A 115,343-nucleotide genomic window follows, 5' to 3' on the forward strand; every position below is an offset into this window, starting at 1 on the left:
AAAGATAAAATGCCGATGGAGCTAGTATTTAGCTAGTTCCATCGGCATTAACAGCAACACTTTTTGTCCTATAGCCCCATATTAGAGAATTCATTTCGTACAAACAAAAGAGGCGGCTCTAGCATCATTCAATGTTAGAGCCGCCTCTTTGTATTATACTTTCACTGTATTACCAACTAGTATTACACTGGTTCTTATTTAATTCTACCGAAATGTTCCTTTGCAAATTGCATGTCTTGTACGAGTTCTAATGTACCAATATAGTTATTGTTTTGATCGCGTACAGCCATGTAGTTTACATAGAATGGACGACCTTGTTTTTCAAGCCATACAGCTACATTATCGCGGTCACCTTTACGGAAGGAATCGATAATGCCGCGTACAATTGGTTCAACCTTTGGTGGATGGCAGGAGTACACATCACGACCGATAGCTGTAGTAGGACGTTTGAATACCTTTTCACCATCATTGAAGTAACGGTTGATATCTTCATGGTCAACGAAGGTTACTTCCATTGGCATTGTATTGAGCATAGCATCGAGTTGATCTACAGTTAGCGTACCACCAATTAAACCAATAGCATTGTCATCACCACTTGATTTTGAAGTTTGTGTAGCTAATGCTGCATCAGCCTCTGGCCATGCAATGCGTTTTACGCCAAAGATTTCTTCATACTGTGCTGTATCTTTGTAGATTTGGTACCATTCTTCTTTACTGAAGTTTTCTGCACAGATTGGGAACAAGATATTTTGTTCTTTGTAGATCATTTCTTGAGCACGTGTAAGAAGCTCATCAAAACGTCTATACCAATCATCTACACTTTGACTAGATTTTGCTAAGTCCCCTAGTTGGTCGCGGATATCGCCATCAACAGTCCACATAACCATGGATGGACCACCGATTGCATAATCCACCTTCAATTTTGGATATAATAAGTCGCCTTTTTTAGCATAATGAACAGATACTTGGCGCACTGTATTTACATCATCAATAGTGGCTGTTTTATCTGCCACTTTAGGGCGAATAGATTCAATCAATGCATCGAGAGCTTTATTTTCCTCTGTTAATTGGTTGAGTGGATGACCTACAGTCTCTACCAAAGTCACTACACTCTTGCTCTTTTCTTGAGCTTCTAGGACAGCCTCTACCTTAGCATGTTCAGCATCCATTTGTTCATGAATGGTAGAACCATGGAACAATGCAGAGTGAAGGTCACATAATTGTTGTACCTCTTCTAAAGGTGTACCTTCGCGCATAAGACCTTGTTCAGCTTTCATGATTTCACTAGCCTCAACATGCTTGAATTGGCTTGCAAAATCTTCACGAACAGAACCTAGCTCTTCGCCTGTGCCCAAACGTTTCAAGAAACCTTTTAACTGTTCTACCCGTTCGCTATCTGTAACAGTATCCTCTGCATTAGCTTCTACATTTTTAGTAGCATTAGCTTCTGCATTGTCATTAGCATTAGATGCCTCTATGTGAGTAGCAGCTGCCTCTGTAGGTGCACCCTTAGCAGATGCATCATCACCATGTAGGTTTGGCATTTCACCTTCCAAGGTAAAGCCTGCTTTCATGAATGCGCTCACGATATCTATCATGGATACGCCTTTCATTTTAGCCCCTTTAGGAATGGTCATGATTTTGCCTACAGAGTTCAACATCACCTTATTAGTGATTTCGCTGAACCCTAAGCTTTTCATAATCTCTGTTACTTCAGGATATTCTTTTACCAAATCATATACAGATTTGGACAAATCTAATTTCTTTTCCATTTTGATCCCCTCGTGTCAAAAATATTGTTTATTACATATGTGAGTAACCCTCTATACGTCTTCGTATACAAGGCAATTTACATTCTGAAAGGTTTATCTAAAATAACCTATGACACTATGATAAACGATATCGATTGGAAAATCTGTATCCATGGCTATACTTTTGAAAGATATTCCAAAAATATCGAAATTTCATATAAAAATAACGGATAGCTGAGAATTCAAAGTCACCTAAGCAATCAAAGCGCTTTGAACCAACTATCCGTTATCTATTAAAATATATATCTATTTTTTAGAAAGATGAAAGTTCTGAGAGATTTATTAGTTTTGTTTCAATGCTTTTTCGTAGTTTTCAGAAACCTTATCCCAGTTAATAACGCGGAAGAATTCCTTGATATAGTCTGGGCGACGGTTTTGGTAATGCAAGTAATATGCATGTTCCCAAACATCTAAGCAAAGGATTGCTGTTTTACCTTCTAGTAGAGGGTTATCTTGGTTTGCAGTAGATGTCACTTCTAGTTTGCCATCTTTGTTTACCACAAGCCATGCCCAACCAGAGCCAAAGCGTGTTGCTGCTGCAGCGGAGAAGCTTTCAACAAAAGCATCATAACCGCCAAGATCAGCGTCGATAGCCTCTTTCAAAGGGCCTTCCAATTTAGATGTGTCTGGTTTTGTCATGATGTCCCAGAACATAGTGTGGTTCTTGTGACCGCCACCGTTATTGATAACTGCTTGACGGATATCTTCTGGCACATTAGCGATATCACCGAGAATACAATCTACACAGCCATAAGCAAGATCAGGATATTTTGCGATAGCAGCGTTCAAATTATTAACATACGCTTGATGGTGCTTGTCATGGTGCAATTTCATTGTTTCTGCGTCGATAACAGGCTCAAGATAATCATAAGCATATGGTAATGGTGCGAGTTCGAAAGGTTTCATAATAGTCCTCCTTAAATATAGGGCACGAACGATGTTGAAATGTATCTATCATTCTTGTGAAAGCGTTTCGATGCACCTGCATCTATATTTTATTTAATTGATATAAATTATCATTCTTTATTTATTGTACATTGTATATAGAAAATCGTCAATGTATTTTCCCATAGAAAAAGGCTATAGGATTTCCTATAGCCTTTGAGTTCGTTTACCAATATAAAGCACTCTAATATAGCTAGAACACGATAACTACTCAACAATACATTGGCACATTTTCATTGTTGTTAATGCTGCTTGGTGGGATTCTTCTGTTACACCCGCACAGCAGCTAGAGTCTACATAAACAGGGATTTCTGGTAAGCCCACTTTCAGTATAATCGCATTAGACACAACGCAAATATCAGTGCATAAACCAACGAGCGTAATGGACTCAATAGGATTTACCGAATTCATTCCTTCCAATCGAGATAATAGTTCAAAGGATCCGAAGTTTGGCTTGTCGATAAAGGATACAGGGCTCATGATAGGACGACCTTCTGCTGCTTCGATTAAGCCAGGCACAATATGCCAACCCTCTGTATTCTTCACACAATGTGTGACAGGCAAGAACTTTCCCTCTTGGCTTTCAAGATAGTTAGTATCATGCGTATCGCGTGTAAATATGATAGGCCCGTCAAAGTTCTCAATTTTGTTGCGCACATTATCTACGATTAACTGTGCTTGCGCTGAACCAAGGGCGCCATCTACGAAATCTTTTTGCATATCGATAACAACTAGAACCTTTTGCATAGTTCCTCCTGTATATAGTCTACATAGAATACATTAATTATTCATTTCACTACTAGTTATACTCTTAATTTTTAATAACATCAACGACAAAAATTTATGCTTTTTCCTCAGCTAACGCATGACGCACGCGGTGTGGCTCATTATGAGCTAGTTTTCCTGCTGCCGCAGCTGCCACGGCCCCCACTAAATCATCGAGGAATGTATTACAATGACCACCAGCCTTGCTATCTAACTTTTTAATGATGCCAGGCTTAACCTTATCTAGATAGCCATAGTTCGTAAAGCCTATGGAACCGTATAAATTAACGATGGAAAAGGCTAAGATTTCGTCGATACCATAGAGGCTTTCATCATTAGCCACAATACCTTGCAAGGGCTGAGATAATTTATTTTGTTCCGTCAACTTGTCTAGCTCAATGCCCGTAATAATTGCATTATGTACCTCTCGTTTTGAAAGGACCGACGCCACATGTTCACGGCATTCTTCAATTGTTAGATTAGGCATATATGGTTTTTGAACATATAAAACGAGCTCTGCAATATCCTCTAACGTAACGCCACGCTCCGCCAGAAGATCGTAAGTATATTTCTCTAAATCCTTTGTAGATTCCATAACCGCTCCTTTATTTTTTATGAGGGTGATCACCTGATACGATTACAATACTAACTGGAATTGTCACAACTAATGCTTCATCAGTATCCACATGCTTTGTATGCCAAGCGGCCTCTTTTGCAGCCTCTTCAAAGATAGGATATGCATCGCGGTCTAATTTCCAATTATTAGGCCCCGCTTCAACGGCTACAATATTCCCTTTATCATCTGTTTTAATTTCTAGAGGAACAATCAATGTGCCATCGGCACTCGTCTTGAAAGCCTCGCTAGGAATTACCACATTATAAGAAATTTGTTGCTGTAATTCATATGTACGCTTATCTGTGGGCTTTAAATCTGCCGCTAAAGAGCTAATATTCCCCATCATAGACGCCAATACAGCTAATAATACAACCCTTTTAAACATAGTTTTTCTCCCCCAAGTACTTTCCACTACACGCAGTATACGTTGATTATACCACGAAAAAATCCCTACCGAACGTATCGATAGGGATTTCTTAAATTAGATTTTCTTAACCATTTCAGATTTCAATGCCATCGCACCGAAACCATCGATTTTACAATCGATATCATGGCCATCGCTTGCATCAGTGATGAGGCGAATATTTTTAACACGCGTACCTTGTTTCAATACGCCAGCGCCTTTTACTTTGAGGTCTTTTACAACAACAACTGTATCGCCATCAGCTAGCTCGTTGCCGTTAGCATCGCGAATGATACCTGCTTCAGCTGCAGCTTGTGCATCAGCCGCTGTCCATTCATGTCCGCACATAGGACAGATAAACATATGACCATCTTCATATGTGTACTCGTCGCCACACTTAGGGCAGTTAGGTAAATTTGCCATTTAGATCTCCTTTTCTCACTACATAATGAAAGTATTATACCATATAATACCTCTACTAACCTGTATTTATGTAAAAGTTGTACGAAATTAATTCGTATTTTTCAATATTCAAAATCCGCTATATACTAATAACGAAAGAGCCGTTAACGTGAGTTAGGTAAAAAATAAACCTAACGTTTAAGACTAAGTACTGCAATACTTAGACACGTTAGGTTTATCAAATTTCTCACATTTTGATGAGCCTAACGCCTAGAACACGTTAACTGGCTCTTTTGTACTTATAGTATAGTCTGAATTCTAGTGACTGTCAATTTACTACCCCAGGCGTTTGCGTAAGATAGCGTAGAGAATCATGCTAACAATAACGCTCATAACTGCTTGAATAGTATTAGTCAAAATACTAGCAATGGCTACGCCTGGATTGAATACGAAATATTCAACGATGAAGTAGCCTGCTACGATAATAATACCACCTACGATGGTTGCCGCTAAGGCAGAGGTAGTTGTCTTATTGTTATAGACAGTACCGACAAGATAGCCTTCAATGCCTTTCACCACGAAGGTGATTGGTACAAAGACTGCGTAGCCGAGGAACAAATCAGCTAGCGCTGGGCCGATAGCACCAATATAGGCGCCGTATTTTCGACCTAATAATAGAGCTGATGTCATAATAACGACATCTCCAACATTGAAATAGCCGCGAATGCCAGGTACTGGAATTTTCGTGTACATGGTAAACAGTGTTGCGAGGGCAATCAATACGGCTGTGAGTACTAACGCGGACGTAGTACTGCGGGTTTGAACGTGTTGCATAGCGTCCTCCTTATAAAGAAAATAGGCATGTGAATAATTACATCACATGCCTTTACTATATACCTTTACGATAACACCTGCAAATAGAAGGAATTAACAATACTCCTTTACCAAGCTTTATCATCATTTACTTTCAGAATAACGGCGCTTCACTAGAATTTAACTTAACATAGATACCATTTTATTATACATATTCTCTCAAGCAACGATGATTAATCAGAAAGGAACTAGCCATGAACATTTTAATCATTTACACCTATCCTAATCATCAAAGTTTTAATAGCGCTATTCTAAAAGTAGTACAACAGAATCTTTCAAAAGACCACAATATAAAAATCTTAGATCTATATGAGGAGCAATTCGATCCTGTATTGCGATTTGATGACACGCACAAACGTCGAGATTTAAGCACTGTTCCGGACATAGAAAAGTATCACAATTTGATTACTTGGGCAGACCATATCATTTTTATCTACCCTATTTGGTGGGGCGGCATGCCAGCTATACTCAAAGGATTTATCGATCGCGTATTTACAGTGGGCTTTGCCTATTCATATGGTAAAAGAGGCCTTATAGGTCATTTACAGGGAAAATCCGCCTGGATTATCACCACCCACAATACGCCATCCTTTGTAACGCTATTTATCCAAGACTACGGCAAGGTTATGAAAGATCAAGTTCTGAAAGCCTGCGGCTTCAAACCGGTAAAACACACTCAATTGGCTGGCACAGAAACCAGCTCGGACGAAAAACGTCGGCGTTTCTTAGACAAAATCGCTAATATCGCCGGCAGTATTTAACATTTCTAGTATACTATGATTTTTTACCAAAGATTACTTGGTTACCAAAATCACAAATAAATTTACATTAGACTGCTTACAGTTTGCTCTAAGTCAAAACAAGCTGTATACGAAAACCTTCCAAATTACATAGATATCACTCTTCAAATCTCTCTTCTACATTATAAAGAACCTCGCAGTCACAGCCGCCACCTTCGTTAACGATCCAATCTAGTACACTTTCCACATCTACCTTTTGTTTTTCCAAGAATTCTCTGGTGAAAGTTAAACTATGGTCGCAACCGTCATTTGCCTCTAACTTCTCGTCTACATAGTCAAAGAGATTCCAAAACAACTCTTCGTCCATAGGCAAACTATCTTTAAACGATTGCTTTTGCTTATCTGCATAAGCTTTTAATAATTCCTTTTTACGCGCTTTATCCATTATGATTATTCCCTTTATGTCTTATAAGTTATAGCTCATGACTTATATCTCAAGCCCTATTTCTCATATAATTCTGGTCGTTCTAAAACTGTGCCGTATTTTAGTTTTGGCAACTTAACTAACTGAGGATACAGCTGTTTAACCTCTTTACAAGATCTTAATGTAAGATGTTCTAGATTATGGAGTTCTAAAATTGGAGAATAGTCTGTATCCATCACTTTAGCGGTCAAGAAGCTAAAAAATCGCAGCTGTTTCATATGACGTAGGAATCCCAAGGATTGAACCTTAAGAATTTTAGGAGCTCCAAAATCACCTTCTAGAGCAAGACTTTCAAGGTGCTTCAGATGCGCTAATGGCGTATAATCATCAATTTTTTGAAAGTTCTCAATCGACAGAGCCACTAAATTTTCTAATTTTGATATAGGCTCTAAACTCGATACGCTTCTACCGGACCCAATGTGTAAATATTCTAGTTCTTGTAAGTTCTCTAATTTTGAAATATCTGGATAGACGCCCCATTTTATATGTAATTTTTTAAGTCTACGTTGAGCACACACCGCATCAAATAAGTCCTGTGACATTCTTGTACAAAACATAAGCTCTGTAAAAGTATCTGGATTATTTACTAGGAAATCACACCACTCCATCCAAATTCGCTTCTTATCTTTAGCAGAATAGTTTTCATCTAGCTGTGTGCAGTTGATTATTAACTTATCTTCACCATTATATTCAGAGACCTCTACCACAGATTTAGGCCGTGCGTCATCCTTATGATAGTAGTCAAATCCATATTTAACTTGCTTTTCTGTTAACACTGCCATGTTACAATTCCTCATCTTCGCCAGTCGCATAATTGGTTTGTCTACAACTGGATCCATAGCCAACAAATTTTAACGACCTTAGCAAATCGATACAAGCACATGTCCATTAGCTTCGAGCACTTGTTTATAGAAGCGTTTCATTTGCTCGAAATCATGAAGAAGTTCGTCTTTGATTTCTTCCTCTTCCTCATCGTAATCCCAGATATTTGGATATAGCTCTGCCTCTTTGCAGGCTGCCATATCAAAAGATTCGAGGGCTTCTTCCATATCAAACTGCTCTAGAGCCGCCACGATATCTGCTAATTTATCGTGTTCGGTATACGCTAAGTAATCCGATATTTCTTCAACAGCTGTTATGCCAAGTACAGCTTGGCTAAGAGGGTTATTATCATCCTTATGGTCTGTTCCTACGCCAGTTAGCACAAAGTGAAGTACATCCCACATCTTATCGATATCGAGCAATAATTCATCATCGTCATTCCACTCTTCAACGCTTTCAAGAATTTCCTCTTCTTCTGAGCCCATAGCTTTAAGCTCTTTTAAATTCGCATCACTTAAACAGCTATAATTTGCAATTAGTCCCATAATTTAATCCTTTCATAAATTCTTCTAACCATTAGAAAAATAAATTTTCCGATTCTGTAACGCTTCCATCATCTTCATGGAAATAGCAGGTATATACAGGTTCACGATGCGCCGCGTCATAGAATTTCTGTAAAATAGGTGAAAGTTTCATTTCTATTGGTATATGTAAAGCTTTCATAATGGGTTCCCAAAGTTCCATTGGCGAATAAGAGATAATATGAGACTGCTTATTCTGACCATATTCTTCAAGTGTTGCCGCATCAGAATACTTACTTGAGTCACAGTAATCATGCCAACAAATACTAAAAACGATTAAATGAAATAAATCGTCCATACTTTCAGCTAAACGACCGGCGGCACCCTCGCTACTCCAATACCCTATGGAGCCGTCCTCCAATAGATGATATTCACCGCCAGCGCCATCTACAGCAAATGCCATACCGGGCACAGAGAACGTGCAGCGACCTTCAGCCGTATCTCGTTCCTCCAGCGTATCTAGCAAGCGAAAATCGAATAGCGTATCAAAATCTTCAGCTAACTTGGCATCATTTCGCAATATATCTAAATAATCCATCTTACACGCTCCTATTAGCAGAAATTATTCCGAGCAATTTAGCCTCTCCTTCATTAGATGTATCTAATAGCGGAATAGCTAACAAAAGCACTTGCAAGGAGTAATAATAAAAGCTAAAGAATAAATCATCAGGGAATACGTCCTCTTCCTCATATCTAAGAACATCTTCGTCTTCATCATATTCTTCCGACCAAAGGTATTCTTCGTTGAGCATATCTTCAAAGTTCGGCAATGGATCTGCATGCTCTAGCATAAGACCATCTCGAATGCACTCAGCAATCACAGTAAACAACTCAACCAACTGTTCTGCTAAATACTGAGCCACCTCATTATGAGCTCTCTCTTCCTGAGCTTTCCTAAAAATACGAAGCAAGAAAATCATGGCGAATGGTGTAGCATGCCACAATGTCGATTGGTGCTCAATATTCTGTGCTAATGCCTCACCAGCCTCATCAACAACTTCTATGCTTTCCATATTCCACAACACATCAAGTTCTGTGGGAAAGTCTGTAGCACGGCCGTAGGTTGTGGTTAACCGGTGCCACGGTATATCACTGACTTTTACAGTTTCTATATATTGTTTCGTCACAGTATCCATTATAGTTATACCTTTATATATACGCCCATGTAGTAACGCCTTCGGCCAATGATTATTTCTCAATAACCTCTTTCACCAGTTCATAGGTATCTATGAGACGTAGTTTTCCAATCCGCGGATTATCTGTAATCTCCTCATAGATATCCTCAAGCGTTCCCGCTGGTGCTAGTTTCCATAATTTACACGGATATAGTTCAACTGTCCCGATAATTTCCAAATTATCCAGTAACAAGCCTAAGTCCTTATGATTAAACCAACAATCTGTATCGATACCGAAATTTGTATTATCTTTCCGGCATGCGATTTGGCTGTTTAGAAACTCTTCCATTGTTGGTTTTTCTTCTTGTAAAAGCCGCGTACAGGCTAAATGATATTCGATTTTCCGCGGCGATTGATCTACGTCAGACACAAAGATAGCACCATAGTTTTTTTCAAACTTAACAGCTAACACGTCGCCCATCTTAAAATGAGGTTCTCTCTTCGTTTTAGATTTACGAACCTTAACAGGCTTTAGATTTTCGCTCTGTAGCTGCAGGGCTAACTTATCTAATACCTTTTGACGCTGTTTAAGGGCCTTACTATCGATTTCTAGCCAAAACTCATGAGGACCCTGAGCGATGATGTCTAAGGCTTTCTCTTTGACGTCATCTGGTAGATGTCCTATCTTCCATAACGAATAGGCCACAGCAGTCCAATAAATCTCTGTGTAAAACTCATCAGTACAAAAATTTTGTTCCTCGCCTAAAATTTCAGAAATGATGGTATCAACACTGACGCCATCCTTATATCGCTCAACAATGGCATTATAAATATCATGACCATCATCACTATCTATGATTTTCACACCGTCAATCGCCATAAACGTCTCCTTTAGGACAACAGCTCTTATTCCATCTCGCCGTGAGTCGCTATAAATTCATCCTTAATCTGTTGCAGTTCTTGCTTAGCAACCATGTATTGTTTTAAATCAATTTGTCCCTTTTCTTTTTGTTCAGTTAAGGCTTTTTCTTTGTTTTTGATTGTAATCCAATCTAACTGTACACTAAAGTCAGTATTCACTCCGTCACTATTTTCTCGTAATGCCAGTAATGCAAATACTTCGTCCATATCAAGATTAAATATGTTACTTTCAAGATTGATAGGTTCAAAATAGTAACGAACTGTATCTGCACCAAATTCATCGTTTAATTTGGCCCATTCTGCCCCTGAAAGCACGGTAAACCCAAGCGTATCGTTTCCAAGGCTTTCAGTAAACCAACGCACCTCATAATCAGGCTGAACGAAGTCGTTGAAGTATTTGATAGTTACATCCCGATCTTTCTCATCACCGTAAGGAATTAAGAGTTCATTATCGCCCTTTTGTAGCACAATATCGTCACCATAAGGCTTGCCATTACTAACGGTTTGAATATCGATTGGCTCATCCATCATATCATTGAAATAACGAACCACATCTTCGTCATCCTCGCGCCAGTCAATCCAAATAATAGCCTCAGAATCAAATAAATCATCTAAATCCATATCATGACTAAAGAAATCTTTAACTAATGTATACATATCTTCCATAATCTCTCCTGCATATCACTTATTTTTTAGATAGTCTACAACACCCGTGTCACCAATTTAGTACAACTCTATAAGGTTTCGTAAATCACATCTTGTTGAGCCGTAAAGTCTTCATCAAAACTAACTAATATATACAAATGCCCTGCCGGGGATTCTCCCACATCATAGCCTAGTGCAAATGCATCGTAACAACCTGACTTATCTAGCATAATATCGGTTAAGATTAGTACAATAGACTCTTCTTGCGGTATTTCCTGTTGTATGAGTTCCTGTGCTAGTTTATCTAATTTATCTAATTGAACATATAATTGCTCCCACATTGGTAGTGAAAGCACCTCAGCCTCAGTATAATTGGTACAACTAATATTAAGTTTTTGAAAGGCTTGTCCTTCATTCTCTAAACGATTAATGCCCAATCTGCGAGATACAAAGTAAACGCCATACGGTTCTTCAGACCAGCTTTCAACATTCCATAATGTCATTAATTCCAATTTTCTCATCAGGACGCTCCATTAGTTAATCATCCTGCAATATCCGCATCAACAGGGTTCCCATCCGCATCAATATGAGCTATGATACAGTGCCCCCAGAAGATATCATCGTCGTCATAATAGACCTCTATGGTGCCATCGTTGCGGAATGCCAATTCGCCCATCGTAATACGCTTAGCAAATACATCTGACGTAATCGGACCTTGGTCGTCATTGTCGAGCCAATCATTAGCAAGGTCTAGCAATTTTTCACTAATATAGGTACTAATTCGTTGTTCAAATGCTTTGAAATTATCGATTGTATTGAAAGCAGCCAATGCTACTGTGCAGCTTTCATCAGACCCCTCATCCACATCAAGGGTGAATGCATAATCATCAATTCTCGCTGTGTAATATTGATACTCTCGATTTAACAGGAAATCACCCCTGTCAGTATGAAGGTATTTAGGTGTTTTCAAATAAGCCGACAACGCCTCTAGCTCACTATGTTTAGCATGCTCCTCTAACACCTCAAGTACATAATAGCGATTATTCCAAGAAGGACGCATATAGCCCAAATCCTCTAAAGGCTTTGCTTTCTTAACTAATAATTTATAGACCCCATGGGGCTCAAAAGAATAACCCCATCTATCGTCAAGTCCCTCAATAATCCACGTCAAAATGCCTTCGCTACGGTCAAGCACGCCAGTTCGAGTATCTAGGATAGCATCGGTAGACACTAGTGGTCTATGGTACTTATCTAAATAAGGACTAGCCCCATTCGCATCACTGCGAGGCAATGCATAAATCTCAAACTCTTCCGCCTCAAACTCTGCTTCATATTCTGGTACACGTACAATACTCATATGACTCTCTCCTGTTCATCACATTTTACGGTGCAAACTATTTACAGTTTAGAACTCCATCCTTTTATAGATGATGCCATAGTATAATTGCTTCTATAACATTAAAATGTTCTATTGCATCACAAGCGCTCAGCTACATCGATTCTATGTAATAGCTCTTTAGCTAGTTCTTGGGCTATTTTGAATTCCTCATTTGAAAGCACCAGAAGTACAAAGCTATCGGTTCCGATGTCCATGCCTGCTAACGTATAGTTTTCCCATTTAGAGTTAAGATCTGCACACCAGTCCATAATAACTTGATCTTCATCTAATACTGCTGTATCAATCGTTAGATTTTCGCTAGTATCTAAAGACTTGTTACGTATTAACTTCTGTACATAATAAATAAAATCCTCTAGTTCACATTTACAGTCTAACTCTACGGCATATCCTTTAGAGACTAGTTTCTCATAGAGGTTCCACCAACTATCTTCTAATTCTTCCAAGGAGCGCAACTTAACCTTGGTCATAAACGACTTAGCTTGTTTAGCATCGCCTAACAACAACGTTGCTAACTCTGTAAATGTCGATCGCATCTGATCGATATCTAGATACGCTGCTTCTACACACAAACTACAATCAGGTACTCTGCGTTTTTTCATAAAAGCCCGCATCATCTTCACTGCGTCAGGATAACTTACATCAGCCATACGATAGGTCTTGCCATCTATATCTAAGAATAAATCTACTGCATCTGATGTTTTTCCTACACGCGCTTTCATGGCTGTACATCCATCGATGGCATGAGGTGGGTAAAGCTCCATATACATATAAAATCCATCATGCATAGCCTTTAAGGTATTATCTATTCCGACTATATTAAAACCGTTTCCATTAGAACCAGGGCTCTTCAAGCACCATTCTTCGTATTCATCAAATAGTTTTTCTTGGATCCAATTGTAAAAACTCATATACACTCTCCCCCATATACTGTTGCTTACATATAATATTTAACTGACTATGTAACTAATATGTAACCGAATATGTAACCAAATATGTAACTGAATATATATCTTAATTATATCATTATTAAGGAATACTTATAATAAAAGCACGGCACGTTTATATTTAAATGAAATGCTTATCATAAAGGCACTGTACTTTAACATTTAGTAGGATAAAAAAAATACTCCCACAAGATACATCTTGTAGGAGTATTAATCACACTAGTTAGATTCTTATTTAGATTCTAATTTAGCTGCTAATTCATTATATTTTCGTTCTAACTCATTATATTTTTCAGATAGGTCTTTCATATCTTTTTTGAGTTGTGTAGCATCTTCAGTAGTTACCTCTTCAGAGCTTTTACCAAATTTAAAATTGGCACCTAAGCTAATAGAATTACGGCCGTTACCAACGGTAGTGGCAGCATTAAACATTGTGTTTTTATTAGGGCGATAGAATGCACCTAAAGCCGCTGCATTAGCATTTTTATAGTTACCAAAGCCAACGGAGTAGGACCATTTGTCATGTTTATCGAAATCTAATGGATGCAAGCCAGCGAGTGCTGCAGAAGCGGCTGCTACGCTAGATACTTGTTGATCAGTGTAAGATTTAGCTTCATTTAAGCTATTAGCGCCACCATTAATAATACGATTATTTAATGTATTAATATCGCCTTCTATGGTAGTGATACGGTTTTCATGATTATCTACCACGTCTTTAATGGCATGTAATTGGGAGCCATTGACTGCATCAGTAGATGTAGCAGATACACGACCTGCCGCTACATTTGTAATCGTACGTTCTGCACCACTATCACCAATGCTCAATGTACCAACCGCATTTCCACCAGCAAAGTTATAAGTTCTGCCACCGATAACACCAGAGTTAGTAGATACAGCGGTAGCAGTAACAGACTTAGCACCTAATGCGATACTATTATCTGTAGCAGCCATCGCATTTGTACCGATAGCAATGCCGTTTTCCTTTGTTGTAGTTGCGCTATGACCGATTGCTAATGAGTCCTTTTCTGCTGCATTCGCTAATGTACCAGCAGCAAAGGCACTTTTACCAGCACTAGTAGAATAGTTACCTAATGCTACAGAGTCCTCATTAGAAGCCACTGTTTTAAAGCCTAACGCTGTAGAGTACGCACCACTAGCATTTGCATAGGAACCAACTGCAGTCGTATTCATAGCCGTTGCTTCTGCATTAAAACCAAATGCAGAAGATTGATTACCTGTACCACTTGCACTATAACCTACTGCTGTAGCATAATCATTTTTTGCTTTTGCATTATAGCCAATTGCTGTACCCATAATGTTATTGGCCTTTGCATTGTTACCGATAGCAACAGTATTTTGAGCAGTCGCTTCCGCTTTACGGCCAATGGCATACGCATCATCGTACGTTGCTTTCGCACTGTCACCAAAGGCAATAGCATTGTTACCTTGAACCTTGGCACCAGTACCACCTACTAAACCATTATTACCTTGAATGGTATTATTCTTACCCAAAGCCACAGAGTCATGTCCGTCAATACTATTATGTGTACCAACTAATAAAGAATTAATCGCATTGTCATTATTAGTATGGTTAAAGCCGCCTACGATATTATTAGTACCACCAACAGTATTGCTAGTACCTACTACCAAGCTGTGAGTAGCAGAGTTTTGATTATACCAGCCTGCTACGATGCTACCTGGACCAGATGCAGTATTATTAATACCAGAAGTGATACTATTAGAAGCAGAAGGTCGAACTGTATTCTTGTCACCACCGAGCAATATATTATTTACAGGGGAGAACATACCATTCTCAACTTGGTTATTTCCACCATAAGCAATAGAATTCTTCATGCTTAATGGAGCAGCAGTTGTAGCACTAATATCTAAGTTGGATGCTGCAAGTGCTGTTGTAGTAATACTTGCGGTAATCATAGCCGTTAACAATAATTCTTTTTTCATTTGGTTTCCCCTTTTAAGACAACACAAACAATAAATCTAAAAAAAGATTCAAAGCTATCTAATGAAACCTGAATCTTATTGTATCCCTCTATACACTATTCATTGTCAAAATATGAATAAAATATGAATATTACTCTAATATTATAATTCTAGCTCATAAGAAATGCAAGAAAATGCAAAAAAGAAGGCATACGGCTTTTATAAGCCGTATACCTTCTTTTCTATACTGGTGCGCCTAACCGGAATCGAACCAGTGACACGCAGTTTAGGAAACTGCTGCTCTATCCTACTGAGCTATAGACGCATGTATACTTTATTATATCGTTTTTAATAAAGTATACGCAAGGCGTCCTTATTGTTGTAGGTATTGGTTATTCACTTGTTTTTGTTCTTCTGGGCTAAGGTTTTGGTAGCCTTTTGCTAATGCACTGACCCAGGAGCCGTAGGCAGGATTTGGAAATACAACAAAGGTAGTACCAAAGTCTTCTTTATGTTCATCGATGATAGCGTTTCGTTCAGCTAAGGTCTTACCTTTTGTGCCAATTGGGAAGTCCCCTGCATTATCACCCATATACAAAATTACGGCGTACTTCTTAGTAATGGCATCAAAACGAGGTTGTTTGTCTGAGTCTTTTTCAAATAGTAGTACATGTTCTTTATCGACGGATGGGAAGCCTAGTTCCTTAAAGTTTTGTACTGTTGCATCATAGTTAACAGGTGCATATCGGTTTGAAACGTAGAATATTTCAACACCTTGTTTATGTACTTCATTTAGGAACTCAACAGCACCAGGCATGGCTTGCGATTTACCTTGATGCACAGCTTGACGCCACCAAGGAGCATCGAAGCGACCATTGCCATTAGCAACGCTTTCACCCATCAGTTTAGTATTATCCACTACTGTTTCATCAGCATCAAGAACGATAGCAAGAGGTTTTCTTTGATGAGATGGATCAGTAACAGCCATCTTAACAAGATTTAGCGCCACATTGTACCCTTGATACGCCAGAGCTCTGTACTCCGCAGAGGTGCGCATCCATAAAAGTCCCATTGTTTCTGTTTCGGCTTGGTACTGCTGTTTTTGCTTCAGTGCTACCTGTTCGGCCTGTACCGCCGCATCATTCACCGTCGTCGGAGAATCTGCCTGCACTACAGAACCTACGCAAAGGCTACCAGCAATGCAAGCTGTTGCTACATACCATGCTAAACTACTACGTTTCATAATTGCCTCCTATCCACATGTGCTCTCTGTATACATCCAATACACAATGTAATTCTACATAGGTATACGAAAGTCCTCTATAGATTTATAACCTATCTATGTGTTTTAAATCTATCTACACAAGAACTATGCTATAATACAGCTGTTGATAGTATTAGAGAGTTCTTATTAAAAAGAGGTATATGTAATGAAAGTATGTAAACGATCAATTATTACCAGTTCACTATTAGCTATATTGGCCATATCATCTGCGTACGGCGCTACACCAGTACAGCCAACTGAAAGTACAGACGCTGCAGTGGTTGATATGGATTATTCTAATATTCCAGAGCTAAAAAGTTCTATTGAAAGCGCAACTCCAGCCATAGTGCAATCTACGCTTGATGCGTCTAAGGGAAAACCGACCAAAGATAAGCCCATCTATTCAACAGTGACTATGTCTGGTAACCGTGTTGTATCCGTAAAAACTTACAAAACTAAAGAAGAACAAGAAAAGGCCATGTTAAAAGAGCGCAAACGCTTAGACAAGGTCACTGCAGAACGTCAGGCTAAAAGAAAAGGCGAAACACGCACAGATATGCTAAAAGGTTTAACACCAATACCGTCCTATCCACCTGTCAGTGAAACACGCGTATTACAAAGTGAAATGTTCTCTAGACCATTCGGTAGACAACTCGATTTGCGTTTAGTAGAGGCTTATATACAAGATTATGACAAGGCTAAACCTGGCGATATTTATGTCTATGCAGATTATGTGGACTACACATCTAAGCAGCTGTTAGGTGAAAAAGATGGTACCACTGCTATTTCAGCTATGATTCTACGTGTAATCATGAGAAAAGACGAAAATAAAGCTTTCAGCATCGACGTAAATGCGTACTTCATAAATCCAACAACACATACCATTTCCATAAGTCGGTCCGAAGATGTAAAGGGTATCGATATCAAGAAAGAGGAACGAGCTGAAGCTGTATTTAAACTACCATCCCACCAATTACAAGCTGTTGATCCACAGTATGAAATCGCTAAGCTTATGTATCAGGACCTAACTAATAAAAAATTTGATTAACAATATTTAAATACACTCACCACGACAAAAGCCCCACCTTACTATGAACTACATAGCAAGGAGGGGCTTCGTTTTAGTTTAAGGAAGTTCTTTTAGTCGTTTATGTTGTTTAGATAGAATATCATTTACATAAATAGTTATATAATGTGTGCAAGTTTATAGGATTGTTTTGTATTCTTTTAAGGGGTTATTTATGTAAATATAAGAGAGTTTTGTAAGGGATTTATTAGTTAGAGAGATTTATTAGTTATTTTACATCGCTGAAATCGATGTTCATGCCCAAAGCTTTAGCTACGCCTTCACCATAAGCTGGATCACATTGGTAGCAATGTTTTGCATGGCGTTCTTTAATGAAATCAGGTACGCCATCCATAGCGGCTGCTGTATTTTCAAACAAGATTTGTTGTTTTTCAGGGCTCATGAGACGGAACAATTTACCTGGTTGTGTGTAGAAGTCAGAATCGTCTTCGTAGAAGTCGTATTGGTATGCTGCACCAGATACGTCTAGACCAGGGTTTTTGAATTGTGGTTGTTCAGCCCATTCGCCAAAACTATTTGGTGCATAGCCAATTGTAGAGCCATGGTTACCATCTACACGGCCTTGTCCATCACGATGGTAGATATTTACAGGGCATTTAGCGGCATTAACAGGGATTTGATAATAATTTGCCCCTAGACGATAGCGTTGCGCATCGGCATAAGAGAACAAACGACCTTGAAGCATTCTATCAGGAGAGAAAGATATGCCGGGAATGATAGTTGTTGGAGCAAATGCAGCTTGTTCTACATCTTGGAAATAATTTTCTGGGTTGCGGTTAAGTTCCATCACACCAACTTCAATCAATGGGAATTCGTCATGATACCATACCTTTGTTAAGTCGAATGGGTTGTATGGCATGTTATTAGCTTGTTCTTCGGTCATCACTTGGATGCATAATTTCCATTTAGGAAAATCGCCTCTTTCAATAGCCTCAAAGAGGTCACGTTGGTGGCTTTCACGGTCACTAGCTATCACATTAGCCGCCTCAGCGTCGGAAAGATTTTCAATCGGCTGTTGACAAACCCAATGGAATTTAACCCATACACGTTCATCGTTTTCATTAATTAGACTATATGTATGGCTACCAAAACCATGCATTGTGCGGTAGGATTTAGGAATACCACGGTCACTCATAACGATTGTTACTTGGTGAATTGCTTCTGGCAAGCTAGACCAGAAGTCCCAGTTTGCTGTCGCATCGCGAAGGTTTGTTTGTGGATTACGTTTTACAGCGCGGTTCAAATCAGGGAATTGCAATGGATCGCGGATAAAGAATACAGGTGTATTGTTACCTACGAGGTCCCAGTTTCCTTCTTCTGTATAGAATTTTACGGCAAAGCCACGAATGTCGCGTTCTGCATCGGCCGCACCACGCTCACCGGCAACGGTAGAGAAACGTACGAATAACGGCGTTTGCTTGCCTACTTCAGAGAAAATTTTTGCTTTCGTATATTTTGTAATATCGTTAGTGACTGTGAAAGTACCAAATGCACCGGATCCTTTAGCATGCATGCGGCGTTCAGGAATCACTTCGCGCTCAAAATGAGCTAATTTCTCCATGAGCCAAACATCTTGCATCAATACAGGACCACGTTTACCTGCTGTAGCAGAGTTGCGATTATCTGGTACAGGAGCGCCAAAGGCTGTTGTTAATTTCTTTTCATCACTCATGTTACAAACTCCTACTTAGAATAAAAATAAGTAATAATATGCGACCTTAAAAATTGTATGAAACATATTATTACATAAAAAACAATAAATGTTATCAATTAATAATCATTATTTATTATTACGATTAAATCGTAACATATAAATGGCGATTATGCAATACAAAATCTTGTATACATGCTCTCATATAGAAACAGTACATGAGAAAAGCCTATAGGAAATCAATCCTATAGGCTGTCTTCATCGTTATTAGGCGCAAACACTTACATACGCCATCTATACATATAACTAAAATATATCATCTATGAATTTTATCTGCCCCCGCATTATGCAAAACATTTTCTTTTACTTCATTTACAGGATCTATTTTAGTAAACAATTCAGGTTTCCAATCTACAGGTGTTAACGTATCATTAAATGTATCAATGATTTGTCCGTTAAACATATTATTAACTGTAGTAAGTTGTTTTCCTCCAAAGACTTTCACAAATGATGTATAGTCTTTACCTGCTATATCCGCCACATTGTTTTCAGCATAGATTTGGGAGTTTTTCCCAACACCTAGTGCGTAAGCATAAGTATATTCACCATTTGTAGTATCTGACGCAAAGTAATTATTATACACATGAACCTGGCCAAATCGTACTCTTGGTAAGCGTTGTACTACATCATGGAAATAATTATGATGCAAAGTTACATGTAATTTTCCTTCATCTGAAATTTTTGAATCACTACTACCAATTAACATAGTTTTATTGTGGTTTTCAAACGTCGAATAAGAAATCGTTATATAGTCAGCTTCATTGGTAATATCAACCAATCCATCTCTATGCTCATATTTACGACCAAAGTATTTTTCTACTGTTTCGGGGCCATCTTGGAAGGAAGAATGATCAATCCAAATATGTGTACCACCTTTTATAGAAATACTGTCATACTGAGAATTCCAATTACCCTCTGGTCCATCATTAGGATCCCAAGAAGGGAAATAGTCATAAGGAGATTCAAACTGTATATTTCGTATGATTACATTATCCGAATCAAGAACCAAATTTACACCCTTTAATTTCGCATTGTCCATGCCAATGATGCTTGTATTAGACGGTACATGAACAGTAATAGACTTACTTTGATTCTTTTGTGATGCCTTACGCTTTGCTTCTTGCTCATCTTTTAAACTCTTAGGCGCTGTGCTTTGCGGCTTATGAGTTTCTAAATATTGTTGAAAGTCATAGCCATCGACCATGTAGTCTTTCATAGTCAATGGTTTACCATTATCATCGGTATCAAAATCTATAGTTCCATAGACTAGTACAATCTTAGGTGTAGTGTTTTTTCTATTCTTAAGAGCTGATACAAATTCTTTTTTGTTTGTTACTTTAAACACATTCTGCTCTGTAGCATTAGCACCACCAGTAGACCCATTGCCTACAGAAGCAAATCCATCTTGTTTCGGTAATGCTTCACGCATAAAGGTAGGACTTTCAGCTGAACCTCGCGAAAAGGTCATCATTAATCCAGCGATTAACACTATGAGCAATCCAAGGGATATCATTATCTTTTTCATACATCGAGTTCCTTAGTTTCTGATACATTACAGTATGCTATGCCGCCATCATCTCATAACAATAGCATTATCTCATAGCAACAATAAGAGAACCCCTTCATAGTACCAATAGGCCTATGAAGGGGTATCATTTTATTTACGCTGGACGGCTCCAGTCGACTTGTACATCGATGGCTTCCCACATGCGTGTTAAAGCTAATTTGAAATTGTCTAAAGACTCTAATGGTTTTACAGTTAACCGTTCATATGTATCAAGACCTGTAGCATGCTCGATAGCATGTTCATCGTTCAAGTAAGCGATAACCTTATCTACCCACTCTTGTTCAGGTAACTCTACGGATACTGTTTTTGCTTCTGTATCATAGGACAAGAAGCCGTTGCTGTTGATGCCATAATGGATGGCTACACGAAATAAACTCATATCTATACCTCTCTTGCGGTAATTTCTAAACACTATATCCATATTGTAACATGAACATTTATATTAGCGAAAGTATTCAATATAAACTTTATGAGTCTACCGTATGGAATTATACATCCTCGTTAGTAGATTGTGCATCTACTGCAGCCTTAAGTTCTGATCTCTTTCTACGCGCCCCATTTTCTCCATGAAAGCGTTGCCAAAGAGCCCCACTCATAACAGCAGTCTCACCGAACTTAGATTCTAAGGAATCCAGTACACCAGCCAGCTTATTTTCGTTTTCATTCCGGGGCGACTCAAAGAGGCTATCCTGCATCGGTACCTCTTCATCGAGACCACTTACGGTAAGACCTAACAAGCGTATAGGGCCTGGTGGATCTATAAAGATAGTCCCTTTAGGTTGTTCGGTCATCTTATCTTGCATGAGCTTATTCCATAAAAGCAGCGCTGTTTCAAAAAACACATGCTCATGGTCTGACGGTGAATCTAATCGTTTCTGCCGCGATACGGTAGTGAAGTCATCATAGCGTACCTTAATCGATACGGTAAGTCCCAAAAGGTTGCGTTTCCGTAACCGTTTTGACAAGCGATTAGCAAAGTATCTGAACTCGAGTTCAATAGCACTGCCATCAACAAGGTCCTCTTCGTAGGTTTCTTCGGCTCCAATGGATTGTATTTTACGATCAGTTTCCACAGGCCGTTCATCAATACCATTTGCCAGTTCCCATATGCGTCGCGCCTGGTTTCCCACAATAGGAATAAGACTACGTTCATCAGGCAATGCTTGAATATGACGCATCAAGTGAAAGCCTCCTGCTTTCAACCGTTTTTCCGTATGAGGACCAACACCCCAAATCCGTTTAATAGGTAATGGAGCCAAAATATCCTTTTCACGACCATAAGGAATCACTACAAGACCATCTGGTTTGTCTAAATCGGAGGCTAGTTTAGCGAGAAATTTATTAGGTGCTAAGCCCGCCGAGATGATAAGCCCAGTCTTCTCATACACACGATCCTTAATGGCACGACCTAACGCTTTAGGCCCACTATACATGGTAGACATACCGCTCACCTCAAGAAAGGCTTCGTCGATAGATAATGGCTCAATGTAGGGAGTGAATTCTTTCATAATAGAAAAAATCTGATGGGATACCTCTTTGTAGCGGTCCATGCGTGGATACACATAGATACCATCAGGGCATAATTTCTTAGCCCTCGAAATGGGCATGGCGGAGTGAACACCGAATTTACGAGCCTCATAAGAGCAGGTAGCAACGACACCACGTGAAGAAAGACCACCCACGATAACGGGGTGGCCTTTATATTCTGGATGATCCAGTTGTTCGATGGACGCGAAGAATGCATCCATATCAACATGCATAATCCAACGTCTCATTGTTACGCTTCTTTTTCGTGCTCAGAAATACGGCAGTATTTAATTTGCGCACAAATGCACTCATCCTTAGATTTATATAATTGAGGGATGATTTCTAGAATGTCGCCAAATGTAGCTTCGTTAATGGAGTAACGTGTCCATAAGCCATTACGTTGAGAGTTAACTACACCTGCATCAATTAAGATTTTCATATGGTAGCTCAACGTAGATTGGGATAAATTGAAGCTAGCTAAAATATCAGCTGCACATAATTCATTGCAAGACAACATGTCGATGATGTGTAATCTTGTTTCATCGCTTAATGCCTTAAAAATCGTCGCTAAACGTTCATAAGAAACTTCAACCATATCTTTAACTCCTCAAATCCGTATCAAAAAATGTCAATCTACTTATGGATACTATTATATACTATTTCTTAATGTAAATCTATTTTTTTCTTTATATTTGTATCTTAATAATTTATTATGAATACCAAATAATTATATATGAGTAAATTTCACCACATTATAAACTAATTTCAGCACGCTATAGGCTATTCGCTATGAATATTTTAAATAAATTTTCATCTCATAGATTTATTTAGTTATACATAAAAATGTATATATAATGGTTTTGTGCAATTATTTTCTATAGAATTTTCGATATAGCGATTTTCTAATAACCATATAGCATACTTCGATATACCGCACTATATTAGCAATCTAAAGGATTAGATATAAACTATACCGATTTTGTGTTCTAATAACTTTCAATACAAAAGACCCCTCATAGAGGGGCCTTATCTGTATAATTCTATAAGTCGATTGTATAGTAGGAAAAACATAGAATTTATAATGATAAATTCTAGTCTCCCCTAGAGCAAACCAATTATACCAAATTAGTATAGCTTAGAATACGTTTACTAAATCGATTGTTTGGTTACGATTAGGACCTACGGATACAATGCCCAAAGGTACACCTGTTACTTCTGCAATGCGTTCTACATATTTGCGAGCATTTTCAGGAAGATCTTCGTATTTGCGGATACCAGAGATATCTGTTTCCCAACCTGGCAATGTTTCGTAAACAGCTTCGCATGCTTCAAGATCTTTCAAGTTAGCTGGGAAACCTTCTACATCTTTACCATTCAATTTATAACCTACGCAGATTTTCAATTCTTTGAAGGAATCAAGGATATCCAAACGTGTAATAGCGAGGTAATCTAAGCTGTTAAGACCTGCAGCGTATTTAACAACCATAAGGTCTAACCAACCACAACGACGAGGACGACCAGTTACAGTACCGAACTCATGACCAAGTTTGCGAAGGTTGTCGCCAGTTTCATCAAGAAGTTCTGTAGGGAATGGACCTGCACCAACGCGTGTTGCGTACGCTTTTACAACGCCGAAGATATTTTTCAAGTAGTTTGGACCAATACCAGCGCCTGTGGAAGCACCACCAGCGATTGGATGAGAGGATGTTACGAATGGATATGTACCATGGTCAAGGTCAAGCATAGTAGCTTGAGCGCCTTCGAATAATACCTTTTTGTCCTCTTGAACCGCTTTAAGAACAGCGATGTTAGTATCTGTTACATATGGTTTCAACGCTTCAGCGTATTTGATGTAATCCGCTAAGATTTCATCATAGTTAACAGGTTCAGCATCATACACCTTAGTAAGCATTTTGTTTTTGAATTCTACATTATATGCTAATTTTTGTTTGAATGTTTCAAGGTCATATAAGTCGCAGATACGGATGCCAATACGGTTAATTTTATCAGCGTAGCAAGGACCGATACCATTTTTAGTAGTACCGATTTTAGCATCACCTTTGGATGCTTCCTCTGCATTATCTAAAGCGATATGATATGGCATGATAACATGCGCACGGTCAGAAATATGAAGGGATTTTGCAGATTTACCTTGTTTTTCAAGGCCTTCGATTTCTTGTAACAATACTTTAGGGTCGATTACAACACCAGTACCAACGATATTTTGTTTGTTATCGTACAAAATGCCGCTTGGTAAAAGGCGAAGAGCAAATGCTTTGTCATCTACCACAACAGTATGACCTGCATTATTACCACCTTGACTGCGCACTACAACGTCTGCACGTTCCGCGATCCAGTCAACGATTTTACCTTTACCCTCGTCACCCCATTGAGTGCCGATAACCATACTTGTTGCCATATCTATATCCTCCATGTGAAAGTCTAAATAATTCACTAACATTATACAACAATGTTCGGACTCTGTGAAAGTATTTATACAAATTCAATCTTTAGTTTCTTTCCAAAAGCATGAGCTATTTTCTGTAATGTTTTTAACGATGGATTACCATTGCCATTTTCAATCTTACTAATATCAGACTGAGTAATACCTGTTAATTCGGATAACTCCATTTGCGTCATATGAGCTGCCAATCGTGCTTCAACTATATTCTGAATAATTTGATACTCATCATCTAATGCATCCCACTCTTTTTTAAACTTCGGATTTTTCAATTGTTTCTCTAAATATTGATCTAACGTTTCCATATTATGTATACCTTTCAATATAATCATTCTTATATTTAACAGCTAATTCTATAGCACTCTTCGGTGTTTTCATAGATTTCTTTACAAAACCATTTGTTAAAACAATTCGCTTTCCCACAAAAAAGAAATACAATATTCTAGAAATATTTGAACCTTGCTTTATTCGTAACTCATAAACCCCATCTTCTAAATATTTAGACTGAGGCTCTCTCAAACGATTGCCATATAATTCAAGTATCTTTAGATCTCGAATTGTTTTAGCTCGCTGCTTATCTGAAAGTTCATTTAAGAATACTTTTGCTGGCTTTTCTCCACTTACAGTTTCATAAAAAACAACAGAAAACGTATCCATCATATTCCTCCTAGTACTAGAAGAAATCTTTACATAAATTATATGTTAAAACATATATTCAGTAAAGATACAGAGATATAGAAATTTAAAGTCTTACTATATCCAATATAAATATCTAGACCCTTAAAGTAAACAAATGGGAGGTGACCAATGGTCACCTCCCATGTATTGACATTTTAACTAGTCAAAGTATTCTATTTTAGTAATTTAATACAACTATATTATCAATGTCTGCCTGTCAATCAAGTGCTATTTAGGCTCTTTTAACCAGAAGCTCATTAAGAGCCCCATTAAACCGACAGGTATCAGTGTCATCAATGCGGTTTGTACGTCATAGATGTCGGCTATATGGCCTACATATGGTGCTACAAGGCCACCTAAGGTAATGCCAAGACCTAGTGTAATACCTGAGGCAAAGCCTGCATTTTTAGCAAGGTATTTTTGACCTAATACCGTAATTGGACCGTATTGTGAGAATACACCAAAGGCCATTGGGATCATGGCGCCGAAAAAGCCCCATATATTAGGCACAAAGATAAAGACTAAAACAGATGGCAAGAAGATAAGATTGCCTAAGCGAACTGTTTTAAGGAAGCCTAATTTATCTGACAACGCCCCGCCCATATAGGTAAGAACAGCGCCCATTGCAAAGTACATCGTTAAAGCTAAACTCGATGCACTGGCTTCTCCGTTAATAACAGTAATGTATAAAATAGGTATAAAGATGGATAGTACAGAGAATAAAATAGATCGAGAAGCAATGACAAAGAATAATTTGCCAAAGCTAACCCAATCGTTAGTGCCACTATTAGTAGATTTAGCAGAGCTTTTACTTTCACCAATAGCATCGGTATCTGTAGAGCTAGTAAAGGCATACACATACAGCAACACGCCAATCAATGCAATTGCCGTGAACAACCAAAGGAATTGACCGCCAAAGACGTACACACCACCAGCAAGGAGTGGGCCCAGTGCAAAACCAGCGCTGCCCCCAACCGCAAATCGTCCCATGGCATTACCAAGTTCATTGGATTGCGTGCGGTTCACGAGAAGAGCCGCCTCAGGATGGAATAGTGCCGCCCCAATCCCTGCAATGAGCGATAGAGCTAATATCATTTCATAGCTCGTTGCCAGTGCAATGGCGCTGATAGAGACTAATGTTACGGTAAAGCCTACAGGAATGAACCACGGCACGCGCCACCGATCCGCCACATAGCCCAAGATAGGCTGCGCCACGGAAGCCACTACGGTGTTACAGAAAATAATGGATGCCGATTGATAGTAATTAAGGCCAAAATTAGCGATAAAGAACGGTATGAGCGCCGCTAGTGAACCTTGTCCAAAGTCATTAATACAGTGAAAAATAGGCGGTCCGTACTTTCGTATGATACGTTTCATATAACCTCCTAATACAATAGCTAATTTTCCCTAAGATACAGAGATGCTTACTAGGAAACTAGCTCGTAATTATCCGTAAAATAGCGGAAATAACAGGTTGCTTTCAAAATAAAAAGGTAGATATAGCCAACAGCCTAATGTATGTGCTATAGGCTTGTTGGTCTATACCTACCCTAGTCTTTCATATGTTATATGGGAAGTACCCTACAATTATAGGCCAAAGCGAGCCATGATTGTATCAACATGTTTTAACAATTTATGAGGATCGAAGCATGCATCGATTTCTTCAGCAGTCATATATTTCTTGATGTTTTCATCAGATTTAAGACCTGTTGCGAAATCTTTGCCTTCAAGCCAGCGTTCCATAGCGTATTTTTGAACCCAACGGTATGCTTCGTCACGTACTGCACCTTTGTCTACAAGGTGAGTCAAAATTGTTTGGCTGAATACAAGGCCGCCTGTAAGGTTGAGGTTTTTAAGCATTGTTTCAGGATATACCAACAATTTATCGATAGTGCGAATTGTAAGGTGAAGCATGTAGTTCAATGCAATTGTTGCATCTGGCAAGATAACACGTTCTACAGAACTGTGGGAAATATCGCGTTCATGCCACAAAGCTTGGTCTTCGTAAGCAGATTGAGCGTAGCCACGAAGCAAGCGAGCCATACCGCAAATTCTTTCACATGTAATAGGATTACGTTTATGAGGCATTGCGGAGGAACCCTTTTGTTTAGGGCTGAAGTATTCTTCTGCTTCGCGCACCTCTGTACGTTGCAAGTGACGGATTTCCAAAGCGATTTTATCTAATGTGCCACCTACAACAGCAATAGTGGACAACAATTCAGCGTGACGGTCACGTTGTACTACTTGCGTAGCGATTTTAACAGGTTCAAGACCTAATTTTTCGCATACGTATTGTTCTACGAATGGATCGATGTTGGAATATGTACCAACGGCGCCGGATAATTTACCAACAGCAACGCTTTTACGAGCATGTTCCATGCGTTCGATGTCGCGTTCTACCTCAGCCATCCACAATGCTAATTTCAAGCCAAATGTAGTTGGTTCGCCGTGAATACCATGTGTACGGCCAATCATAGGTGTGTATTTGAACTCAGCTGCGCGACGACGCAATACTTCGTGCAAGCGTTTCAAATCTTCAATCAAGATGTCGCAAGCTTGTTTCATCATGTAACCAAGCGCTGTATCTTTAACGTCAGTAGATGTAAGGCCAAGGTGGATATATTTAGCCGCTTCAGGACCTACGTATTCGCCTACTGCTGTTACGAAGGAAATGATATCGTGGTTTGTTTCCTTTTCGATTTCATGAATGCGTTCAACGTCGAAATTGCCCTTTTCGCGAATGGCTTTAGCCGCTTCTTTAGGGATAACGCCCAACTCAGCTTGTGCCTCGGATGCCAATGTTTCTACCAATAACATTGTGTCGAACTCGTTGCGTTCGCTCCAAATATGGCCCATTTCTTCTCGTGTATAACGTGGTATCATGATGTCTCCTTTGCATGATAAAAGCTAGATTTCTTATACAATAATTGTACCATATGTGAAAGCTCCATTCAATGAATGGACCTAAATTTTCCGAATGATAATTATATTAAATTTACTAATCGTTCGTATTTATGGATGAAAGCCTCTATATTAAGACCTCTATTTTAATTTTATATAATATAAGACCTCATAGTATATCCCGCTATTTTGCCTCTATGTAATATATACCTAGTTTCTTAACAGTCGATTCCACATAAGACTTTTTTTCAATTCGTATACTTCTATACCTTCATCGATACGCTGAATTCGTTTAATCATTCTTGGATGAGTAATAAATAAACGGCTAAAAAATCCCGTACTTTCACAATCATATAATTCACCATTCTCAAGCATGCCAATTTGGTCAGTCGCTAAACCCAATGAAACGAGGCCATCCCGCAATTCTCGGCCTAAACCAATTGATACAGCGTACGCATCAGCAGCATACTCACGACGACGGCTATCAAAATAATAGGTTATCCACTTTGGTAACTGTAATATATATTCCACCGCTGTAATCATAATAACTATAGCTAATTGAATAATGCGAACTACAATATTAACAATAGGTATAATCGCCAGTATATTCAATGCGAAGTTAAGCAATATTACAAGATTCAAAATCAATTGCCCGAGTCGATCCATGGCATAGGTTATAGTTAAGTAAATGGTGTCGCGATGACGCAAATGACCTAGCTCATGCGCCAAAACGCCTACCAATTGATCCTCACTTAATGCTCGTAAGGCACCTGTATGTATCGTAATATGATTGATTCCCGAAGCAAAGGCATTGATATCCTCATCATTACGCATACGCACAGTTAGTGAATCACGTTTTACCTCACTATAGGCACATAATTTTTCAAATATTGGTTCAAGATAGGCCGATTCTTCTGCACTTGGTTTTCTTTCACCTTGCATCGCATGAGCAATCCAACTAAAAGGCGGCAAAAATAATCCTATAGCCACTATAATAGGCAATGCAACGGCTATAACGATATACACCTCTAACTTATCCGCTAATTGTAGTGGTTTCATAAGCCACGCCCAAGAAAAAGGATATACGTATTGAACTGCGGACTCTAAAATCGGGAAGAAGATAAATACAATAATAACGTTAACAATATAGGTAAGAATAACTTGAATCATACTCTCTCTCTTTATGCACTCATATTCTATGATAACTATACGTTACATCTCATATAGCTACACATTTATTTTCTAAATTATTACATTAGTAAACCTCATATAACTATGGAGTTATACCTTATATAGTAATATAACAATAAATAAATTTACTAATACTGTATCATAGCTGTACATTGTGATATATAATAAACATACAGACTAAATCTACTATGAAAAATAGGGAGGCTTTCATGGCAAATTTAAATCGCAAAGAGCGTCGTGCGCAGCGCAATGAATCGAATACTATAGGCATGCTATTGCGCCTATTCTTTGGACTCAGCTTTATCGGCTTGGCTGTAGTTCTATTTGGAGAGTTTGATCTCAATTATGTGTTCTCTATCTTTACAGCAGATATTATCGTATCCTTAATTTATGTAATACTCAACAAATCTCGCATTACTACATCCTTAGCGGTTAACACCAATGTACGCGTTATCATCGCATTCCTCATCATGCTAGTAACAATGTTCTTCTACGCCTTTGCGTTATGGCGTGTCGATCAATTTAGTGCACCTATGCAAGTTACATTATTTATCGGTGGCACTATCGTATACCTTGCGGTATTCAACTCTACCAAAACGATGCTTACAAACCAGGATTAATAGGATACAGTTTTTCCGTATTAATTATATTCCCATAATAATCTGGTAACCATAAATAACAGGATACAAATAACTAATACTACAAAAATAAAAGAGGCATATCTTACATACATAGTATGTGATATGCCTCTTTATTGTCCCATAACGACAGGGATTGTTAAGGTTTGTATACGTCCAGAGTTGTTGACGATGCTGCCACTGGTTTTAACAATGCGCAACGCCTCTTCCATTACATCAGGCGGCACACCGTCCACCACGATGCGCGGTGTATTCGGAGCAACGATGACACGGCCATCTTCTCCAAAGTTCACCTTCACCGTAACAGTACCTGTCACGGAAGTTCTCGCGCCTTGTTCTTGGACACGACGAAGATAGGCGCTTGGATTAATAGCAGGTTGTCGTAATAATTCTTGCTGGCCTGGTGTTAACAAGCTCCATGCAAGATCTGATAGGAATGATAAGTCAGCTGATTCCGTACGACCATCACCATTGGCATTAGGGTCAGATGTAACATCCTTCCCCATAGGTGCCTCTTTCGGTTTTGATTGTTTATCATGCATTACAACCGCTTGCTCTACGCCAGCCGCTTCAGATTCGATGGCCTTAGGTATAGCCCATTCTCGTCGCTGCTCTTGTGTACTAGCATTTGTATCTAATGTTTTAGTTCGTTCACTTTCATCAGGCGTCACGGACTCCACCATAGGTTGTGACTGAGATTTAGGCTTTGGTTCTGTACGTTCTGGCACAGCCTCTGCAGGTGCTACCTTCTCCTCCGGTTGTGGAGTCGGTTCTGCTACCTCTGCGCTACTTTCACTATCATCAGGCAAATCAAAGCTAATTTCAGCCGCATCATGAGCTGCCCCAGTGCCCGCCATACCTCGCAAGGAAAGACCCATCCCCGATACGAGTATCGTCGTAATACCTAAGGACACGATGAACGGTTTCAAATAATGTGATTCAAACATAGAATCACTTCCGTTCCGTTGCGACGCTAATATATTTAGCGCCATTAACCTTGAGCATATCTAACAGAGCGATAACCTCGCTATAGTATACATCCTTAGATGCACGGATAACAAAGGCTTGTCGCGGTGCTTGTTTAACGATAGACCGCACCTCTTCTGCCAAGCGTTCCGAAGAAATTTCCTGATTATCGATATATAACGTATGCGTTGTAGTTAAGGTAATCGTAATAGGCTCGATAGATTTTGCCGTAGAAGTGGATGCAGATGGCAAATTTAGAGGAATTTGCTGCTCTGTATTCATGTACAGCGTACCCACCATGAAAAATACCAATAAAAAGAATACAATATCGATCATAGGGATAATCATGATTGTCGGTTCTTTTTTAACCCCTAATGTGCGTCGTCTCATATATCATGTTCCTCGTTGTACGCATCGAGGATATTACCACACTCATGCTCTAATGTAGTAATAGAATCGTTGACCTTTGCCGCACAGTAACTGTGAAAGCCAAGTGCAATGATGGCTACGGTCAAGCCTGTCGCCGTTGCTACCAAGGCTTCAGATACCCCGCCCGTAATGATGGTAGGAGCCCCAATATCGCCACCTACGACAGCAAAGGCGCGAATCATGCCAAGCACGGTCCCCAACAAGCCCAATAGTGGAGCCATTGTTACGATCATGCTAAGCCAGCTTAAACCGCGTTTCAAGCGCTCATCTGCATAGGATACGATATCTTGCAAACGATTTTCCAAGCTATTGTAGTTCTTCGCACTGCGAATGGCACGGGCAAACAAAGAGCCGAGCTCCAATGTGTCACGTTCCAACACGCTCGGCAACATAACCCAGCTTTGGTTCTTTTCTAATACCTTATTAAAACGACGCAAGTCCTTTGTAAACTTGCGATATAAAACGATACGCTCAATGCCAATCATCAACGCAAAGAGCAAAAAAATTACTAGCGGATACATTACAAATCCACCAGCCACAAATAAATGCGCTATGCTACTCATACTAACCTCCAAAAGCCGTTACCCTCTAGGCCCCATTAAATTTAATTATATCACGTTTTAAAGCATCTAAAAATATGTATGGGACAAAAAAAGGCTATACTAATAGTGATATATCTATTAGTATAGCCTTTAATGTAAGCTTGATTTAACTATAATCCCGATTTAATTTGACCTAGGAGGTTTGTAATCTCTTACATCCTATTAATCTTTTTTAAGGAATTTCACAAGTATGCCACCAATTGTTAAGGATACGCCAAAACCAGTAAAGAACATACCAAGGGAATACATCCACGCATAGGTTTGATTATTAGAAGAAATCGCTTTAGCTGCCTCTCGTGCATTAGTAGCGTTTCTTGCAATTTCCAAATTCGTTGTAGATGGATCTGGATTTAATAATAGGATAACAATACCTATAATCAAAACAACTATACCAACGGGTAATAACATTTTCTTGCTCATTTAAATATTCCTCTCCTAACATTTCATAACATGGTATATACGATTAGATATTATTTATCGAGTTTGTTCATATCCAAGCGATTTACACTGCCAATGAAGCTATTGTAGGATTCAATCATATCATTGTAATGATCAGCTGTTTGGTCACCTAAGAATGTACGAATTCTACCAATAGTTGTATTTAAATGATTTTTAGCAGAGTTATAGTCCGGACTAGTAATGCTGCTGGACACATCCATGATTCCTTGCAACTCTTGGTTTGCCGCATTTACATCGATTTGCTTGCCTTCTTCAAAGCTATCCAATAATGCAGTTAAACGTAAATGAACTTCTTGAGCAGCAGCTGCATTTTTCTTACCAGAATCCTTAAGTTCTTTCAACTGTTCTTGTTGATTTTCCGTATTATGTTTGTGAATTACAGCGTCTAACTGATTATATGCTGCATAGAATTGATCATATAATTGAACGTATTTAGGTCCTAATTGTTGTTCCTTAGCATAATTATCTGCTTGATATGAATTAGTTTGGTAGTACGTATCCAATTCATTTGCTACTGGTACAATGTCCTTTAATACGGCTAATACGTTATCAAGAGGTTCCTTCATATCATCATATGGTATACCCGCATCTTTAGCGGCTTGTAATTTTTGTTGTAAGCTATCAAACTTTGGTGCCATAAAGCTTGATAAATGTTGACCCTCTCTTAGTTTTTGAATGGAAGGATTAATAGCATATCCAAAGCTTACGGTACCACTGTTAAAATTACCAACTGCTTCAATATACTGATTAAAGACTTGAATGTCTTTTTGCGATGCCTTTTGAGCGCCTTGCTGCACCCCATTGGCAATCTTAGAAAAACTACAACCACTCAAAAATAATGGAGCTGTTAGAGTAGATGCACACAATACGGCTGTTAACATTTTCTTTACTAGTGGTTTCATAATGACCCTCTCATTTAAATCACACACACAAGTAACAGTTTATGATTAAATTATATATCATATATGTTATTTATGAAAGTATCAACCGTATTTTTTATGAAATTTGTTTCATGAATATGCTTTCACAAGCACATAAAAAGGCATAGTATACATCTCCATTGGGGTAAACCCAATAGTAATGTTTATACTATGCCTTTTATGGATACATTTTATAGATCTAGATAAGCATGATAGCTAATCGGAGTGTCTTAATAGATAAGTTATGCCAGCTTATCAAATAGGTATGTAGCTATCTACTTATTTAATGGACTTGTCGAAAACGCCAATTAATTCTTCAACGGCTTGAGATTCGCTCATTTCACCGTCTAAGACGGCAGCTTCCACTTCGCCCATGCGACCTTGAATGACGACATTATTAAAGAATAGGTTGTGCAAGTGTTCGTCAATCATATCGCGTACCCAACGGAGGGATTGTTCTTGACGGCGTTTTAAGAAGACCCCATTTTCTTTACCTTGTTCAGTAAATTCTTGGATCACATCCCACAATTCATCGAGGCCATCCTTTGTAACGGCTGAGCAAGTGTAGGCTTGGGTTTTCCATTTTTCCGTAGCAGGACGAATGTAATGCAACATCCGATCGTAATCGCTACGAGCGATGAGAGCGCGCTTGAGGTTATCCCCATCAGCCTTGTTGACCACAATAGCATCGGCCAGCTCCATAACGCCTTTTTTGATGCCTTGTAATTCATCGCCTGCACCTGTTAATACGATGAGCATAAAGAAGTCTACCATGGAACGCACGGTAACTTCACTTTGCCCAACCCCAACGGTTTCAACGAGAATGATATCGTACCCAGCAGCCTCGCAAAGTAGCATGGTCTCTCTACTTTTACGAGCTACACCGCCTAGTGTACCGCCTGCTGGCGACGGACGAATATACGCGTCAGGATGTTTCGTCAATGTTTCCATCCGCGTTTTATCGCCCAAAATACTGCCCTTTGTAACTTGGCTTGTAGGGTCTACAGCAAGTACGGCTACCTTGTAACCTGCTTCAATGAGCATATTGCCAAAGGCTTCAATAAATGTACTTTTACCGGCCCCAGGCACACCAGTAATACCGATGCGCAACGCCTTGCCCGTGCGAGGCAATATAGCTTGCAATACTTGTTGAGCTAATTTAAAGTGTTCCTTATTATTACTTTCTACTAACGTAATAGCCCGTGAAAGTATAACGCGGTCCCCCTGCTCGATACCGCGTACATAATCAGCGACAGTTAACTTCTTTCGCCGCTGTACGGGACGTACCGACGGAGCCAGATGCGCGGAGCTAGATAAGAGGCCATCGTGCATTTCTTTGACGCCTTTCATTACATGACACGCGAAGGTATCATCCTTTTTCGCATCTTCCGGCACCCAATCGGGACGATAGGTACTACCCTCGGCATTTGCATTTTTTACACCTAATTCAGGGGCCTTACCTTCACCAGTGGTGAAGGTAGCATCCTGAGTCGTATGCAATGCGTCCGGGGTAGGCCGTTTGTTATCAGTCATTAGACTCGTCTTGAACGTGACTAGTCAATGTTTCTAGCAATTTCTTAGCCGCTACAGGCAAGACTGTACCAGGGCCAAAGATAGCCACTGCGCCATGTTCGCGTAGGAATTCATAGTCCTGAGCAGGGATTACGCCACCAATGGCAACCAAAATATCTCCACGACCTCGTTTGTTGAGCTCTTCCACAAGTTGAGGTAACAATGTTTTGTGACCTGCCGCAAGAGAACTGAAGCCGACAATGTGAACGTCATTATCCACCGCATCTTGTGCTGTTTCTTCTGGAGTTTGGAACAAAGGTCCGATATCTACGTCAAAGCCCATATCCGCGAAGGATGTAGCGATAACTTTGGCACCGCGGTCATGACCGTCTTGGCCCATCTTCGCAATCATGATACGAGGGCGACGACCTTCGAGTTCTTCAAAGTCATCCGCCATTTGACGTACTTCTTTGATAACATCGTCATCTTCATATTCACTGGAGTATACACCGGAAATAGAGCGGATAACCGCTTTATGACGGCCGCAAACTTTTTCAACAGCAAAGGAAATTTCACCTAAGGATGCACGAGCACGAGCAGCTTCAAGGGCAAGAGCAAGCAAGTTGCCTTCCCCAGATTCTGTAGCATTGGTAATCGCTTCGAGACAGGATTGAACCTTATCTTCATCACGGTTAGCACGCAATTGTTCGAGACGACGGATTTGCGCTTCTCGTACAGCCGTGTTATCTACGTCGAGGATATCCAATGGATCTTCTTTATCTAGACGATATTTATTGATACCAATAATTGCTTCACGGCCAGAGTCGATACGAGCTTGGCGACGAGCTGCCGCTTCTTCGATACGCATCTTAGGAAGACCAGTATCAATCGCTTTCGCCATACCCCCAAGGGATTCGATTTCTTGGATATGACCCCAAGCACGGCGAATCAATTCATCAGTCAAGGCTTCTACGTAGTAGGAACCGCCCCATGGGTCGATAACTTTACATACCTTAGTTTCATCTTGAATGTAAAGCTGAGTATTACGGGCAATACGAGCAGAGAAGTCCGTAGGCAACGCAATCGCTTCATCAAGCGCATTGGTATGTAGAGATTGCGTATGGCCCAATGCGGCGCCCATCGCTTCCATACATGTACGAGCTACGTTGTTAAATGGATCTTGTTCTGTTAAGGACCAACCAGATGTTTGGCTATGTGTACGAAGAGCCATGGATTTAGGATTTTCAGAACCGAAGCTCTTAATAATCTTAGCCCACAACATACGTGCAGCACGCATTTTCGCTACTTCCATGAAGTAGTTTTTACCGATTGCCCAGAAGAAGGACAACCGTGGAGCGAATTTATCTACGTGAAGGCCTGCATTTACACCGGTACGGATGTATTCAAGACCATCGGCCAAGGTGTAACCTAATTCGATATCTGCCGTAGCGCCTGCTTCTTGCATATGGTAGCCAGAAATGGAGATACTGTTGAACTTAGGCATGTACTGAGATGTGTACGCAAAGATATCACCGATGATGCGCATGGACGTAGCTGGAGGGTAAATATAGGTATTACGTACCATGAATTCTTTCAAGATATCATTTTGGATCGTACCAGCCATAACCTTTTTATCAACACCTTGTTCTTCACCAGCTAGGATGTAGAACGCCATGACAGGCAATACGGCGCCGTTCATTGTCATGGATACGGACATTTGGTCGAGAGGAATACCGGAGAATAGAATTTCCATATCGAGGATGGAGTCTACCGCAACGCCGGCTTTACCAACGTCACCCACTACGCGAGGATGGTCGGAGTCATAACCACGGTGTGTGGCAAGGTCAAAGGCGATAGACAAACCTTTTTGGCCTGCTGCTAAGTTACGACGGTAGAATGCATTGGATTCTTCGGCTGTGGAGAAACCAGCGTACTGACGTACTGTCCAAGGACGAGTTACGTACATTGTGGAATAAGGTCCACGCAAGAATGGAGGTACACCAGCCATGTAGTCAAGGTGTGTCATTCCTTCATAATCCATCTCTGTGTAGAGAGGTTTTAGTTGGATTTGCTCCATTGTCGTATTATATAAATCTTCAAAGCTTTTTCCTGTTTCTTTTTGAAGTTCAGCAAGCCATGCATCGCGAGATGTCGGCGACTGAGATCCCAAGCCAAGAGAGGAGAAGTCTGGATTTTTAAACATGAGCTCACATCCCTTTCTTATCTTGTAACGTATGTAAGATTTCGTAGCAATTTGCACGAACGGAAATGAAGTCGTCTACGCCAGCTTCACGGTATACAGGCTCAAGGTCCTTAGGAGGTGCCCCTGCCAAAATAACTGTTACATTCGGCATAGTTTCTTTCAACTCTTTAGCGAGTGGTGGTACTAATTCTGGATATGTATCATCTGTGGAACAGATAACCACAACATCAGCACCACTTTCACGAGCAGCCTTCGCCGCATCAGCCGTTGTTTCATGGCCATCATTTTTAATAACTTCAAAAGCACCTACTTCGAAGAAGCCTGTGGAGAAGTCCGCACGAGGTTTATGTTGAGGAATTGGGCCCATATTAGCCAAGAATACCTTCACATTGTCTTTCGTACGTTGTTTATACGCTTCCGTGCGCATGCGAAGTGCTTCGAATTGTTCAGTCCAGCGATGTGCTGTAATTGGTTCGATTGTTTCAGAAGCAATATCGCCGGCATCTAAAGCCTTACGGATTTGACGGATTGTCAATTTTTGTAATGCCCCAAGTTCGATGAGGCCAATCAACGCACCTGGTTCTGTTGTACTTGCTTCTAGAGTAGCCTGTGCTTTCACAACCGCATCAGCCTCTGCACCTGCCAAGTACTCATCGATTTGAGCAGCTCGTTTTTGACGCAATGTTTCTTGATTTTCTGGTTTTGGATCAAGCAATTCTTCCGTCATATTCGCATACATGTTGTTACCAACTGCAACGTCCTTACGGAATGCAAGGTTCTTGAAGCGTTCATCGAGGATGGCTTTCACTTGAGCTTGAGGATAGCCTTCTTTCAAGGCTGCAATAATGCCGCCTTTAGACTCAATGGTTTGGAACTCAGCCCAGATTTTTTCACATAGTTCAGCAGCCAATGTTTCCACATACCAGGAACCGCCTACAGGGTCCACAGGTTGGCGCAACTCAAATTCAGTTTGCAACATAACTTGGATGTTACGGGCAATACGGCGAGAGAAATCGTCCGCTTTGCGAATTGGTTGGTCAAATGGAGATACTTCAAGGCTGTTCAAACCGCCTACGACGCCAGAGAATGCTTGTGTTGTATTGCGCAACAAGTTTACATATGGGTCGTATACAGTTTTTGTGAAAGCAGATGTTCTGCCGTGTACATGAACGGCGCGGTCCGCTTCTTCGGCACCGAAAGCTTCCATAATGCGAGCCCAAAGTACGCGCAAGGCACGTAATTTAGCAATTTCCATAAAGAAGTTAGCACCTAGAGAGAATGTGAACATCATGCTCTTAGCGATAGTGTGAATATCGATGTTGCGTTGTGCTAATTGACGCACGTAGCATACAGCCGTTGCCAATGCATAAGCAACCTCTTGCACATCGTTAGCGCCGCCATTAGCGTATACATCGCCGGATACAAGCACTGTTTTAAGCTCTGGTGCCTGTTCTTTAGCCCATACAACAGTATGTGCCATTTCATCAAAGGCTGTATCTAAGGAAATGTGCAAAGCACCGTCTTTCGCCATAACGCCGATAGGGTCAGCACCAACGAGACCTTTCAAGTCAGACGTTTGTTTTTTAGCGCCTTTCACTGTAGCCGCTAACATACCAAGCAAGATGGCTGCAGAAGCACCAGTTTCAATGTACAAAGGGTTTTCCTTCAAATTGAAGCGGTCGATTAATTGTTTGCAGTCATCCATGGTGGATACAGATGTACCACCAACGCCAACAGATGCGCCTACTTGCACGTCTTGATCATGACGTGTTGCTTCATCGAGGCGGATATTGTGAATAGTGCCACCTTTTACAATCTCGTATAAACTTGCATGATTAGCATCTTTAGGCAAAGAGTCATCTACATATTGGGATACACCCCAAGAGTCTTTAATATAACCACTTGCCTTAGTGCCACGTAAGAACTCACCTGCCCCAGGGTATACGCCCTTTGGAATTGCTTCTGCATGCAATGCAGGTGTGTAAATCGGCTGCAACGTAATACCTTCATAGGTTTTCGTGAACATCTTCTTGTGGAAGTCGCCACCCTTTAACGCCTTTTCAACCTCTGCCTGCCATTGTTCATACGTAGGTTTCTCAAATTCATCAAAGGATACAGGAGCTAATAGATCGCGTTCAGCATCCTTTGAAGTCTTTTTGTCAGACATATATGTGCCTCCTTTTCAACTCGAAACCATACCGAGAAACAGCGCACCGTACCTACAATTGTTATGCTTATACACCACCAAAGCTTTCCTATCTATAGATCACATCAACCTCAAATCTGTGTCCATCAGTTTACTAACAATAAAGCCTGATGTATATGCTCAACAGTCACTTTCAAGGGCAACAAAAAACGTGCCACCCAAAAGTGACACGTAAGGTTCCTTGTTGAAAAGTATGCCAAAAAAACACTGAAACCAGCATACCTCAATCCCCTTCCTATCGCTCGTAGGTACATAACGGTGATTATCAAATAGGCAGTTCTCCTGGCTCGGGCTCATCGCCTTGCTTTCGCCTTCCCAGATTGCTCCAGTGACATTTTTGAAAGCAGGCTCGTCCTTACAGTGGCGGGACCGCATCGGCTTGTACCGATTTCTCTATTAAGTCTTGCGACACCTATTCTCTATATTCGTTGTTCTAAGTCCAATATAGTGTAAGATTATGCACAAAGTCAATGAACATAACAGTTAATCATAAGTATCAAATTTCAGGTTATAACTAATGCATATTTAAAATGACAAAAACTCATCACTTTCAAATATACGTATTCATTGTCTGCAAATCGAGTTATAAATCGAGTACAAATCATCATAAAATCTAAGCCCACGCACAAACACACCCACAATGCGTGATATAATGAATACAATCACAAGGAGGCATTATGGAGCACACAAGTAAAAAAGGTCTAATGACAGCCCTTAGTTGCTATATCATCTGGGGCTTACTCCCTCTCTATTGGGCATTATTAAACCATGTTACACCATATAATATACTGGCGCAGCGCATTATCTGGTCAGGCATCTGCATGGCCATCGTCGTATTTGGTCTACATTTTAAACAGTTCAAAAAGGACTTTCAATTACTAAAAGAACAGCGTTCACAACTATTGCTACTGTTGGTAGCATCAGTTATCATCAGCGTAAATTGGTTTACCTATATTTGGGCCATCGCCAACAATCAAGTTATGGACACGAGCCTTGGCTATTATATCAACCCACTCTTTAATGTAGTGTTAGGTGTCATCCTATTTAAAGAGGTCCTATCTGTACCGAAAAAGCTAAGCGTCCTCATCGCTACCATCGGTATCGCCTTGCTCACCTATCAAGTGGGATCCTTGCCGTTAGTGTCGATGATCCTTGCCGTTTCCTTTGGCCTCTATGGGGTCGTAAAAAAGAAACTGCTCATCTCGCCCTTTACGAGCATCGCCTTTGAGGCTTGGCTATTAACACCACTAGCCTTACTATATACGACCATGGTCGATAATACAGTGTGGTCCTATTTCAGCACAGACTGGTATACGTCCATGCTACTCATAGCCTGCGGTCTAACAACATCGGTTCCATTGGTGCTATTCTCCTATGGCGCCCAACTATTGCCGCTCAACCTACTAGGATTCCTGCAATATGTCTCCCCTACCATTGCCTTGTTGCTAGCTATTTTCTACTTTGGTGAAAACTTTGGCACACCACAGATGATTGCCTTCGGTTGTATCTGGATAGCCTTAGTGTTGTTCTCATTGTCAAATCAAATTACAACCATTAGAAAAATGTAGTTAAGTACAAGAGCGCGTATACTATCCGCATTCAATCTCACAAGAGATTTTAGCAACTATATCTAGCCTATAAACCCATAAAAGCTGTATCAAATGATATTCTCATTCGATACAGCTTTCTTTTTATATCTTATATATGCCTATTAATTTATCACACTATTCTTCTAGCTTGCTTATTGATCCAATTCATTCATATTGGTGGTATTCATATTGGAAATGTAACGGTTATAGGCCTCAACCATATGTTTATAATCGTTATCTTGTTTGGATCCCATATAGGTACGGATCGCACCAATCGTAGAGTTTACAGAGGTCTTAACAGGGTCATACTTAGGGCTAGAAATCCCATTTGCTAAATCACCAATAGCTTGTAGCTCTTGATTGATCGCATTTACATCTGGTTCTTTTTCACTATCTAGCTTTTCTAAGACTGCAGTAAGTCGCAAAGAAACCTCTTGTGCAGCGGCTGCATTTTTCTTACCTGCATCGCGCAATTGTTGTAACCGTTGTTGCAATCGGTCCGTGTTAATCTTATGCATTAAATTATCAAAGTCAGCATAAATAGGAATAAATTGTTCGTATAACTGAACATATTTAGGACCTAATTGTTGCTCCTTAGCATAGTTATCTGTAGTATACCCTTTAGATTTATAGTATGCATCGAGCTCTTCCGCAACCGGTGTTATTTCGTTCAATTTTGAAAGTAGCTTATCTAAAGGCTCTTTCATTTCATCATAAGGAACACCTGCTTGCTTAGCCTCTTCTAATTCTTTTTGTAGCTGTTTAAAGTTTGGTGCATTAAATACAGTTAAATGCTGCCCCGCTTTTAACTCATTAAGAGTTGGCCTATTTGCATAATCAAACATTACAGCCATGCGATTAAATCGGCTTATGGCTTTTACATATTGATTAAATAACTGCACCTGATCCTGCTCAGACCGCTGTGCAATTTCCTTGCGACTCTGTTCAGTGCCCTGCCATAATTCTGACATACTACAACCGCTCAACAATAAGGGGGATGTCAATGTAGCCGCACACAACACAGCCATTGCAATCCGTTTACCCAATGGTTTCATGATGAATTCTCTCCTTTCATCAATATACAACCCAATTTATATACCTTAATTATATACTAATATAATTTATATAAATAGAATTAATGCACGCAACGCATACATCTAGTTTGTCAAGTGACTAATAGAGTCAGAGGTGACCAATGGTCACCCCTGTTTTCTGTTATATACGGTTAGACTATAAATAAGAATATATAACTCCTAACAATTGTATTATACGTGTACACGTGTTACCATAAAAGGAGAGCATATGAAAGATAAAGATCTACTAAAACTGCTACTCAAAAACGGCTGGAAGGATGTACGGCAACGCGGCAGTCATCATCGTTTGAAAAAGGATAATCAAGTTGAAGTGATTGCCGTACATGGAAAAGATGTACCTGTCGGCTTATTAAATGCAATTTTAAAACGTACAGGACTAAAATGAGGAGGATCTATGAAATTTATATACCCTGCTATAATCCATGATGATGCTGATGGTTTCTGGGCTGAGTTTCCAGACTTAGAATATACTAGCAGTACTGGCTCAACGCTAACAGAGCTCGTAACTAATGCGCAAGAGGCTATGGAATTGTATATTTTAGGAGCTTTAGAAGATGGAGAAAGCTTACCTACACCTACATCTATTCGCAACTTACCTTGTACGGATACAACGTATCCTACATTAGTGCAAACAGATATTGATTTAGCTAAAAATAGTAAATCCGTAAAGAAAACCTTAACAATTCCTGCCTGGCTAAATGATCGAGCGCTAGCTAAAGGAATTAATTTTTCTCAACTTTTACAAGAAGCATTAGTAGAAAAAACAATGTAAATATAAATTTACATCATCAATTGCTCAGCAAAATTAGGACTATTGTCCACGCAATAACTGCTAAGGTGAGTAATATGATACAAAGCATCCACAGGATTGTTACGAAATAGAGCAATAATTTTAGTACATATAGCACATCAAACCATATGCTATGGCAATCTTCTAATCGCGCCATAAATTCGGAGAGATGACGCACAAAAAATGGAACTTTCACATTAGGATTTAGCTTTTTCCAGTACAGCATAATATACGGTGTTACAAAACATCCTACAAATACTAAGTATGTAAGGAATAGAGGTGTTTCTATATTATGTTGGGACATAAACCCTGACCAGTCTACGACCATTAGACCACCAAGGTATAGAAAAACAAACCAATATATAAATCCTATCGCCTTTATAATAAGGCGAATCATCTGTTTCACAGCCATACCTATAATCCTACTAATGTTTTAAATCGCGCATTATTGTGAAAGCGTTCGAAATGGTCTTGTTCAGCAGCTACGGCTTTCACAGATGGATCAATTGTAATCGCTTTTTCAAGCCAATCAAGGGCCTTCGTATCATCCCCTTGGTCTGCATAAATGGTAGCAATACCGTACACAGACCAGGTGTTACGAGGGTCCTTTTCTAATACCTTTTCAAACCATTGTTTAGACTCATTTAATTGGCCTTGTAATTTGTACACCATGGCCATGTTGTAGTAATTCGCTACATTATTAGGATCTAAATCATATGATTTTTTAGTATCTACTAAACCTTTAGCGGTATCACCATTTAACGCCGTAGCGAAGCCACGGATGGAGTACGCCTCTGCATTATTAGGATTATCCTTAATAGAAGCTGATGCTTCCTCGATGGTTTTAGCATAATCGCCAGAGGATAGAGCCTGCTTAGCTGCCATTACATGAGCATCTTGGCCTTGATCTGTTTTAGCTTGTTCATTAGCTGTTGTAGGTTTAGTGTTTTCCTGAGTCTTAGTGTCCGTGCCACAACCTAATAGGCTAAGCAAACATATACATAATAGAATATATTTCATACCATACCTCTATATTATCTATATATACAACCACATTATGTCGTATATATTCATTATTTAATATGATGACAATATGTAGTAGTAACTTATAATTTATTAAATACATTACAATTATACCAAAACTATATACAAAAAAGGACGAGCCGCAACTCGTCCTTTTTCGTTATATGGTAGGTAATGTTATAAATCTTATTTTTTTGCTTTAGAGCAACGGTCTAATAGGAATGCAACGCCTACGAATGGGATTCCACCGCTTTCACCAAGGCCAATTTCACATGTGGAACTGGAGCTTACGCCTAGTGTTGCGCCGTATTCAGCAATTTCACCAGCAAGGTCTTTTGTAGCAGCTTTGTTAAGTTCTGGTGTGAAGAAACCTTTTTGACCAGCAAAGCCGTCGCATGCGAAGGATTTAATGTTGAATACATGGTCTGTACATAGACGAGCCAAGTCTTCAATGTATTGGGATTTATTCAAAGATTTAATCTTACATTGTTTGTGTACGATTACGCGTTCATCGCATTTTTCAATATCGAGATGAGGTACTACGTATTTGCACAAGAATTCAGAAATATCGTTGATTTCTAAGTCTGGCATGTGTTTGAACGCATGGTTAAAGCATGCACTATGGTCAATCACAATTGGATATTTACCATTTTGAGATGCTTTCATCAATGCATCGTGCAAGTCCTTAACAGCACGTTCGTGAACGTCATCGTAGTTTTCAAAGCTCAAACCACAGCAGAGGTTTTCGATATGTTGAGGATAAATAATATCGATATGAGCCTTGTTGCAGAGGCTTTCTACAACTTGTTGTAAGCTGCGATCATCGTCATAACCTTGGTTTGGTTTGAATGCGCGGTTCGCACAAGTACTGAAGTATACAACCTTTTCAAAGTTAGTAGGTTTAATGCGGTTTTTCAATTTATAGCGATTAGCCTTAGGAGTTGTTTTAGGTACATATGGTGTAACACCTGTTACGCCATGTAAGCCTTCAGTAATCTTAGAAATCGCTTTTTGTGTAATGATAGAGCCTGCAATGCCTTCAAGACTTACACCAGCACGGCACATTTGAAGTGTTGTGGAGAAGTTATCGTAGATTTTCTTAGCCAATTCTGGTGCAGGTGGATCGATGCGGCGCATGGACAATGCGATTTGAGCAGTATCGATGCTGAGTGGGCAAAGACCTTTACACATAGAGCAAGCAGCACAAGTATCTACGCCGAAGTATTCGTAACCTTTTCTAAGTTCAGATGCCAATGTGAAGTTGCCTTCGTTTTCAAGGCGTTTAGTTTCACGCAACAATGCGATACGTTGACGTGGAGTCAATGTTAAGTTACGGCTTGGACAATGTTTTTCACAGAAACCGCATTCCATACAGATTGTGAAAGCATCATCGATAACGCATTGAGCTTTAAGATTTTTCTTGTACACATCTGGGTCATCAGTAATCATAACATCAGGGTTCAAGATGCGTTCAGGGTCAAAGATGGCTTTGATGCGACGGTTAATTTCGTACGCTTTTTTGCCCCATTCCATTTCAACGAATGGTGCTACCATGCGGCCTGTACCATGTTCGGCTTTCAAAGAACCACCGAAACCAGATACGCGTTCAGACATTTCTTTTACCAAGTCGCCGAAGTTCTTAGTATCTTTAGGGTCGCTGAAGTCAGGTGTAATGTTAAAGTGAACGTTACCAGACAAAGCATGACCGAAGATTACGCCACCGTCTACGAAATCGTATTTGTGGAATAATTCAGTAAGCATTTCAATGCCTTTAGTGAAGTCTTCGATTTGGAAGCAAACGTCTTCTGTGATAACAGTAGTACCTTTTCTACGTTGACCACCAACGATTGGCAAGATACCTTTACGGATAGCCCACCAAGAATCGTATTCCTTAGGATCTTGAGAATAAAGACTTGGGATAGCTGTTGGGATGTCTTTCAATTTATCTTTAATGAAAGCTAAATTTTCATCTACAGTTTCTTTGGAGTAGCTTTCAGTTTGGAACAAGATAGCGCTTGTACCTTCTGGCACTTCACGAACGAAGTCTGGTACATTTTCAAGAGTTTGAACGGCTTTCAAGGATTGATAGTCCATCATTTCTGCAGCTACAACCTTATCGCGGCCCATATTAGCCAAGGCCACAACGGCCAAGGATGCATCGTTCAATGTTTTGAAGAACATGAGACCGCAACCTTTATGAGGTACGTCTTCAACAGTGTTGTACACGATTTCAGATACGAAGCCCAATGTACCTTCAGAACCGATAAACAAGTGATTGATGATGTCGATGATGTCTTCGAAATCAACAAGGGAGTTCAAGCCATAGCCTGTAGTATTTTTGATTTTGTATTTGTGATGAATCAAATGAGTCAATTCTTCGTCGGCTAAGATTTCTTTGCGCAATTGCAAGATTTCTTCTACCATTTGAGGTTTTTCACGAAGGAATTGTTCAATGGATTTTTTATCGGATGTATCAAGAACAGTACCATCTAGTAATACAACGCGGATGGAACGGATTGTTTTATAAGAGTTTTGAGCCGTACCACAGCACATACCAGAGGAGTTATTGTTCAAAATACCGCCTACTAATGCTGTTGCAAGAGTAGCAGGATCTGGACCGATTTTGCGGTTGTATGGTTTCAACAAATCGTTGGCATCAGAACCGATAACACCACATTCGCATTTTAAAGCCTTGCCATCGTCGATAACTTCCATTTTTTTGAAGCCATCATTACATACGATGAGCACATCTTCACTGGAACATTGACCAGACAAAGAAGAACCAGCTGCACGGAATGTAAATGGTGTACCACATTGTTGGCACAAACGAATAAGGCGTCTTACTTCGCGTTCATCTTCAGCCTTTACAACAACCTTTGGTAAATAGCTATAGCAGGACGCGTCAACACCATATGCATAACGACGTAAATGATCGGTATATACACGATCTTTACAAATCTCTTTTGCCTCCTTGGCAAAACGTTCATAATCTCTAGTAAGCGTACTCACTTATATTTCCTCCTATCCTCTCTTAAGGAATTCGTCTTATATTGTCATATAATTAGTATACGCCGTTCTCATTCTCACTACTATAATTATGCATAAATTATATGTCTCCTAACAATTCTCGATATGCACTGTGTTTTTATTTCTTTACTTGAAAGTGCATCTCAATAGCATTATCATATACTCATTTCTTCACATGTTAAAATAAAAATATTTTATTTATCTAGCTAATTCATAATGCTACAACAAACTAATGCTAAACATCCCTTAAAACGTGAGTTGCACTGCATATAATTCTATAGGAAATAGTTTGCAAAAATTATGCATAAAATCGGTATATTTTATTTATCCCTATTTTTCCATTCTCATTTACATTTAAGTATGACTTTTAATCATACCCTTTTAGTTACTCCCTATTAAATATTTTCTAACACATAAAAAGCCCTCTAGTGATGTAACTCTGTCGAGTAACCACTAGAGGGCTTATATTATCCAAGAATACCAGATTTAAGAATAAGACGTACTGCCAACGCAAAGACGGCAACACTCATAAGGGCAAGGATGGATTTTGCTTTCAAACGTTTAGCAATGCGCGCCCCTGCTTGAGCACCAAAGATAGCACCAATACTAGTAGGGATAGCGATACTAAAGACGATATGATTTTCGATTAAATGTGTTATAACACCTATCGTTGTAGATACAGCAAGGATAGATTGGCTCGTAGCCGTAGCCATATGGGTTGGGAACCCCATAAGATAAATCAAGGCAGGTACATGGATGAGGCCACCGCCGATACCAAAGATACTGGAAATAAAACCTACAAAGAAGCTAATACCAATACCGATAGGCTTACTATAGGTTAGCTGATCAAGGGTAAGGCTTTCTTCCTTCCGCTCCCCTTTGCGGAAATTCTTAAACCCAATCAATCCAGAAGCACAGAGCATAAAGCACCCAAAGGCAAACATAAAGCCTTTACCAGAAAACCAACCAGACATTTGGGCCCCTAAAATGGCGCCTGGAAGGGTTGCTAAACTAAATACAATAGCTGCGCTGATGAGTACTTTTTTCTGTTTAATATAGGCAATGGATCCAGAAATCGCATTACACATAACAGAAAATAGCGATGTCCCTACAATCATGGATGGAGACCACTCAGGGAACCAATACATAAAGAGAGGCACAAATACAAGCCCTCCACCAGCACCGATGATAGTGCCTAGCATAGCGGCTAAAAAGCCAACTATGGTAAAGAAGATATAAAATACTATAATATTATCCAACATAATGGGGCCTCCCTTTACTTAGATTGGAAAAAGCTCTTTGCTATATCTGATTCGATTGGAAAAATTCTTTCGCTGCTTTTAATCGTCCTCGTTCACAAGAGACTTGTAGTTCGTCACCTGGTTCAAGTTTTACATCCCCTAACGGCACAATGTATGTTCCATTGCGACGAATACTTACGATGAGTGTCCCATCTGGCAAGGCCAAGTCTTGTAATTGTACATCTGTATAATTCGCTACTACAGGTACCTTCGTTTGGAAGAAAGTTTGTACAGACTCTAAATTGTTTTGACCACTCATGGCTTGTAATAAAGAATCGTAAATAGGCGGTTCTTTTAACAACTCTGCCACAAGGTAGGCCACCAGTGTAACGATACCGATGGCGTAAATATTGGAGAAACTATTCGTCATTTCAAGAACGAGCAAAATCGCCAAAATTGGTGTTCGCATAGCCGCCGCTAACATGCCGCCCATGGCGCAAATAACGAATTGCGGTACAAAATCAGGAGCGATGATACCCACTGATGAAAGTAAACTTTCACAAAAGGCACCTGCCGAAGCCCCTATAACGAGCATGGGCAAGAATATACCGCCTTGCGCACCACTGCCATAGCAGAAGGTAGTAAGCAAAATCTTGCCTAATACGATGCCCCCTAAGAGCAATATACCATGAGATTGAAAGGCTAACTGCCCCACAAGATCATTGCCACCGCCCAAGAGGAGTTGCGAATCATAGCCGATGACGGCCACAGTTACAAAGGTAAGAGCCAATTTCAAGAACCGAGAGCATTTAAGCCATTCAAAGAACTTCTTAAATGCAAAGATCATGCGACAGAAGAACACCCCACAGAGACCCATGATAACGCCAACCATAAGAAGGACTGGGAAGTACTCAAGAGGAACCCCTGAAGTCACCGAAAAGCCAAGGGCTGGTTCGAGACCGAAGATACTAACCGTAATGTAGTTAGAAATCAAGGTAGCTACAAAAGTAGGTACAACGAGGTAGGGATAAAAGCTTTTATGGACCTCTTCAAAGACGAACATCGCCCCCGATACAGGTGCACTAAAGGCAGCAGTTAAACCTGCCCCTGCACCAGCAGAGGTTAATATGCGCTGCTCACGCAGTCCTGAATTCATCCAATAGGACACAATCTTGCCGGCAGAGCCACCAATTTGTACGGCTGGGCCTTCACGACCTACAGAAAAGCCGGCAAAACCAGTCAACACGCCACCAATCATCTTGGAAGCCAGCGTCCGATACGGCTTCATATCAAAGAGTCCCAGCATTTCCCCTTCAATTTGAGGAATGCCAGAGCCCCCAGATAATGGAGCCCATGCGAGCAATCGATCTACGATAAAGGCAAAGATGACCATCATCACAAGCCATCCTATGGCCCATTCCAGGGTAATACCATCCATCAAATGCCAACGAATATGCTCTGACTCAAGGATCAAATAGCGATAGGTAGCACCACAAAAGCCTGCAATCACACCTACAAGAGCCCCCTTTGCAATGAGCTCCGTCAACAGCATACGATTCATGGACATATCTGCTAAGGTAGAACTGCGCTTATTAAATTTCCATAGCTTCATAACATCCTCCTTAGCAATGACCAAATCTGACGTATTATCTAATAATATATATATACAACCGAACTATGTATTCATATCCTTAGTATACTTATGTAAACCACCATTTTCAAGAAAGGATTACGTATCAAACAGCAATCTCACTAAACTGGAGATAAAATCCGAGTCACAAAACAGATATCTCTTCAAACGCAAAGCTAGCCACCTCTAACATGAGATGGCTAGTTTTGTTAAGCAAGTGTGTAAATGTATTTTCTTTACATATTCGGAGGCATCTGAAATATGTAAAGATTCTAAAGATGTAAAGTTCTTAGGGCTAGAGCTAGGCATCATTTAGACTATTAGATTATTTAGACTAGCAAAATATTTAGACTAGTTAAATATTGATACCATATTATAGTATTAAATCCTATACATCATAAAACACTATATGCTATCAAATTCTAAAATTCCTTAGAATATGGATTCATAGATACCGATGATTTCTTCCATAGATGCATCTCTTGGGTTACCAGGTGTACATGCATCGTTGAAAGCAGATTCAGCGAGGAATGGGATATCTTCACGTTTCACGCCAGCTTCGCTAAGGGATTTAGGAATGCCTACATCATCAGCTAGTTTTTGGATCACATCGATAGCAGCTTGACGATATGTTTCTTGATCCATGCCGTCTACATCAGGAACGCCCATAACGCGAGCAATTTCACGATATTTTTCACCTGTTGCAGGGGCGTTGAATTTCAATACTGCTGTTAACAGCATGGCACACGCTTTACCATGCGGGATATCGTATACAGCACTCAATGGATGTGCCATGGAGTGAACAATACCAAGGCCTACGTTGGAGAAGCCCATACCTGCAATATATTGACCAAGGGACATAGCTTCACGACCTGCGAAGTCACCAGCTACGGCGCTACGTAAGGAACGACCAATGATTTCAATGGCTTTCAAATGAAGCATATCCGTAAGTTCCCATGCACCTTTAGTAATGTAACCTTCTACGGCATGAACGAGGGCATCCATACCGGTAGATGCGCAAAGACCAGTTGGCATCGATGCGGACATATCAGGATCCACGATGGCTACGATTGGGATGTCATGAGGGTCAACACATACGAATTTACGATTCTTTTCAACGTCTGTAATAACGTAGTTAATCGTAACCTCTGCAGCCGTACCAGATGTGGTAGACACAGCTATAATCGGCAAGCATGGATGTTTTGTAGGTGCCAAACCTTCAAGGCTACGCACATCACTGAACTCAGGATTTGTAATAATCGTAGCAATAGCTTTACTTGTATCAATAGCACTGCCACCGCCTACAGCAACGATAGCTTCAGCGCCTGCCGCCTTACAAGCAGCCACACCAGATGTTACGTTTTCAATGGTTGGATTCGGCTTAATATTATCATATACATCGTAAGCAATGCCTGCCGCATCAAGTAGATCTGTTATCTTTGTAGCTACCTTAAACTCAAATAAATCAGGTGTCGATGTAACAAGAACCTTTTTAAAATGGCGATTCTTAATTTCGTTCACAATCTCCTGAATCGCCCCTTGTCCAAAATAGGACGTACCGTTCAACATAATTCTCCGAGCCATATACAATCACTCCTAGCAAAAAAATAAACCGATTGAGAATAACTATACTAAGTAATTCTCTATCGGTTTATAAAAATCCTTGAAGCTGTGTTATGTATACACTATATAATCATTGTAATAATTCTAAGGTTTGTTTCCATTGAAGTGTTAACTCCATTCTGGCTAGGACCTGATTAAACTGTATAACAGGTAACGATTCACTTAAAAGTATTAATTCATTAATTACCTCATCAATAATACACTTGTACGATATTCTAGGCAATAGTAATCTTAAAGATATTAACACTCCATATACTGAAGATTCACTGCCTTTTGGAGTTTGTACAAAATAATATGTTAATTTTTTAATAGTTTTCTTTGGACCTATAATTCTATGGTTATAAAGTCTGTCTCCATGCGCACATACATTTCTATAACCCACAAGAACATCTAGTATTTCACTAAAAACAGGTATCAAAGTAGATGTTGGATCAGTAATAGATACCTTATACTCACCAGTATATTCCTTATGTATATCTTTTAATATTCTCTCTTGTATATTAGGTGTAATTAATTTATAAAAATTAGTAATTTCACCGAATGTAAGTTTTGTTACCAATACCCATAATGGTAAATCTTGATGTGTTGTTAAATAATGAGAAAACATCGTATGTCTCGCATTACGTTGTGTAGCATTAGATAATTTAGAGACTAATTCCGTCGCTTTTGGTAAGTTTGTTTTAGAAAAATTATTTACATTCAAATGACTAAATTCAGATGTATATACCTCCGAAAAACGATAAGATACTTTAGTACAAATATTTTGTTCAGCTTGCAATAGAGCTTTTAATAAAATAATTCGCAAATTACGATCAAAACAATATAATCCATATATTTGAAAGAATGTTGTCCCAGTTACATAATAGTCATCACCACTATTTAATGTTGCATTATTATCTAAAAAAATGTCTTTATATCCATTAATTACTGCATAATAGTTATCTCTCGCTAAAATTCTTTTAACTCTACTACCTTCGCTCCCCTTTCCAATTGTAATATTTCGTTTTCTCATCAAGCGTAATAGGGAATCTAAAGACTTAAACGGCTTAGACATAAGTCCCTCCTACAAACAAAAAAGCTCGCCGACCCTTGAGTCGACGAGCGTTGTACGTTGCCCGTAAGCTTCGCACAGTTTCTCTGTGTAATAACTATAACAAAGTTCTCCCTTGAGTGTCAACTCAGATTCGATTTCAATGAATAGTACTTCCACTTTCTATATTCGTTATATGATTAATTAATTCCTGCCAACAAAAACAAATAGTCTAAGAAATTTTAGTTATCTTCATAAGCAAGATTCGTTTCACAGATTCATCGAGTCGTTCTTTGGAGATTTGGCCGTCTTTTACAGCTTTCATAAGGCCATTGTACGCCTCTTGCATGTGTTCGTACTCGTGGCATACAAGCAAGATATCACTGCCAGCCAAAATAGATTGAACCGCCATATCGCCGAAGGTGTAGTGTTTAGCAAGAGCGCCCATATCCATATCATCCGTTACGACAACGCCGTTATATCCCATATCCTTGCGCAACCAATCTGTAATGATAGCTTTAGATAGACTAGATGGATGGTCTGGATCGATTTGAGGATACATCGCATGAGACACCATAATTGCATATGTATTCGGTTTAGACTGTTTAATGAGGTCTACAAATACCTTTGTATCTTCATTCAACAATGTCTCTTTAGACACTGGCACAACACTGGTATCAGCATGTAAATCGACATCCGTTTTACCAATACCTGGGAAGTGTTTGTAAGAATACCACAAGCCCGCTTCATCATAGGCCTTGCCTACTGCACTGGCATAGCGTACGACCTCATCAGGGTTCGTACTAAAGGAACGGCCATAGGTTAAGCCCAAGTCTGCCACAGGAGCAAAGTTAATGTTGAATCCCAGATCTTTAAGTTCCGTACCAGACTGTTTGGCCAAGGATACCGCCTGCTCAATAGGCTCCTTGCCTAACTCTTCAGCAGGAGGAACCTTGATGAGCTGGTCCTCCATGCGCGCTACGGCACCGCCCTCTTGGTCGATACCGATGAATAATGGCGTTAAACCCGCGCTTTTACCAGTTTTATTAATATCCGCAATGAGCGACTTCACTTGATCTTTGGACTCCATATTACGGTCAAACAAGATAATGCCGCCCACGCGGTACTCATTGATCATAAACTTAGCATCATCATTCAATGTCTTGCCGTGGATGCCAATCATCAACAATTGGCCCACCTTGTCTGCATCAGACATATTAGCCACTAATTTATCCACCTTTTGCTCTGGTGAAAGCTCGCTCTGAGCCACAGATTCATAGGTGACAGGCTCCGCCTTAGAAGTAAATGGATTATGTAAACCGCAACCCGTTGTGAGCGCCAACGCGCCGATCATCGTAGCTGCTACGATACGTCGAAACATATATACCTCCAAAATCTCTAAAAAGTATTATGTATAGTATATCAAATAATAAAGACAACCCCAAAACGCCAATACATCTCGTGAATCGTTAGCGCAAAAAAGACTATTACCCAAAACCTACGAATATATACCGTATTGGTTTGAAGTAATAGTCTTTATATGAATTAAGGTCAAACTTACGCTTAACTGTTGCTTAATCTTAAATTTTACTTAGTTTTAAATTTTACCTTGCTCTTTCATTTCTGCTAAGAGCTTAACGATGCGAGGGCCACAGCCTTTACCACCGCAAGCGCCTGTGCCGGCACGTGTTGCTTCTTTTACCTCAGGAAATGTGTGAGCGCCATTCAAAATGGCTTCCTTAATCGTTTTACGTGTAATGCTACGGCATGTACACACCTTTGTAAGCTTGTCCAGAATCGCCTCTGGTACTTGGTTTTCTTCAAAATCCATATGTATTCCTCTTCTATTCACTTGAATATCTATATCTGTATTAATTGAAAGTTTCAATTTGATGTATCCATAGACATATCAAAATAGTAGATAAAACTGCTATATCAATCGTGTCTAGCGATACCTGAAACACCAATATATCGAAAATTTACGATTTCTATACTTAGTATATCATACTTATCGAATTATATCGATACTTTTTAATATAGTGAGGAAGATGAACTAAAGTCCTTACCATATAACGCTTACAAAATAACGTTTACGATACGCTCAAACAATTGCAAAATAGTTTGTTGTAATGGAATGAAAATCTTACTAGCAATTGGTGTATTAAGTACCAAGATCAGCAAAATCAAGCTTACAAAGCTTAAACGTTCTAATGTAAATTGCCAATTACCAGGTAATAAGCTTGTAATAATACGACTGCCATCCAATGGTGGTATTGGCATCATATTAAGAATGGCAAAGTTAATATTATATACAACAATCAGTGTCAGTATTAATTCTAATGATTCATTCGTCAACAAGCCATAGCTTTCAAGAAAACGAAGAGCTAAGTAGCCTAAAAAGGCCATCAACACATTAGATGCCGGCCCCGCAATAGATACTAAAGTTGAATCTGTACGAGGATCGCGGAAATTAGATGGATCAATCATTACGGGCTTAGCCCATCCAAAGCCACCGATAAGGAAGGCTATAGAGCCAATTAGATCGAGATGTGCCACGGGATTCAATGTCAATCGCCCCATAGAGCGTGGCGTAGAATCGCCGAGCATATCAGCTACCTTAGCATGAGCAAATTCATGTCCTGCAGCTGCGATGATAAGCGCTGGTATGGACGCCAAAATCATCGTTAAACTAATACCAGAAAATAACATAAAACTCCTTTATTGTTTAGCTTCCCATGCAGTGTAGCCATCTTGAATGCAACGAAGGGCATTCAATGTACGAGGGTAACCGATGTACGGTACGCATTGGGAGGCGATGTTAATCAAATATTGTTTGCTGTTGCCTACGTTCAAGTTGCCTTCTACGTGAGCCTTCATCTGAGGTTCACAGCCACCTTGAGCTGCCAAGAAGCAGAAGGTAATCATTTCACGATGAGCCACACTTAAACCTTTACGAGTGTAGTAGTCGCCAAACATATTAGCAAGCCACTTATTGATGTGGCGTGTCTCTTCAGGACCTTCTTGGTAAGAATTACGGATAGACTCACCAAAGATTTCAACTTGCTTTTCAACGCCCTTTTCAAGGCGAGATTCACTAGTGATTGTACTGCGAGACGGATCCACAACAGTTTCCCCACGATAGTCAAAAATCTTATTTGTTACCTTAAAGAATGGGCGTACACGACCGATGCCAAGATAAGGTACCGCTTGATAAAGGAGCTCTATTACTTCATCGGGAATCAAGCCAAAGTTAAGTGCTGCCGGTAACATCAACGCATATTCATCAACAGCAGATACACCTACAAGCGTGGCAAGGATAGCCAAGAAACGATCCTTGGCAGGCACATTGCGACCCTCTTCGGTAATAACTTCATCAAATGCAAAATTATCAAACAATACTTCAAACTCAGGGTCGATATAACCTGCAGGGGCTGCAATATCAGGGAACATTCGCTCCGTGTAGGCTTGAGCAAATTCAGATTTAGACATAGGAAACCTCCATAAACAACACTGGTGAAAGCTCAAAGGAGCTTTCACCAGCAATAGTTATGTAATTATTACGGCTTGCGCCATCAAATTATAAAGCTGGGAAAGAGAAATCAGTGCCGTATACTTCTTTCCAAGCAGCCAAGAACATGTTGTATTCATTAGAACCAGGAGTGATTTGGTACGCTTGACCATCTGGAGAGAAACGATATACAGTATGCAAGCTTGGGTGAACAATGTATTTGAACAATGTAGCTTCACCATATTGGTTGTTATGCATGTTCACTACATTGATACCGAATACGTAGTTACGGCTACTATCAATACCACTGAATTGGGATGCTTTATCAAAGAAGTATGTTTCAGAACCATTTGCACTATTTGGAACCTCTGGGTAGTTAGCTAAACCATTCCAGTTTGCTGCGTTAGCAACACCACCAACTAATAATGTACCGGCTAATACAAATGCGCCTAATAAATTTTTATTCATAATGCTCTCCTTTTGCCTTAACGGCATCTCACGAACAGGTCATACTCTCACATGACCTCAGTACAATACGTTATATGTATAGTATATCACATTTTATGAAAATATTAGATATATTAAATTAGAGAATGATGCATATGAGATCTTACTAAATTACACTACATTAGCGCTTAAGCTTCTCTGCTGTTCTAGCATTAGCGTTATCGATTGCGTCTAACAATTTGTTAAGCAACATGCGCAATTGACGCGTTTCTTCTACATCGAAAATCGGACCTGCAGATTCAGACAAGCGGCGCGGTACATGAACAGCTTCGTCACGTAATGCTTTACCAGTATCAGTAAGGGTTACCATAACGACACGTTCATCTTGACGACTACGCTTACGCTTTAAGAATGCTTTAGCTTCTAATTTCTTTAAAAGTGGTGTTAATGTACCGGAATCAAGGCGCAATACTTGACCTAGTTCTTTAACGGACAAATCACCATATTGCCACAATGCCATCATTACAATGTATTGAGTATATGTCAAATTTAACGGATCTAAGTGACTGCGATATGCATTAACAATTTCCTTCGCCACTACATAAAGTGGGAAGCTCAATTGGTTGTCTAATTTCATGTACTCTGCATCAGGTACATCTTCTTTATGTTTGTAACCTTCCAGTACGCCAATTTCTGCCATATTCTACCTCCATATGCACACAATAATCTACAAATTAATTGTACACAATTCTACAGCAAGCAGTCAACGTAAAAAATCTACTTTGTCCACAAATTTTTAAATTTGTCAATTATTTAATATATTTTTTCTTTTTTATTAAAGAAACTAGTGGCTCTATAGAATTCATGGGGCAAAATTATGACATACGACTACCAAATAATTGATAAAAATTTTTTATATCAGACTTAAGTCTTATAGTTTTAATATCAGAGTTCAGTCTTATAGTATAATAAAGAAAATAACAATTGTATTTCTTCTATTACATTCCCTATCTAACAGGAGGTTACTATGAACACATTAGAATGTATTAAAACTCGTCATAGTACGCGTAAATTTAAAGCAGATCAAGTATCTCGTGAGCTTATCGACCAAGTACTCGACGCGGGTCGCCGTGCCCCATCTGGTGGCAATACACAATTAACACATTTCATGGTCATCACAAATCAAGACGTGCTCAACGAACTAGTAACGCTTGTGCAAGAGGAATACGGCAAAATGCCGATTACGGAAAATACATTGCCATACATGGTGAACATCATTAAAATGTCCGCTGAAGGCAAGTTTGTATTCAACTATGGTGCACCAGTTCTCATCGTACTCGCTAGCCAAGCAAACTATGCGAATAACTTTGCCGATGTGTCTTGTGCAATGCAAAACATGATGCTTGCTTGCAATGAGCTCGACCTTGGCAGCTGCTGGGTTAACCAAATCCGTCACCTTCAAGACAACGAACGGATCCAAGCTAAAATGCGTGAACTAGGTCTTAAAGACGGTGAAAAAGTCTATGCGAGCCTTGCATTTGGATATCCAGACTTACCAAATGGCCTCAACCGCCGCGAAATCGAAGCCAAAGGCTATCCTGTAACCTATATTGATTAATGACAACTAGAAACTACCGATGTCATAGTATGATTGCTGTAGCAAATAATTAACTAGGATAAACCTATAAATTCACATATAGTATATAAATATATTCATATGTAATATTAAAAAAGCGCTATCTATCCTACAACTCTAATTGAGTTCCGTTAGGAATAGATAGCGCTATTTTATTGACTATATTAGGTTTAGCTCATGACGCGTTATCAATCAAATCAGTAAATAAATTTTAATTACCCTTCAAATACGCGTTTGCAAGCTGCTTTTACAAGAAGACTATCGCCATACAATAGATTTTTTAATAACACTCAGCCTATGCCAAATACCCATAATGGTGCGTTAAAATAACTATTTATCATAATTAAAAATAAAACATAGTCGACTTTTAGTCATACATGGTATGATAAAAAAGACATTTTGTAGAAAGGATGTGTGATGATGTCGATCTTCTCTCCAGCTCCTCATATCGAACGATTACCAGAGGGGCAAATCGATTCCACCTACAAACGTCTTCGCAAAGAAGTCTTTGCAGGTACTTTTATTGGTTATGCTACATTCTATTTGATCCGCCAAAACTTTAGTTTGGCTGTTCCGTACATGATTGCTGAGTACGGTTACACTAAAGCGGATCTTGGTATTGTCATGACCCTCTTATCCGTAGCGTACGGCGTAAGTAAATTTGTCATGGGTAATGCGTCTGACCGCTCTAACCCAAAATACTTCTCCACAGTAGGTCTATTGCTCAGTGCTTTAGTTATGTTATTATTCGGCACCTTACCTGGTGTTTTAAGCAGTATTCCTATCATGTGCGTGCTCGCCTTCTTAAATGGTTGGTTCCAAGGCATGGGCTATCCTCCATATGCGAAAAATATGGTAACTTGGTTCTCCCGTTCTGAACGCGGCGCTTGGTGGTCCTGGTGGAACGTATCCCACAACCTTGGTGGCGGTATCATCGCACCCCTTGCTACGTTAGGTATCTATCTATTTGGTACATGGCATAGTATTTTCTTCTTCCCTGCTCTTATTTCTATCGTGTTAGCTGTGGTTACATTCTTCTTGTTGAAAGATACACCTCAATCCTGTGGCTTGCCACCTATCGAAGAATACAAACACGAACCAGTAGCAGCTGAAGTAAGCGATGAAAATAAAACTACTTTCAAAGAAATCTTCTACAAATATATTTTGCATAACAAATACTTATGGTATCTTGCAATTGCAAATATCTTTGTATACTTCATCCGTTATGGCGTAGTAAGCTGGGCTCCTACTTATTTGACAGCTGTAAAAGGCTTTACAAAAGAAGGTTCCCGTTGGGCTTACTTCTTATACGAATGGGCTGGTATTCCAGGCATGCTCGTAAGCGGCTATTTGAGTGACCGTGTATTCCGTGGCCGCCGTGCGCCAGCTACTATCTGCTTCATGCTATTCGTTATCTTGGCAATCCTCGTTTACTGGTTCAACCCAGCAGGCAATATCCTTATCGATAACTTAGCACTTATCGCTATCGGCTTCCTCATCTACGGTCCTGTTATGATGATCGGCCTTCAAGCAGCAGACATGGTACCACGGGTAGCAACAGGTGGTGCTACTGGTCTTACAGGCCTTCTTGGTTACCTCATCGGTTCCGCTGGTGCTGGTGCCTTCATGGGTCTCATGGTTGACCTTTATGGTTGGGATGGCGGCTTCGTAGCCCTCGTTGGTGCATGTATCCTCGCTATCGTATTCCTACTTCTCACACTTGGTGATAAATCCCAAGCAAAAGAACAGTAATCTACAACTAACAGTTGTTTGAACACAAAAATCCCCTAGTAACACATCGTTACTAGGGGATTTTATTATGTCTAAAACTATACACTGCACTACATTCTATGCTACGCATAAAGAACTATTGAGAACTTTCAAATTATACACGAGACCAAGTCGCGCCAATCCGTGCAACGCAACAGCCGTAACAGGATCCATGAAGCCAAATACACCAGCACCGATAATGGCGATATGGAATACAATGGACACGATGAGTAAACCTAAATGAGACTGCTTTGTTCCTTTTGAAAGCTCTGATACGGGAGATGCATCATCCACAAGAGAGCCCATCATGAGCGCCACTAAGATAAGCTCCAAGGAACACGGGCATAGTACCAATAACAAGGTTACAGTATGTATGAAATCCTGTGTCAATGCAAAGGAACCCATAGATAATAGCAATACAGCCACAACAATAACAGATGAATAATTGTTAATGCCCTGACGCATAGCAACGAGTTGAGATGGCATGGCAGGAAGCATATCATCATCTAAGGTATAATGTGACTCGCCTGTGATAAGCTGTTCCAAGAAAAAGCCAGCCTGTACGATGAGGCCCACATAGGCCGCCGTATGATAATCGCCAATGGAAATGAGCGCTACCATGGCCACAACAATAAGGAAATTAGCATGGATCTCTAAATGCTTCAAAATACTTTGAACGCTATTAATGAGCAGCGGCAAACCACAAACGAGAACCGTCACCCAAGCCAAGTCAATAACAGGATTGAATGACTCTGTGATGGCATCTAATAGAATAAATAAAACACCTAGCGCCAAAATAGCACCTTGCGTGAACAACGACACCTGCGCCGATAAAGACTGTAAAAATTTCATATAGACCTCTATACACTAGAACCGGCCTTACTTACTCCGGAAATAAAACAAAAACAACACAATATTAATTCAGAACTCTCTATACCTAAATTAATTCAAAACCCTATGAACCTAAATTATCTGATAAATCTATGTACCCATAGGGGTATATCTACAATGTAACCATTATACAAAATATGCGAATTATATACAAATCATTTTTTTCGATAAATGATAAAGAACTACAATTTCTTTATGTAGTACCAAAAGAATAAATTTATAAAAATGACTTCAAAGCTATGAGCTTTATTTGAAAGCTCTTATTTCTTTATTAGACGTAGAAAGAACAGGTCCCTAAAAACGACTTAGCTCGCTATGGAGGCTTTTAGGGACCTGTTCTTTCGGTTAACTAATATGAAATTAGAGCTTCAACGCCTCGATCCATTCTGCTTCTTTAAAGCCAACGAGTACTTTGTCTTCAAGAACCAAGATAGGACGTTTCACAAGCATACCATTGGATGCTAATAAAGCGAGTTTTTCTTCTTCGCTAAGGTTTGGTAATTTATCCTTCAATTGTTGTTCACGATAAATCATACCAGATGTATTGAAGAATGCTTTTAAATCTTTACCAGATTGTGGATACCACGCAGCAATTTCTTCAGCTGTAGGATTTTCAGACTTAATGTCACGATCTGTGTATTTAATATTATGATCATCTAAGAATTTCTTTGCTTTTTTGCATGTTGTGCATTTAGGATATTCAACAAATAACATAGCGTCTCCTTATAGTAATACATAATGTTATAACGATATATTTATAAGTTAAGTGTACCAAATATATCGAAAATTATCAATATCTCATTGACAGTCTACAGGTTCTAATGCATTACAATGATCAATAGAGCTTAATACTTCCTCCATCCCTGCACTATGCTTTGCGGTACGTAAATCAACATCCATCTGCAACCGCAAGAAATATCCTTCAGAAACACCAAAGTATTTAGCTAAACGTAGAGAGGTGTCTGCTGAAATAGCTCGTGTCCCATTCAAGATTTCCTGAATACGCGAAACAGGCACATGTATATCTTTAGCTAATCGATATGCAGATAGTCCTAATGGCTCCATAAACTCTTCTTTCAATATTTCACTGATGGTAGGTGTTGGAATAAACTTGTCCATATATATTCCCTCTCTATTAATGATAATCTATAATTTCTACATCATAAAAACTATTAATATCTTTCACTTTAAAACATAATCTATACTGGCTATTAATCCGTAAACTATACTGGCCAAAGCGATTGCCTTGCAATAACTCTAATCAGTTACCAGGTGGCCACCTTAAATCCTGTATCGATTCAGCATTATCTAATAATATTAGCTTACGAAGAGCTAATCTTTGTATAAACGGTGAAAAGCGTTTAGAAAAACTCTGATGGTAAACCTTTTCTGTTTCCTTATCTTTAAATCCGATAATCATAGAACCTCTCCTTTGATTATACCTGTTTTACAGGTATAACTCAATAATATATACCTGTATTTCAGGTATATTGTGGAATAACTTTATTCTATAAATGATTTCGGTAAAAGATTTCTCTAAAACAGCACTCAAATCCTACTGTTCTTCTGACTCTATTGGTCACCTATTTCGGAATGTATCTACTTCTAGTCATCACTTGAAGATCAGCAAATATTAGTACTAACTTTTATAATGGCTACAAATATAAAAAGTCCTATATTCTCTAGACTCTCATGTGCAAAGTACAGCAGTGAAAGGTTAGAGAATATAGGTCTCTTATAAAATCTATATATTATTTTTCTTAGTATTCATAATACGATTTACATTAGAGCAAGAATGTAAGCCCCATAGCTACAAAGATGGCTGGTAATAGGTTCGCAATGCGGATTTTACCAGGCCAGATGAGGTCAATACCGACGCAGAAGATCAGAATAGAGCCCACGTAGGATAGGTTATCGATGGCACTCGGTGTCATCAACGGTGCCGCAATGTGTGCCATAGCTGTAATGATCCATTGCGTAATCCCTACAGGAATAAAGGAGAACAACGCACCCTTCCCCATAGAGGATACCATCACCATAACAATGATACCGTCTAGGATACCTTTTAATAAGAGCGTTTGGTAATTACCCGTTAAGCCGTCTTGAATAGAACCTAGTACTCCCATGGCTCCCACTGTAAACGTAAGGGATGCCGTAATAAAAGCGTGCGTAAACTGCGGATCGCCAGTGTTCCCAGTTTTGGCTTTCACCCAGTCGCCAAATACAGTAATCCAACGGTTAAGGTCGATAAGCTCGCCAATTACGGCGCCTGCCACCATGCTAATGATCATCAGCATAGGCCCCGTCGTTTGTATCGTTCCGTTCACGATGACTAGCATATACTGCATGGCACCGCTCATCCCGAGGAGGAGAACAATAATGCCGCTCACCATCATGAGCGTCTGTTTCAAATTTTCTTTCATAAACCGACCAAATGCGAGGCCGCACAAGCTGCCGGCTATGATGAGGCCAATGTTAATGGCCGTGCCCAAACCAATCATATATTTCCCTTTCTAAATTGTGAAAGTAATAGCTTATTTCATCATCAGTATACCAACTATATCGAAATAAATCAATTTATCGTGGTATACAACCAATCTATGCCGTTATATGGCCCTAGATAAAAACATATAGCAAAAAGCCCCTATCCCGTAAAGGATAGGGGCTTCATGTTGTGTTTATAGCTTTGAGAGAGAAGTATATGAGAGACCCGCTTTGGAGAGAGAGAATATATGTGTTTGTATATAAAGCGGGCCGACATATGATGGAACGCTATCTTTCCATCGACTATAGTGTACACCTTAAAGTGCGGTTTAACACAAGTTCAATTTTGTAAAACCAATCATGTATAAAAACTATTGTTAACTAACGATTATACAAATACGTTACAACCTGTATTAATCCTCAGCGTCTACAGGCAATTGAACAATATCTGCGGTCTTATTAATCTCGTCAAAACAAGGACAGTCCTTACCGTGATCGTTGATAAGGCCACTGGCTTGTAGATGGGAATAAATAGTAACGGGGCCTACAAACTTAAACCCGCGCTTCTTTAGATCCTTACTAATCCGTGTAGACAGACCATTCTTTGCTGGCACATGCCCATCGGGATGGCTTTCATAAATAATTGTTTTATTACCTGTGAAAGCCCAGATATAGTTGCAAAACGAACCAAATTCATCTTGAATACGTTTAAAAGCAGAAGCATTATTGATGATGGCCTCAATTTTAGGGCGAGACTTGAGCATGCCCTCAGTCTCCATAATCCGTTCTATGTCGCTTTCACCATAAGCAGCAACCGCATCAATATCAAAGTGATCAAAGCATCCCCGAATGATGTCTCGTTTATTCAAAATCGTGAGCCAACTAAGACCACATTGGAGACTTTCAAGACAGAGATGCTCAAACTGCAATCGATCATCATGAATAGGACGGCCCCACTCATGATCGTGATACGCCTGATACAAGGGCGTCGTCGGCCATTCACAAGTAGCCACTACACACCTCCATGGGCCCAGACGAGGACATCATACATGAGCGCTACCACGAGGCCCATCACGAGATGACCACCCACATAAAACGGCACAAGATAATAGATAAACAGCAATAGTGAATGTAAGGCTCTGCGGAGCCATACAATCGGTGTAGACGTACCGCCGCCCACCTTGCCATCAAGCCAATTATGGACGATATAAATAGGTGTCCCTAATCGGACAATCCAGTCGGGCATACGCTTTCTAGGATTGAGTCCTGGGCAATACAAAATCACCAAGGGCAACGCCACCGCATCAAGGATGAGCAGCACCGTTAAGGTCAAGGAGAATAAATCTATCTCGCCTTCCCACGTCAATGGATGAGCTATAAAGCGGAGCGCCCATAAATAGGCTTTATATACGATATACGGTTCTAATAGCCATAATAAGGGCTTCACTACACTCATGGGACTACCTACGCCAAACACAAAATAAGAAAACTACGCATTCGCGTAGTTATTTTTGATACTATTATTATATCAGATTTTGCACTTTTTGTGGGGTTAAAATTCATAAAATTTTATCAAAATATACAATTTATAGTAGTTCTCAATGAAAGAACCCACTATATAAGCTATTCCTCACCGTCAGCTCATATATACTGATTTTTCATCAATTTTATGACTTATTTTGATAAATCACCCAAAAAATTTAGTGTAAATTACACCATAAAATCTAGTGTAAATTTCACCATAAAACCTCACGCAAACAACTAAGAATTTGCATCAATATCATGTGGCGTTTTTAGCCCATGCCCTATGTTATTATACATACAGGTAGTAAATACCGTCTCACTTTCTCCTTTTGAAAAAATAATAATGCAAATAAGGCAGTCCTGATGGACTGCCTTATTTGTATATTACATAGATTGTCTATTTCTCTATAGCCTCAACTATTTCTCCGATGTACATATAGTGTGGTTCCCAACGATCACTGCCAGCTTTTGTATATTCAGGAGGATTGGATGCATAATACTCTTTTATTTTATCCGCTAAATGTGCTTCATCGAATTGATGTTCGTAAAGCTTTTTGCATACAAAAGTTAACTCTGCTTCTTCAAACATGACACCATTATCTACTGCAACTGGTGTTAAACCCGAATTAGCCACCTTATCTTCATCGCGGCCAGAATGAGATCCTAAATAACCAAGAGCCTTACGGTGACTTTCAGGCAAGAAACTAACGGTGAACGTATCATATTTCGCCATGAATTCTTGGGTATAACGAGCTGGATGGATGTACACAGTCACTGTGGAAAGATCATTACCAACTAGACCCCACATGTTGCCCATGCTGCCCCAACTAACAGTACAAGTATTAAAATCCTCAGGTGTACCAGCTGTAACAAGAGCCCAACGTTTTTCAAACATAGTAAATGCTTTATAATCTTTTGATTCAAATGGTTTCATAATAACCTCCGGTTTATCTTATTTCCCAACCTCGTCTAACTATCCTAACCCCATTATATAATGCACTAATATACAGTACAATAAGTATTATGTAATATAATTATACTTAGTAACATAACCAATGGATTATGACAGTATCAATAGATATGAGAGTATAAACGGGAGATACTACCATGACAAAACTACCACTATTAGCGGGTGCTTTTATGATAAGCACTATATTATCACCAATAGGAGCCATCGATGTTAATATTCCTGGTGCAGATTCAAAGATTCCAAAGGATGCCTACGTAAACTACCAAGCCACAAATCCTGATATTGAAAAGGATGTAGCAAACTATGTGGAAACACTAAGGTTAAAAGACAAGGCTAACGGTATTAGTAAAAACGAAATTGAGTATGCTAAAGCTTCCTCTATATATCGCGGTCAACATTACCATAATACAGTCATCTCCATTCATGACCAATACAACCAAATTCGGCTTTCATTCCCAGTAGCGGGCCAAAAAAGTGATTATGATATAGGACGTTACAAAAACCCAAGTCGAACCATTGAAGACTATCGGGTTTTAACCGATAATGGAAGTCTCAATTTAGAAATTGACTACGCAGATTCCAAAGACTACGACTGGCGCAACACCAAAATAGCTTATGAAAAGTTGACAGATAAAAATGTTCGTGACTTCTTTCTAGACAAGGCCAAACAAAATCCGGCAAAACAGATTTCTGATATAAAGGGCTCTGTATTTTCATACCCAACTCTGACCTACAGCACTTGGGATAGCATGAAGATGCCACACTTTGAAAACGGTAAAAAAACAACTCTTACCATCGACACGATCAATTTTAAGTTTAAGAACTATAACATGCGTCAACCCTTATATCATGCAGGGTTTGTCTATTATAATAACAACCCCGTTCTGAACAAAGTTCCTACAGATAAATTATTGGCTAATTATGTGCTTCCCTCTGTGCAAAATCTAAATGAATTAAATCAATATTCACGCATAGAAAACTTAAACGGTGTACAATACCGCGTACCAAAAGATGCTATATACATAGGTGAGGAAAAAGGCACCGAGTACCAAGATATTAGATACTACAAAAAGGGGAACATAACATTCTTTGTTTCTACTAATAATATTCCTAAAAACCCATATGCGCGCGATCTTGTTATAAACGGTCATTACAATTTTAAAATTAATTTAGATACGTTCTGGGATATTTACTATTACCAACCAACATCAGATTATATTAATTATACCGTTATATGGAATAATAATATTCCTGGGCTATCCACACACATCTATACACCTCATAAGGATGATCACATCCTAACCTTTCAATCCTATGATGGGACCTATAGCTTTACCTATATCATCTTTTACCCAAGTTTTTTACATGCTGAGGAAGTTCAAAAATTACGGAATATGATTGAGTTTTTTGAGTCTACCAATAATCCTAGCTTTAAACTAAAAGAGCATGTTTTATTCCCAGATACAGAGGAGATCCATGCCCATTAAAACATCGTTCAAAATCTAATAAGATGTGTAACCAAAACAGCCAGTACTGCAAATCGCAATACTAGCTGTTTTTCTTTCTCTATTTCTTTTTATGCATAAGTGTATCTACACATAGATAAAATATTAGTTAATCTTTAAGGCAATCTAAAGACATCAGCCTCCCAAATGTACTTCAACGCAGGAAACTCTTGCTTATGCGGACGATTGATCAATTTTGCCATTTCTACCATATTACGAATATCATGATAAGACGTCTTCACCGCATTGGCTTTATAAGCAACTTCAATGCTGTACACATATTTATCATCACGGATTGTAAAATATGTATAATTAATACCATTATCAAATTTTACACTGCCACTAAATGCAGGCACACCATTACGCCAAATGGTCGCATTATCATTAACTGAATACGGGTATTTTCGGCTCATCGTATCCATCGTAGAAAAAGCACTTGAATAAAAATGTTTTTCATCATTTGGAAAAATCAGACGGCGCTTAATCAGCTGCACTATATCGCCCACCTTATAAACGCGCGTTTCCTCACCATAGGATGTAGGCTCATAATCGGCTTTTCTCGTACTATTCTTGAGCACACGATATTCAAAGTTTCCCCATTTCTCAACATTAGAATAGCGATCTATCGCTTTTGTATCCTCTACCGATGGAATCACATAATTCGCTAAAGCCCCTTCTGCATACCTAATATGATCTGGATTGCCATTACCACGATTTATGATGTTAACACGATACACATGGTTCGTATCACTAGGCAAGGAAAACTCAACACCCGTACTCGTACGCAGCTCAGCTTTCTCTTCTTTTCCAGGGATGCGTGTCATAATCCCATACTTCTGCTGCCATTGACCATTTTTTACCGTTTTATATGTGAAAGTACGATCCGTATAGATAGTCTTATCATCCACATCGACTACGATATCTGCATTCATACTTTTAATATAATATTGAGGGATACCATTTACGACATTAACAACGGAATTAGTGTTGTCATTAATCACCTTACTTTCAAGACTTGGATAAGGCATAGAAAAGCGAATATGCTGTGTATCATCGTCAAAGATGAACACCGTACTTTGATTAGCTTGGCGTTTTAAAAACTTGGCATTACCATCCATATATGCCTTAGCTTGCTCTACCGTTCTACGCCCATTTTTCACAGTCTGCGCTACCACAGGGCCTGAGCGACGTCTAAACTGAGCCTCTACCAGATCCATATCAACACTATTATACGAATAGCTTTCATAAGCAGTATCAGGCACCATGGCATCTCCACCAGGAAGATTTATATTGGCAGCATGTACTGTTACTATAAGACCAAACGAATAAAGGCCTATTAAAATCGCTCTTTTAATCATACAATTCCCTCAATATAAATAAGTTGTATATAAAGACTATCCCTCTATGGCCTCAACTACTTCGCCGATATACATATAGTGTGGTTCCCAGCGATCTTTGCCAACTTGGGTATACATAGACGGATTTGCTGCATAATATTCCTTTACGCTATCCGCTAAGTGAGCTTCATCAAATTGATGTTCATACAGTTTTTTACATACAAATGTTAAATCTGCTTCTTTGAAAGTTACCCCATCGCCCGCTGCAACCGGTGTTAAACCAGAGTTAGCCACCTTATCTTCATCGCGGCCCGAATGAGAACCCAAATAACCAAGCGCCTTGCGATAGCTTTCAGGAAAGAAACTAACGGTAAAGGTATCGTATTTAGCCATAAACTCTTGAGTGTAACGAGCCGGATGGATATACACCGTCACCGTGGACATGTCACCACCATTAGGGCCCCATACGTTGCCCATACTACCCCAACTAACGGTACAAGTATTAAAATCCTCAGGCGTACCAGCTGTAACAAGAGCCCAACGATCCTCAAACATAGAAAACGCTTTATAATCTTTTGATTCAAATGCTTTCATAATGACCTCCGGTTTATCTTATTTCCCAACCTCGTCTAATTCTCCTAATCACATTATATGATGCATTAATATACGATACAATAAGAATTATATTATACAAATATACGAATAAACTAATAAAATCCGAGCTAATTCTATGAATTAAAAGCTCGGCTTTTTTCATAGATATGGTAAGAATATAATCATTTATAAATTAAAATCTTGCTGACTTTATCGCCTTTTTGTTCAAATTGTATTCCATGCATCATATCAGTTCGATAGCGGTATTTCCCATAAAACCATCGATTGTTAGTATCCACTAAATCGGGTCTGCCATATACATTAAGGACTTTTCGCATGGAGTCGCCTACGGCAATGCCTCTATGTGTTGTAGCATCGCGATTCTCGATCATCATATAGGTAACAATAGGACCCACACCATCCATTTTAAAGTTCCCAAATGTAACACCACCATAGGTAAGTCCTCTACTTGTCTCTTTAGTTGGTTGCCCTAAGCTAGCTTTCACACTATCAAAAGTATTACCTAATGAAACACCAAGGACCATCATATCCTCATCTGGCAAGGTAGTACCTACAATTTGCCCACCCGCATAATGAGTATACTGCTCAGCTTTGGGCCAATCATAAGATTGTTTCGCGGCATTCGTTTCTAGACGGTCCCAAGTTTTACTCAGCCAACTCGCATCAGCTTCATAACTATAACCACTTACCAATTGCAGGCCTATAACAAGCCCCATAACCATATATTTTGTTTTCATAGTCTCTCTCCTAAAATTTCTTATAATTAGCTCAAACTACATTCACTATATTACACACTATTGATTCAATAGCTTAACCCACTCCATATACCAAGGAATAAATATAGGTCCACTTTCTAGTTTCTCTTTATAGGTTCCATCTTCTCTCCATTGTGGACCGTTTCTAAGTTTGACTGCATCATCAAAGCCTACATATTCAATCATATCTCTCCACTGTTTATGTGTATAAGAGGTCTTACTTTCATCATAATTAATACGATAACTGTAAAAGTACACAGAATCTTTCACCACATGACGGAGATAAGACGCTCCATTAGGCTTGTAAGAATCAATCAAAGAGCCTGCGATACCATTATTCCATACGACTGCATATTGTGTAGGTGTTTCTAAATCATTATACTTTCTCAAAAAAGATAATATTGAACTCTTGATGACCGTTCCATCTCGTTTTTCACCCAATATTGAGGTACGCACTACACGTATCTTGGAACCTATATCCTCATAGGTTCTCACATCATATTGACTATTCTCTACAGCTTCACTCACTAACTTTGCAGTCTTAGGAACACGATAACTGAAATTTCCCCAATGCTCAACACGACTATAATTATCTAATCCAGACAAGGATTCTATAGATGGAATAATATAATTACTCATCACAACTTCCGGTGATTTATCCTGATACGGATCCTCCGTATTAACCCAACCGCCATAACTAATCCCATAGGTAGTCTTTGAGTCATTCGGTGTAAACTCCGTATACATTACATGGGCATTGTTTGACATTAGCTTCCAAGATGCATCGTGCAAACCTGGATATGTATATTTCCCTTCTTTTTCAGCATATTTATTGAGCGCTTTACCATGTGGAGGCCCTACTACTAAAAATGAACTAAGGCTTCGTACAGCATATAACGGCCCTTTTCCAGACTTAGACTCTACAGTATCTCCACGAAAGCTAATGTTTGGTACGGATAATCGAATATTCTTATCCCCTTCATGAATCAATACAACGGTAGACTGAGAATAATTTGCTAACTCCAACGCCTTAGCCAAACCAGGGCGTTCTCGATACAACTTATCCATCCCAGATGTAGGATTTACAGGTTGTGATTTTATAAATTCACTATAATCCTCTGCATTCTGCTCCGCTATCTCATTAATATGACGATAATTCTCATATGCATTGGCAGGAATGCTCGCGTCTGCCCCAGGCATAGGCGGCTGCCCGGCTGGCACTTTGATTTGCACAGCACTTACATTCATGATGAAAGCAGCTGCTAGTGCCATCATAATTACACTTTTACGTAACATAAAGCCCTCTCTTTTTCTTCTCTCATATTACAACAAAATAAGCACAACCTTGTTAGCATAAGTATACTATGCAAACAAGGCTGTGCCTATTATTAATAATTTTATAATTTAGTATATATAAGTTATGTGTATATATTTAGTATTTATATGGTTTATCTCTATTTGACGATATATATCTTTATCCCTATAATATAAGAAGATAGCCAGACGAGTCGAAACGTCAGGCGCATCTCGAAAATCAAAATACTTAGGAAATGGCCTTTCTGTTTACTTAGCTACCATGCGGTAACGGAGGGCTATTTGCTTTTTGTAAGGCAAATAAGGGCTACTAAGGCTCCAAAAACAATGACAATAGCCAGTACTTGTAAGAGGAGCATGATTATTTCATAATCGCTCATAGACTAACGTTTGAAATAGATTAATAGTTTACCAGTGGAATGCTTAACACAGTAGAGACGACAATTAAGATATACACCACAAAACATAGTTTTAACATAAGCGCTAAACTGACAAACAGGACTTTATAGATAGGTGCGTCTTGTTTCTTAGATCGTATCCAATCTTTAATTTTATAGTATATTTGGGGCTTGTTAAAAGCTGGCGGTAATCGCTTACACCATAAAACAAGCCACAGAATACAGCATATATTACCAAAGATAAAGAATAGAAATAGACCAAAATGCTCCAATGAATATACTTTCAATACATAAATATTATAGAGTAGCTGAGCAAATGTCTCTACAAAGTTAATCCATAAATAGACAAGATAAGCCTTAAGCAAAAGCACTAATATAGTTTTGATATATTTGAGTTTACTCATTGGCACTCTCCTAGCTAATATCATGAAACTTAAAAACAAAATTTCTTATTGAGTTAATATTTTAATCCATTCCATATACCACGGATTAAAGATTGGATCCGCATCAAGCTTCTTTTTATGGCTATTACTTATACGCCATTGAGATGCCTTTCGTAAACTTTCAACATTATCAAAATCTACATACTCAACCATATCGCGCAATTGTTTATGCTTATACGAAGATTGGCTTTCATCATAATCAATGCGATAACTATAATAATATTCAGAATCCTTTGTAAAATGGCGTAAATAGGATTCCCCATTAGATTTATAGCGATCAACTAGGAAGCCTGGAAGACCATTATTCCAAACTGTTGCATACTGTGTAGGAGCCTCAAGGTCACCATATTTATTCAAAAATGCAAAAATTTGTTTTTTTGCCAAACTTTTATCAACAACATTAGGGTCTATTTGAAAGCGTAATACACGGATCTTGATTCCTGAGGCTTCATAAGTACGAACCTCATATTTGTTATCTTCCATAGCCTCGCTCACGAGCTTAGCCTTTTTAGGAATACGATAACTAAAATTATCCCAATGTTTAACATGGCTATAATTATCCAGCCTAGATAGAGATTCAATAGATGGAATAATATAATTACTCATTACCACTTCAGCTATTTTATCTTGGTATGGTTCCTTCACATCACCACCTCCAAGATATGTAATACCATAGGTAGTGTTCGTGTTCTTAGGCGTAAACTCTGTATACATTACATGTGTCTTCGCTTTAAGGATTTTCCAAGATGCATTTTCTAAGCCTGGATATGTATAGATACCTTCATTATGCATACGTTTACTAAATTCTTTACCATGTGGTGGCCCCACCATCAAAATACTTGTAAAACCACGAACCACAAATAGAGGACCATCACTTGATTTAGATTCAACCGTGTCTCCACGCAAGCTAATATTTGGCACAGATAAACGAATATTATTCTTTTTATCATGAAGTAAGATGACAGTAGATTGTGAGTATTCCCCCAGCTTAACAGCTTTAGCCAATCCAGATTTCTCTTTGAAAACCTTTTCTATCGCAATGTTAGGTTTCTCTACGGTCTTCTGTACTTTAGCACTAAATGCCTCTGCTTCTTGTATCGCCTTTTCATTACTATGGGAATAATTTTCATACGCATTAGCAGGAATGCTCGCATCCGCCCCAGGCATAGGCGGCTGTCCGGCTGGCACGTCGATCTGTACAGCGCTTACATTCATGGTGAAAGCAGTTGCTAATACCATCATAATTACACTTTTACGTAACATAAGCCCTCTCTTTTTCTTCTCTCACATTACAACAAAATAAGCACAACCTTATTAGCATAAGTATACTATGCAAACAAGACTGTGCCTATAATTAATAATTTTATAGTTAAGGATATTATCCGACTTAAATTTATGAATTTATTATGAAATATTGTTTTATTATTTAGAGCTTTTTTGTTTTTATATGCCATAATAAAAACAAATGTAAAACTGGCGTATATAATAGGGAGGTTCGCCATGAAAAAATTATTGCTTTTAATGACATTGATTTTCTCTATTTTCTTAAGTAATTCGGCTATTGCAGGTGGAATCTATGCTGATCATTTAAATGGTGATCCCAACTTCATCTTAGTCGATGGTCATATGAGCTCCGCATGGTATATTGATCGTAGTTCATTAGTAGTCCAAAAATATGCTCCACCACAATATATAATTGCAGTAAATGTTATTACTGTAAATAATTACGAACGTGGCAACCGTTCCATATCTAAAGTAACCACAATGCGCTTCCTATATAATTGGAACACAAAAGATATGTTTATAGATAGAGACTTAAATAATAATTGGAGACACTTACGACCAAATGGACCTTGGTCTGATACTGGCATCGTAAGACCAGCGGGAGAAATGGCATTTTATCTTGCCTATAACTTAAAGTTCCATGGAAACTTTACATCTGATTTCTATAAAAGTGCATATTAACTAAACAAAAAAGACACCATTATTTTCATAATAATGGTGTCTTTTTACTATATATAGCTAAATATTCTAGTCTATTTAATATCATGTTTTGTTTTTATATAATTTAAAGCCACCAATCTTGCTCTATATTCAGTAGACTTATAATTAATATAAGAAGTGAGAAGCGTAAAAATTATTATAAACAAACACCCTAAAGCAGAAATATTCCATAAATCAAAACAAAAAACTAGACCTGCATAGACTAGCACACATATAAAATACGGCCTAAACCACCATTTCTTATCTGATTTAGCATTAAAAACTAACTTAATAGATAAAATAATAAGCAGAACTGCTGAACTAACAGCTAAATATAACATTATTCTATTATAATTTAAGTCATTAATAACACCAGATTGCATTACATTAATAACTAATGCAGTCAATGCACTTGTAATAAAAAGAAAGTCCATCTTTTTATATACTTCCATCCTAGCACGAATTTCTGATAGTTCCATATCAAACTTATAACCTACATAACCTAAAGAATCATATAACTTAATATACTCTTCAACTAAACTTAATCTCCATTCTCCGTCTAGACAAATAGGTTTCTTAGAAAAGTTCTCTTCCGACTTATTTCTAATCCAACACCAAAATCTATTTTTCCAAAACTTCCTCTGCATCATATATTCCTTCCTCAAATTTTTATCTAATCACCTAAATATATAATTATTAAATATTTACTGTATATAACTAAAGTGAATTAATTTAATAATATATACGAGTCTAAAAGAAAACACCAATATTCATTGAGAATACTGGTGTTTTACTCTATAATCAATGCACTATTTCAAGATTTCCATGATTAAAGCTTCCCTCTAACTGTTGTATCATAGCTTGATATTGATCTTTCATAGATTGCAAATATTTTATTCTTAAAGTATTTATAGAACCTTTTCCAACAAATCCTTTTATATAATAAATAAATGTACCATCTGAATATGTTACAACATACCAATTATCGCTGACCATATGAAATCCTGGAATACCAGATTCATAAGCATTCGATAAAGCATGATTATACTCATTATATACTGTTTTATTTACTACATTATTGGAACCAAATATGCGCATTTCTATAGTCCCATCTTGTGGGGATATAACTAAACCATCACCATTAGCTGGAGGAGTCCCTTTAACCCAGTTACTTGGGTACCGCACAGAAAACCCATATCTTCCATTTTTATAAAATGTTAAATCACCGTCTTTTTTATCAGATAAATTAGAACTTACATTTTCGTCTCGACTTATTTCATTTGTAGATACTTGAGTAGTACTAGTAACTTCTTTAGTGCTCTGCCCATTATCTTTAATCTGCTGTATTAAGAATACTCCCCCAACACCAATTACAATACCTATTATTATACAAATGGTGGTTACAATAATATGCTTCTTTTTAATTTCGATAATCATATAGAATTCCCCACAAAGAAATATATTGATTTATTGCAATTTAATTAATCTTACCTTACGGCTCATCATCATAGGCAATGCCATATGCTTTTTTATACATCAAATTAGGCAATTTATATTTTTCGTCACCAAATTCACCAGGTAGAATCATAGCTTTTAGGTTTTCTGCATACACACGTTGTTGGCGAATTTGTCCATTATTGTAATAGGTACCGCCATCATTAACGGTTCCAGTGATACCTGAGTTTCCTTGTTTTGCACGCCAAATAGAGATATATGGCGTCTTGTCACCTTGTTTTAAACTTTTATCATGAACATTAATCAAATGGCGCAAAGAACGATCCATTTGGTAATCGTATTGTACTGAAAGTCCTTGAATCATATTAGCAGCAGGCATAGAAACATAGATGATCGCTTCGATACGACGATGACCATTCGGTGCCGTTACAGGCTTAACAGATGAAAGGTCCAAATATTTTCCATCCCCTCGTCCAGAGTCAGCACTCGAATCGATGTGCTCAAATCGCTCTGCGTTTAATAAGTCAGCCTGTGCTACGGCTTGACCTTTCATGGGCAATACGAGGCAGGCTAATAACCATAGTGAAAGTAAATATATGCGTTTCATCGTCCACCTCACTGTACCACAATATCGTCAAAATGCTGCTGATACACGGACATAAACATAGCATCCGCTATATCATACATAATAGTGTTATTACGATTAAGTGGGAACTTACGCGTATCATTCACATAATGCATTGGCTTCGTCGCCCCATCAAAGGTATACTTCGCCACATCTACCTCTGTCATAGCTAAACCAGACTTACTTTCACTAGCCTCAATCAATGCCATCATAGACGGACTTGGGTTCATTATACGAGACGAATGGATAAGGGTCGCTAACGAATAGTTAGTATCATAATCCACGGTGAGCTGTCTCTCATCGATAGTAGATTGATAAGACGTATCCATCACAACATAGTAGGTCCCGCGCAAAGAATACTGTGGCGGTGCATAGCGAAGGGCCTCAATAGAATACGTATTCAAATAGATATACAAGCCACCACTCTCCATGGAACCATTCATCGATCGTGTATGAACTAGCTTAAACTGTGGTGATGTTTTCAACTCTTGATAGGTAATTGCCTCTGTGGGCATGGTGAAAGCTAGCAACACAAGGGCTAGCATCAAAATACGTTGAATCATAAAAACCTCTCTCAAAAAATGAATCTTATCTCTCAATAAAATAAGCACAACCTTATTAGCATAAGTATACTATGCAAACAAGGTCGTGCCTATAATTAATAATTTTATATTTTAGTTCCTAATATATATACATTCTCCAACTCCCCAAGAAACTCCTCTTTGTAATTTCCCCAGTTTTTAAGGATAATAGAGTTATACTTGCATACGCACCACAAGTAGGTAAGGGTGATTTAGTATATGTCTCTAACTAATTTGTAGTTTAGGAGGTGGCATATGGACGCTTTAACTATTATATGGGTCATTGTTTGTGCCTATTTATTACTGAATTTATTGGTCGGCGTGTATTGTCATATTCGTGTAAAAGATAGTACTGATTATCTACTCGCAGGTCGTCGTATTGGGGTTCTTATGACGGCAGGCACGTTAGCTGCTACAGAGATCGGTGGCGGGAGTACCGTTGGTGTAGCCGCAAAAGCATATGGTTCTTGGGGTTTATCTGCAGGTTGGTACGTAGTCTCTGCAGGGATTGGGGTTATTCTCGTTGCTTTCATCGCACCACTGTTACGACGTGCCATGGCAACGACCGTACCGGAGATCATCGGTCGTCGCTTTGGTGGATCTAGCCATCTCATTACGTCGATTCTTTCTATGCTCGCAACAATTACCTTGGCAGGCGTACAGATTACTGCAACAGCAACCATTATTAGCGTTCTTACTGGACTTTCAACAGAGCTAGCTATCCTCATCTGCGGCGCGGTACTCGTAATTTACACCATGTCCGGCGGCATGTGGAGCGTAACAATGACAGACGTTATCCACTTCTTCGTTCTCGTTGGAGGCTTTACCCTCGCTGTGCCATTTGTATTACACAATGTGGGCGGCTGGGAAACAGTAGTGTCTAAATTACCACCTGAACAGCTGGGCTTCACAAAGGTTGGTTGGAAAACCATCATCGGCCTTGTCATCATGTACTTCATGACCTTCTCCACAGGGCAAGAATCAGTTCAACGGTACTTCGCAGCAAAGAATGAAAGAACCGCTGTTCTCGGTTCTATCATTTGCGGTATTATCATGGCTCTATTCGCCTTTGTTCCTGCCGTATTAGGCCTCGTAGCATTGGCTGAATTCCCGAACATCGAAGCGAATAATGCGGTGGCAACAGTTGCGCTTAACCTCATGCCTCCAGTAATGGCTGGCTTTGTTATGGCAGCAGTCGTGTCGGCGACGCTTTCATCAGGCGCAGGCGACCTTTTAGGCGCCGCTACTGTATTTACCAAGGATATTGTGGAACATCATTTTGGTAAAAGCCTTACAGATGCTCAGCTCACAAGATATAGCCGTCTATGCGTGCTATTCCTCGGCATTATCGCCATCGTTATCTCTCTCGTAAGCAAAGCCATCATTCCGATGCTCGTATTTGCTTTCACCATGAGATCTGCGGGCCCATTTGCTGCATTCCTACTAGGCCTCACTTGGAAAAATGCAACAGCTGGCGCTGGCATTTGGTCCATCGTGCTCGGCTCTATCGCAGGCGTATACTGGGAATTCGTGGGCAATCCATATGGCATTATGTCCATCATCTTCGGTTCCATCGTCAGCCTCATCGTCTTTGTGGCTGTGGTGTTCATTGAAAGATCCATGGGTAAACCACCGGCTCCACCGGCAATTCCTGACAACTTAAAAGAATAACGTAAAAAACGTTCTAAAAGAGTAATGTAAAAAGACATTCTAAAAGAAACCATACAAGAGAAAACTCCTATCGGTTAAACTAATAGGAGTTTTTCTTATTTTACAACCACATCATTAAACTATGTGCCATACACACGTTCATCATAATTTGACGATATATCATAACCTTACTATAATATAAGTAGATAGTCAGACGAGTAGTTGCGTCAGGCTCATCTCTAATAACATATAAACATGTAGAAATGGCCTTTTCGTTTTATCTAATTTCCGAAGAAACGAAGGGCTATTTTGCTATTTCTAGACAAATAAGCGCTACAAGTGCTCCAAAGGATATCATGACTGATAAAATCCCAAGGATAATCATAATGATTTTATAACCACTCATAAGCAACCCTCCCTTCAAAAACGAAGAGAGGCCCAACCTCGTCCAACTATCCTAAGTCTATTATAGAACGAACTAATATACGATACAATAAGGAACGAATAATAGAAATATATAGATAAATACAGTAAAGACCGTACCTAAAAGTACGGTCTTTTTCTTATTTCTTTACTCTTTTATTACTGGCATGTCTTAGTTCCTTGGCATTTCCGAAGTCTAAGTATTCCATTATATTACGTAGTTCAATATGATTATACGTATTTTTTCCATCTTCATAGGTAAGCGAAATATAGTATTCATATTTATCATCTGTTATCAGATGGAAAATACGAGATTTCTTACCTGGATTATATTGCTCCAAAAGATAAGAAGGAACACCATTATTCCATATCAAGGCTGCTTGAAGAGGTATATCTTTCAATAATGTTGGATTTTTTTTATAGAAAAAATGATCAAAAACAGTCTGGCTATACAAACGTATAGGCTCTTCTTTACTAACTAAAGAACTTCGCGCAACGACGAGTTTCATCCCATCCCCAACATACACGCGACCTTGAAAATCATCACTTTTATCCACAATATCTAAAGTCATTCCTTTAGGTAGTCGATAGGTCAGATTGTCCCATGTAATAGTATCACTAGTATTATCTAAATTCTCTAATGGTTGAATAGAAGGAATTACAAAATTAGCCATTGTAGATTCTAACTTTTTTGTAACGGGCTGATTCTTGTTGCCTAAAAATGCCATATACGTCTGATTTGGGTATTTATCGAAAGTAACGGCAGCATACATTACAGGTAGATTTCCATTCGCATATTGCTCTCTTATTCCCCAATAGCCTTTACTAAGGCCTGGATACATAAATTCCCCTTGCCGTTGAGCCTTTTTATTAAATCCTGAATCTTCAACTCGTTCATTAGCACCTAACAGCCCCGCAATAGCATAACGATCAAAAACATACGAGCCTTTACCCTTTTTATCCAAGTCCTCAAAATAACTTTCTACCACTGAAATAGGCAATGTCACTTTAGCCTTATAATCACCTTCGTGCAATAAAATTACAGTAGATTCATGCGTAATTAAATCCAAATACTTCGCATAGGCTTTTTTTAATTGCTCTGCCTTCTCTGCAGTACCTTTTTTTTTAAGAACCTCTCCATCAATCCGCTTATTATAATCTTCCATTTTCTTAATGTGGTCAGCAGTAGTAATATTGCGAGTCTTATCGTAACGATAGTTCTGATATGCATTATCTGGAATACTAGCATCAGCCCCTGGTACAGGCGGTTGTCCTTCAGGAACAGTATACTGCGCCGCATCAATAGGCATGGTAAAAGCTAATGCCACAGCTAAGCCCAACAAGGTACTTTTAAGTTTCATACAACACCTCTCAAACAATAATAGACACGTTCTCTCATTAGTATAAGTATACTATATCGTTGAGAACGTGCCTATGTATGGCCAAAGCATTACGCGCTAGCTTTTATTGTATTTGTAGTCATGACCTTTAAGTTTATCTACATATTAAGATATTAATTTCCTAATTTAGAATTAGTGAATAAGCAAAATCGCAATTGTACTTGTAATGAATGTAACGATTACAGGTACGCTTGTACGTTTTACGAGGTCGAAGCTGGAGATATTTGCGATACCGGCTACGGCGATCATAACAGCACTGATTGGGCTAAGCAGACGGCCTACGCTGGCTGCATTTTGCATGCCAAGAAGGATTGTTGTCGCATTGCCACCTAAATCAGCTGCAAAGTTAGGAACTAGTGGAGCGAATGCAAACATAGAGGCAACGCCAGAACCCATTACAATACTTAAACCTGTAATAATTGTAGATACGATTACACCTACTACATCAGCAGAGATGGCAAGACCTTGGATAGCAGCAACGAATTCTTTTACGATACCCAAGGAAGTTAAACCGAAAGCGAATGTTTCGCCTGCAACGATCAATGTTACAGTATTTGCAAATTGGTCGCCCATACCTTTAAAGAAAGTTTGGATGCTAGCTGCCATTTTACGGAAGTCACGATGACGGATAAGTTCACAACCCATAGCGATGAACAAGCTAAGGAACATCGCCAGGTTTACATTCATTTTAACGCCTTGAATACCATAATCGCTGAAACCAAGGATAAAGATTAATGGTAATAATGGCAAAAAGATATATGGTAATGGACCTACTTCAAGGTCATCAAATTTGTGAGACTCAACGTATTCCGCAGGAACATGGCCAGATTTTTTATCCAAGTATTTTTGCCATACAAAATGAGCAATAGCCGCCATCAAGCCACAGATAATATATACTTTTAACTGATAGCCTACAAAATACTCATGAACAGGCATATTTACAGTTTTAGATACGAGTAATGTAGTAGCAGATGCAGGACCGATATCAAGCAAGTGACCTGTAGCAACAGCCGCTGCAGCACCTACAGGGCTAACGCCTAAACGCACAAGGATTGGGAAGATAGTTACCATCATGAGCATTGCAAGACCAGAAGCACTTGGAATTACAAGGGACATGAACATATTGAGGATAAAGGTAAGCGCCATTACGAGGTACGCAGATTTCATTTTACCAAGTGGTTTAATAGCCGTTACAACGAGGCGAGAGCTGGCACCAATATGGTCCATATACTTCGCGAAACCTGTACAAGTCATGATCATGAGACCAAGGTTAGCCGCATCTTTAGCAGTAGTAATGTTAATGAATTCAAAAGCATCAAAGAAAAGAACCCCTGTAGCTTTTTTTGCTTCTACAAACGATGTTGTGTAGCCTAACAAGTATGCCGCAAACATCATAATGAGACCGCCTAACAACAATACGGTTTGCGCTTTAAACTTCTTAATAACCAGCGTTCCCGTTATGGCAATAACCAATAAACAAACTAACAAATTCATACATGTTCCCTCCATTTACAACACAATACTTAGAAGTTTTCCTTTGCCTGTTTGAAATCTTCTTTGATTTTTTCTAACAAGCCTGGTGTTTCAAGTATTTCCTCCACAGATAAAGCAATGCCTTTCGCGCCATACATGATAGCATCCTCAGCGAGCTGGCTTTTACCATTGTCTAACCATTCCTGAGAATGACTAGTCACGCCCTTGCCTACGAATTTCACACGCAAGCAAGCGCCTGGCACGCGGAACGTCACACTAGAAAAATCGGTGGATCCCGTCACCTTGCGAGGCTCAGAAATCTCTGGGGCCCCTACTATTTCTGCATTTTTTAAAAGTATATCATTCAAGGTTTGTACATTGACTTTGTTGTCGTACGCCTTAACCTCTTCCCATTCCATGATAGCGCCTACCTGTAAAGCTGCACCTTGAGCTACATTTTTCACGCGCTCCACAATCTCATTGAGACGAATGCGACTAGAGGAACGAATATACCATTGAGTACACGCATAATCTGGAACGATATTTGCCGCCTTACCACCGTCAGTGATGATACCATGCATGCGAACCTCAGTTGGCACATGCTCGCGCAAGTACTCCATGCCGTTAAAGAACAACAATACTGCATCTAATGCGCTAATACCCTTTTCTGGCGCAATTGCCGCATGAGCAGACTTGCCGTGGAACTTGATATTAACAAGGTTCAATGCCAAGGACTTGCCATCTACCGTCGTCGTATCGCTGCCGTGCATCATGAAAGCAAGGTCTAAATCGTCAAACACGCCTTCGCGGGCCATAACGAGCTTGCCGCTAGCCGTTTCCTCTGCAGGCGTACCGTACACAACTAGCGTGCAAGGTGTTTGTAGCGTGCGTTTCAAAGCAATCGCCGCTGTACAGATGGAAGGACCTTGTAGATTATGGCCACACGCATGCCCTAAGCCTTCAAGAGCATCATACTCGCAAAGTAGGCCAATCTTAGGGCCACCACCGTTTACTTGGTATACAGCTCTAAAGGCAGTCTTAAGACCACTCACCTCGCGGTCTACGGTGAAACCTTCCTTCTCCAGCAAATTCGTCAACAACTCATGGGCTTGAAACTCTTCGTTCCCTAGCTCAGGATGATCGAAAATAAAATCATTCAACTCCTTCATGGGCTGTCTTAATGATTCGATTTCTTGTAAAAGCTGATTCATTTCTACCTCCAACATACACACTATAAAAACATAAATTTATATACCTACCAATACAAGCCTTATGAAACCTGTATCTAATAACCTGTTTTTATTTTACCTTTCTATTTATTTGTCTATTAATGCACTAATAACTGTTCCGTATAATGGAACGCTATTCCATTTAATAGGTAAAAAATAAATTTATAAGGTCGCTCCCATTTGTTTGGAAATAGTTTGACCTAATACCATCATGACAGATAGATACTCTTTAACGTGTTCTTCCGTATAGTCCCCTATGGGACCAGAAATGGTCATCACCGCCTCTAGCTTATTGCCAAAGGAGAAGATAGGAACTGCGATGGATGCCGCATCAGGCACTCGATTGCCTCGTGTTACTACATACCCATCATGACGAATTTGGGCGCTTTCACCAGCACTCATATCAGTATCCTTGAAGTCCGCCATATAGGCACCGAAAATCTTGCCGGCTGCACCTTTAAAGATAGGGTACACCGTGCCAATCTTAATGTCATGACGCAATGGCTTATCCGCCGCAACGCGCTCGATACAGATGCGATAATCGCCTTGCGCTAAGAACAAATTCACGGACTGCTGCAACTGATCGCGGATAGCCACCATATACGGCTGCGCAATGGCACGCACATCCAAAGACGTAAGAAAGGACTTTGCCATGGGCAAAACACCCCAAGACAACTGATACTTCTTGGCTTCGTTGAACTCAACCCAATGATGGGCCTCAAAGGTCTTGAGCAACCGATGAACCGTCGTCTTCGGCAACGCCGTCGCATTCGCCAACTCAGTTACACCAAGTGGGCCTGCCTCTAACAACTTGAGTATCTCAATACCACGCTCTATTGATTGAACCATATTCATATCCAAAGAAACGCACTAGCACAATGTGGACTAATACATTTCACTATTCTATTAAAACTAATAACAATATACCTAATGTGTTTGATTACACATAATACCTCTGAACAGCAAACTGTGCAATTAACTCATTATAAATATAACAATAACACATTCATGAAAAATTTAAAAATAACTAAGATGCATGATTAAGGAAGATAAGAAAACTTATCGAAAAAATAGCCGCCCAACTTTTTGTTAGGCGGCTTCTTTTTTATGCTTATATGATTTTTATGCGATTGCTATACAATTTCCATGTGAGTCCTATACGACCTCTACATAGTCCTACTTATACATGTAAAATACATACTTATCTAATGCTCTTTTGTATTCTTCTATGGTTTGATAGGTCACGGTACTATCTTTGATCCAATCTTCAAATTTTAGATCTGGTCCACTATAGCCAAAATCTTTGTAGGTCTTCCATATGCCACCATGTTGTTCTTCGTATTGTTCCCAGCGTGCTTCGCCGAAAGTAGCCAAAGAAAGGGCCTTGTGATAATGTTCTTTAGCTATTTCTATATTTCCTAACGTTTCATTAACTTGAGCTATTAGATAGCAGTCGAAGAAAGGCCATCTATACCCACTCGGCGCATCCTCCATAGGTTTTTTCTTATTAGGAATAGCCATATCAAATTCTTTTTTATATTTTTCAGCTCGTTGGATATCTCCAAAGTGAACAGCTAGCTTAATCATATAGTTAGCACATAGCTCATAGTCATTTATACCATAGAAAATAGGTATGTAGTCCTGTTGTTCCCATTGTTCTGCCATTTCATTCCAAAACGCTTTATCAATATCGTCTAAATAGAATGTCCATAATGCTTTTAACCATAAATAGAAATCTCTGTTAGAATAATTTTCACAATATTTACCATCTTCACCGTATAACAGTATATTCTTTTGTACTTTATAATCTGAATCAATTCCTAATATTGGTGGATATAGTTCTTTAATATAACGCTCATAGCCAAGTTGATTATTGGTTTCTACATAATAATGTAGCAAAGCATAGCGTAAATCTTCTATATTAAAAGCATGTTCTGGATCGTCTAAATTCTCAAAAATAGAATCCATCTGTTCTTTATACAAAACTGGATCTTGCTGTTGCATAACCATTAAATCTTGTAGTATTGGCTCTATTCTTTTATCTCCTAAACAAGCATAGGCTAAAGCTCGATACCACTGAGATATGCGAGATACTTTCACCAAATACTCAACTTGCCAAGTATCTGTTGCAGAAATTTGTACCTTTGCAAGTTGAGTATCTAACTTATCTACAATCGGTAAAATAGATGCATACATACGTCTATTAAAGGCATGTCGACATGCGTCAATCATACAATAAAAGGTACAGCATAGACGCACGTCTAGAGTTAGTACTTTTGCTAAATCTTGCTGTTTATAGATATCTCGTCCATCCAAACGTTTTTCATATATCTCCTCAAAAATGGACTGAACTACCTCATCATGAGTGAGTATAAAGTTAAGATAGTCCTTACGTTGCTCATTTTTTGGAGATAACTGAACTAATAGCTTTTCTCGTGTAAGGTCTTTTACAAGGTTATCTAGCAAAGGTTCTAAAAGGTACTGTTTCTCATAGCCGATTACCCCATCGTCATAGGATGGAAATTCATCATTATAAATACTAAGAATCTGTGAATAATCATGTACAGCATAAGCATCTAATAATTTATCTATCCAAATATTACATTCATCATAAATGGATATGCTAAAGCAGCTCCGACCAAACATAAAACACTTATGTAAACTACAACACATCTCACAGATAAATGCATCCTCTGTTAAAGCTGCTAACTGTTCACTCTCTGTATCTCCTTCCATGGCTTGTACCATGTAAGCGCCAAAGGCATCAGCAATCAATAGAAACTCTGAATTAATTGTCGTAGATTCGTCCATGGTATAGGTATTGGAGATTGAAGAGACCGACAATGGAGATGGTACTGCTTCACGCTCGAGATCTTCCAAAGTTTGTTGTACTGTTGTAACAGATACAGGTGTATCAAGATGAAATGCACCGTCATAATGGCCGAAAAAAGTATCCGGTGAAAAGTAAGCCTTTAAAAAGTATCTTAGCATATGATCGAATATATACTGTGTCTCCTCTTTAGAGGATTCATGTGTTGGGAATAGCAGCTCACGACCTTGATGGCTTTTATACATAGGATATACTGTATAGTATCCCTCACGACGTTCAGATAACAACGGCTCACCATTATAGGTACCATCACGAATAAATTCTGGTAAACAATTGATAACTTCTGTTCGTAACTCCGCTATAGGCTTTCCCCAGTCATTGCAAAGTGCTTTTACAAAAGCCCTAATACGTTTGCGCTCTAAATCATAATATTTTCGAGCTGTCTCAACATCCTCTTCTTCGCCAGATGAGAAGCTTCCATCTAATATATAATAATCCAAAGCAAGCAAAAATGTCGTTCTTTCCTTTCCTTCTATCGGTGGAAACAACGATGGTCGAATAGCATTAAATATACCTGTTGTACTTAAAGTTAAAAACTTCATAAATCCTCCATATCCGTAATACTACATAATAACAAACTCTCTTTATTCAAACGGTTTAACATATAACAACTAGTGCTTCGATTATTACAATCAAATCCTGTTTCTTTACTTTTTACTTCTTTATTTCTCTATTTCTTTATTTACTACCACCCTATGCAACCGCTTTTGCTTCAACAGCCATTACGGTTATCCCTAGCTTTCGCAGATGGTTAATAACCTCAGGATTGTCTTCGTAAAAGCATAGTTCCTCTGGTTCACAGTCAAAGAGCACACAGAAATCTTGCACCGCATGGGATATATCATTCTCTGTTTTATTGCTAAAGCGTATCGCCCTATAATCAGTGACCATATGGTGTCTTAGCAACATGCGGATCCGTTCAGGATTAGCCGCTGTCCATAAGGCACAACGTTCACTGCCATATGTGCTGAGCACACGAGCTACAGAGGCATTTAACTGAGACATATCCAAGTGGCTTTCTACATACGCCTGTTTTAGGGTAGCCATATGAACTAAGTCATACTCTGACAGCTGGGGATACCATTCCTGTACGATTTCACGGGTAATACGTGGCACGACCTTACGAGGTTCTAATGCCATACATACCAAAGCGTGTACATAACCAGCTGTATTTAATTCGTCGGTAAAAACCAATGTATTATCTACATCTACAATATGAAACATAAGAACCTCCTTTAGTCATATACCGATCAAAATAGTTTTTGCTGTGCCTCTAGCGCAGGATTTACAAGGCTTGCTAGGTCATCCACCGTTACCGATGTATACCCTGCAGTACCTACTCCACTTGGATTTGTCACCAGTTGTCGCGCTTTTTGTTGTGAAAGTAAGCTACGATTTAGTTTCATCTCTAATACTTCGCTATCTATCGTTTCATCATACATAGCACAGGCTAGATGTCCGTAAGAATGTGCTTTTCCCATAGCATGACGGGAACCACTATCTCCATCACGACCTTCATAGCTAGCGATGAGTACTATAGCCTTAGCGAATAATGCTTGCAACCGATCTCGCTCCACATAGCGGTTTATAGCTTCATGGCGACTGCGGGGACCATTGTAATATTCAGAAATAACGAGGCCACCTTCTTCTACAATTCGATGAGCCATCTCTCGATGGGCTGCCGGTGAAATCGCATCTAATGGTGAAGGCAAGATGGCAATCGTTTTCCCACCGCAATCCATACAAACCGTATGCCCAATAGCATCACAACCTTTTGCAAGGCCGCTCACGATATGCTGGCCTCGCTGTACTAATCGGTCAACAATCTTGCTTTCACGAGCAATGATATCCTCATTCGGCGTTGTATAACCAATGACCGCCACATTGCGATTTAAATCGCTCAACAGAGACAAGTCACCCTTGTAAAACAAGAGATAGGGACGATCACCCTTAGGGGCGCTCTCATTAATAACAGGAAAATCCGCATCAAAGCAGCATACCGCACCGTCCATCCAGTCCATGTCATCTACCGCAACGGATAGTTCATGCACTACATCATCGATATTGGGAATGTCACGCATCATGGCGAGGAATTCATCCTCTGTTTTCCAAGTATCGTGAAAGCTCTTTCTCGTTGTAATTCGACTCGTCGAATTATGGACGGCCCAAATTTTTAAAGCTATCGGTGAAATATTCATATTATGCCCCTTTTCTATGAGAAGAACGACGGTAGGTATATGCTACAGCGTAGAATACAACACGAGCTGCGCCCGCATCATACAATGCTTGAATACAATCCTCATCAACGTTCACTGTCTTCGTATAAATATCATCAATTAAAATAACCGTTTTACCTCGAACTGCATTGGTATCAATATGACAAGTGTCATTCGTAATCCCCACATAGGGCTCGCTACCGCAATTATCAAAGCCTGGTAAAAATTTATGAATATGTGTTGTCTTCGTATCTGTATGCCGCGTAATACATCCAATGCTATCTGTGATACCTGCGTATCCGTTGGCCTGTAGTATTTTGACACACTCTTGCACCGCATCGCGGAATCCTAACTGATTAGGTGACATAAAAGCTTTAGATCTTGGTACAACGGCTACCACCGCCTCCTCAAGACCTTCCGCTTTCATGATATCGGGTATATCCCTTCTCACTCTATCATACACTTCCTGACGGGCAGATTTTAGGACACTCGGACAATAATTATTCAATGTATTTTTTAAGGTATTAAGAAAATCAGGATTTCCCGGCTCACGATAGCCTAAATACAAGTCACGATAATAACCAACACAATCTCGACATAAGTGTGCATTACTAGATAAGGTAAAACGTTTAATCAACTGTTCCATAAAATCCTCCATATATACAAACTACATAATTATTGTTAAACCTGGGGGACGAGCATCACTAAATTTCAATCCGTCAAAGACGGCCTCATACCTTAGGGAGGCAACATATGTAAAGAGGAGAAATTTTTATTTGAAAAGGAGAATTATCACTATTATTTAAAGGAGGTAAAAATGATTACGTGATGCCTCACCCCTCAGGCTTAACTTGTGTGTTCATTATACGGATTAAACAAAAATGGAGATAATCAAAAAAACTAGGACTAATAATAAATATTAGTCCTATAAAAATATATTAGAATTTGATATAGTATTCATGAAACATTCATTTTGGATTTCAAGGAGAATCTATGCCAAGTGTAACGAATTACCTAAAAAACTTTAAGAATATACGCTTGTTCTTTCGTAGCTTGGCCATGGGTTTACACACGAGAAATACAGCCCCCAAGCTAGGCATAAAGAAAAGTTTACATGATGATTATCTTAAGCGCCTCGCCTATTTTAATATGGGTTCCAAAATTCGAGATACCCAAATTGGTCGAATGCATGTACACACTATCGCTAAACAAGACTTTTACTGGGGACACAATTACTTGTCTTCCTTATATTCTCTCTATGCGATGAAGCCTGAGACAATCATTCTTATCTTGGCCATTATCGACACAATTAGCGAGCTCGAAACTTGTTCTATTACAGACATATACAAGGCCATCAACGACCATCCTCATATACTGTCAGCATATCAAGATTTTTTAGCAGAAAAATACCAACACACTAATAAATCTCTACCAGATATCATCGAAAAGCAGATGATAAGCCGCCTCATTAAAAGGCTAGTAACAATTGGTATAATTGATGAAATTTCTGAACAGAATACCTATATATATCGGCTAATGACATCAGGTATCGAAAATCTAACAGCTCAGCAGCTTGAGTTATTATCTAGAGCCATATTTGTATATAAAAATATATCGCTCTTTAGTACGGCAGGTAATACGTTATTAAAGAAAGTTCAGCCATTACATACTAATACATCTCTATTAGATGAGCTCGAACAGCCAACTACACAAGCTTATGAATCGCAGTATTTATTTACTTATAACAATCCTCTTCATGTGATTGATGAAAGCTTGCTCTATACTATTGCCCAAGCATTACAAGATGATAGAATGCTCGAACTAAGCTTTTATAATAAACGTCGTCCCAAGGTCCTTGTTCAACCAGTTAAAATTGAATCAGATTACATTGGCAACCGAGACTATCTAATCGCGTATCATAAGCAAAAGCTTGTCACCTATCGCATTGATTCAATCGATACTATCATTACAAAAGGGGCTTTCACAAGGGCAAATCAAATACCCCAAAAAGGCACTAAATATAAAACAACACTACACGTGCGCTTTTATAAATTATCTCACTACGTACCCATGTGGGATGATTTTAACGATATACTCCGACATGTGACGATGATTGTTGAGCAAGATACTTCGCAGTATATAGATGTAGAGTTACAGGTGCAGGATGGTCAAATCCTACTACCTGTATTGCGTACATTCTTACCGTATATCAAAATTCTGCATAGTATTCCTGAAAGCATCCGAACACGTTTTAACGACAATCTACATCATACGCAACATGAAATAGTATCTGAACCAAGTAGTTATACAAAGAAGATCCATCCTACTTGGAATCTACTTTCACCAGAACCTACTGATCCAGACAATTCCGCAGTATCTCCTCTACTAAATGAGATGACAGCGATAACTTGTAGCACGCAATACCGCATCCAGCAAGATTTAATCAACGGCATTTCATATACACTAGACGATTTGCAGTACATCATAAATCATAGACCATTATTAGATAGCTATGCACCCGTTGAGGAAAATGACCAATATGAACAAACCTTACCAAGTTATTTAGTCACTTCATCCGCACAAGGCCTACAACCTTTATTCCCTCATTTGCCAGCTTTGGTATTAACCACTGCAGAACGCATGTTCCTCAAGGATTTACTAACAGATTGCCGCATCAACTGGATGTTACCAGTCGATATCCAGAAAAGTTTAAATCAGACACTTGCAGAGGTGCCCACAACTTTACCGGCAAATACATGGACCAATAAAAGTCTTGCTATCGATAGAACCGCTGACAGTTATACAAATCATTGGCTATGTACACAAGCAATGATAGAGCAAACAACGCTATCTTGGGAGACGACTAAAGGCGTAATTACAATTATTCCGTGTAAATTAGAATACAATACGGCAACAAATGGATTCTCACTCATCGGCTACCATGCAGCTGATGAAACTTTCCATTACTACTCACTAGACACATTACCAATAGTAACTGTAGGTGAGGTTCCTGTAGAGATTGATACAAATGCCTTATACAAGGAATATCAAGAAACAAACCGCCAAACAGTAGTATTTACTATTTATGATTTGAATAATGCTATCGATCGATGCTTTAACGCTTTCTCTAACTATGAAATTGTAGGCTCTGAAACAGAACCCAATACATTTACACTCAGCGTAGAATACTTACCATTCCAAAAAAAAGATATAGTACGAATTCTTTTGTCCTTAGGTGCTGCTATTCGTGTACATAATCCAAGAACACTAAAAGAACAACTCAATACTATTTATGTTAAAACGATTTTATTACTAGATGATTAGACATTAATTATTACATTTATTTTATATTTCTTGATATAATACAAAATAATTTCTTATTTAGTAAAAATAAATCATGATAAATTCTAATTAATATCCATTAAAATACTGAAAATAAAAAATATTATATGCTCGAATGCCAGTATAAAAAAACCATTCATATAAACAGCCCTATAAACTGATTATATAAATGGTTTTTTTTATTAATATCTTTTAATTCCCAAAATACCTACTACTAATTTCATCATAATATCTATTACTAATATTATTGATATCTACCTTATACTGACATAAATCTTCAATATTTTTCTTTGTATGAATTTCTATTAAATATAAACTAGTATTCTCAGCTAAGCGCTCCTTAAATAATAATACTCTTAACTCAGATATAATATAATCATAATCCTCTTTTGTATTATATATAGAATATAAATATATCATCTTTTCAATCTGACTTCTTAGTTTAGTCGAAATTCGATTATACGCATTTAAATAATCCAAAACTAAAGTTAAGTCCTCTTTAAAATCAGCAGTTTGACACAGTTTTTGAAGTGTAAAACGACGATATACCTTTATGAACATTTCAAAATAAAGATAAAATAGTAACCCTAAGCCATCTTCAATCATTATCTTTTCATCAAAAACATATTCAATACATTGAGGTTCAAAATCCAAAAGTTCAGTCATACCACGACCAATAAAATCATCGCTAAAACTTATACTCGAAACACGCTTCTGATCAATTAAAACTATGATGGTTTCTAGGAAAGACTCACTTAGGCCTCTGTAATTCAATACAGCTACCCAGTCTTCATTATAGTTACATATCTTTATACTCTTATTAATTAAAAGTTGATATGGATCGTATAACCACTTTTTCACATCGGTGAAATCTCTAGGACCAATAATCATAGGATGTATTACAATTTTATTGGAATTAGTATAAAATAATGTACTATTATAATTAAGCTCAACAAAAGAACTAATGAGATTTTCTGATTTCAATAAATGATAATACAGCTTAAGCTGAATAACCAATTTATTAACATTTAGTAAGGTAAATTTTTTATTATGATATTCATTATTTTTAGTATTAAATTCAAGCTCATTAAAATCCCCCTCTTTCCCTGATACATTATATAAGCGAAGATTTGCTAACACAAATTCTCTTTCATAAGCGGACAATAAAGAGTTTGGATAACGCTCACCAGAACACCTTAAAATACGACTTCTTAATAACTCTGGAATATTAAAGAAGTCAAATAATCCTGCAATAAATCCATTATAAGTTCTATTAGATTCATCATAATCTAAATTATTATAACTAGTGATATCATGAATCCAAGCTAACGTATAGTCAATCACATCACTTCTTATTTCTTCAATTGTATTTTCTTCTAAATACTTTATCAAACTATCTAAAAGACTTAGAACACATTCTCGTTGACCTAAAAATAGCGAATGATGAGAAATAGGAAGATACTTAATAAAACTAAAACTATCTAAATTATCATCCTTCAAAGTAAAATTTTTATTATAAACTACACTATTACTTGAATCTATTTTATTTATAGAATTACAGTCTTGTGAAAAGTTATTGATTAACTCTATCACCTCAGAAGAGACTTTATATTTTTTCGCCTCCTTAATAAGACTATCACTTAATTCTTGGAAATCCATATCATCAAAAAGTAATTTTCTATTAATATATCCTAATAGCTTAGTTAAAATATTAGAATCATAAGAAATTTCTACATTTACTGTAGCCGCAATATACTTATTAATATTGATAGTTGTCTTTGGTATAGTTAAAGCATTATTAAGATGATCACTTAATCTTAATAATAAATAATTAATTTTATCTCCATAAACATTGAATGCTTCTATATAATCCTGAATTACAAGTTGTTTAAGTATTGGTATTAAAACACGATCTTCTCTAATATAACAATTCCAAAAGTCAATTAAATTTGTTGTTATATGTTTAAATGCAATATAAGCAGCTATCAAATCCGCACCTATTAAAGGCTCCCCTTCATACACCTTAGACGCTAATGACTTCATTAAATTAATGGCCAATAAGTCTATATCAGTAGCCCAAGTAGTTAATACTAAAGTCTTAAGCTCTTGGTGTGCTAAAGTATATCCAGTAACGTTATTATAAGTAAACTTAGTAATAAAGGGCTTAATATCCATAAATAAACTCTGGATGTAATATCTATCTTCACCTAAATCAGCCAATTTCACTAAGTCATTAAAAGATACAGGAATATCACTCAAAGCTAATACTAACAATGTATTTTTTAATGGTCTGAAATATTTACTTCCATAAATATATTCTAGCTTTTTACAATAATATTCAAATAACATTTTGTATGTTATGAGTTCTGATTCGTCTATAATTTCAGGTATATATTGTAACAAATCAGCTTCAAGTAAAGTATTTATATTATTAGCTAATCTACAAGAGGGCGTAAATTGTGATGTGTATGTATTTACTAAATCTTTGTTTCTATCATCATTTGCAAATATTGATACTTTATCAGTAAAGTCCATATTATTGATGAGTTGCAACATAATAGAGTTTGGGTTCGTTGTAATTCGTGATGTAACGATGATATAGATATTTTTTCTTATTAAACTATCACTTGGTAAAAAAGAACTAAAATCAAACTGATTATCAACTGACTCATCGATACCATCTAATATAATGACTAATTTATTCCTGTATTCAAAACGTTCTGCTTCACTATATAGCTCTTGGAAGAAAGATAAAAAATCAATAAATGTATTACTATCAATAATTTCTGGTATTTTATCATCAACGCTAAATGTTTGCCCGGAATCATATTGTAATAATGAACTCCTAAGCTCTTCTTTAAAACCAGTTGAACTTAAAGTATCACCTTGCCTAAAATAAAAAGCCCGTACAGTGGAATCTACTAAAGGCATATAATTATTTTGAGAATCAGTTTTTAATAAAGGATCTAACAATTTAACAAAGGTGGTCTTACCCAAACCAGCTTCTGCCTCCATTAAAAATATCCCTTTATCATATGTATTTAACCAATCTACTACTATATCTTTTAAATATACGAGCTTAATTAGATTTTTATTAAATATTTTAGCGATTACAGTTCGTTCATCTGATATATCTCTTATTCTACTAGGTTTTCTTCTAAGATCATTGATAGCCTTAGATACAATCTCATCATAAAAAGCTTTTAATAATATTTCAGCCTTCTTTATCTTATGATTATTATAATAGTCTAAATACCCTATATTTAGCTTTTTATTAAACAAATAAAAATCAAATAAATATAAGGATCCATCAATGATTTCAATAAAGGGAGATAGTAAAATAAATTTTTTACCATACTTAATTTTTACCTTAGTGACATCATGTAAATCACTTAATGATTTAACTTTCTTTCTCCTTTTTTCAGACTCATATATCCATGTAAATTTAGAAAATATATTATATGTATTCTCTAAAAAAGCTTTTAAAACTTTTAATAACTGCTCTATTTCCGCCTTATGCTCCTCTTGTAAATAAATACTATAAGCACCATGCCCAATTCTAATATTCCTCCAATTAGTAATATCAAATTGCTGCTTTTTAGAATTGCTACATTTGTATCTAGTCGAAATTTCTATTAATAAAGCTTTATAATCCTCTGAAAAATCAATAGTTTTTGCTAATTTATCTGCAATCTGAATCCATGTTCCCAAAGACAATGGTCCGCCTAATAGCAATTTCAAACTATCCTCAAACCCATCACGCCGATATTGAAATAGATCTGCTACAACATAAATAATAGGTAACTTTACTGTTAATTCTAAAATGTCTTTTAGTTCATAAAAAGTACCAACATACTCTCCATCGCGAAACATATTACGCAATCTCTGATACTCATATTGGAGAATTAATGGAAAAGCTTTAAGATTACCATCAAACCATAAATCTACATCTTCAGCAACTTTTTGTCCCCACAGCTTGCATGTATCCATTATTAATCAGTCTCCTAATACCTTTAACCTAATACTTTACAATCTCTATAATAATCATTTTATTTATAACTAATCATTCATCTAAACATATACCCTAAGATTTTTTCATAGTCATCTTTTAGTTGCTGATTTGTAAACTTCTTTTTAACTTCTTCTGCTAACTCTTTTTTTCCGATCATATTATAGTATTCTATCAACCCACCACTGATAATATTATCAATGGCTGCTGCGCGTTCTTGAACGATTGTTTGTGTTAATTCTATAAACTCTTCGGCCAATTCATTTTTATTGAATTTAACAGCTAATAGTGCAAAGTATTTATAGATAAGTTCCCATGGATGACCATTCACATGTTCAGCTTTATTCCCTTTATGTAAGTTTTGTATCCAGCTTAATAGATTGCGGCGCTTTTCCGAGTTCAACTTATCTACATAAAATCTATACAATGCCTTAATATACACATAGAACGCAAATTTAAAGGATTGCAACTTTTGATCCGCTTCTGTCATATCCTTCAAAAAGCTAAATTGCTCCCATACATCATTATGTCCGCCAAAATACTGGGATGCATATTTTTCATATCCATCACGGTTATTCATATCAATGTAGTGATGAAGCAAATAAGATAATGTAATATTATAATCGATTGATTTTTTATCAAATTGAGCCAACGCTTGTTCAAAATACTCCTCAGCGTGAGTATCTTGTAAATAAGCATACACTTGACCGCATTGGCTTAATGCACGGCCTTTACTAATGCTAACTATATCATCAGACTCAACTAATAATTGACGTAAGGATGCCAATTCATCTTCGTACTCGAGAATTTCTTTTGCTAGTGAAAGTGCCTCTTCATAACGATATTGATCATTGAGCATAACCACTCGGCGTTTGAGCGTTAGCAAATAGTCTTCTACATGACAATATTTAGCAAATCCTTTCGCAATTTCAAAGCATCGTTCAGCCATTAAGCTGTCTCCAATATGGTTATATGCTGTAATCCCTGCATCATAAAATGCATATTTACTAGCTTCAGATTTTTCTAGATTCGCTACTAATGGTTCTAAATGGTTATATAAATACACCAGCTCATCCTGTTTCAGCAAGTTAGAATTTGCATACTTGGCAAACTGGCGAACGGCTTCCTCTATCGCTTCAACATCTGTAGCCTCTGAAATCCATTGCTCGATTTTCGGGAACCATTGCTCCCAATAATAGTTTTTAAAATCACTGCGACTCTGTTTTGTTTCAAAAAGTGTAGATAGCACTTTAAAATAGTCTTTTTGTTGATATGCCATTACCGCTTTTTCATAAGCCATGTCAATATCATCATATGTAAAGATGAGATTTTGACTAGAGCCATTAAGTCGAGTAGCTTGCTCAATAAACGATTGATGCCAAGCTAGAGGACTTTCACCAGTTTTATTATGATTTAAAATCGCACAAATCGTATCTGCTAAATAGAGAAAAGCATATCGTGTAGATTCAGATTCATCAGCATTGTAATAAATAGAACGTACTGAGAAATCCTCAATCTCTAAATCCAAACGATTGGTTTCCAATAATTTACGATCTAAAGCAGCACGGTAATTATAGTCATTTGCTACTTGAAAAAAGCGTGTATCATTATTTTTATTTGCTTCTGGCGAACTGTTTTTGAAATCAAAATCTTTATAGCCTAAATTAATATATTTCTTACAAAGCTCCTTATCGTTAGCTTTCACAGGAACCAAACGTGTGGCCAAATCAAATTTAACCTTAGACACATACAAATCAAATGGATTATGAAACACGAGGCGTGATACTGTTGAATAAGCCATATTCATATATAAATTACTAGCATATTCATCATTAACAAGCATACTAGTAGACTTATGATTTAAAATGGTCTTGCCTGTTCCGCTCTTAAGCATCATAACAATACGATATTGACCATGTCTCTTATATTTACCAATAGGCATTCCTTTATAAGTACATTGCTGAAAAAACTCTGGCAGGGTTGCTTGCAACTCAGTTTTCATTAATTTTACATTATACCCATTGGTATTACGCTTATTAGTATGTAAGTCTTCCGGATACTTACATTCAACTGTTTCTGCTACAGCACGGAAATAGTCATCTAGTCGCTGCTTTTCATTCCAAGCATCATTATCATGACCTTTATCATCATATACAATACCTGCTATAAAGAGAGGTTCTTTATTTCCAGCGCCCTTAAAACCTTCAAAATCCCCATTTTCATCTAATGCAATCGTAATCATACTAATCTTCCCTTACAAATATATGACCTATCTAAACATATAGGTCATATATTTCTCTACATTCTCTACAGACTCACTTAATTGGCCATATAATATATCATATTTACCTTGATTTCCTTTACATTGAGCAAATCTTAATTCACCATAAGTCACGATATTACTAATCGCTTGACCTGCGTTCTCAACAGAGCGACCTATACAGGATCTAAAATATTCTGCATCTACCTTATAACCTTTTTCATAGGCTAGCATAGCAAGATATGTAAATATTAATTCCCACGGATGCCCTTTAGGTGCTCTGTCTAAAGTAGCCCCTACGGTACGACCTAACTTAATAAGTCTCTCCATGAGTTCACTGCTCATTCCATCTCTATAAAATTGGTACAATGCCTTGATATATACATATAATGCATAACTTTCGTGTTGAACTGCTTTTTCATCACCAGACATATTCAGCAAAAATCTTAACTGATCTTCGATGCTAAATTGGCCACCAAAATAGTTAGGCGCCCATCGTTCATAGGCATCTTTCTGTTTTACATCAATATAATAGTGCAACAAATAGGATACTGTTCGATAGTAATCAGCTGTATCTACAGTAAATATGTCTATGGCTGGTAAGAAATAAGATTCTGCCTCAGATTGTTCCATATAAGCGTAGACCTGTCCGAGTTGACTATAGGACTGTCCTAGACTGATAGCCTGTTTCCCCATCTGTAATGAAGCACGTATATTTTGTATTTGTTCCTCCACATCAACAACGTACTTAGCAAGCTCCAAAGCCTCTTCATATTTATAGCAATCTATTTTTGCCACAATGCGACGGCGAACAGTTTCCATATACGTTTCAAGTGGTACTGTATGAGTCAGGGCCTGACATTTTTCAAAACAAGCTACAGATACATCACTTTTTCCAAGATGATTAAAGGCCGTCATACCACCATCATAAAAGGCATAGACTAATGCTTTATCTACACAAGACATATCCTTGATATCCTCTAAGATATACTCAAGCTGTTGATATAAGTAATACAATTTGCCTTCATCCAGACGACTCTGATTAGCATAATTTACAAACGACTGAACCGCTCGTTCTATAGCTTGTCTATTATCTGCACTATGAATGAGTTCCTCCACAAATGGGAACCAGTTCGTTTCATAATAGGATTTAAATTTGCTATCACAACATTTCCCATCGTAAACATAACATAGCGCACCATAATAATCCTCATTATGATATGCTTTCATAGACTGCTCAAAATAGGTATCAATATCATCATACACAAACATATAATTAGGATATTTCGGATTGATTTGATTTGCAAAATCCACGAGAGTATTGAATTTAAATATATCTTTTGTATCTCGTTCAGCTCCGTAGTAAATAAAATTACCACAAATATGTCCCGCTAAGTATAGAAATGCAAAATTAGCTGTCGTCTCTGGGCTATCATCGTCGTACTGAACAGAAACAGATTTCAACTGCACTACCTCTAAATCAGGGCGATTAAACTCAACCATACGTCGATCTAAGGCAGCACGATAGGTAAAATCATTCCCCACTTGATAGGTAATAATTCCCTCTTTTTTTAATTGCTCATTCTGAAAGTCGTATGGCTTATAGCCTAAACGGCGATACTCTGCCAAACGATCATATTCAGTTTCTTTAACATCTACTAATTGTGATGCTAAATGTAACTGAACACGATTGTTATGTAGCACAAATGGATTAGATAATATAAGGCGAGACACTAAACTATCCGCCATATGCCAGTATAAATTACTTGCTACACCATCGTGTAATAATTCACTCATATAAGGCTGTAGAAACTGTTTTTTCCCAGCCTCACTCTTCAACATAAGAGTAATAGCATAGTGACCAACACGAGGCATACCCACTAGCTGTTGCCCCTGGTATGTCCCATCAGTAAGAAATTCTGGTAAAGCGGCATCCAGTGCATCTCGATAGCGTTTCATATTTTTTCTTATCTGTGATTTATTTTGAGATTTACCCTCTATTTCGGTAGCTCCTTCCAAATCATTAGCTTTAGTATCACCAAAGAACCCCTGTGGATAATCACTGTTTGAAGCCTCTGCTACAGCTCTAAAAAAACGATCCAAACGAATCTGCTCATTACGCAAATCCTGCTCGCTACCTTCATCATCATACACAATGCCAGTAATAAAATGGATGTGTTTTAAACTATCTTTCTTCTGTCCTAAATGATGAAAGTCCCCATATTCATTCAATGCGATTGTTAACATACTACCCCCACATATACGCATACTATAATATATATTCATATTGTATCATCTTATCTTCATAATCAAAATACAAGGGCTCATATAAAATCAGAACCACCCGTAAAACAGGTGGTTCTGATTTTTATTACTTATCGTAATTTAGTACGTGATTGACCATCAACAATACAGCTGCACGTTTGACTACAATAGGTACACATTACTAGTGAACCTAAGATTCTGATTATACATATAATTAATTAATAGAATCTATAAAATTTGCAATTTCAATATCACATCGGTCAAATTTTTTATCTCGATATATTTTAGCAGCAAGTCTTTTTCCTTCTAGAGATCCATATTGAGCTGAACGTAATGATAATTCTAACGCTATATAAATATCAGGAAGCCATTCCAAAATTCTATTTTTAGTAAAGTTATACTTAATAATATTCCATTCTTCAATATAATTCTTTCTCAAGTCTTCGGTAACTTTTCCTTCATAAAACTGTTGAGCTAATGCTAGATAAAATTGAGATTTAGATAAATCTTTTTCCCTTGCCTTTAATAAAGTTCTCATCAACTCTTTTATGCTAGCACGCTGTTCATCTTTATCACCAATCAGCACTTCCATCTCATTAATATCACAGAATATAGCTTTATCCGTATCAATCAACTGTTGCCAATAAAAATATCCCATTTCATAAAAAATGACCGCAAGGGAGAAATATTTGAACATAGCTAAAAATGTAGGAATAAACATGATCAAGGACTTACCTACAATAACGTCGGCACGCTTCTGATTAATATCAGAAATAGGAATAATACCTTTCATATTTTTAATCCCCAAATAATTATGTCGGCTTAAACTTATATATAATAATTGTATATCTAACGCATGACAATACATATGTAAACTATTATAACAAACAGTAAAATCCTGAAGCATATTAAAACTAGGTATCTCTTCATAAAAATCAATTTCAAGAAGCTGTAAAGCCGTTTCGTACCTCTCAGCAGTTATCATCATATTAACCCAATTCTCATTTCGATAGTTACTCGCTGCCTTCCATTCTACATCAGCACGTAATGCTAAATAGTTTTGAGATTGTATTAAAGTAGTAGTGTCATTTTCATTATCTATACGTCCAATAATCCCTACTTGTCTTTGATGTAACTTAGACCAATTTATCTTATTAAACAAACTTAAAACTCTCTCGGTATCTAAATCTGCTTTATCTTTTTGGTCAGACTTATAATATATACCTCTGCGATTATTAATATTTTGTAAATATATAGATAAATCTATATATTTACCTTCAGCCCTTCCCTTTTCAATTAAATTGATAGCCTTATCATACCAAAAAATAGCCGACTCATATTCAGTCTTATCTCGATATACATTACCTATGCTATTATATAAACTAGACTCTATAAAAATATCAATCTCTATATCATGTTTTTTAGCATTCAAAAGTATTTCAATTGCTTGATTATAACAAGCTATCGCACTATTATAATCCTTCATAACTCGATATAATTGTCCTTTATCTAAAAATAAGGATGCATTAGACTCTGAATGCTGTAAGTTTTTACTATCACATTGACTATTATAATTTTCTGCTAATTCAAAATATTTCATAGCAAGTTTAGGATTGACCCTTTTATGTAAATTTCCCCATGAATGATAACAATTCCTTAATATAATTATTATAGGATTTCGCTTTGAACTATCAACTTTTAATAACAAATCTTTAGCTTCTTTTTCAACTTTCTGAAAAAGAATATTAGCTTCTGTAAAACGAGAGATATTCTTATGACTAACAGCTTCAAACAAACGTCCTTGTAAGCGTTTATATGCTAAATATAAATCCTTATCATCTGCAAAATCAACAAATTTAGCTTTATAATCCTCAGATTCTACTATCTTATCTACTAACTTAAATAATTTAAGTGCTTCATTTGATTGATCTTGAACCTCATATATAGTGGCTAAAAATGTATATAATTCTACTAAATCAACTTTATTTATAGAACGATTATCTTCTAGAAACTTTATTATTTCCTCTAACATCTGTGATGCTAATTGTATATAACCACTCTCTTTTAAAACGAAAGCAGCACTAGAGTACATTTGAATAATAAATTCTGATGATAAAGTCAATCCATTTTTATCAATAATATAATCATGAAAAGATTCTAATATCTTCTTATGTAATATAAGCATTTCATTACTATAATTCCCCAAAAATGATTTCAAATTAGAGAAGTATATTGATATGTACTCTTGATATTTACGCAAAGGTATTACTTTACAACCTTCTAATAACATAAAGAAAGCAAGACTAAACTGCCTAAAACTAATAAAATCTAATTCTTTTCTATCTTCATCGATATAAAAATCTAATTCATCTTCCCATACTTTTTCTAATTTTAAATATATATTTGCTTGAGATTTTTTCCATAATAAGAATTCTGGCTGTGAAATAAATAATAAAGTATCCGTTCCACATCTAGATGAGGAAATAAAATGTTTTAGGACACCGATAAAAGTTTGAAGTTTAAATGTAATAGCATCTTCACCCAATAAGAAAGCAACATCTCTAACATTAATAGGTATTGGTGTAGAACATAATATCAATGATAACTTAATAAGATCCTCATAATATATAGATCCAAAAAGTTGTTTGATACTAGACCAGTAAAAATCAATAAAACTATTTTTCTTAGATAAATTATCTAAAAGAGTGTCACCAACATCTTTATATAAATTAATAATGTACTGCAATTGTAAGGCATTATAATCTGCAACTTTCAGAAGATAATTACTGGTAGATATATCTAATGATAGCTTTGACATTAAACTTTGACTCAAGCTCTCTTTATAATCTTTAAAAATATCTGTAGAAGGAGTAACTACCATAGTATCTTTAAAATCTAATTTTGATAATATATCCATCTGAGTAAATAATGATATATTTTCTTTATCTCTACTTGTAAAGATTATATAAATCCCTTCATCTAATAATAATGAATCCGGAATTAAGTTTATAATAGATGTATTATTTCCCGTATTAGGAATCTCATCCAACCCGTCAATAAAAATTATTAATTTTTCAATATCAAAATATTTCTTATAATAAGAAAAAATCATATTAATATTATTAGCTATGTCAACTTTAGCTGTACTATCATTAATATTTACTGTTTTTAACTCGCCTGTAATATGCTCTCCTGTATTAGTTCTCAACAATGAATCCATTAAGTTTTTTAAAAAATATTCTTGTGAATATCCATATATGGAATTAATATAAAATGCTCGACATAGACATTTATCCTCTATTTTATAATTACTATAAGATAGCTGATCAACCATTTTAACAAAGGTTGTTTTCCCCATCCCAGAATTCATTTCAATCAAAAACAATCCATTAGCAAATGAATTTATCCAATCTTGAATTTTTCTACGTAAAAAATCATATTTAAAAAAAGTCGTAGGTTCTAATATTGTATCTACTTTTTTAACACGTTCTTCAATAAATAAACCCTCATCAGCTTTAATATTAACCGATTCAATATTGAGTAGGTTTTTTACACTATTAAACATATTGGATAGCATTTTATCATGTGTTTTTCTTTTTATATTAGAGGTGTATTCTAAATAACTTACTACATATCTTTTTTTCATATAAGAATCAAAAAAATAAATACTATTCTCATAAAACTGAATTAAAGGGATTAGTTTAAATCGCTTTTGTCTTGTCGTAATAAATAGCTCTGTAGATTTACTATTCTTACAAATATCCAACTTGCCCCCATTTAAATCAACAAATTTATCTTTTATTTTTACTTGTAATCTTATTTTAGAGTAAAATTTTTGATTTTTTACAAAATTAGATAATATACTTTTGATTTTCCCACTCAATGAAGTATGTAACTCTTCTAGTTCTATTGGCATCAATGCACCATGACCTATATTTGAGTTTCTCCAAAATACGATTTTCTCTGTATTATCAAGATCTATTAAGCTCTTTAAAATTATATAAATAGGATCTGTATCATCACTATTTAGTGTTAAAATTTGCTTACCAAGACTTAACCATACCCCTAAAGAAGGATTTCCATCTAGTAGATTATAAATAATAGAACTATATAATTGTTTTTTACTATCATCACAAAAAGCCTCAGATAATATAATTAGAATTAGAAATTTTAATTCGACCTCATAAATATCTTTAACCTTGATTTGTGCACCATATACTTCTCCATTGCGTATTAATTTATGAAGTCGTTTATATTGATTTGATATAACAGAAGGAACATCATTAAAATTAATTTCATTCCAACCATTGAATTCCTTAACCAGCTCTTTAAACCAACTATTTTGACCTATAACAACTTGAAAACTACACTCTTCATTTGAACATACCCATTTCTTCCCAACTCTTATTAATTCACTTCCACACAATTTACAAGTATCCATGGGCCCTCCAGTTAATACTACAATGATATATTGATTTCCCCTTAAATATTAAATATATACTCTTAATCAATAAAATATAGGTATATAATTAACATATTATATACCTATATTTTATCATCTTAAATTCATAATCAAAATATTTACACACAAAATCAGAACCACCCGCTTTACGGGTGGTTCTGATTTATGTCTCCCGTATGTTATTTTCTCCCTATAGATTCTCCTCCTTTTTCTCTCCCCTATTACTTCATCTCCCTTACTTATTCTTCTCTTCCCCCTAACAGTTTTATCTTGTTAGGTCTCTCCAGGCGATAAATAGTTCAGCCACGACTTGTGGGTTTTGGCTGAGTTTGATGCGGGCTAGCATTTTGCGCACGTAGTTACAGTGTTCTAGCATGGCTTCGTTCAGCTTGTGTTTCACGTGGTGTGGGGCTTGGTACACCAAGATAGGTTTAAAGTCACCCACGTGAATGTAGCTCGTATCTGGATCAGGACCCTCGGTGACGATGTATTGATACGGTATCGCCACGTTAAAGAGTCCGTACACTACGTCCTTGCCGATGGGGCGCCGACATTTAATATGTCCAAAGGTCAGGTGAGGCCCATAGGTCTTAGGCGCCGTATAGCTGCTGCGCCGACCATCACTAGTCATGATATAATTCGGTCTCAAACCTTCTTGTAAGGCCAGCTCTCGCAGGATGGTACGAATTGGCAGATGTACCAATTCTTGACGACCGTCTACGAAATAGCACATCGTGCTGTCCCCGCCGCCAGGTTCGTAGGTAGGAATAAAACAAACAATATGATTCTTCGGATTCGTATAGATCAAATCCAAATTCTCTCCCTTAGATAGCCAAGTGGCCACCGCTACTGGTACTTCATTACATGTCATCATAGGAATTCTCTCCCCTCAACTTAGGAACATTCCTTTCAACAATACAATGAACACGTGTTCTGTGAAAGCAGATTCGCATGCTTTAATCTGCTGTTGGTTTAATTGTATATCACACTGTATAATTTGTAAATATATACATAAAACTATAGAAATTTATGTAAAATTAAAGACTTTATGATCTTGTAAAAGTAATATCTACCTATATGTGTCATTATTTTCTCATTTACATTGAGAATTGCATATTTTATGTATATCTGTTAATCGCGATTAATGTAATTATGCGAAAATCAGAATATAAATAAGAAATTAAATTATATTAACACATATTATTTAATACGAACTAGACTCTAATAGACTAACTCTTATATGCTTACACTACATATTCTAATCGATTCAGAGTTCTAAGAATCTCATATGTATATAACTCTAATACGTGTATAACTCTAATACGTGTATAACTCTAATGAATGTATAGCCCTATTGCATTCATACTTAATGTACTCGTAGTTTCTTAAAGTCTGTCGTCAAGTATCTACGCAGCTTCCGCAGGGCTCGTTCATGACGCCGTTGGATAGCTTGGCGGCTACAGTTCAATTCTTCGCTAACGGATACGAGGCTTTTACAATCACCGTACACGCGGCGTAATAGATCTTGTTGATCTGGAGATAATCTACCGAGAGCCCATACGAGGCGAGCCCGTAATCGTTGTTCCTCATCAGCCGTCATGATCATGTCTGCTATATTTTCTCCCGATGAGAAGATATCCATACCAATAGCTACCTCGCCATCATCGGTGATGCGGTCTGGTATATGAATTTCTCGATGATTACGCAATCGCTCTCGCTTCCAATACCGCATGTAGCCATATCTAACACCGGCTTTCACAAAGCCAGGGAACGGTACGGAGCCTTTTAGATCAAAGCTATAAATCGATTCTAATAGGATGGCCCATAGATAGCTCTCTAGGTCTTCACGGAACTCGCGGTTCCCCGTCTTATTCGTATAGTGTAAGATGAGTGGTCGATACCTACGACAGAGCTCAATTTGAGCCGCATCATGGCGTAGCTCATCAACGGACCAAGGCTGATAGCCAACAGTCTGTATTCGCATATTTGGATTTTGGCAAATCGACACGAGGCTCTTATCCGATAAAGACGTTAAGACCTGATGCCCGCAGATAAGAGTCTGTAATTTCAACTCCTCTGGCACCTTGTACTCTGGTTCCTTAGACGGTATCGTTTCAGATTCTACTTCCTTTGAAGAATACCTCTTAGAAAGTACTTCTTTGGAAGATGTTCCCTTTGAAGATATTTCCTCAGATTGTAAGCTTGCAGTTTTAATACAAGTTCGTTGTACTAACGGTTCTTCGTTTGTGTATAACATAAATCCCCTTTCCTGCCATGGCATAGCGCTTATCTACACAATAACGCGGAACGGGGATTTTGACAAATTGGCAATTCCTTAGAATTCCCACATATTCTATTACTATCTAGCATTAATTTCTATCCATTAAAAGACATATCTATACACCTAGATAGGTAATTGCTGAAAATAATACAAAAAAGACACCACAGAGGAAAAGTGATGTCTTTTTTAGAGGAATTAGTACTACCATTGGGTAATAGTACGTAAGTTACGATTACTGATATACACGTTAGGCGTAACGTATTCTGATGTTACAAGTAACTGTACAGGTAATCATATTTTAAATTGTCTGATTACATTGCAATACAGGAGGCTTCCACAAAGTCTTTGAGTTGCGGTTTTACGTAGGTTTGGTACACGTCTGCACCATTGCCACGGACGATGTCGCCCCAGTATTTATACACATAGCGATACCAGAAATGGAACATGCTATTTGTGAAGTGGTAGTCAGCGTATTTCGCTGGTCCACGGCTATTCGCTTGGATACGACCTACAAGGCCCATGGCCATCAAGTCGTTTAAGCGAGATGTAAAGGTGCCGCTTTTAATTTGGCTCGCTTGCAACAGCTCCACATAGTATGGTCTCTCTAGTGTAGCAAGTCCAGATAGGATCGCATTAGCACCGGTTATATTTTTCATATCTCGATGTAAGATATGCTGCGTTTCTTCAAAGAGTGCGCCCGATACAGAGAAGAACAAATTAATGATATTCGTATCGATGCTTTCACCATTATCAAAGTACTGCACATAGGCAGGCAAACCACCTGTTACAGCGAACACGGTACGCAAGTCATCCTTGGCATAGTGAAGGCCCAAGGATTTCATGTCCACCAAGGAGAACGGTTTCACCTCGAAATATTCCGACACATAGGGACCAATCAAGCTGCGATCGCCAATGATGCGGCCATCGAGTTGTTCTAACCCATTCGCCATCAAGATGATGTTCAAATGGCTCGTTTCTTTATAAGCATCTAACAAATCGCGCAAGTGTATAGGGAACTGAGGTACAGCCTCCACCAAGGAAGGGTAATCATCAATCACCACAGTCTGAGGCGTTTTTACACTGCTTTCAAATAGACCCTCAAAGGCCTCTTGCAAGCTAGTGATCGGTTCGAATTTATCCTGCCCATCGGTAGGAACAAAACGTGCCTCAAGAGCTCGATTCATATCGGCTACATGGATTGCTTCATTAGCCATGCGCCCCGCCAAGTATAGCGCCTTATGACGGCGTACAAGCTGGGACGCCACATAGGATTTACCACTGCGATGCGGACCATACACAACACACAAACTCATTTGATTCATCGCAATACGGGACTGGATACTCTCAATTATTTCAGCACGTCCCACAAAATTCATATACTCTCACCTCCAACATTCTATGGAGACTATTATATCATAAATTTAAAACAAATTTAAACTTATTTTCATATTATTAACATGACTTTTGATTATGTTAAATTTTTTACGCATAAAATACACTTATTTAATGGTTTACTTTTTACCCATACGTTTGTAAAAGTTCCTATATTTACTACATTTTATACAGGTGTAGTCCCAATATGACTATACAGAGGAAAGTATATAATCTATATTTTAAAATTATAAATCTCTTATCTAAAAAACTATATCCATAGTCAAATATCTATACAAAAAGACGTGCCTATCTAGGATAAGCACGTCTTGTAAATTTGTGTATTTGTGTATATGTATATCTGTATGTATATGTATATGTAATAGTTATGTTTATGGACGATACCTGGAGGGCGTTCCCAACATTATTGTTGCATTTGCGTTTGCATCTTCATGAGCAAAATATGCTTAACCGCATCATTGAGTCGATCGTTGGTAATCGTTCCATTCGCCACCGCTTGGGTTAATGCTCGATGGACCTCATCGATGTGAACGGTATCCGCATCAAGGAGGACGAGATCACTGCCCGCCACGATAGATTCTACCGCAAAGTCCCCTATTTTTTGGTTTGCTTGTAAGGCAGCTACATCGACACGGTCTGTCATAACCACCCCATTATAGCCAAGCTCATGTCGTAACCAGTCCGTAATGATTGCTTTAGAAGCACTGGCCAAGTGTGCATTATCGATAGCCGGAATTTGCACATGACTCATAACTAGCATGTACGTATTCGCCGTCGTCTGTGTAATGAGTCGTTTGAATACAGCCACATCCGTAGTATTGAGGTATGCTTTTGCGTCATTAGCAGTCTCAAAGGATGCGTCGCCAAGGCTCACCGTTGGGAAGTAGTTATAGCCGAACCACATTTGGTTGATTTGGTAACGCTCCGCCATGGCGAGGTCCATATGGCCTGCCCACGTAGGATCCGATGTATAGGACACATTCGGTACACCAAGGTTTGCATTCGGCCCCATGATGAGGTTGAATCCCATATCGTGCATTTCAATAGCCGACCGTGTCGCTAGATTGATGATCCGTTCCATCGGCAATTGGCCCCAACGATTTGGCTCTGGCAAACGCAAGAAACTTTCATTAGAACGCAACACCTTATCCCGATTAATCGCTATATATGGTGTTACCATGCTCGCCGTCGTAGCCGTTTGCATGATGTCATTTGTGAAAGCTTTCACTTGGTTTTTATTATTTAGATTTTCATTGGTTAGCATAACGCCGCTCACACGGTATTTCCTGATGACGTCCTTTTGAGACTGTCCTACCGTGCTGCCATGAAGGCTAATCATCATCAGCTGGCCTATCTTGTCCTCTTGAGACATAGCCCCGAGCCAGGTATTTACCTTCTCAGGGACAGGCTTGTCTGATTGCATGACGGCCCGATACGACACAGTGCGTACCTCTTCCTGCTCTGCCTGACTCTCATGCTGGCATCCCGCAGTACCGATGGCGGCGACAATCAAGGCCATGCCACATAGGGAACGCCGTAAAAACAAGTTCATCTCTCCACAAAACTCCTTGTAATACTCTCTTACATGTTACCTTTCTATATATTATACACTATATAATTCATCTTTTCCTCATGCAAAAACTACTTTTCTATACTAATTTATCATAATAAAGTTATAAAGTAGTAGTAATAATTAATATAAAAGGCAATTCATACATATAACATATATAAAACTATAAGAAGGTTATACATAAAAATCCTACGAATCGCATGTAAGATGACACTCAGTAGTCAATATCTACACAAGTATCAAGTCACTCATGACCCGTAGGATTTATTTCTGTTCAGTTAGTTACTCATATACCAGTCTAACCACGCCAATGTATCGATATATTCATCGCCAGAGTACATTTGAAACGACTCGTACTGAATAAATTAGCTAATTTGTAATGTTATTAGCCCTTATATTTAGGAGATGTTGGGCATGTTTCAGGTGTTACGTCTTTGCGATCACCAAGAACCGCGCTGCGGTCTGTGTAATGTGTATGCAAGAGTTCATGCGCCTTGTGGCCCAATGGTTCGCCTAAGAAATCTTTGTACAATGCTTGGATTTCTGGGTTTTCATAGGAAGCAACCCATTTGTAGTTCGCATCAGCTTCGTAAAGGCCGCCGATACGAGCTTCCTTAGTTTTCACAGCTTGAGGCAATTTAGTACGCGGTTGACCGCCGCCACCAATACAGCCACCTGGGCACGCCATAACTTCGATGAAGTCATAGTGTTTGTCACTGTCTTTCAATGCGTTAAGGAAGTCACGTGTATTTTTACCGCCATGTACTACGGCAACAGACAATGTAACGTCATCACCTAATTGAACAGTAGCCTCTTTAACGCCTTCCATACCACGAACGTCTTCGAGGTGTGTCAAAGCATATGGAGGTGGCTCTTTGTCAGTGATGAGCTTATACGCTGTACGCATAGCTGCTTCCATAACACCGCCAGTATTACCGAAGATGATAGATGCACCAGTTTCCATACCGATTAAGTCATCGAATTGGGACTCTTCAATAGCATTGAAGTCGAGGTTTTCCTCTTGGATCCAACGGATGAACTCGCGTGTGGTAATAGAAATATCTGTATCCATGCCAAGGGATTCATCATCATAGAAACGAGCCGCTGCATTTTCTTCTTCACGCTTTGTTTCTGCTTTTTTAGCAGTACAAGGGTTTACAGATACAGATACGATGTTGCTAGGATTAATGCCTTTTTTCTCAGCAAAGTATGTTTTAATCATAGCCGCTTCCATAGCGATACAAGAACGTGTGGAAGACAAGTTAGGAATCAATTCAGGGAAGTAGATTTCCGCAAAGCGTACCCACGCTGGGCAGCAGCTTGTAAATTGAGGAATTTGACCGCCAGTTTTAAGACGTTCTACAAGCTCAGATGCTTCTTCCATGATGGTTAAGTCAGCACCGAAGTTAGTGTCTACTACATAGTCTGCACCAAGTGCGCGCAAAGCACCAACCATTTTACCTTCAAGGAATGTACCTGGTTCGTAGCCAAAGCCTTCACCGATAGCTACGCGAACAGCTGGAGCTGTTTGAATAACTACGATTTTTTCAGGATCTGCAAGAGCTGCTTTCACCTTTTCAAGCTCGGATTTAGCATGCATGGAGTCGAATGGACATGCAGCCGCACATTGACCACAGTGGATACATACAGGCACATCGCCGTTTGCATCGAGATCGTAGTAGTCGAGTACGCTCATTACGTCCGCACAAGCACGACGGCATAACGTACAGTTTTTACACTTGGAAATGTCGTGATAAATGGATGGATTGTCGAGCGCAATCGGCACGCGTTTATCGATAAATTCGTATTGAGACATGAGGACCTCCTCTAACAAACTAAAACTATCAAACCTTTTGGGAAACATCGGCCAAACTACGGAGCACTGTGCTCAAGGCGTACTTCCACATCTTACCTCTAGTATACGCTATGGTGAAAGTTTATACTATGTAGAAATGTTACACTTTTGTGCAAAATTATGGTCAATCATCCCTCTCTAGATAACATAATATTGCCCATAACATTGTGAGTGACATTCTACATGATATTGTGGGTGAGTATATTTCAATAAGATTGAAATTACATAAATGCGTAATAATATTCCCATTGTACCACGAACGGGTAAATAATTCACCAACTTTTAGGGAATTAAAACAAAAGAAAAACGCGCGTCAATTTAAATAAAAACGTACATCAATTTAAATAAAAGAAAAAACGCACGCCCTCTAATGAGAACGTGCGTGTGTGAAGCTTTCACAAAGAATCATAACCCTCGAAGGATCAGATTATTTGTCACCCCAGATAAGTGTGTACACAGCGTATGCAGGAGTACCTTGTTCAACCTTACGCGTAGATTTGTTAGGTTGTTCTTCTTTCACAACATAACCTTGTGGGTTATAAAGAGTTACCTTAACGTCTTTTACTTCGCGTTTTTTGTGGTTGAACTCTTCAGTTACGATATAGTGGTAACCTTCGTAGTCCATAGCTTTGATGTCCAAAGTAGCTTTTTTGTCATCTTTTTTAACAGAATCGTTGTCGATAGACCAAGTGATACCATTGCTATCAGTACCTACAGTATACCAATTTGCCGCATCAACACTACCAATACCACCAATGAATAAAGCGCCTGCTGCCAAAACAGCTGCCAATGTTTTTTTCATATTTTTACCTCTCGAATTAAATACAAGAATATAAAATCTAGTATATTCGATAAAACTAAATATTTTATGAAAGACAAACGTACTCAATTATTAGAATATCTATTATAAACATTAAGACTTCACATAATAGGTAGACCGTCCTCCTCCTTTACGTTGAATATGGCCATCCTTCACAAGGGTACGTATAGTGCCTTCAATGGAACTATCACTGAGATTTGGACACCATTCTCTAATATCTTGCTTTGTAAAAGCCCCTAAATGTCTATCGATAGCTGCTTTCACCTGATCCATTGCTGAACCACTATTTGCCAGTATAGAACTGCGATCCTCAAAGTCATGATATGCGGCTAACAGCATTTGTAACCAATAGCGAATAAACGATATCGGGCAGGAACTTTCATCATACCAAGTATCACTAGACTCGCGTAAAGCAGCGTAATACATATCCTTATGTCTTGCAATCTTGGCCTCTAACGATACATATTTACCTACCATAAAGCCGCTACGATACAGCAATAATGTTGTTAACAAACGGCTCATACGTCCATTCCCGTCATTAAATGGGTGAATACATAAGAAATCATGTATAAAAATAGGAATAGCTAGAAGTGGCTCCACCTCTCCATTACCTACAACACGATTATATTCAGCACAAATCTGGTCGAGAGCCTCCGCCGTTTCATAAGGCGCTAGGGGAGTGAACAACACCTCTGTACGTCCATCGGGATAGGTAGCACTAATATAATTTTGTACACTCTTTAACTGTCCACCGCGGGCATTGAACTGGTAATTATACAAAATCTTGTGTAACTGCAAAATATGATTCCGAGACAAGGATATGGAATCATAACTTTCATGGATAACATTTAAGGCATCACGATATCCCATAATCTCCTGCTCATCCCGATTTCGAGGCGTAGTCTTATCAGCTACCAACTGCCGAAGACGCGTACTCGTCGTCACAATCCCTTCAATCGCATTCGACGCCTCTGTACTCTGTACCTTTGCCAACTCTACAAGAGAATCTAGTATAGCAGGACTCTGTGAAAGCAAAACCTCCTCCTTGCCATTCGCCCGATAAATCCCTGCGATAAGACTTAAAATATCCATATCCCACGACAAAGACTGAATCCGACCATACTCAAAACGACGCATACACACACCTCCATTTCCTTCTAATCCCTTATAAATAAATTATTCCCTTAAATTATACCATAATTTAAGGGAATAATTTATTTGGATACATTTAATTATACATGCAGAAAGGGTTCTATCTCTTTGAGACCGACTTAGGGCACTACTCCCAAACGCAGTTTTGGAAAGATTTCCTCATTAGGAAATGAGAAAACGGGTGGATATATCTCTAAGGGCGACTTAGGTCACTATGGAGACCGAAGAGATATATCCACCCGTTCATAACCGAAGAGGAAATTTACCAAATCAAGTGATACACGCGATCTAGATTACTTCCTTCTTGTATTTGTACTTTTGTATTTGCCAATGTTTCAGAGCCAATCATATAGCCTTGTGGGTTATAGGCAGTCACATCTATGAGCTGTACTGTTTTGTCAGCACGGTTGAATGTCATTGTGTAAATGGAGTGATCTCCATTTGGATCTACAATCTTCAATCGCAATGTAGCACGAGCATCGTTTTTATCAACAGAGTCATTGTCGATATAACCAGTACGACCATATTGATCCGTATCAAGAGTATACCAACTTTCAGCATGAGACACGCCCACACCAGCACTGAATAACAAACCGGCTACCGCTAAACAAGCAAACCATTTTTTCATAACTATTCTCTCCTGACTATAAAATTCAAATAACTATGCAATCTGCATACCATAAATTCCCTACGCCTTCATTATAACACTAGAACTGTATATTACTAATAAAAACTCTATAAACTGCATAATTAATATAAATCTATTAAGGACGATGTGCTGAGTCCTATGGGCTTTGATAATATAACGTATTTGATGACTGATATTCGCGCTGTAAGGTCAACAAAACATAGAAAGCCCCGAACTGTTCTGAAAACGACTTCGGTCACTATGGAGGCTTTCAGGATAGTTCGGGGCCAAATACGTTCTGAGTATCTAAATAAACAGAGCGACTATAAGCTTCTATTAAATTGTTGGATTATTTACCCCATAGGGCCTTCATAACTTCCGCCCCCATGGTATCATCTTCAATTTTTGTAGGTTTTTGTGCTTCTTTGCTGGACAATAACGCTACGCCTGCAGCGCTGTATACTGTTGTATCAAGTTCTGTCCATGTTTTTTCTTTACGGTCAATGCGTACTGTGTAGATGTATGTGAAACCTTCTACATTGTTGATTTTAACAAGTACTGTTGCCGCATCATCTGTTTTGTATACAGATGCATTATCGATGAACCATGCTGCATCGTCAGCATCAGCATCGATATAGTACCAATCAGCAGCACTAGCTTGACCAAAGCCGCCTAAGAATAAAACCCCTGCTGCAAACATAGCAGCTAACCATTTTTTCATATCTAAACTCCTTAACGCTAGAGACGACCATCTAAGATGGCCGCCCATAGTTTCTTACATATACTATTAATACAAATTATTCTGCTTCTTCGTCTTCGATTTCAGCACCTGGAATAACAGCAATACTAGCTACTTTATCACCTTCGTCGAGGTTTTGTGTTTTCACACCAGAAATAGCTTTGCCTTTCTTCACAGCAATATCGTTCATGTTGAAGCGGATGATTTTGCCTTGTTCAGAGATGAGCATAACTTCATCATCGTTATGAACAACCTCTACAGCAACTACGT

102 protein-coding genes, 1 tRNA gene and 1 riboswitch (1 of these 104 running past the window's edge) are annotated in these 115,343 nt (G+C 38.2%); of the genes, 12 read left to right on the forward strand and 91 right to left on the reverse strand.

Features of this window, described 5'->3' with window-relative positions:
* Positions 1 to 194: 194 nt before the first annotated feature.
* From ACSV5T_RS06915 to ACSV5T_RS06945, 7 genes are all read right to left on the reverse strand, one after another.
* Complete coding sequence (locus ACSV5T_RS06915) at positions 195 to 1,772, reverse strand: DUF438 domain-containing protein (RefSeq protein WP_295868035.1); 1,578 nt, start codon at positions 1,770 to 1,772, stop codon at positions 195 to 197.
* Between the two features lie 321 nt (positions 1,773 to 2,093).
* Positions 2,094 to 2,717, reverse strand: a complete 624-nt coding sequence (locus ACSV5T_RS06920; protein WP_438320626.1) for a superoxide dismutase — start codon at positions 2,715 to 2,717, stop codon at positions 2,094 to 2,096.
* Positions 2,718 to 2,963: 246 nt separating this feature from the next.
* The gene (locus ACSV5T_RS06925; protein ID WP_438320627.1) at positions 2,964 to 3,503 is read right to left on the reverse strand and encodes a cysteine hydrolase family protein; all 540 of its coding nucleotides are present in this window, start codon (positions 3,501 to 3,503) and stop codon (positions 2,964 to 2,966) included.
* Between the two features lie 94 nt (positions 3,504 to 3,597).
* On the reverse strand, positions 3,598 to 4,116 hold the full coding sequence (locus ACSV5T_RS06930) for a phosphatidylglycerophosphatase A family protein (RefSeq protein ID WP_295782348.1): 519 nt from the start codon (positions 4,114 to 4,116) through the stop codon (positions 3,598 to 3,600).
* Positions 4,117 to 4,126: 10 nt separating this feature from the next.
* Entirely contained in the window at positions 4,127 to 4,522 is a 396-nt protein-coding gene (locus tag ACSV5T_RS06935; protein WP_005385055.1) for a hypothetical protein, read from the reverse strand.
* 96 nt (positions 4,523 to 4,618) lie between these two features.
* Positions 4,619 to 4,963, reverse strand: coding sequence for a zinc ribbon domain-containing protein YjdM (locus tag ACSV5T_RS06940; RefSeq protein ID WP_005385054.1), 345 nt, complete (start codon positions 4,961 to 4,963; stop codon positions 4,619 to 4,621).
* 315 nt (positions 4,964 to 5,278) lie between these two features.
* The gene (locus tag ACSV5T_RS06945; protein WP_438320628.1) at positions 5,279 to 5,776 is read right to left on the reverse strand and encodes an ECF transporter S component; all 498 of its coding nucleotides are present in this window, start codon (positions 5,774 to 5,776) and stop codon (positions 5,279 to 5,281) included.
* Between the two features lie 233 nt (positions 5,777 to 6,009).
* On the opposite strand from ACSV5T_RS06945, the gene ACSV5T_RS06950 reads away from it, so the two are divergent.
* Complete coding sequence (locus tag ACSV5T_RS06950; protein WP_438320629.1) at positions 6,010 to 6,576, forward strand: NAD(P)H-dependent oxidoreductase; 567 nt, start codon at positions 6,010 to 6,012, stop codon at positions 6,574 to 6,576.
* 136 nt (positions 6,577 to 6,712) lie between these two features.
* Here ACSV5T_RS06950 and ACSV5T_RS06955 read toward each other — a convergent pair whose 3' ends face one another.
* The 13 genes from ACSV5T_RS06955 to ACSV5T_RS07015 form a co-directional block, all read right to left on the reverse strand.
* Entirely contained in the window at positions 6,713 to 7,000 is a 288-nt protein-coding gene (locus ACSV5T_RS06955; RefSeq protein WP_308518450.1) for a DUF2695 domain-containing protein, read from the reverse strand.
* Positions 7,001 to 7,056: 56 nt separating this feature from the next.
* Positions 7,057 to 7,821: a leucine-rich repeat domain-containing protein gene (locus tag ACSV5T_RS06960; protein ID WP_438320630.1), complete on the reverse strand. Its 765-nt coding sequence runs from the start codon at positions 7,819 to 7,821 to the stop codon at positions 7,057 to 7,059.
* Positions 7,822 to 7,899: 78 nt separating this feature from the next.
* Positions 7,900 to 8,406 (reverse strand): YfbM family protein, encoded by a 507-nt coding sequence (locus ACSV5T_RS06965; protein ID WP_295826352.1) that lies wholly within the window; start codon positions 8,404 to 8,406, stop codon positions 7,900 to 7,902.
* A 31-nt stretch (positions 8,407 to 8,437) separates the two neighbouring features.
* A complete protein-coding gene (locus ACSV5T_RS06970) occupies positions 8,438 to 8,980 on the reverse strand; it encodes a hypothetical protein (RefSeq protein WP_005385045.1) in 543 nt (180 codons plus the stop codon).
* Between the two features lies 1 nt (position 8,981).
* Positions 8,982 to 9,578 carry a hypothetical protein gene (locus tag ACSV5T_RS06975; protein ID WP_438320632.1) on the reverse strand — a complete coding sequence of 199 codons (597 nt, stop codon included), beginning with the start codon at positions 9,576 to 9,578 and terminating at the stop codon, positions 8,982 to 8,984.
* A gap of 52 nt (positions 9,579 to 9,630) precedes the next feature.
* Positions 9,631 to 10,437, reverse strand: a complete 807-nt coding sequence (locus ACSV5T_RS06980) for a hypothetical protein (RefSeq protein ID WP_438320633.1) — start codon at positions 10,435 to 10,437, stop codon at positions 9,631 to 9,633.
* A gap of 26 nt (positions 10,438 to 10,463) precedes the next feature.
* A complete protein-coding gene (locus ACSV5T_RS06985; protein ID WP_316061584.1) occupies positions 10,464 to 11,144 on the reverse strand; it encodes a hypothetical protein in 681 nt (226 codons plus the stop codon).
* Between the two features lie 68 nt (positions 11,145 to 11,212).
* Positions 11,213 to 11,644: a hypothetical protein gene (locus ACSV5T_RS06990; protein WP_024066811.1), complete on the reverse strand. Its 432-nt coding sequence runs from the start codon at positions 11,642 to 11,644 to the stop codon at positions 11,213 to 11,215.
* 20 nt (positions 11,645 to 11,664) lie between these two features.
* Positions 11,665 to 12,480 (reverse strand): DUF2262 domain-containing protein, encoded by an 816-nt coding sequence (locus tag ACSV5T_RS06995; RefSeq protein WP_024066812.1) that lies wholly within the window; start codon positions 12,478 to 12,480, stop codon positions 11,665 to 11,667.
* A gap of 119 nt (positions 12,481 to 12,599) precedes the next feature.
* Entirely contained in the window at positions 12,600 to 13,430 is an 831-nt protein-coding gene (locus ACSV5T_RS07000) for a DUF6630 family protein (RefSeq protein WP_438320634.1), read from the reverse strand.
* A gap of 267 nt (positions 13,431 to 13,697) precedes the next feature.
* Positions 13,698 to 15,428: a YadA-like family protein gene (locus ACSV5T_RS07005; protein WP_438320635.1), complete on the reverse strand. Its 1,731-nt coding sequence runs from the start codon at positions 15,426 to 15,428 to the stop codon at positions 13,698 to 13,700.
* Between the two features lie 227 nt (positions 15,429 to 15,655).
* A tRNA-Arg gene (locus ACSV5T_RS07010) sits at positions 15,656 to 15,732 on the reverse strand.
* Positions 15,733 to 15,780: 48 nt separating this feature from the next.
* The gene (locus tag ACSV5T_RS07015) at positions 15,781 to 16,650 is read right to left on the reverse strand and encodes a 5'-nucleotidase, lipoprotein e(P4) family (RefSeq protein WP_438320636.1); all 870 of its coding nucleotides are present in this window, start codon (positions 16,648 to 16,650) and stop codon (positions 15,781 to 15,783) included.
* Positions 16,651 to 16,837: 187 nt separating this feature from the next.
* Between ACSV5T_RS07015 and ACSV5T_RS07020 the strand changes: the two genes are divergently transcribed.
* Positions 16,838 to 17,719: a hypothetical protein gene (locus ACSV5T_RS07020; protein WP_438320637.1), complete on the forward strand. Its 882-nt coding sequence runs from the start codon at positions 16,838 to 16,840 to the stop codon at positions 17,717 to 17,719.
* Positions 17,720 to 17,966: 247 nt separating this feature from the next.
* Here ACSV5T_RS07020 and ACSV5T_RS07025 read toward each other — a convergent pair whose 3' ends face one another.
* The 11 genes from ACSV5T_RS07025 to ACSV5T_RS07075 form a co-directional block, all read right to left on the reverse strand.
* Positions 17,967 to 19,430, reverse strand: a complete 1,464-nt coding sequence (locus ACSV5T_RS07025) for a catalase (RefSeq protein WP_295824795.1) — start codon at positions 19,428 to 19,430, stop codon at positions 17,967 to 17,969.
* 295 nt (positions 19,431 to 19,725) lie between these two features.
* On the reverse strand, positions 19,726 to 20,994 hold the full coding sequence (locus ACSV5T_RS07030) for a pectate lyase family protein (RefSeq protein ID WP_438320638.1): 1,269 nt from the start codon (positions 20,992 to 20,994) through the stop codon (positions 19,726 to 19,728).
* A 136-nt stretch (positions 20,995 to 21,130) separates the two neighbouring features.
* Positions 21,131 to 21,415, reverse strand: a complete 285-nt coding sequence (locus ACSV5T_RS07035; RefSeq protein WP_295824799.1) for a hypothetical protein — start codon at positions 21,413 to 21,415, stop codon at positions 21,131 to 21,133.
* A 109-nt stretch (positions 21,416 to 21,524) separates the two neighbouring features.
* Positions 21,525 to 22,811, reverse strand: a complete 1,287-nt coding sequence (gene dinB / locus ACSV5T_RS07040) for a DNA polymerase IV (protein WP_438320639.1) — start codon at positions 22,809 to 22,811, stop codon at positions 21,525 to 21,527.
* Positions 22,812 to 22,813: 2 nt separating this feature from the next.
* Entirely contained in the window at positions 22,814 to 23,158 is a 345-nt protein-coding gene (locus ACSV5T_RS07045; RefSeq protein ID WP_009352539.1) for an ArsR/SmtB family transcription factor, read from the reverse strand.
* Between the two features lie 540 nt (positions 23,159 to 23,698).
* Entirely contained in the window at positions 23,699 to 24,982 is a 1,284-nt protein-coding gene (locus ACSV5T_RS07050; RefSeq protein ID WP_438320640.1) for an adenylosuccinate synthase, read from the reverse strand.
* Between the two features lie 74 nt (positions 24,983 to 25,056).
* Entirely contained in the window at positions 25,057 to 25,329 is a 273-nt protein-coding gene (locus ACSV5T_RS07055) for a helix-turn-helix domain-containing protein (protein ID WP_325191985.1), read from the reverse strand.
* 1 nt (position 25,330) lies between these two features.
* On the reverse strand, positions 25,331 to 25,684 hold the full coding sequence (locus ACSV5T_RS07060; RefSeq protein ID WP_438320641.1) for a type II toxin-antitoxin system RelE/ParE family toxin: 354 nt from the start codon (positions 25,682 to 25,684) through the stop codon (positions 25,331 to 25,333).
* Positions 25,685 to 25,930: 246 nt separating this feature from the next.
* Positions 25,931 to 27,079, reverse strand: a complete 1,149-nt coding sequence (locus tag ACSV5T_RS07065) for an MFS transporter (RefSeq protein ID WP_438320642.1) — start codon at positions 27,077 to 27,079, stop codon at positions 25,931 to 25,933.
* Positions 27,080 to 27,289: 210 nt separating this feature from the next.
* On the reverse strand, positions 27,290 to 28,585 hold the full coding sequence (gene purB, locus ACSV5T_RS07070) for an adenylosuccinate lyase (RefSeq protein ID WP_005385009.1): 1,296 nt from the start codon (positions 28,583 to 28,585) through the stop codon (positions 27,290 to 27,292).
* A 228-nt stretch (positions 28,586 to 28,813) separates the two neighbouring features.
* Complete coding sequence (locus tag ACSV5T_RS07075; protein WP_295868291.1) at positions 28,814 to 29,773, reverse strand: M48 family metalloprotease; 960 nt, start codon at positions 29,771 to 29,773, stop codon at positions 28,814 to 28,816.
* A gap of 230 nt (positions 29,774 to 30,003) precedes the next feature.
* On the opposite strand from ACSV5T_RS07075, the gene ACSV5T_RS07080 reads away from it, so the two are divergent.
* Positions 30,004 to 30,414 carry a CAAX protease gene (locus tag ACSV5T_RS07080; RefSeq protein WP_295868287.1) on the forward strand — a complete coding sequence of 137 codons (411 nt, stop codon included), beginning with the start codon at positions 30,004 to 30,006 and terminating at the stop codon, positions 30,412 to 30,414.
* Between the two features lie 131 nt (positions 30,415 to 30,545).
* On the opposite strand, the gene ACSV5T_RS07085 is transcribed toward ACSV5T_RS07080, so the two are convergent.
* From ACSV5T_RS07085 to ACSV5T_RS07120, 8 genes are all read right to left on the reverse strand, one after another.
* Entirely contained in the window at positions 30,546 to 31,379 is an 834-nt protein-coding gene (locus ACSV5T_RS07085) for a hypothetical protein (protein WP_295868285.1), read from the reverse strand.
* Positions 31,380 to 31,383: 4 nt separating this feature from the next.
* Entirely contained in the window at positions 31,384 to 31,788 is a 405-nt protein-coding gene (locus tag ACSV5T_RS07090) for an ExbD/TolR family protein (RefSeq protein ID WP_005385002.1), read from the reverse strand.
* Positions 31,785 to 32,390 (reverse strand): MotA/TolQ/ExbB proton channel family protein, encoded by a 606-nt coding sequence (locus ACSV5T_RS07095; RefSeq protein WP_295199361.1) that lies wholly within the window; start codon positions 32,388 to 32,390, stop codon positions 31,785 to 31,787. Before ACSV5T_RS07095 ends, ACSV5T_RS07090 begins: the two co-directional genes overlap by 4 nt.
* Before the next feature lie 201 nt (positions 32,391 to 32,591).
* Positions 32,592 to 32,849, reverse strand: a complete 258-nt coding sequence (locus ACSV5T_RS07100) for a hypothetical protein (protein WP_438320645.1) — start codon at positions 32,847 to 32,849, stop codon at positions 32,592 to 32,594.
* 50 nt (positions 32,850 to 32,899) lie between these two features.
* On the reverse strand, positions 32,900 to 33,790 hold the full coding sequence (locus tag ACSV5T_RS07105; protein ID WP_438320646.1) for a DUF3829 domain-containing protein: 891 nt from the start codon (positions 33,788 to 33,790) through the stop codon (positions 32,900 to 32,902).
* Between the two features lie 297 nt (positions 33,791 to 34,087).
* Entirely contained in the window at positions 34,088 to 35,341 is a 1,254-nt protein-coding gene (meaB, locus tag ACSV5T_RS07110; protein ID WP_119206364.1) for a methylmalonyl Co-A mutase-associated GTPase MeaB, read from the reverse strand.
* On the reverse strand, positions 35,334 to 37,523 hold the full coding sequence (gene scpA, locus ACSV5T_RS07115; protein WP_295230905.1) for a methylmalonyl-CoA mutase: 2,190 nt from the start codon (positions 37,521 to 37,523) through the stop codon (positions 35,334 to 35,336). The genes meaB and scpA overlap by 8 nt, the downstream gene beginning before the upstream one ends.
* 4 nt (positions 37,524 to 37,527) lie before the next feature.
* Positions 37,528 to 39,690 (reverse strand): methylmalonyl-CoA mutase family protein, encoded by a 2,163-nt coding sequence (locus tag ACSV5T_RS07120; RefSeq protein ID WP_438320647.1) that lies wholly within the window; start codon positions 39,688 to 39,690, stop codon positions 37,528 to 37,530.
* A 294-nt stretch (positions 39,691 to 39,984) separates the two neighbouring features.
* A riboswitch (cobalamin riboswitch) is annotated at positions 39,985 to 40,160 on the reverse strand.
* A 246-nt stretch (positions 40,161 to 40,406) separates the two neighbouring features.
* On the opposite strand from ACSV5T_RS07120, the gene rarD reads away from it, so the two are divergent.
* Positions 40,407 to 41,297 (forward strand): EamA family transporter RarD, encoded by an 891-nt coding sequence (rarD, locus tag ACSV5T_RS07125; RefSeq protein WP_438320648.1) that lies wholly within the window; start codon positions 40,407 to 40,409, stop codon positions 41,295 to 41,297.
* 173 nt (positions 41,298 to 41,470) lie between these two features.
* Here rarD and ACSV5T_RS07130 read toward each other — a convergent pair whose 3' ends face one another.
* The gene (locus tag ACSV5T_RS07130) at positions 41,471 to 42,373 is read right to left on the reverse strand and encodes a DUF3829 domain-containing protein (RefSeq protein WP_105089931.1); all 903 of its coding nucleotides are present in this window, start codon (positions 42,371 to 42,373) and stop codon (positions 41,471 to 41,473) included.
* A 247-nt stretch (positions 42,374 to 42,620) separates the two neighbouring features.
* On the opposite strand from ACSV5T_RS07130, the gene ACSV5T_RS07135 reads away from it, so the two are divergent.
* A complete protein-coding gene (locus ACSV5T_RS07135; RefSeq protein WP_005384986.1) occupies positions 42,621 to 42,797 on the forward strand; it encodes a type II toxin-antitoxin system HicA family toxin in 177 nt (58 codons plus the stop codon).
* Between the two features lie 9 nt (positions 42,798 to 42,806).
* Positions 42,807 to 43,184: a type II toxin-antitoxin system HicB family antitoxin gene (locus tag ACSV5T_RS07140; RefSeq protein ID WP_005384984.1), complete on the forward strand. Its 378-nt coding sequence runs from the start codon at positions 42,807 to 42,809 to the stop codon at positions 43,182 to 43,184.
* Between the two features lie 432 nt (positions 43,185 to 43,616).
* Here ACSV5T_RS07140 and ACSV5T_RS07145 read toward each other — a convergent pair whose 3' ends face one another.
* The 12 genes from ACSV5T_RS07145 to ACSV5T_RS07200 form a co-directional block, all read right to left on the reverse strand.
* Positions 43,617 to 44,222 (reverse strand): tetratricopeptide repeat protein, encoded by a 606-nt coding sequence (locus tag ACSV5T_RS07145; protein WP_438320649.1) that lies wholly within the window; start codon positions 44,220 to 44,222, stop codon positions 43,617 to 43,619.
* 189 nt (positions 44,223 to 44,411) lie between these two features.
* Positions 44,412 to 47,234, reverse strand: a complete 2,823-nt coding sequence (locus tag ACSV5T_RS07150) for an FAD-binding and (Fe-S)-binding domain-containing protein (protein ID WP_316706848.1) — start codon at positions 47,232 to 47,234, stop codon at positions 44,412 to 44,414.
* A gap of 485 nt (positions 47,235 to 47,719) precedes the next feature.
* Positions 47,720 to 48,514, reverse strand: coding sequence for a sulfite exporter TauE/SafE family protein (locus ACSV5T_RS07155; protein WP_295781121.1), 795 nt, complete (start codon positions 48,512 to 48,514; stop codon positions 47,720 to 47,722).
* Positions 48,515 to 48,554: 40 nt separating this feature from the next.
* Positions 48,555 to 50,105, reverse strand: a complete 1,551-nt coding sequence (locus ACSV5T_RS07160) for a ClC family H(+)/Cl(-) exchange transporter (RefSeq protein ID WP_438320650.1) — start codon at positions 50,103 to 50,105, stop codon at positions 48,555 to 48,557.
* Positions 50,106 to 50,555: 450 nt separating this feature from the next.
* A complete protein-coding gene (gene fucO / locus ACSV5T_RS07165; protein ID WP_438320651.1) occupies positions 50,556 to 51,707 on the reverse strand; it encodes a lactaldehyde reductase in 1,152 nt (383 codons plus the stop codon).
* A 109-nt stretch (positions 51,708 to 51,816) separates the two neighbouring features.
* Positions 51,817 to 52,800 carry an Abi family protein gene (locus tag ACSV5T_RS07170; protein ID WP_295826137.1) on the reverse strand — a complete coding sequence of 328 codons (984 nt, stop codon included), beginning with the start codon at positions 52,798 to 52,800 and terminating at the stop codon, positions 51,817 to 51,819.
* Positions 52,801 to 53,008: 208 nt separating this feature from the next.
* A complete protein-coding gene (locus ACSV5T_RS07175) occupies positions 53,009 to 54,157 on the reverse strand; it encodes a glycoside hydrolase family 3 N-terminal domain-containing protein (protein ID WP_438320652.1) in 1,149 nt (382 codons plus the stop codon).
* A gap of 216 nt (positions 54,158 to 54,373) precedes the next feature.
* Positions 54,374 to 54,607, reverse strand: a complete 234-nt coding sequence (locus ACSV5T_RS07180) for a (2Fe-2S)-binding protein (RefSeq protein ID WP_024047871.1) — start codon at positions 54,605 to 54,607, stop codon at positions 54,374 to 54,376.
* Positions 54,608 to 54,852: 245 nt separating this feature from the next.
* The gene (locus tag ACSV5T_RS07185; protein WP_295230887.1) at positions 54,853 to 55,485 is read right to left on the reverse strand and encodes a site-2 protease family protein; all 633 of its coding nucleotides are present in this window, start codon (positions 55,483 to 55,485) and stop codon (positions 54,853 to 54,855) included.
* A gap of 9 nt (positions 55,486 to 55,494) precedes the next feature.
* Complete coding sequence (locus ACSV5T_RS07190; protein ID WP_295869663.1) at positions 55,495 to 56,265, reverse strand: carboxymuconolactone decarboxylase family protein; 771 nt, start codon at positions 56,263 to 56,265, stop codon at positions 55,495 to 55,497.
* An 88-nt stretch (positions 56,266 to 56,353) separates the two neighbouring features.
* Positions 56,354 to 56,752 carry a hypothetical protein gene (locus tag ACSV5T_RS07195; protein WP_105089942.1) on the reverse strand — a complete coding sequence of 133 codons (399 nt, stop codon included), beginning with the start codon at positions 56,750 to 56,752 and terminating at the stop codon, positions 56,354 to 56,356.
* A 160-nt stretch (positions 56,753 to 56,912) separates the two neighbouring features.
* Positions 56,913 to 57,431 carry a MarR family winged helix-turn-helix transcriptional regulator gene (locus ACSV5T_RS07200; RefSeq protein ID WP_295230882.1) on the reverse strand — a complete coding sequence of 173 codons (519 nt, stop codon included), beginning with the start codon at positions 57,429 to 57,431 and terminating at the stop codon, positions 56,913 to 56,915.
* Between the two features lie 327 nt (positions 57,432 to 57,758).
* Between ACSV5T_RS07200 and ACSV5T_RS07205 the strand changes: the two genes are divergently transcribed.
* Positions 57,759 to 58,349, forward strand: coding sequence for a nitroreductase (locus tag ACSV5T_RS07205; RefSeq protein WP_438320653.1), 591 nt, complete (start codon positions 57,759 to 57,761; stop codon positions 58,347 to 58,349).
* Positions 58,350 to 58,787: 438 nt separating this feature from the next.
* On the forward strand, positions 58,788 to 60,119 hold the full coding sequence (gene pgtP, locus ACSV5T_RS07210; protein ID WP_105089945.1) for a phosphoglycerate transporter protein PgtP: 1,332 nt from the start codon (positions 58,788 to 58,790) through the stop codon (positions 60,117 to 60,119).
* 96 nt (positions 60,120 to 60,215) lie between these two features.
* Here the strand turns inward: pgtP and ACSV5T_RS07215 are convergent, their stop codons facing one another.
* From ACSV5T_RS07215 to ACSV5T_RS07250, 8 genes are all read right to left on the reverse strand, one after another.
* Complete coding sequence (locus ACSV5T_RS07215; RefSeq protein ID WP_105089946.1) at positions 60,216 to 60,989, reverse strand: hypothetical protein; 774 nt, start codon at positions 60,987 to 60,989, stop codon at positions 60,216 to 60,218.
* Positions 60,990 to 61,388: 399 nt separating this feature from the next.
* On the reverse strand, positions 61,389 to 61,742 hold the full coding sequence (locus ACSV5T_RS07220; protein WP_005384960.1) for a Spx/MgsR family RNA polymerase-binding regulatory protein: 354 nt from the start codon (positions 61,740 to 61,742) through the stop codon (positions 61,389 to 61,391).
* Between the two features lie 84 nt (positions 61,743 to 61,826).
* Positions 61,827 to 62,147 (reverse strand): HigA family addiction module antitoxin, encoded by a 321-nt coding sequence (locus ACSV5T_RS07225; RefSeq protein WP_105089947.1) that lies wholly within the window; start codon positions 62,145 to 62,147, stop codon positions 61,827 to 61,829.
* A gap of 142 nt (positions 62,148 to 62,289) precedes the next feature.
* Complete coding sequence (locus ACSV5T_RS07230) at positions 62,290 to 62,448, reverse strand: type II toxin-antitoxin system RelE/ParE family toxin (protein ID WP_438320655.1); 159 nt, start codon at positions 62,446 to 62,448, stop codon at positions 62,290 to 62,292.
* Between the two features lie 364 nt (positions 62,449 to 62,812).
* On the reverse strand, positions 62,813 to 63,529 hold the full coding sequence (locus ACSV5T_RS07235; protein WP_005384954.1) for a DUF554 domain-containing protein: 717 nt from the start codon (positions 63,527 to 63,529) through the stop codon (positions 62,813 to 62,815).
* A gap of 396 nt (positions 63,530 to 63,925) precedes the next feature.
* Positions 63,926 to 64,525 carry a DNA-3-methyladenine glycosylase I gene (locus ACSV5T_RS07240; RefSeq protein ID WP_438320657.1) on the reverse strand — a complete coding sequence of 200 codons (600 nt, stop codon included), beginning with the start codon at positions 64,523 to 64,525 and terminating at the stop codon, positions 63,926 to 63,928.
* The gene (locus ACSV5T_RS07245; protein WP_039968845.1) at positions 64,525 to 64,968 is read right to left on the reverse strand and encodes a hypothetical protein; all 444 of its coding nucleotides are present in this window, start codon (positions 64,966 to 64,968) and stop codon (positions 64,525 to 64,527) included. Before ACSV5T_RS07245 ends, ACSV5T_RS07240 begins: the two co-directional genes overlap by 1 nt.
* A gap of 465 nt (positions 64,969 to 65,433) precedes the next feature.
* A complete protein-coding gene (locus ACSV5T_RS07250) occupies positions 65,434 to 65,970 on the reverse strand; it encodes a flavin reductase family protein (protein ID WP_438320659.1) in 537 nt (178 codons plus the stop codon).
* A 173-nt stretch (positions 65,971 to 66,143) separates the two neighbouring features.
* Between ACSV5T_RS07250 and ACSV5T_RS07255 the strand changes: the two genes are divergently transcribed.
* Positions 66,144 to 67,493, forward strand: a complete 1,350-nt coding sequence (locus ACSV5T_RS07255) for a hypothetical protein (protein ID WP_438320660.1) — start codon at positions 66,144 to 66,146, stop codon at positions 67,491 to 67,493.
* Between the two features lie 134 nt (positions 67,494 to 67,627).
* On the opposite strand, the gene ACSV5T_RS07260 is transcribed toward ACSV5T_RS07255, so the two are convergent.
* From ACSV5T_RS07260 to ACSV5T_RS07280, 5 genes are all read right to left on the reverse strand, one after another.
* Positions 67,628 to 68,869 carry a hypothetical protein gene (locus tag ACSV5T_RS07260; RefSeq protein ID WP_438320661.1) on the reverse strand — a complete coding sequence of 414 codons (1,242 nt, stop codon included), beginning with the start codon at positions 68,867 to 68,869 and terminating at the stop codon, positions 67,628 to 67,630.
* Positions 68,870 to 68,905: 36 nt separating this feature from the next.
* Positions 68,906 to 69,442: a flavin reductase gene (locus ACSV5T_RS07265; RefSeq protein ID WP_438320662.1), complete on the reverse strand. Its 537-nt coding sequence runs from the start codon at positions 69,440 to 69,442 to the stop codon at positions 68,906 to 68,908.
* A 182-nt stretch (positions 69,443 to 69,624) separates the two neighbouring features.
* Positions 69,625 to 70,200 (reverse strand): TonB-dependent receptor, encoded by a 576-nt coding sequence (locus tag ACSV5T_RS07270; RefSeq protein ID WP_314097062.1) that lies wholly within the window; start codon positions 70,198 to 70,200, stop codon positions 69,625 to 69,627.
* A gap of 57 nt (positions 70,201 to 70,257) precedes the next feature.
* Positions 70,258 to 71,514, reverse strand: coding sequence for a hypothetical protein (locus ACSV5T_RS07275; protein WP_438320663.1), 1,257 nt, complete (start codon positions 71,512 to 71,514; stop codon positions 70,258 to 70,260).
* An 865-nt stretch (positions 71,515 to 72,379) separates the two neighbouring features.
* Positions 72,380 to 73,636, reverse strand: a complete 1,257-nt coding sequence (locus ACSV5T_RS07280; protein ID WP_438320665.1) for a hypothetical protein — start codon at positions 73,634 to 73,636, stop codon at positions 72,380 to 72,382.
* Positions 73,637 to 73,873: 237 nt separating this feature from the next.
* Between ACSV5T_RS07280 and ACSV5T_RS07285 the strand changes: the two genes are divergently transcribed.
* Positions 73,874 to 74,338 carry a hypothetical protein gene (locus ACSV5T_RS07285; RefSeq protein ID WP_438320666.1) on the forward strand — a complete coding sequence of 155 codons (465 nt, stop codon included), beginning with the start codon at positions 73,874 to 73,876 and terminating at the stop codon, positions 74,336 to 74,338.
* 71 nt (positions 74,339 to 74,409) lie between these two features.
* Here ACSV5T_RS07285 and ACSV5T_RS07290 read toward each other — a convergent pair whose 3' ends face one another.
* The 4 genes from ACSV5T_RS07290 to ACSV5T_RS07305 form a co-directional block, all read right to left on the reverse strand.
* On the reverse strand, positions 74,410 to 75,006 hold the full coding sequence (locus ACSV5T_RS07290) for a hypothetical protein (protein WP_438320667.1): 597 nt from the start codon (positions 75,004 to 75,006) through the stop codon (positions 74,410 to 74,412).
* Positions 75,007 to 75,157: 151 nt separating this feature from the next.
* Positions 75,158 to 75,793 (reverse strand): hypothetical protein, encoded by a 636-nt coding sequence (locus ACSV5T_RS07295; RefSeq protein WP_438320669.1) that lies wholly within the window; start codon positions 75,791 to 75,793, stop codon positions 75,158 to 75,160.
* A gap of 55 nt (positions 75,794 to 75,848) precedes the next feature.
* Positions 75,849 to 76,418, reverse strand: a complete 570-nt coding sequence (locus ACSV5T_RS07300) for a hypothetical protein (RefSeq protein ID WP_438320670.1) — start codon at positions 76,416 to 76,418, stop codon at positions 75,849 to 75,851.
* Positions 76,419 to 76,426: 8 nt separating this feature from the next.
* The gene (locus ACSV5T_RS07305) at positions 76,427 to 76,999 is read right to left on the reverse strand and encodes a hypothetical protein (RefSeq protein ID WP_295793898.1); all 573 of its coding nucleotides are present in this window, start codon (positions 76,997 to 76,999) and stop codon (positions 76,427 to 76,429) included.
* A gap of 273 nt (positions 77,000 to 77,272) precedes the next feature.
* On the opposite strand from ACSV5T_RS07305, the gene ACSV5T_RS07310 reads away from it, so the two are divergent.
* The gene (locus ACSV5T_RS07310) at positions 77,273 to 78,688 is read left to right on the forward strand and encodes a sodium:solute symporter family protein (RefSeq protein WP_438320671.1); all 1,416 of its coding nucleotides are present in this window, start codon (positions 77,273 to 77,275) and stop codon (positions 78,686 to 78,688) included.
* Between the two features lie 542 nt (positions 78,689 to 79,230).
* Here ACSV5T_RS07310 and ACSV5T_RS07315 read toward each other — a convergent pair.
* The 8 genes from ACSV5T_RS07315 to ACSV5T_RS07350 all read right to left on the reverse strand — a co-directional run bounded on the left by ACSV5T_RS07315 (position 79,231) and on the right by ACSV5T_RS07350 (position 88,944).
* Complete coding sequence (locus tag ACSV5T_RS07315) at positions 79,231 to 80,451, reverse strand: hypothetical protein (protein WP_438320672.1); 1,221 nt, start codon at positions 80,449 to 80,451, stop codon at positions 79,231 to 79,233.
* Between the two features lie 171 nt (positions 80,452 to 80,622).
* Positions 80,623 to 81,984 carry a C4-dicarboxylate transporter DcuC gene (gene dcuC / locus ACSV5T_RS07320; protein ID WP_438320673.1) on the reverse strand — a complete coding sequence of 454 codons (1,362 nt, stop codon included), beginning with the start codon at positions 81,982 to 81,984 and terminating at the stop codon, positions 80,623 to 80,625.
* 29 nt (positions 81,985 to 82,013) lie between these two features.
* Entirely contained in the window at positions 82,014 to 83,174 is a 1,161-nt protein-coding gene (locus ACSV5T_RS07325; protein ID WP_438320674.1) for a M20 family metallopeptidase, read from the reverse strand.
* Between the two features lie 180 nt (positions 83,175 to 83,354).
* Entirely contained in the window at positions 83,355 to 84,041 is a 687-nt protein-coding gene (locus ACSV5T_RS07330) for an IclR family transcriptional regulator (RefSeq protein WP_438320675.1), read from the reverse strand.
* A 327-nt stretch (positions 84,042 to 84,368) separates the two neighbouring features.
* Entirely contained in the window at positions 84,369 to 86,624 is a 2,256-nt protein-coding gene (locus ACSV5T_RS07335) for a hypothetical protein (protein WP_438320676.1), read from the reverse strand.
* Positions 86,625 to 86,775: 151 nt separating this feature from the next.
* Complete coding sequence (locus ACSV5T_RS07340; RefSeq protein WP_438320677.1) at positions 86,776 to 87,306, reverse strand: hydrolase; 531 nt, start codon at positions 87,304 to 87,306, stop codon at positions 86,776 to 86,778.
* 26 nt (positions 87,307 to 87,332) lie between these two features.
* Complete coding sequence (locus ACSV5T_RS07345) at positions 87,333 to 88,280, reverse strand: DNA-processing protein DprA (protein WP_438320679.1); 948 nt, start codon at positions 88,278 to 88,280, stop codon at positions 87,333 to 87,335.
* Position 88,281: 1 nt separating this feature from the next.
* Positions 88,282 to 88,944, reverse strand: coding sequence for an amidophosphoribosyltransferase (locus ACSV5T_RS07350; RefSeq protein WP_438320680.1), 663 nt, complete (start codon positions 88,942 to 88,944; stop codon positions 88,282 to 88,284).
* A gap of 503 nt (positions 88,945 to 89,447) precedes the next feature.
* Here ACSV5T_RS07350 and ACSV5T_RS07355 point away from each other — a divergent pair.
* The gene (locus ACSV5T_RS07355; protein WP_438320681.1) at positions 89,448 to 91,622 is read left to right on the forward strand and encodes a WYL domain-containing protein; all 2,175 of its coding nucleotides are present in this window, start codon (positions 89,448 to 89,450) and stop codon (positions 91,620 to 91,622) included.
* Between the two features lie 210 nt (positions 91,623 to 91,832).
* Here ACSV5T_RS07355 and ACSV5T_RS07360 read toward each other — a convergent pair whose 3' ends face one another.
* The 14 genes from ACSV5T_RS07360 to gyrA form a co-directional block, all read right to left on the reverse strand.
* On the reverse strand, positions 91,833 to 95,630 hold the full coding sequence (locus ACSV5T_RS07360) for a hypothetical protein (protein WP_438320682.1): 3,798 nt from the start codon (positions 95,628 to 95,630) through the stop codon (positions 91,833 to 91,835).
* A 77-nt stretch (positions 95,631 to 95,707) separates the two neighbouring features.
* Entirely contained in the window at positions 95,708 to 97,891 is a 2,184-nt protein-coding gene (locus ACSV5T_RS07365) for a hypothetical protein (RefSeq protein WP_438320683.1), read from the reverse strand.
* Between the two features lie 27 nt (positions 97,892 to 97,918).
* Positions 97,919 to 100,156 carry a hypothetical protein gene (locus ACSV5T_RS07370; RefSeq protein ID WP_438320684.1) on the reverse strand — a complete coding sequence of 746 codons (2,238 nt, stop codon included), beginning with the start codon at positions 100,154 to 100,156 and terminating at the stop codon, positions 97,919 to 97,921.
* Between the two features lie 232 nt (positions 100,157 to 100,388).
* Entirely contained in the window at positions 100,389 to 104,615 is a 4,227-nt protein-coding gene (locus tag ACSV5T_RS07375; RefSeq protein WP_438320685.1) for a tetratricopeptide repeat protein, read from the reverse strand.
* 286 nt (positions 104,616 to 104,901) lie between these two features.
* Positions 104,902 to 105,510 carry a hypothetical protein gene (locus tag ACSV5T_RS07380; RefSeq protein ID WP_295805143.1) on the reverse strand — a complete coding sequence of 203 codons (609 nt, stop codon included), beginning with the start codon at positions 105,508 to 105,510 and terminating at the stop codon, positions 104,902 to 104,904.
* Between the two features lie 492 nt (positions 105,511 to 106,002).
* On the reverse strand, positions 106,003 to 106,893 hold the full coding sequence (locus ACSV5T_RS07385) for a sigma-70 family RNA polymerase sigma factor (RefSeq protein ID WP_438320686.1): 891 nt from the start codon (positions 106,891 to 106,893) through the stop codon (positions 106,003 to 106,005).
* Positions 106,894 to 107,228: 335 nt separating this feature from the next.
* Positions 107,229 to 108,293 carry an ATP-binding protein gene (locus ACSV5T_RS07390; protein ID WP_325192012.1) on the reverse strand — a complete coding sequence of 355 codons (1,065 nt, stop codon included), beginning with the start codon at positions 108,291 to 108,293 and terminating at the stop codon, positions 107,229 to 107,231.
* Positions 108,294 to 108,712: 419 nt separating this feature from the next.
* Entirely contained in the window at positions 108,713 to 109,861 is a 1,149-nt protein-coding gene (locus ACSV5T_RS07395) for a glycoside hydrolase family 3 N-terminal domain-containing protein (RefSeq protein ID WP_438320687.1), read from the reverse strand.
* Between the two features lie 403 nt (positions 109,862 to 110,264).
* Complete coding sequence (locus tag ACSV5T_RS07400) at positions 110,265 to 111,695, reverse strand: [FeFe] hydrogenase, group A (protein ID WP_039968829.1); 1,431 nt, start codon at positions 111,693 to 111,695, stop codon at positions 110,265 to 110,267.
* A 466-nt stretch (positions 111,696 to 112,161) separates the two neighbouring features.
* Positions 112,162 to 112,536 carry a hypothetical protein gene (locus tag ACSV5T_RS07405; protein ID WP_005384879.1) on the reverse strand — a complete coding sequence of 125 codons (375 nt, stop codon included), beginning with the start codon at positions 112,534 to 112,536 and terminating at the stop codon, positions 112,162 to 112,164.
* A 111-nt stretch (positions 112,537 to 112,647) separates the two neighbouring features.
* Positions 112,648 to 113,691 (reverse strand): Fic family protein, encoded by a 1,044-nt coding sequence (locus ACSV5T_RS07410; RefSeq protein WP_438320689.1) that lies wholly within the window; start codon positions 113,689 to 113,691, stop codon positions 112,648 to 112,650.
* 277 nt (positions 113,692 to 113,968) lie between these two features.
* Positions 113,969 to 114,334, reverse strand: a complete 366-nt coding sequence (locus ACSV5T_RS07415) for a hypothetical protein (protein ID WP_438320690.1) — start codon at positions 114,332 to 114,334, stop codon at positions 113,969 to 113,971.
* A 349-nt stretch (positions 114,335 to 114,683) separates the two neighbouring features.
* Complete coding sequence (locus ACSV5T_RS07420; RefSeq protein WP_039968827.1) at positions 114,684 to 115,055, reverse strand: hypothetical protein; 372 nt, start codon at positions 115,053 to 115,055, stop codon at positions 114,684 to 114,686.
* 76 nt (positions 115,056 to 115,131) lie between these two features.
* Positions 115,132 to 115,343 carry the 3' portion of a DNA gyrase subunit A gene (gene gyrA, locus ACSV5T_RS07425; RefSeq protein WP_438320691.1) on the reverse strand. It continues 2,260 nt past the right edge of the window, so the window shows 212 of its 2,472 coding nt (coding positions 2,261–2,472); its start codon lies beyond the right edge, outside the window; its stop codon occupies positions 115,132 to 115,134.

The sequence above is a fragment of the Veillonella sp. ZSJB6 genome (assembly GCF_051549505.1).
Taxonomy (GTDB): Bacteria; Bacillota; Negativicutes; order Veillonellales; family Veillonellaceae; genus Veillonella.

What these genes read in the sequence shown, in the direction of transcription:
- ACSV5T_RS07345 (WP_438320679.1), bottom strand. Translation starts at nt 88,280, where the DNA reads ATGAATATTTCACCGATAGCTTTAAAAATTTGGGCCGTCCATAATTCG.
- ACSV5T_RS07315 (WP_438320672.1), bottom strand. Translation starts at nt 80,451, where the DNA reads ATGAAACTTAAAAGTACCTTGTTGGGCTTAGCTGTGGCATTAGCTTTT.
- ACSV5T_RS07090 (WP_005385002.1), bottom strand. Translation starts at nt 31,788, where the DNA reads ATGAGACGACGCACATTAGGGGTTAAAAAAGAACCGACAATCATGATT.
- ACSV5T_RS07370 (WP_438320684.1), bottom strand. Translation starts at nt 100,156, where the DNA reads ATGTTAACAATCGCATTGAATGAATATGGGGACTTTCATCATTTAGGA.
- ACSV5T_RS07025 (WP_295824795.1), bottom strand. Translation starts at nt 19,430, where the DNA reads ATGAGTGATGAAAAGAAATTAACAACAGCCTTTGGCGCTCCTGTACCA.
- meaB (WP_119206364.1), bottom strand. Translation starts at nt 35,341, where the DNA reads ATGACTGATAACAAACGGCCTACCCCGGACGCATTGCATACGACTCAG.
- ACSV5T_RS06925 (WP_438320627.1), bottom strand. Translation starts at nt 3,503, where the DNA reads ATGCAAAAGGTTCTAGTTGTTATCGATATGCAAAAAGATTTCGTAGAT.
- ACSV5T_RS06915 (WP_295868035.1), bottom strand. Translation starts at nt 1,772, where the DNA reads ATGGAAAAGAAATTAGATTTGTCCAAATCTGTATATGATTTGGTAAAA.
- ACSV5T_RS06950 (WP_438320629.1), top strand. Translation starts at nt 6,010, where the DNA reads ATGAACATTTTAATCATTTACACCTATCCTAATCATCAAAGTTTTAAT.
- ACSV5T_RS07260 (WP_438320661.1), bottom strand. Translation starts at nt 68,869, where the DNA reads ATGATTAAAAGAGCGATTTTAATAGGCCTTTATTCGTTTGGTCTTATA.
- dinB (WP_438320639.1), bottom strand. Translation starts at nt 22,811, where the DNA reads ATGAGACGTTGGATTATGCATGTTGATATGGATGCATTCTTCGCGTCC.
- ACSV5T_RS07365 (WP_438320683.1), bottom strand. Translation starts at nt 97,891, where the DNA reads ATGATTACGATTGCATTAGATGAAAATGGGGATTTTGAAGGTTTTAAG.
- ACSV5T_RS07120 (WP_438320647.1), bottom strand. Translation starts at nt 39,690, where the DNA reads ATGTCTGACAAAAAGACTTCAAAGGATGCTGAACGCGATCTATTAGCT.
- fucO (WP_438320651.1), bottom strand. Translation starts at nt 51,707, where the DNA reads ATGGCTCGGAGAATTATGTTGAACGGTACGTCCTATTTTGGACAAGGG.
- ACSV5T_RS07135 (WP_005384986.1), top strand. Translation starts at nt 42,621, where the DNA reads ATGAAAGATAAAGATCTACTAAAACTGCTACTCAAAAACGGCTGGAAG.
- ACSV5T_RS07160 (WP_438320650.1), bottom strand. Translation starts at nt 50,105, where the DNA reads ATGAAGCTATGGAAATTTAATAAGCGCAGTTCTACCTTAGCAGATATG.
- ACSV5T_RS07300 (WP_438320670.1), bottom strand. Translation starts at nt 76,418, where the DNA reads ATGAAACGCATATATTTACTTTCACTATGGTTATTAGCCTGCCTCGTA.
- ACSV5T_RS07245 (WP_039968845.1), bottom strand. Translation starts at nt 64,968, where the DNA reads ATGAGTGTAGTGAAGCCCTTATTATGGCTATTAGAACCGTATATCGTA.
- ACSV5T_RS07095 (WP_295199361.1), bottom strand. Translation starts at nt 32,390, where the DNA reads ATGAGTAGCATAGCGCATTTATTTGTGGCTGGTGGATTTGTAATGTAT.
- ACSV5T_RS07205 (WP_438320653.1), top strand. Translation starts at nt 57,759, where the DNA reads ATGAACACATTAGAATGTATTAAAACTCGTCATAGTACGCGTAAATTT.
- ACSV5T_RS07400 (WP_039968829.1), bottom strand. Translation starts at nt 111,695, where the DNA reads ATGTCTCAATACGAATTTATCGATAAACGCGTGCCGATTGCGCTCGAC.
- ACSV5T_RS07170 (WP_295826137.1), bottom strand. Translation starts at nt 52,800, where the DNA reads ATGTCTAAGCCGTTTAAGTCTTTAGATTCCCTATTACGCTTGATGAGA.
- ACSV5T_RS06920 (WP_438320626.1), bottom strand. Translation starts at nt 2,717, where the DNA reads ATGAAACCTTTCGAACTCGCACCATTACCATATGCTTATGATTATCTT.
- ACSV5T_RS07020 (WP_438320637.1), top strand. Translation starts at nt 16,838, where the DNA reads ATGAAAGTATGTAAACGATCAATTATTACCAGTTCACTATTAGCTATA.
- scpA (WP_295230905.1), bottom strand. Translation starts at nt 37,523, where the DNA reads ATGTTTAAAAATCCAGACTTCTCCTCTCTTGGCTTGGGATCTCAGTCG.
- ACSV5T_RS07100 (WP_438320645.1), bottom strand. Translation starts at nt 32,849, where the DNA reads ATGAGCAAGAAAATGTTATTACCCGTTGGTATAGTTGTTTTGATTATA.
- ACSV5T_RS07340 (WP_438320677.1), bottom strand. Translation starts at nt 87,306, where the DNA reads ATGTTTCATATTGTAGATGTAGATAATACATTGGTTTTTACCGACGAA.
- ACSV5T_RS07280 (WP_438320665.1), bottom strand. Translation starts at nt 73,636, where the DNA reads ATGTTACGTAAAAGTGTAATTATGATGGTATTAGCAACTGCTTTCACC.
- ACSV5T_RS07195 (WP_105089942.1), bottom strand. Translation starts at nt 56,752, where the DNA reads ATGAATAAAAATTTATTAGGCGCATTTGTATTAGCCGGTACATTATTA.
- ACSV5T_RS06995 (WP_024066812.1), bottom strand. Translation starts at nt 12,480, where the DNA reads ATGAGTATTGTACGTGTACCAGAATATGAAGCAGAGTTTGAGGCGGAA.
- ACSV5T_RS07405 (WP_005384879.1), bottom strand. Translation starts at nt 112,536, where the DNA reads ATGAAAAAAACATTGGCAGCTGTTTTGGCAGCAGGCGCTTTATTCATT.
- ACSV5T_RS06975 (WP_438320632.1), bottom strand. Translation starts at nt 9,578, where the DNA reads ATGGATACTGTGACGAAACAATATATAGAAACTGTAAAAGTCAGTGAT.
- ACSV5T_RS06985 (WP_316061584.1), bottom strand. Translation starts at nt 11,144, where the DNA reads ATGGAAGATATGTATACATTAGTTAAAGATTTCTTTAGTCATGATATG.
- ACSV5T_RS07295 (WP_438320669.1), bottom strand. Translation starts at nt 75,793, where the DNA reads ATGATTATCGAAATTAAAAAGAAGCATATTATTGTAACCACCATTTGT.
- ACSV5T_RS06965 (WP_295826352.1), bottom strand. Translation starts at nt 8,406, where the DNA reads ATGGGACTAATTGCAAATTATAGCTGTTTAAGTGATGCGAATTTAAAA.
- ACSV5T_RS07235 (WP_005384954.1), bottom strand. Translation starts at nt 63,529, where the DNA reads ATGATTGGTTTGGGCACGGCCATTAACATTGGCCTCATCATAGCCGGC.
- ACSV5T_RS07285 (WP_438320666.1), top strand. Translation starts at nt 73,874, where the DNA reads ATGAAAAAATTATTGCTTTTAATGACATTGATTTTCTCTATTTTCTTA.
- ACSV5T_RS07175 (WP_438320652.1), bottom strand. Translation starts at nt 54,157, where the DNA reads ATGTTTCGACGTATCGTAGCAGCTACGATGATCGGCGCGTTGGCGCTC.
- rarD (WP_438320648.1), top strand. Translation starts at nt 40,407, where the DNA reads ATGGAGCACACAAGTAAAAAAGGTCTAATGACAGCCCTTAGTTGCTAT.
- ACSV5T_RS07000 (WP_438320634.1), bottom strand. Translation starts at nt 13,430, where the DNA reads ATGAGTTTTTACAATTGGATCCAAGAAAAACTATTTGATGAATACGAA.
- ACSV5T_RS07385 (WP_438320686.1), bottom strand. Translation starts at nt 106,893, where the DNA reads ATGTTATACACAAACGAAGAACCGTTAGTACAACGAACTTGTATTAAA.
- purB (WP_005385009.1), bottom strand. Translation starts at nt 28,585, where the DNA reads ATGATACCACGTTATACACGAGAAGAAATGGGCCATATTTGGAGCGAA.
- ACSV5T_RS07185 (WP_295230887.1), bottom strand. Translation starts at nt 55,485, where the DNA reads ATGTTATTTTCTGGTATTAGTTTAACGATGATTTTGGCGTCCATACCA.
- ACSV5T_RS07250 (WP_438320659.1), bottom strand. Translation starts at nt 65,970, where the DNA reads ATGAAACCATTTGAATCAAAAGATTATAAAGCATTTACTATGTTTGAA.
- ACSV5T_RS07265 (WP_438320662.1), bottom strand. Translation starts at nt 69,442, where the DNA reads ATGAAAGCATTTGAATCAAAAGATTATAAAGCGTTTTCTATGTTTGAG.
- ACSV5T_RS07380 (WP_295805143.1), bottom strand. Translation starts at nt 105,510, where the DNA reads ATGATGACATGTAATGAAGTACCAGTAGCGGTGGCCACTTGGCTATCT.
- ACSV5T_RS07075 (WP_295868291.1), bottom strand. Translation starts at nt 29,773, where the DNA reads ATGATTCAAGTTATTCTTACCTATATTGTTAACGTTATTATTGTATTT.
- ACSV5T_RS07410 (WP_438320689.1), bottom strand. Translation starts at nt 113,691, where the DNA reads ATGCGTCGTTTTGAGTATGGTCGGATTCAGTCTTTGTCGTGGGATATG.
- ACSV5T_RS07255 (WP_438320660.1), top strand. Translation starts at nt 66,144, where the DNA reads ATGACAAAACTACCACTATTAGCGGGTGCTTTTATGATAAGCACTATA.
- ACSV5T_RS06990 (WP_024066811.1), bottom strand. Translation starts at nt 11,644, where the DNA reads ATGAGAAAATTGGAATTAATGACATTATGGAATGTTGAAAGCTGGTCT.
- ACSV5T_RS07310 (WP_438320671.1), top strand. Translation starts at nt 77,273, where the DNA reads ATGGACGCTTTAACTATTATATGGGTCATTGTTTGTGCCTATTTATTA.
- ACSV5T_RS07085 (WP_295868285.1), bottom strand. Translation starts at nt 31,379, where the DNA reads ATGTTTGAATCACATTATTTGAAACCGTTCATCGTGTCCTTAGGTATT.
- ACSV5T_RS07065 (WP_438320642.1), bottom strand. Translation starts at nt 27,079, where the DNA reads ATGAAACGTATCATACGAAAGTACGGACCGCCTATTTTTCACTGTATT.
- ACSV5T_RS07415 (WP_438320690.1), bottom strand. Translation starts at nt 114,334, where the DNA reads ATGAAAAAATGGTTTGCTTGTTTAGCGGTAGCCGGTTTGTTATTCAGT.
- ACSV5T_RS07275 (WP_438320663.1), bottom strand. Translation starts at nt 71,514, where the DNA reads ATGTTACGTAAAAGTGTAATTATGATGGCACTAGCAGCTGCTTTCATC.
- ACSV5T_RS07335 (WP_438320676.1), bottom strand. Translation starts at nt 86,624, where the DNA reads ATGAAGTTTTTAACTTTAAGTACAACAGGTATATTTAATGCTATTCGA.
- ACSV5T_RS06945 (WP_438320628.1), bottom strand. Translation starts at nt 5,776, where the DNA reads ATGCAACACGTTCAAACCCGCAGTACTACGTCCGCGTTAGTACTCACA.
- ACSV5T_RS07155 (WP_295781121.1), bottom strand. Translation starts at nt 48,514, where the DNA reads ATGTTGGATAATATTATAGTATTTTATATCTTCTTTACCATAGTTGGC.
- ACSV5T_RS07330 (WP_438320675.1), bottom strand. Translation starts at nt 84,041, where the DNA reads ATGGTTCAATCAATAGAGCGTGGTATTGAGATACTCAAGTTGTTAGAG.
- ACSV5T_RS07015 (WP_438320636.1), bottom strand. Translation starts at nt 16,650, where the DNA reads ATGAAACGTAGTAGTTTAGCATGGTATGTAGCAACAGCTTGCATTGCT.
- ACSV5T_RS06935 (WP_005385055.1), bottom strand. Translation starts at nt 4,522, where the DNA reads ATGTTTAAAAGGGTTGTATTATTAGCTGTATTGGCGTCTATGATGGGG.
- ACSV5T_RS07030 (WP_438320638.1), bottom strand. Translation starts at nt 20,994, where the DNA reads ATGAAAAAGATAATGATATCCCTTGGATTGCTCATAGTGTTAATCGCT.
- ACSV5T_RS07375 (WP_438320685.1), bottom strand. Translation starts at nt 104,615, where the DNA reads ATGGATACTTGTAAATTGTGTGGAAGTGAATTAATAAGAGTTGGGAAG.
- ACSV5T_RS07350 (WP_438320680.1), bottom strand. Translation starts at nt 88,944, where the DNA reads ATGGAACAGTTGATTAAACGTTTTACCTTATCTAGTAATGCACACTTA.
- ACSV5T_RS07180 (WP_024047871.1), bottom strand. Translation starts at nt 54,607, where the DNA reads ATGGATTTTGAAGAAAACCAAGTACCAGAGGCGATTCTGGACAAGCTT.
- ACSV5T_RS07360 (WP_438320682.1), bottom strand. Translation starts at nt 95,630, where the DNA reads ATGGATACATGCAAGCTGTGGGGACAAAAAGTTGCTGAAGATGTAGAT.
- ACSV5T_RS07060 (WP_438320641.1), bottom strand. Translation starts at nt 25,684, where the DNA reads ATGATGGATACGTTTTCTGTTGTTTTTTATGAAACTGTAAGTGGAGAA.
- ACSV5T_RS07045 (WP_009352539.1), bottom strand. Translation starts at nt 23,158, where the DNA reads ATGGTTGAAGTTTCTTATGAACGTTTAGCGACGATTTTTAAGGCATTA.
- ACSV5T_RS06970 (WP_005385045.1), bottom strand. Translation starts at nt 8,980, where the DNA reads ATGGATTATTTAGATATATTGCGAAATGATGCCAAGTTAGCTGAAGAT.
- ACSV5T_RS07055 (WP_325191985.1), bottom strand. Translation starts at nt 25,329, where the DNA reads ATGGAAACGTTAGATCAATATTTAGAGAAACAATTGAAAAATCCGAAG.
- ACSV5T_RS06955 (WP_308518450.1), bottom strand. Translation starts at nt 7,000, where the DNA reads ATGGATAAAGCGCGTAAAAAGGAATTATTAAAAGCTTATGCAGATAAG.
- ACSV5T_RS06960 (WP_438320630.1), bottom strand. Translation starts at nt 7,821, where the DNA reads ATGGCAGTGTTAACAGAAAAGCAAGTTAAATATGGATTTGACTACTAT.
- ACSV5T_RS07035 (WP_295824799.1), bottom strand. Translation starts at nt 21,415, where the DNA reads ATGAGTTTATTTCGTGTAGCCATCCATTATGGCATCAACAGCAACGGC.
- ACSV5T_RS07225 (WP_105089947.1), bottom strand. Translation starts at nt 62,147, where the DNA reads ATGGACAAGTTTATTCCAACACCTACCATCAGTGAAATATTGAAAGAA.
- ACSV5T_RS07145 (WP_438320649.1), bottom strand. Translation starts at nt 44,222, where the DNA reads ATGAAATATATTCTATTATGTATATGTTTGCTTAGCCTATTAGGTTGT.
- ACSV5T_RS07005 (WP_438320635.1), bottom strand. Translation starts at nt 15,428, where the DNA reads ATGAAAAAAGAATTATTGTTAACGGCTATGATTACCGCAAGTATTACT.
- ACSV5T_RS07200 (WP_295230882.1), bottom strand. Translation starts at nt 57,431, where the DNA reads ATGGCAGAAATTGGCGTACTGGAAGGTTACAAACATAAAGAAGATGTA.
- ACSV5T_RS07325 (WP_438320674.1), bottom strand. Translation starts at nt 83,174, where the DNA reads ATGAATCAGCTTTTACAAGAAATCGAATCATTAAGACAGCCCATGAAG.
- ACSV5T_RS07305 (WP_295793898.1), bottom strand. Translation starts at nt 76,999, where the DNA reads ATGATTCAACGTATTTTGATGCTAGCCCTTGTGTTGCTAGCTTTCACC.
- ACSV5T_RS07140 (WP_005384984.1), top strand. Translation starts at nt 42,807, where the DNA reads ATGAAATTTATATACCCTGCTATAATCCATGATGATGCTGATGGTTTC.
- ACSV5T_RS07270 (WP_314097062.1), bottom strand. Translation starts at nt 70,200, where the DNA reads ATGAAAACAAAATATATGGTTATGGGGCTTGTTATAGGCCTGCAATTG.
- ACSV5T_RS06940 (WP_005385054.1), bottom strand. Translation starts at nt 4,963, where the DNA reads ATGGCAAATTTACCTAACTGCCCTAAGTGTGGCGACGAGTACACATAT.
- ACSV5T_RS07230 (WP_438320655.1), bottom strand. Translation starts at nt 62,448, where the DNA reads ATGATTATCGGATTTAAAGATAAGGAAACAGAAAAGGTTTACCATCAG.
- ACSV5T_RS07215 (WP_105089946.1), bottom strand. Translation starts at nt 60,989, where the DNA reads ATGAAATTTTTACAGTCTTTATCGGCGCAGGTGTCGTTGTTCACGCAA.
- ACSV5T_RS07130 (WP_105089931.1), bottom strand. Translation starts at nt 42,373, where the DNA reads ATGAAACCATTGGGTAAACGGATTGCAATGGCTGTGTTGTGTGCGGCT.
- ACSV5T_RS06930 (WP_295782348.1), bottom strand. Translation starts at nt 4,116, where the DNA reads ATGGAATCTACAAAGGATTTAGAGAAATATACTTACGATCTTCTGGCG.
- ACSV5T_RS07080 (WP_295868287.1), top strand. Translation starts at nt 30,004, where the DNA reads ATGGCAAATTTAAATCGCAAAGAGCGTCGTGCGCAGCGCAATGAATCG.
- ACSV5T_RS07395 (WP_438320687.1), bottom strand. Translation starts at nt 109,861, where the DNA reads ATGAACTTGTTTTTACGGCGTTCCCTATGTGGCATGGCCTTGATTGTC.
- ACSV5T_RS07105 (WP_438320646.1), bottom strand. Translation starts at nt 33,790, where the DNA reads ATGAAACCACTAGTAAAGAAAATGTTAACAGCCGTATTGTGTGCATCT.
- ACSV5T_RS07390 (WP_325192012.1), bottom strand. Translation starts at nt 108,293, where the DNA reads ATGAATTTTGTGGGACGTGCTGAAATAATTGAGAGTATCCAGTCCCGT.
- ACSV5T_RS07355 (WP_438320681.1), top strand. Translation starts at nt 89,448, where the DNA reads ATGGGTTCCAAAATTCGAGATACCCAAATTGGTCGAATGCATGTACAC.
- dcuC (WP_438320673.1), bottom strand. Translation starts at nt 81,984, where the DNA reads ATGAATTTGTTAGTTTGTTTATTGGTTATTGCCATAACGGGAACGCTG.
- ACSV5T_RS07220 (WP_005384960.1), bottom strand. Translation starts at nt 61,742, where the DNA reads ATGTTATTTGTTGAATATCCTAAATGCACAACATGCAAAAAAGCAAAG.
- ACSV5T_RS07050 (WP_438320640.1), bottom strand. Translation starts at nt 24,982, where the DNA reads ATGGCAACAAGTATGGTTATCGGCACTCAATGGGGTGACGAGGGTAAA.
- ACSV5T_RS06980 (WP_438320633.1), bottom strand. Translation starts at nt 10,437, where the DNA reads ATGGCGATTGACGGTGTGAAAATCATAGATAGTGATGATGGTCATGAT.
- ACSV5T_RS07190 (WP_295869663.1), bottom strand. Translation starts at nt 56,265, where the DNA reads ATGTCTAAATCTGAATTTGCTCAAGCCTACACGGAGCGAATGTTCCCT.
- pgtP (WP_105089945.1), top strand. Translation starts at nt 58,788, where the DNA reads ATGTCGATCTTCTCTCCAGCTCCTCATATCGAACGATTACCAGAGGGG.
- ACSV5T_RS07420 (WP_039968827.1), bottom strand. Translation starts at nt 115,055, where the DNA reads ATGAAAAAATGGTTAGCTGCTATGTTTGCAGCAGGGGTTTTATTCTTA.
- ACSV5T_RS07290 (WP_438320667.1), bottom strand. Translation starts at nt 75,006, where the DNA reads ATGATGCAGAGGAAGTTTTGGAAAAATAGATTTTGGTGTTGGATTAGA.